The organism is Cohaesibacter sp. CAU 1516 (assembly GCF_005771485.1).
In the GTDB taxonomy this organism is placed as follows: domain Bacteria; phylum Pseudomonadota; class Alphaproteobacteria; order Rhizobiales; family Cohaesibacteraceae; genus Cohaesibacter; species Cohaesibacter intestini.
Window position 1 is genome coordinate 1 of sequence record NZ_VANT01000006.1, and the last position, 115,343, is coordinate 115,343.

A 115,343-nucleotide genomic window follows, 5' to 3' on the forward strand; every position below is an offset into this window, starting at 1 on the left:
ATGCTCATCGACGCCCGATCTTCAGAGGAAGAGTGGGAGATCTTCCTCCAGGATTTTATCGCGGATCCTGAAATCATTGCTCGCGTCAAGGCAAAAAAGCTGCGGTAGCAATCGGGTGCTTACGATTGTCCGGATAGAGGTGGCAAAGAAGCTAGCTGCATCGGCAGGCGTTGAGCGGTTCTGCATCGCCCATGTGATGGCTGTATGTTTCAAGGTGTGCCGATTGACACCTGTGATCGCTGCATCGCGGCAAATCCGTTCCCAGCCTGTCTTGATGTCCTTGACCTTCTCACCGCGATAGGCAATCACACAGATCGGATTTTTCTTGCGCCAAAGTCGAGCGTGCAAGAGAATCTGCCGTGGCAACCGGGCCGGTGTGCGTTCCTTTTCGGTTTGCCGTTCCTTTGCACCAGCACGATAAAGAATCCCGTTCTCAATATCGATGTGACCCGCAAAGTCAGATTTTTCCCAACCAAGATTGAGGATGGCGCTCTTTCGTGTGCCGGTATAGACCGCAACCAGAATGAATTTGGCAATGTGCCTCGTCTCAGGATTTTTGCGCGCTATCCTTAAGAGCTTGGCGACTTCCTTCCGGCTCAACCAGCGATCACGGCCAGAAGGCTTTTTTGGCAAATGAACGACAGGAGCCTTAAGGAGATATTCCTCGTGCTCACAATAATTCAGAGCAGCGCGAAGAACGCCCAATTCACGTCGAATCGTTCCATCTGAAACACCGCGCACTTCAGCATACTTGCGACAATTGTTTTTCTTGACTTCGGAAACGGTTTTTTCACCCCAAAAGCCCATCAGCGCATCAATGGCGTATCCCACTCTTGCTGGGTCGGCCGTGTCCGGAGCATGTTCAATTGCATAGGCGGTCAGCACATCAGCCACAGCCATGTTGGAGGGAGCGACCAGATCTCGTGTCGACCATTTGGACGCGAGATAGTCACTCAAGAATTTTTCAGCTTCTTCGCTGCATTCAGGGCCGTAGCCCGTGCTTGTCTCGTTGCCTCGGTCGAGGATGACATAGACCGACGAACGACCTTTTCTCTCCCGGAGAAAGAGACGCGGGGGTTTGGCTCTACGCCATTGAGTGCAAGCGGGTGTTTTCGTCATTCTGGTGTGCTGAAGGACAATTTGGTCACTGACGCAAAAGCTCGTCATATTTTGCCCCTCCCACTCAGTTTGATGGTATGGAGGTAAGGCAAATCAGCTTCGGTTGGGCGAAATAACCAAGCGTGTCCGAGCCGGATACTCTCGCGATCCCTTGCAATGTAACCATGACCTTGCGTTCGGGCGGCAGCCCGGGCGCGAGCGCGAAATGTTTCAGAGGAGCGCCGTTTGGTTTTCGGATCAAGCTGAACAAGATCATTGATCGTCAAAAGAGGTGCAGAGAGGATCTCACGATCAACGTCTGTTCCAACGATCCATTGCCCTTCAGGGTCAGCAACACCTTCTATCCGAAGAATATCCAAGAGGTTGTATTCGGGGTGTGCATCTTTGTGTCCAGCGGTTGTCAATGAAAATCTAAAGCGATGACGTTCGACAGTAGATCTGCTGCAACCCCAGCGAAGCCCTAAATCTGTAATGCTCAAATGCGGCACAGGGTGTTGTTTGAGCGCTTTAGCACGCGCCCTTATGCCAAGTTTTTCTGTATTGCTGTTTTCCGACAATTTCCTGCCTCCAAATTTTATGCTTGGAGGACATGAGTTCGAATTGATCGAAACAAAAATTTTTAGTTAAAGAAATTGGACTGACATCGCGCCCTGACATTACGCATGCATGAAGATTCAATTCTCCTAGTGGGGCACGATGAAAAACGACTTGAAGGGTTTCGCTTTGGAAGCGTCCCTTATAATGCCACTCTGAAATTTTTATTTTTCTAAATTGAAACCACTTATCAGCTGGGCGACTCTACCCTTTGCTGCATCAATTCAGATTTAGCTGATCCAACCACATCATCTACACCTCGAACGACTGCAAATTCAGGGGTTGATTTGAATGGTGACCAGCGCCCTCCCCCACCCTTCTAAACAGAAAGAACATGCAGGAACATAAGGCATACCAGAACAGGTAAAACTAAAGTGCCGCCCGCCTCCCCCCACCATTTTCCGCTGGACCACACTCGTCAAATTCAAAGTACCAGATGAGGGAGCGACCTGAACGATCCTGAATGCGCAGTCACCCTAGTTCACCACCCACTACAGATTGCTCTTAATCATCCGCGACAACCTGCCGCACAAAATGATTAGACGATAATCATACTTGTTGGGACATACAAAACCGAGGCTTGTTTTTACACCCGATGTAGTTGGCTTCACCCAGTATGGCGTTTGCCGTAGAGGCGCAGAAACATCGCGTTTTCTGTTTTTCTCTGCGAGGCAACGATCCCATCTACCTACGTGATAAATTTCAACCGCACCTTGCGGCCACATGACGAAATAGGAATTCTATAAATGACAGGCAAAAAGCATCATTCTCTATTCGGCACTGTAAATACCGACAACCTCGCACCTCTTAAAATAATAGCTCAACGAAAGTTGGCTGCTTTTCCATTGCAAGAAACCGATTGGCAGCAGTGTGCACAGGAGCTTTTGGAAAAACTTACTTCCGATATCGAAACTCAACAGGGGACTGACATCAGGAACAAGGAAACTCTCGCAAACATTGAATTAACCAAAACTCCGTTTGCTGCATTGCTTTGCCAAGATGTGATGACCGATAAGTGCAAAAGCAATGAACCCGGCCATCCGCAGAGCTGTGAGGAAGCCGGAGAGAAGCTGTCCGCCGTAATCTTGGTTGCTACCCTTATCCTCCACGGAAATTCGAAGAATACTCATGCAATTCGTGAAGCGTTGGACTCAGCAAGATTACTCAGAAGCCGGCATCCAGACTTGTTAATGCAATTGGCACCATTTCTGGACGAGAGCGCTTTAGTTCTCACAAATGGACTTTCGGAGCTTGCCAGTAATGAAACCCTTCTGGAACCGCAAAAGAGGCTCTTCATTCGGATGGCGACCCTGTTGCGCAAGGCGAGCAAGGCTTCCCTCCCGACGAAACACACCGACGACACGCGGGCAGATTTGAAGCGTTCTGATGCCGACAGACACAGCTCGGAAATTTTCGACAGCAAAGTCATCATAACTCCGACGTCCAAGATCGACCCCTCGCCATTTCCTCATCGCCTAGAAGATGACTCTAACATCAATGAGATCGAAGGACTGAGCAAGTCCATGGAGAACGACGGTCAGGATGTACCGATCATCGTCAGGCCCCATCCGGAAGTCAGCGATCGATACCAATTGGTGAGCGGTACCAGACGCCTGATGGCAGCCAGAGGCATGGCTGAGACATGCATAAAAGGCATTGTCAAAGACCTTAATGACATCGATCTTCTGATGGAGCAAGGCAGAGAGAACAGCTACCGGAGAGAAGCGACCTATATTGAAAAGGTCCGACTCGCCGGGCATATATTCAAAATGATCCCAAACTATGAACACGCTAAGTCTCAGGTCATGTCTGCTCTGTCAGTTGACAAAACGGAAGCCTCGCGACTTAAGGTCATCGGCGAGAAGATCCCCGATGACATCATTGAGAGCATCGGCCCTGCCCCCAGAATTGGGCGCCCTCGCTGGAAGGATTTAGCAGATCTGTTAGTGCAGCCAGAACACCTCGATAACGCGAGAGAAATAATCGAAGGCAAATCCTTCAAGGACATTGCTTCATCAGATGAGCGGATTTCGCATCTTATCAAAGAGATCGAGGCCAAACCGGCTCTCCCACCCTCCGACGTCGTGACGTTAGACAACACGAAGCTTGCCACATTGACCCACAAAGACAAACGCTCAGTTATGCAAATGCCCGATCAATCATTTGCAATATTTGTCTCAAAGAAATTGCCTGAACTCTATGAGACTTTCAAAAAGGAGCCAGAATGGAATGATGCCGAAGGCATCGCTCATGCAAAGGCTAGCTGAAGGCCAGACGCTCCTCTTTCTGGCGTCCTCGGTAAGATTTTTTATCTCATTGACAGCTGTCAATGAGATAAAAATGGGTGATCTATTCCTCCAATGACATCTGGCTGGATCCACGGTAGTTTCCCGTTATGAGTTCAGAGAATTGGTCAGACACCGAAAACGACATCACCGTGGCATCTTATTTCAAGATGCTGAGTGATGAACTGTCGGGTCGCAGCTACAATAAGGCGGCAATGAACAGGGCATTGCAGATACAGATTGGTCGCAGCCGCGGTTCAATCGAGTTCAAATTGTGCAACGTGTCTGCAGCTTGCATCGGCCTTGGGCTTCCAACCATTAGAGGCTACAAGCCTCGGTTCAATTTTCAGATGGCACTTGCAGAGGCCATTTCCAGATGGCTTGCACACCATCCGGAATGGGAGGTCTCTCTGCATCAAAGAGAAAGTCTCCAACTGGCCGAAGCGGGAGCCCTTTACATCGGCGTGGCCCCAACCATGCGCAATGCACCTCCCTCAGATGAAGTCGAACAGATGCAGCGTGTTGCTCGCCGCTTCGATGTTGCTGGCCGGGATGAGCGCAATCGCGCTTTGGGATATGCTGGCGAGGAGCGCGTATTTCACAATGAACGCATGACGCTTCAGCAAAGCGGCAGGGATGATCTCGCACGACGCGTTCGTTGGGTTTCAAAGGAAGACGGTAATGGGGCCGGATATGATATCGCCAGCTTCACCCCCGAAGGCAAGGATCGCCTGATCGAGGTAAAAACCACAAACGGTTGGGAGCGGACACCGTTCCATATCTCCCGTAACGAGCTTGAGGTTGCGGACGAAAGGCGTGAGGATTGGTATCTCTTGCGACTTTACGAATTTTCGCGCGCACCAAAGGCATTCGAGTTGCGCCCACCTCTCGACGCCCACGTATCTCTCACTGGTCCTGTCACGGTTTCGTTCCGCTCCGTGTGCTCATTTAGGCTGCTTTTCTTTCGAAAGCCAAGGGGCTTTTCCAGCCGAGAGCTGAGTGTTTTCTGCGCGGATTGTACCGCATGGCCAGGCCAGATACACAGACTTTCTGACACTCCCGCTTTTGTTCACACCAGCCGAACAAAAGCGTCTTTTCAAAAAGGATCAAGCCTCATTTGCCGGAAATAAGCGCCAGCTTGGCAAGATGCGCATCGACAACAGCAATAAGCTCTGCATCAAGATATAGATTGTTCTTTTCATTGGCCCAGACATCCAGAAAGACTGAAACCGTCTCTTTCGCCGTGTCCTGCACGAGCTTTTCAGGCAAACGAGCCTTATCAGCCAAATAGGCCAGTTCATCAAAATCCAGTTCTGCCATTTTATTTGTACGGGCATATTTGAGCGCCGCTGTCTCACTTGGCAGATAGGCAATGGTCGATAGCAAATCGTAGGCAGGAGCTAAACTCGCAGCTTTCCTGTCCCGATAGATCAGCGACCAATTTTTCAGATGCATATCATCATTGCCGATCAAGGTAGAGAAAACCAAGCGGCGGATGAATTCGGCAATGTCTGTCTGATCCGTCTCGATACCTAACACTGTCGCGATATTGCGATAGCTGGCCTTGCCATATTTGTTGTCCGGCAGAACCCCAAAAATCTGCGCAAAATCTTCTATATGAACGGGGCCATCATCCGCCCGATCAAAGCGCTTGATGATGAAAGCCTTCTCTCCCTCAAGCCGACCAAGGCCATCGGGAAGCCCCTCAATATCCTTAACATTGAGAAGATCAATCTCGGGCACATCAATGCCGATCATACGGGCAAGTGTCATGAAAGAATATTCATTCTCCGGCACCCGTTCAAAACGCTCCGCTGGAAGCTTTACAATCCACTCGCCGCCAAGTCCCGAAGCAGGAATAACAAGTCCACCATTCTTGCCATCGTTGCGCAGAGCTGAGAATTTAAGCTGCACCCCAGCGAGCGAAAAGCGCAGGGCCTTGTCTCGCCGATCCTGTCTTTGTTTTTCCGTCTCATCACCCGACAGGATCGGAAAAGCACTACTATCACTTGGCTCAACCCTCACCGCTCCCGGCAAGTCCTGTCCCAGTATCCAGAGCAGGTACAATTCACGAACCTGCTTGACGCCAGCCCGTTCGGCAAGATAACGCCGCAATGACCCTTCCGGCAGAAGATTGGAGAAGAAGGGTTGAAGCTTTGGTCCTGTTGCGCGGTGATCGGTAATCAACTCGCCATATTGATCCTTGAAAGAAAGGCTCAACACATCACGGTTTTGATCTTCAATATAGCTTTCTGCAAAAGCAAAAATGGAACGATCCCCCGGCAGAAGAGAAATTGACCCAATTAGCTTGTCATGCAGAAGGACATTGAGCGCCGTTATATCATTCATCATCACCCTCCAGAGAATAGGCAGGGCGCGGAGCCTCTTGCTCTGTTAGTCTCGATGAAGAAGCCTTGATGATGGCCTCAACAGCCGGAACGCTTTTGCGCGGCACAAGCTTCAATTCAAGGTCGAGAACCCGGCAAATTTGAATAAGGCTCGACAGCTTAATATCAACTGCGCCACTCTCGATTTTAGAAATATGGCTCTGCGGCATACCAAGAAGACGCCCCAGATCTCGTTGACTGAGGCGCTTTTCCGCACGTGCCCTTTTGATATCTTCGAATAACTCACTTGCCATAATGATATGTTCCAGAATATTTTTCAATTATATCATATGCTATAGCATATCAAAAATATGATGTCTTTGCAAGATTGATCTGTTTGGGCATATCATAACCAGTAAATGATATGCTTAAACATATATGATTGATTAAAACCTAAATACGCTTCACCGTTCCGGCGCTGGCCCATCATGATGCGTTTGATGAGAAGGAGAGCGGTTTAATTTCTGAGTATCTCTTCGAAGCTCTCGTTGTTGCTCGATATATTCAGAACGCTCCTTAGAAGCAGCTTCGCGACGTTTCTGCTCTTCCTGTAATTGTTGTTGTCGTAATTTAGCCGTTTCAGCATCATCACGTTTTTTTGGCCTCCAGAATTTCTCTTTGGTTTTGTTCCGTTGTGCGCTTATGTGTGCCCGTTACACGATCCCAAAATCCCCAGAGGCCAGTGCGGAGCGGGCTTGTCTTGCTTCTTCTTCGCGGATGCGGCGCTCACGCTGTTCATTGAGCAGACCGAGATTTCTCTTCAAGGATGGAAGCGTGTTTGATTGTCAGAGAAAACTCTGGCAACGAACGGTGCGAGCAGAAACAACTCGAGCCTTGCCAATCCCGATTGCGATTACCTCTCGGTTGGCTCTTCTATTCTGTTGCGTGCGCTTAAAGGAAATTGATGCTATCTCTGCGCAAGAAGTCGCATGTGAGGATCATCATGAAGACAGCCCAATAGATTTGCAGGAGCCGAGGCAATCGCGTTTCTGACATTGCCCCCGGCAGATACGATAGCATCCTGCGCCCATGATTGGCCCATGAAATAGCCTCAAAACGGCATATTTTGACTACGTAGAAGAAGGCAAAAACACAACGATTTCAATGGCGACAGAGGGAAGCCTTAGCCCTCCGAAGGCAGAGGCCAGAGGTTCGAATCCTCTCGGGTGCGCCAATCATTTCAATGACTTAGATGAAAACGCGACCCAACCGGACAATCGGGCTACTGTAGGGCTACAAACAAAATACCTGCCGGGCTTCTTGCTCGTGACAGGTAACTGGAATTCGGTTGTCGCAATCATAGCCTACTGGTCTCGCGCAATACCAGAAATCTCTACCTCCCAAACGAGGGAAAGCTGAGGAGCACATGACATCGTGTCTGGTTTCCCCAAAAAATCTACGCTTTTCCAACGGAAGCAGCCGCGATTGCAAAACATGGACTTGGGTGGGCGTTCTTGCATGATAATATATAGCAAGGGTCCGCTCCGAGCCCTTTGCACGCTTGGTAAGGATGGAGTGTCAGCTAGAGTTAGGAAAAACGCCGTGAATTGTGTCTCCATAGGCTGCATTCCTCATGGTTTCACCAGCTTTCGGAGGTGCGTTTTTAATGCATGCCGATGGTGTTTGAGTTTCGACAAGGCCTGTATTTGCATTGACTCCGTTCATCAAGGCGATAGTCAGCAAAGACAAAATTGGCACACGAGCAATGAGCCCACGTGCCAACTCTAAATTTTATCGTCTATTTCTTGCTAACGGCTTTGAAATTGTAGAAAAAGCCCGAAGGGTGAACCTTGTATCCTTCAACCCCGCTGGTTGAGGCTGCTACATAGATCTTGTGCACCAGAGGAATGATCGGCGCATCGTCCTGCAGGATTTGCTGTGCCTTGATATAGACGTCCATGGCGTCTGGTCCAACGTCCAGGCCGCGCCCCTTGTCCACCAGCGCATCGAACTCCGGATTGGACCAGTTCTGATAGTTGAGGCCAGCTTGGGAGTGGAATTGGGATTTCAGATGCAAGTCCGGATGACCGGTCATTTCCGGTGTCCAGAAAACGACCGAGACATCATAGGCGCCTTGTTTGACCTTATCGAGCATGCCCGCCCAGGTGAACAATTCAATCTTGGACTTGATGCCATGTTGCGCCAGCAGAGCGGCCATCGTCTCGGTAATCACCGACATTTCGGCACGACTGGAGTAGCTGACGATACGCAATTCAAGCGGCGCCCCGTCCTTGGACCAAACGCCATCGACCTTCTCAAATCCTGCCTCGGCCAGCAAAGCGGCAGCCGCTTCGGGATCGAACCTGTAACTGGAGACTTTGTCCGAGGACCAAGGGAACGCAGCCGGGAAGAATTTCCAGGCGGGCTTGCCGATATTGTCGAGAGCACCCTTGACCAACAGATCACGATCAACAAGCAGGTTCAGAGCCTGTCGCACCTTGCTGTCGGACAGTGGGCTCATCTCACCTGCATTGAAGGCACCATAATAGAGGCCAGCGCTTGGTTCCTTATACACTTTGAGTTTGTCGTCTGCTTCCATGCGTTGAACATCGGATGGCAACAGATGCACGACGAAATCCACTTCCCCCGTCTCCAACGCAAGGGCACGAGCATTGTGATCGGGAATGAAGCGATACACAATTTTGTCCAGAGCCGGACTGTCTCCCCAATAGCCGTCGAACCGTTCGACCACGGTTCGGTCCTGCTTTTTATAATCGACAAATTGCCACGGGCCGGTGCCGACCGGTTTGACAAACGCACCCTTGTCATCAAACGACGCGCGGGCATAGATGACCGTGATTGCATCGGTCAATTGATTGGGTAGGGCTGCGAAGGGTGCGTTGGTTTCGATCTCAAGGACAGCATCCGAGACAGCCGTAATGGCCTTGATGTTCAGCAAATCCGAGGCGTAAGGCAGAAGTGCAATGACGCGTTCCAGCGAGTATTTTGCAGCGGCCGCGTTGAAGTCACTGCCATCATGGAATTTGACACCTTCGCGAAGCGTGAAGGACCAACGCGTTGGCGATTCTCTTTTCCAAGAGGTCGCGAGACCGGGAATGAGCTTCATGTCGAAGTCGAGCTTGATCAGGGTGTCGAGGATCTCGCTTTCATTAAAGAAGCGGCTTCTGCGTGGTTTCATGGAGAGCGGCAACGCTTCCCACATGGTTGCGACGGTGAGGGTGCGGTCCCCTTGTTCAGCATGGCTGGCCGATAGGGGCACCGCCAATGCTGCAACGGCAAGCAAAGCTGTCGCCGCCCCTTTAAACAATGACCTGATTTTCATTCATGTTCTCCGTGATTTGAGTGGATTTGTGTGTGTGCCCCGGAGTCGGTCGCCATAGGCGTCTCCGAACAGATTGATCGCCATGACAAGCGCCATGATGGCCAGACCGGGAGCAAGAACGAGGTGAGGGTGAGACCTCAGGTGAGATCGGGATTCCGCAATCATCCGGCCCCATTCGGCCGTACCCGGCTCAACGCCAAGGCCAAGAAAGCTGAGCCCTGCAAAAGAGAGAATGGCCCAGGACATGGAAAAGGCCGTGACGGTGAGAAGCGGTCCGGCGATATTAGGCAATAGGTGGTGCCGGATGATCCGAAAGCGCCCTGCCCCCAAGCTTTCTGCTGCTGCAACGTAAGTCTTGGCCTTTTCCACCATCACCATGTTGCGTACCAGTCGGGCATATTCGGTCCAGTGCACCGAGATCAGCGCAACAATGACCGCCCACAGACCAAGGCCCAGAACGCCGGCAATGACCATGGTAATGGCCAGTGCCGGAAGGACCGACATCCCTTCGCAAAGGCGCATAACGCACTTATCCATGAGACCGCCCAGATAGCCAGACAGCGCACCGATGAGTGTTCCTATGCCACCTGCAAACAGGACAACAAGCAGGGCGCTGCCAACCGTAATCCGGGCACCATGCAGGAGGCGGGAAAAGACGTCTCTTCCCATCTGGTCCGTACCAAGCCAATGGATGAAGGAAGGGCTGGAAAGCCGGTTCAGAATGTCAATCGCATAGGGGTCGTATGGGGTAAACACCGGTGTCCCGATCGATGCGAGCACCACAACAAGGATCAACAGAGCCTTCAATCCGGTCCATCTTGAAAAGGACCGGGTCTGCAAATTGATGCCTAGGGTTTTGCGGAGCATCTATATGGCTCCCCGCACTCTGGGATCGATCAATGTGATCAGATAATCGACCACCAGATTGATCACGACATAGCCTGACGCGATCACAAGGAAGCACATCTGGATAAGCGGATAGTCCCTGTTAAACAGAGATTCGACCAGCAGACTGCCGATCCCGGGCCAGGCAAAAATGGTCTCGACCACAATCATGCCATCGAAAATCCGGGCAAACTGCAGTCCGGTCAGGGTAAGCGTCGAGGGCAAGATATTGGGCACCACATGGTGCCAGAGAATGCGCCGCCTTTTCATGCCTTTGGCGTTCGCGGTGCGCACATAGTCCTGAGACAGTTCATCAAGCAGGCGAGAGCGGACAAAGCGGGCAATGATGCCGGTGACCGACGTTGCAATAACCAAGGTCGGAAGAACCACATGCGCCAGTGTGCCATGGCCGGAACTGGGCAAAAGATCGAGAAAAAGCGAGAAGAACAACGCCATCAATAGCGCCAGCCAAAAATTGGGAATGGACATGCCCACCACACTCAGCGCGGTCAAGGCTCTGTCGATCCAACCACCTGTATGGGTGGCACAGAAATAGCCAATTGGAATGGCCAGAATCATTGCTGTCGCCAGCGATGTAACACCAAGAATGAGCGAACGGCTAATGCGCAGGGCCAAATCACGCGAAACGGCCTCGCCCGTAATGAAGGATTGCCCGAGGTCTCCACCCAACGCATTTGACAGCCAGCGCCAATATTGAAGCGGCACGGGATCATTGAAGCCATTGTCTTGTGCAAATTGCGCAACAGCGGCCTGATCCGGCAGGGTTCCGTCCATCTGAGCAAGCAGAAGCACCTCTGCGAAATCTCCCGGAAGCAGCCGCAGCAAAGCAAACCCGACAATCGAGATGACAAACAGCAAGATCGCCGCCTGAACGAGACGCTGGAAAAGTTGGATCGCCATGAGACATCTCGGTTCTGGAGACAAAGGACAAAATATTCTTGAGTCTTATACTCATATTATAATTGCTTTGTCCAGATCCGCTGCTAACCTTCTGAAAGCCACGTGAGGAACTTGTCCAGAAAAGCCGTCGTCGCAGGCATGAAATGGCTGCCATGATGATAAAATGGATCAAGTGTGGTGACGATCAGCGTTCCCGGTGCATGTCTGGATACATCTTCAAACATCAGACATTCGCCATTCTGTGTGGCGATCAAACATGTTTGGGTCTCGGTCAGGGGATCCAGTGTTCCGTGCAGATGCCAAGTCGCGGCCTCCTTGGTGACATGGGCCGACATGGGGTGATTTGTGTCCACAATACGCACACCAAGATCTGCCCCTTTCTCAAGCCACCACCAGAAATTCGTGTCCATGCCCGTAAAACTGACGTCAGGCAACCACCGGTCAGGGAAGGTTTCCCCCATCACGACCAGCCGGCCACCTGCTTTCATATAACTTTGGAACTGCTCCGATAGCGGTGCGAGATGAAACGCATTCGTTCGGCACGGAATGATGAGCGTTTCGAACTGGGTCAGATCTGTGACAGGGACATCCCGGATATAGATGATCTCATCGAAGAAGTTTGCAAACGGCTCACACCGTAAGGATTGATGGTGATAAGAAAATCCACCATCAATCGCTGCGATGGATGTCTTCTGATTCTCGTGCGCGATTGTCTTCATGACAAAGTCTTTCTCAAGCAGCTACGATCGTATCTTTCAGGTTCGAGCTCTCACTCAACCAGTCGAAGAAATGTTGAACATGGGACAGATTTTCCGGTGAACCGATCATCAGGAAACCCCAGATATCATTGCCGGCATGAACGAAAATGCGCCCCCCACTCTCGCGCTCGACAATCCAGTCAAGCGGCCAATGGTCCGGACCGATGCTATTGATGACAATGGCGCCTTGAGGAGGTGGATTCATGCCTCGCCCATAAAAACCAGATACGCCTTTTCTGAATGACAACACTTCACCAGTGATGCCATCGAACGCAGGATGATCCCCTTCGCGATGCACAAGGAGATCGCTTCTGCCGCGCTTTGGCAGCGGCTGAAAGAGCCTGAATTCTGGCAGGAATGGCTGCACAACATGACCGTTGAACAGGACCGTCCCGCCGCATGCCAGATAGCCTTCGAACTTGTCCTTCAAGCCCATCAGATGTATCTGATCGGAATGGATGGTCAGAATGATCGTGTCATAGACCGCCCAGTTCAGGCGATCGATCTCGTATTGCTGCACGATATCGACCCGATGGCGTGCCAAGGGGGGCGGGAGAGCAGCCAATCCCACAGCAGTGTTGTCAACAAACAGAAAACGACCTTGAGCTTTTGCCATTGGCATTCTTTCAGCAGAGCGTTGAAACGGGGAAGATTTATCTTGAGTTCATGACTCATATTATTTATCGGTATTCTTGTATCCAAAACTCAATTTTTGTCAACCGCGATAGGGGATATCACTCGAATGGAAAATCCATACGGCATTGCAGAACGTCAGGCACCGACAGTCGATCTAAGAGAGGGAGATTGCCCCCTTTCTTTCACGCGGCAGGATTTCATCCGCTATGCCGGACCGGATCAGATCATTGCCGCGGCTCTCATGTTTCAGATGCTGAAAAAGGCTTGTTCTGAGTTGGCCAATGACGGCCTGATCGAAAGAAACGCACTGAAAGTGCAGTTAGGTTTCCCCGGCCCCGGAGTGACTGATATCATTGAGCTTGTTCTGCGCGGCAGCACCCGCAATGCGGGGAACATCACGATCAAAACCGAAGGGCTTCCAGAACAAGCCCCGGAAGCGCTGATCGGGCGTTTCTATTATGAGTTCGAATATGAAGGAAAGCGCATTGCCCTATGGCCCGTGGATGGCTATTTCTCCGAGGAATTTCGCACCATGGTGCGAGGGTTTCAGCCACGCAAAGGGGATGTTTCTGAACAGAGTGCCTATCAATCCTTCAAACAGGACCTGATTTCAAGGCTTATGGCGACGAGCCCAGACGATCTGTTCAATGTGAAAATTCTGAGCCAATAAAATTGCTCAATTATGTTTGGCTGTGTGCCCTGTCATAGGTCTCACCGTTTCGCTTGCCATTTCTTGCAGCATTTTGGTTGTCAATTTGGGTGTCTGGCCCTGCGGCAAATCGACTGCTTTGATCTAAATAGTTGAAAAGTTTAGGTTAAATTCCTAATATCATGACGAAGTGAAAAGTCTGCCCTTCAACAAGGCCTCTATGAAATGGTCCCAAAAGCCATTCAGGGACGGCTCTTGAAAACTGGTTCTGAAAGCCACCTGTGATGAGGCAAGAGGATTGACCTATTGCTAACCGAATGCGATGCAAAGGACGCACGATGACCAACGACAAGACCATTGAAAATCTGAACACAGCTCTGCAAATGGAATTGAGTGCAGCCCATCAGTATCAGCTAAATGCTCAGCTGCTGGATGATTGGGGGCTGGGTAAGCTGGCCAACCAAATGCGCAAGGAAATGCGCGAAGAATGGGGACATTCTGACCGGTTTATCGAGCGCATTCTATATCTCAAAGGCACGCCCCGTATCGAGTTTGAGAAACCCCCTGTTCTGCATACATCCCTTGTCGATCTTTTCAAGGCGGATCTGGAAGATGAGGAAAATGCTATCGTCAGCTACACCAAAGCGGCCAAACTGGCCTATGACATCGGCGACATCGGGTCCAAAGCCCTGTTTGAAGAAATCGTTCTGGATGAAGAAGGGCACAAGGGCTGGCTTGAGTTGCAGCTTGATTTGATCGAGCGGCTGGGTGAGAAGACCTATTCTGCGAAATTCATGTCGACCGGTGATGAAGACGAAGAAGACGCATAAGGGGGCAGAGCGTTCGGAGGAGTGATGCTGCTGCGGCAGAGGCTGGCGTGCCGACCATCGCCGATGGTGGCATCAAATTCTCGAGCGATCTGGCCAAAGCTCTGGCGGGTGGAGCAATGGTGGGCATGGTCGGTTCGCTCTTTCAACGCTAAAAGCCAATAGGATTTAGGTCAATGAGCCCATGATTCTATTGGCTTTCTATTTTGGTAGCTAAGGTCGTGAATGAGGCCAAGGTGGGCGTTGGAGATGATAGGTGCCGTTCTCTGGTGTGAAAGTGGTGACGGAATTCGCGGCCCATTGCTGCCTCTCGACAGCCGACATTTGCCTCAAGGCGACTTCCACATTCCGGACATTCAATCTAACCACAGCATTTTAATCGGGCCATTGGCCGGTATGCGGACATTTGAGACATTCGCTGCGGCGCCGAAATTCATGGCGACCGGCTGCTCTTCTGGCAAGAAGGCCGTGAGCTGACTTCTGTTGCAGGTGCGAAGCCATTGATCCTGTCGGCAAAAGTTGACATTTGCTCGAATGCCACAAATCCGTTCATGCCCACGACTGCGAATTTCCAATCTTGGTACGTATTCGAACTGAGCAGCGTACTGCAAAGGTGCGGTATGATGGTTTGAGTTGCTCTATTTTTGAAAGATTTGTACAAAATAAAATTAGCAATTTGAGATTGAACTTCAGTTGTGCGATTTTACCGCCAATAGAATTCGTCGTCATGCGGCAGGGAAAAATAGAAGTCTTAGTTACAGCCGTTGCAGGTAACGCGGGTAATGGCGTCGGTAGTGTTGCGGTTATGTGCTGGTCCGACCAAGTTGGTGTGAAGCATCTTTTGTTCCATATCACTTCCGATATCAATCTAACATCCAGCGCAAAGTGACAAGTTTATGAGCAAGATGTTGTTCAAACCCCTTGGGGGCAATTATGTCGGATAGAGTACGGTCAATATTAGTGATTTTGATCGGTTTTTTGTCAATCAATGCAAATGCGCAAAGCATTCGTTTGAATTCAGTCCAATCAGGAAGCTTCTCTGTAACTGAAATTAGTCAGCAGATCATATCGAATAATTATAAGTACATTTCTTTAAGCAAAATAATTGAAATGATAAATATAAATAAAAATGGAGCGAGATTAATTTCTTTTGATTGTTTTGATGACCGTGGCCGAAAAAATTTGTGCGAATTTGTTAGTGATATAAGCGATAGTTTTTCGATTAATAGAGTTGGTTTAAGTTTTTATTTCTTTAATAATAGAATGTATACAGAGAAGGATTATCCGACTCTTGTTTATTTTTTCGAGGGCGATGAAGATAAATGTAGAATTGATAAAAAGAAAATTGCTACTTTGGTTTATATTGGTAAAAATTTAAATCGGAGCGGGGTTGTTGATTGTATTGGGGATTCACTAAGATCGGAGATTGTCAGAAAGACCGGACTTGATGAGGATATTCTTGATCTTATCGCATATGAGTTTGCTTTGGACGGGATTATTACTTATGTTCCAGTATCTGAAAGTGTCGCCAAGATGAATGAAGAGTTTGGGAAATTTGTGAAATGAGCTCTTTAGGGAATCAACTGGCAGTTCACACAATTGACGCACTATTAACCGCTTTGCGCGGCATTCCTGATGTCTAAAACGGCCCGAACCGGCAGCCTAAGCCTAGATGCGCCACGAGGTCCCTTGAATGGCCGCTTTCGCCTGCGGAATCACAGATCTGGCACCCGCAGCAGATGACCGCTTCCCGCCCTCTCGACCAGTTAGCCATTTATGTGGGATGGAGATACTGCATCGCACCCAATGTCTCGAAGGTCCGCACAGCGGCCTTTGACCCAATATAAATGCTGCGCTCTTGGTATGGAATACTGCGAGATTGAGATAGAAGGGCAGTCATACATGGATCGCTGCACCTGTTCATGAATGCGATCAGATAAACGAACGCAGCGACTTCGTGATACGCATAATCGAATTGGCCCGGGTCGAAACGATCTTCCGAACTTTTTCAAAGATCAGTCTGACATAGCCCGTATTGCGACACTCAATCCCATCCCGACATAACATTCAAACCAACCGCAGCATGCTCAGCGGTCCGGTGACGATCCGCTGAATTGACCGTCATTCTCATTTCCCTGAGCTCCGCCAGCGTGCAAAGCGAGCGGTTACTTGAGCGACAAGAAGATGGCGTCTAGCACCTCGATGTGAGTGTTGGGATCGTCACCTTCTGAAATGGCCAAGGCCGCCCTGTCGAAAAGGGCTGACAATTGAATGGTCAAGGCATCAAGCGGCAGTCTCTGGATCTCACCGGCCTCCATTGCTGCCGCAAGACCCAATCGCAACGTATCCGCCGACGTTTCTCGGTCGATCTGGTCGATCTCCCTTTGTCCAAGCACAGCCGGGCCATCACGGAGCATGATCCGAACGCGCCCCTTGTCGGCCATTGCTTTGAGATAGCCGCGACTGCCTTGCTTCAGAGCCTCCACGGCCGCTTCCGGTTCTGTCTTCGCCGATCTGGTAATTTCCTCTGCAACCGCCTGATATTCTTGCGTGATGACGGCCCGAAAGAGCGCCACCTTGTCCTCAAAGTGATGGTAGAGCGCGCCGCGTGTCACGCCCGCAGCCCTGACGATCTCCGGTGTCGAGGTTTCAGCATAGCCTTTTTCTGCGAATAGCCGTCTGGCCGCGTTCAGCAGCGCCGAACGTGTTGCTTCGGTGCGGTCTTTGTTGGAGCGGATTACAGAATCCTGTTGCATGCATGCAGCCTGTATGTTTATTGAGGTATATACATACAGATTGTATGTTTTACACAAGGGAGAAGCAACATGAAATGCACGCAATATTATCCCGTCATCCAAACCAAGGACGTTCAGGCAACGAAGGCTTTCTATGTCGACAACTTCCGTTTCAAGGTCAGCTTCGATGCGGACTGGTACTGCCATCTCCAGTCAAGCGAGGACCCCAAGGTCAACATCGCAATCCTGAAAGGCGATCACGAGACGATCCCCGCCGAGGGGCGTGGGTCCACGGCAAGCCTGATCCTGAACTTCGAGGTCGAGGACGTTGATGCCGAATTCGAGCACATTAAGAAGGTGGGGCTACCCCTTCTGAAACCCCTGACGGATGAGGCCTTTGGCCAAAGACACTTCATCACACGCGATCCCAATGGGGTCCTCATCGATGTGATCAAGCCAATTCCCCCTGTTGGTCAGTTCGTCGATCAGTATGCCATCGACGCTCTGCCCGCCTGACCAATGCACAGCGAGGCTCGAACGCACCATCCGGGCCTCGCATGCGATAGATACCATAAGCCCAGAATCGGGTTCAGTTCAGATCCGGCCGCAACTACTCAAATTCCCCGAGTATTTCGTGCTGAAGCTCGATCCGTTCCATATGCGCTTTGCCGCGGACCCCGGCCTTTTGCAGACTGACGAGCGCCAGATAGCGCGACAGACTGAGCGCAGAACCAGCGCTATCCAAAATGGAACTGGTTTCCACTTCGGTGAAAAATGTCCAACTGGCCAAACCGGGCAATCCACGCGCAGTGGGATCCGTGAGCAGAAGAATCTGGATGCCCTTTTCCTTGGCGGCCTTCAGAATGGTCTCCAGCCGAGAGGGCCGCCGCCTCAAGGCAAAAACAATCAGCAGATCTTCTTCCAGAAAATCTCCCACATATTCGCCCATTGTTTCTCCACCGGTCGGTAGCAAGTGGACATCGCCGCGAAACTGCAACAATTGCCATCGCAAGTAATTGGCCAGAAAATGACTGTTGCGGTAGCCGAGCAAATAGATCCGCCTCGCTGCAACAATCCGCTCTGTCACGACCTCCACATCTTCTGGATTGAGCCGCATCAGGCTTGACTGCAACAGATAGGTTTCCTCGGCCAGATAATCGGCCACCGAAAGGATATGTTGCGGCGCCTTGCTTTCCATATAGAGGGGGGAGCCCCAATGGGTTGTCTCGCGCGCCAGAAGCTTGGCCTCATCGAAGCTGGCAAATCCCAAGCGGCGAAACAGACGGGTTCCAGCAGCCTTCGATACGCCGGCAAGCGACGTCAACTCGGTGGCCGTATACAAACTCAGATCCCCCGGCGATTCCAAGATTGCATCTGCTAATTTCCGTTCGGAATCAGGAAGTTGCTCATAGTGTTCATGAATTCTGACTTCGATTGATTTTGCGCGAGAATCGCCCATTTCGGCCTCTTTCAATTTTTTTCATCAACACTTTATTTGAAACTGACGTTTCAATCAATATTGACATTTCGATACATCAGTTTCAGTATTTCTGAAAAGTACAAAAGAAGACCGGGAACAGCGTTATGGATCTTTATGCCACGAAGGCTCTTTCATGGAGCCGGCGCCTGAATTGGTTTGTCGAGCGGCTTTGTGTCGCTCTTCTAATCCTGTTGGTTCTGGATGTCTGGCTGGGCGTCCTGGTCCGTTACCTCCTGCCGCTGGGCTGGACATTCACCGAAGAACTGGCCCGTTATCTGATGATCTGGATGGCTCTTTTGGCTGTTTCGAGCGGCATATCGCACAGAGAGCATATCGGCGTGCTGGTGATTTTCGAACGCTTCCCCCCGAAAGCGCGTAAATGGCTGGCGGTACTGTTTGATTTGTTGGCCTTTCTCTTCTTCGCGATGGTCTTCTTCTACGGGCTTGGCTTTGTCGAACGGGGATTTTCCCGTTTCACGATGATTGCCCAGATCCCCAAGGGATGGCCCTTTATGGGCGTCCCTCTCGCTGCTGCCTTTGCCTGTGTCCAGCTCGCTTTGGTCGCCATGCATGACTTCTTTTCCAATGACGGTGTGACCGCCGCCGAACGCGTGGAGATCTAAGCGATGATTTTGGTAGCAGTGACCTTTTTCGGTCTCCTTGCGATCGGTATGCCGGTTGGCTTCGTGCTTGGCATTGCCGGCATGGTGGGCATCATGGATATGGGGGGCGGCAAGTTCCTCTCCATGGCACCGGACCGCATGTTTGCCGGGCTCGACCTCTTTCCGTTCCTCGCCATGCCCTTCTTCATCCTCGCAGGCGAGATCATGAACCGCTCGGGCATCACCCACAATCTGGTGAAATTCGCGGACGCTCTGGTCGGCTGGCTAAGAGGTGGCATGGCCCATTCCAACATGGTCGCCTCGGTCATGTTTGCCGGGCTGACCGGCGCCGCCACCGCTGATGCCGCCGCCTTTGGCAACACTTTGGTGCCTGCCATGGTCAAGCAGGGATATTCCAAGCCCTTTGCCTGCGCTGTCACGGCGGCAGGATCGATCATCGGCCCCACCATTCCCCCCTCGACCCTTGCGGTGATTTATGGCTCACTGATGGGCGTCTCCATTGCCGGTTTGTTTGCGGCAGGCATTTTGCCCGGCCTTCTCATTTGCCTCATCTGCATGGCCGTGATTGCTGCCCTTGGCGAAAAGCTCAATCTGCCCAAATCCGGCAAACGACCAAGCCTGATGGCCATTTTGAAGGCCTTTCGCCAGAGCCTGCTTGCCCTCGTCCTTCCCGTCTTCATTCTGGGATCCATTCTAGGGGGCATTGCCACCCCGACCGAAGCCGCCTCCATCGCGGTGGCTTACGCGCTGTTTGTCGGCGGCGTCATCTATCGCGCACTGACCTTCAAGGACCTGTATGAAATGATGGTGCGGACCACCCGCATCACCGGAGTGATCTTTCTGATCATCGCGTCGGCCTCCATCCTTGGCTGGTGGCTCACCTACAACCAGATCCCGCAAGCCATCGCCGACTTCTTCCTGACGGTCTCGGACAATCCCAAAGTCATCATCGGCATGATCGTCCTGATGCTGCTTTTCATCGGCCTGTTCATGGATATCAACGCCACCCTGATCATTCTGGCCCCGGTTCTGGCGCCCCTGACGGCAGAAATCGGCATGAACCCGGTTCATGCGGGCATCATGATCATTCTGGCGCTCAATATTTCCTTGATGACACCACCGGTTGGCGCCTGCCTGTTTGTGCTGGCTTCGGTCACCAAGGAAAAAATCGAAAATATCTCCAAATCCCTTTGGCCATTCCTTCTGGCGGAAGTCATCATCCTGATGCTTGTTGCCTTCTGGGAAGACATGACTTTGTTCGTGCCGCGGCTGCTGGGCATTCAATAAACCAAAAAAGTACGCAATCCTCTTCCAACCAACGGAGCAAGCAATGACTTTCCTTCCTTCCCTTAAGTCGCTCACCCTGGGTGCCGCAGCATTGGGCCTGATGGTTTCCTCTTCACTGGCCGCCGACGTCACCATCCGCATCGGCCATCTTAATCCGGCTGATCCGACCGAAAGCCATTCCGGTGCCATGACCGCTGTCTTCAAGTCTCTGGTAGAGACCGCATCGGGTGGCGAGATCGAAGTCAAACTCTTCCCCAACGGCCAGCTGGGCAAAGACAATGAAGTGATCCAGCAGGTGCGCGATGGCATTGTCGAGAGCTGCATCTCGTCCGCCGGTGGCGTGGCCCAGCATTATCCGCTGGTTGGTGTCTTCGACATCCCGTTCGCCTTCCCCAACATTGCCGTTTCCAACAAGGTTATGTCGCTGCAGAGTGACTTCGGCAAGAAATTTGCAGCCGATCTCGACGCCAAGACCGGCCTGAAAACCCTCTCCATGCTGGATTCAGGCGGCTTCTTTGCCTTCACCAATTCCAAGAAGCCAATCAAGACCGTCGCCGACATGGAAGGTCTGCGCATCCGCACCATGACCCTGCCAACCCATCAGGCGATGATTGACTCCCTTGGCGGTCAGGCAACCCCTCTGCCTTGGGCCGAAGTCTATACCGCCCTGCAAACCGGCGTCGCTGACGGTCAGATGAACCCGATTCCGGTCATCGCCTTCGCCAAATTTGACGAAGTCCAGAAATATCTCTCCATCACCAACCATGTCATCACCCCATATCTGTGGTTCATGAATGGCGAATTCTACGCAAATCTGAAGCCTGAACACAAAGCGATTGTTGATTGGGCAACGGAAGTGGCAACCGAAGCAGGCCGCGGCACCTCCCGCATCATCGAAGCCTCCAGCAAGGGCCTGCCAAAGCTGGCCGAGAAAATGGAAGTCAATGCGGTCTCCCCAGCAGAAGCAGCCAAATTTGCTGAAGCAGCCCAGCCTGCCGTGCGCAAGCTGATCGAAGAAAAATTTGGCGCAGAAGGCACCGCCATGCTCGAAGCCATGTTGGCTGAGATCGAAAACGTAAAATAATCCTATCTAAGACGCGAGACGGCGGGCATCAGTCGGCCGTCTCACCCTCCCCCACCGGTTTTTCTGCTTTTTGCACTTTGCATCCGACGCCGGGCCAAAATCAAAAGAACCGACCAAACCCTCGGACCCCATCATGCCTTCCATTCACCTCAAAAGAGCCGCAAGCAACCCCAGCGCTGCCCGGCAATTGCCATCCATGCCGTTTGAAGCGGATGGTCTGGCCACGGCCCGCAGCGTCATTCATGGCTGGCAGGGCTACGCGCCAACCGAACTCAAAAGCCTGTCCAATCTGGCAGACGAGCTCAATGTTGGCAGCATCTATTTCAAGGACGAATCCACCCGCTTTGGCCTTGGCAGTTTCAAACCCTTGGGCGGTGCCTATGCCGTCAGCCGCTGTCTGGCACGCACCATCGCCAACAAGACAGGACAGCAGCCGCTCGACTTATTTTCTGATAAGGCAAAGGCCCATGCAGCCGAGATGACGGTGACAGCCGCCACCGACGGCAATCATGGCCGCTCTGTCGCTTGGGGCGCACGGATGTATGGCTGTCGATGCGTGATTTTTGTTTGCGCCTCGGTCAGTGAGCAGCGCAAAAATGCCATCGCCGCCTATGGCGCCGAAATCCGCGAAGTGGATGGCAGTTTTGATGACGCGGTTCGTCTGGCTTCCGTGACAGCACAAAAAGAAGGCTGGCATGTCATTCCAGACACTGCAGACAGTTTGAACGAGGATGCAGCGGCGGCCCCGCGCGACGTCACCCAAGGTTACATGCTGGCCGTTGACGAGGCTTTGGAGCAGCTCAAGGACCAACCACCCATCACGCATCTTTTCTTGCAAGCCGGGGTCGGCGGTCTGGCATCGGCCAGTGCAGCCCGCTTCTGGCAAGCCTATGGCACGGAGCGCCCTGTCACGGTGATTGTCGAGCCGGATCAATGTGCCTGCTGGTTTGAGAGCCTTGTCGCAGGCAAGCCTGTGGCCGTAACAGGCGACATCGATTCCGACATGGCAGGGCTGGCTTGCGGCGAGGTTTCGATGATTGCCTGGCAAATTCTGCAAACCGGTGCCGACCACATGGTCACCATCACCGACGAAGCGGTCCCCATCCTGATGACCTATTTGGCAGAGAAGGGATCCGACGCCCGCCCCATCGTGGCCGGGGAAACCGGCATATCGGGCCTTGCTGGTTTCATCGCCTGTGCGCAGGACAAAGACATGCGAGCCCGCCTTGGCCTTGGGCCAGACAGCCGGATTTTCGTCATCGGCAGTGAAGGCGACACCGATCCGGACAATTACAAGACCATCGTCGGACACTCTGCCGCGGAGATTTTGGCACAATGACACAAGCTGAATTTAGCAATATGCGCATCAACCTTGATCGCCTTCTATCCCGCTTAAAAGCGCTGGGACAGGATGGGGCTCTGGAGGGCGGAGGCGTATGTCGACTGGCGCTCAGCGACACCGACAAGCTCGGCCGGGATCGGGTTTCTGGATGGATGCGTGAACTGGGCCTTGAGGTCTCCATCGACAAGATCGGCAATATGATGGCCCTGTTGCCCGGACAGGAAGATCTACCCCCTGTCGTCATCGGCTCTCATATCGACACGGTCGCAACCGGCGGGCTCTATGATGGCAATCTTGGCGTCTTGGTCGGGCTGGAAGTGATTTCGGTCCTCAGAGACAGCGGCTATGTGCCCCGCCGCCCCATTGTCGTAGCAGCCTTTACCAATGAAGAGGGCTCGCGCTTTGCGCCCGACATGATGGGCAGTGCCGTGGATCGCGGCAGCCTGCCGCTCGACGAAGCCTTGGCGATAGCGGATGCCGAGGGCCTCGTGGTCGGCGATGAATTGGCCCGCATCGGCTATGCAGGCGAGGTCGAACCGGGACATATCAAGCCCCACTGCTTCTTTGAACTGCATGTGGAGCAAGGCCCGGTTCTTGAGGAAGAAGGGCTAGAAATCGGTGCCGTGACCGGTGTGCAAGGCATCAGCTGGACCGAATATACCGTCACCGGCATCTCCAACCATGCGGGTACCACCCCGATGCGTCTGCGCCATGATGCGGGCTTTGCCGCCGCCAGCATATCTGTCGCCGCACGCATTGTCGCGGGCGAGACCGGCGAGGATCAAGTCGCCACCGTCGGCGTCACCGAACTGGACCCCAATCTCGTCAATGTCATCGCCCGCAAGGCACGCTTGACAGTCGACCTGCGCAACATTGACGAAGCCAAACTGCAAGCAGCCGAGAAAAGCCTGACGGACAAAATAGAGACGATCGCAGAGAGCGAAGGCGTGGAGATCACGTCACGCACATTGGCCCGGTTCGAACCGGTCATTTTCGATGACAGCATGGTCAATCTGATCGAAAGCATGGCCAAGGATCAGGGCTATTCCGTCCGGCGCATGGCCTCAGGTGCTGGGCATGACGCGCAGATGTTTGCGCCCGATTGCCCAACGGCGATGATCTTTGTGCCCTCCGTTGGCGGCATCAGCCACAATATCAAAGAATATACGACACCGGATCAATTGCAGGCGGGTGCCAATGTGCTGCTGCAAGCGGTGCTTTCCAAGGCCGAAGAAGAATAGAAGGATCAATTGAATGTCTCGTCCCATCAAGATTGCCGCCGCCCAATTGGGCCCGATCGCCCGAGATGAACCGCGCAGCGCCGTTGTCAAACGCTGTTTGATCCTGATGCATGAAGCCAAGGCGAAAGGCGTTGAACTGATTGTCTTTCCCGAACTGGCCCTGACCACCTTCTTTCCGCGCTGGTATCTGGAAGACCAGACTGAGGTCGATGCCTTTTTCGAGACCGAAATGCCAAGCGCCGAAACCCAGCCGCTGTTTGATGCCGCCAAGGAACTCTCGATGGGATTCTATCTCGGCTATGCAGAGCGTGTGCCGGGAGAAGAAGGCGACCGGCATTTCAACACCACCATTCTGGTGGACCAACAGGGCGAGATTGTCGGAAAATACCGCAAAATCCATTTGCCGGGCCATGAAGAGAATGAACCATGGCGGCCTTTCCAGCATCTGGAAAGACGCTATTTTGAATCGGGCGATATGGGCTTCCAAATCTTTGATGCCTTTGGCGGCAAGGTGGGCATGGCCATTTGCAATGACCGTCGCTGGCCCGAAACCTTCCGTGTGTTGGGGCTGAAAGGCGCAGAAGTCGTGCTGATCGGCTATAATACGCCACGCCACTATCCCCCTGCCCCGGAACATGACCATCTGCAGGATTTTCATAATCATCTGGTGCTTCAGGCAGGAGCCTATCAGAATGGCACCTGGGTGGTGGGCGTCGCCAAGGCGGGCATCGAAGAAGGCTGCGACCTGATCGGCGGATCCTGTATCATCGATCCGACCGGCACGATCGTGGCCAAGGCCGAAGGCGTCGGCGATGAGTTGGTTATTGCCGACTGTGACCTTGATCGCTGCGATGAAATCCGCAAGAAAATTTTTGACTTCCGCCGCTATCGCGAGCCGGACAATTACGCACCCATCACAGCCCCAAAGGAAACCGGGCCGAAACAATAAGGGCAGCAGGATATGACCTTCGTCTTCAAACCAGACATCATCAATGAAGAAGCCCTCAAGCCGGTGCGTGAGGCCTTTCAAAACTACAATATCCGCCTGCCGCTCTTCGCAGAATTGGCAGATCCGGTTCCGGCCTTCTCCGCACTGGCCACTGACATGGCACAGGTAGACCCGGACACGGCAGATCCCCGCAACCTCTTGCGGGTGCACTGGCACAATGATGCAAGCCGCACAGGGCTTGTTGATGTGCCCGAGCATATCGTCCTGCCTTCTGAGCTGACCGGCGTGGAGGCAAAAATCGTTGTGGCCTTGGGCAATCGCTTCCCGATGATCCATGCCCACAAGGTGCTGCCAGCCTATGCCTGCCTCGTCCAGCGACTGGTATCGGGCAATTTCAACCCCTATTCAAACCGGGCTGTCTGGCCATCCACGGGCAACTATTGTCGCGGCGGCGTCGCCATTTCCCGCATTCTTGAATGCCACGGCGTGGCGGTTCTGCCCGAGGGCATGAGCCAGGAGCGCTTCAACTGGCTGGAATCCTGGACCCTTAGCCCCAATGACATTGTCCGCACCCCCGGCACCGAAAGCAACGTCAAGGAAATCTATGACGCCTGCCACACACTCAGCCAACAGCCGGAAAATGTCATCCTCAACCAGTTTGCCGAGTTTGCCAATTACGCGGTCCATCGCGCGGTCACCGGGGCTGCTCTGGCAAAGATCTTTGAAAGCCTGAAGGGCGAAGGCAAGATGAAGCTGGCTGGTTTCGTCTCGGCCTCGGGATCCTCAGGCACCTTGGCAGCAGGCGACCACCTCAAGCAGACCTATGGCACCGACATTGCCGTGGTCGAGGCGCTGGAATGCCCTACCCTACTGCTCAACGGCTATGGCGAGCATAACATTCAGGGCATTGGCGACAAGCATGTCCCACTCATTCACAATGTGATGAATACCGACTATGTCATCGCCCTGTCTGAAGCTGGTCCTGATGCGCTCAATCTGGTCTTCAACCGGCCCGAAGGTCAGGCCTACCTCAAAGACTATCGCGGGCTGGAAACCGATTTGATCGAAACCTTGTCCAATTTCGGCCTCTCCTCGATTGCCAACATTCTGGGGGCCATCAAGCTGGCAAAATATCAGAAGCTCGGGTCTGATGACGTTGTGATCACCTTGGCGACCGATGGCGCGGACATGTATTCCACCGAGCAACCAAAGGCCTTGCAGAAATATTTCGGCAATCGCTTCGACACCATCGTCGCAGCGCAAGCCTTCGGCACCCAGATGCTCGGCGCCTCCACCGACAATATGATGGAACTGTCCCGTCTGGACAAAGAGCGGATCTTCAATCTTGGCTATTATACCTGGGTTGAGCAACAGGGTGTTTCTGTTGCCGACTTCGACAGCCGCCGTGATCAATCCTTCTGGGATCAATTGGTTGATGATCTGCCCCGGTGGGACGCGCTGATCAAGGCCTTCTAGGTTGGTCGCTTTGCCTGAGAACGGCGATGCAAAATTAGATCATGGACCGACATTCTGCATGCCAGCAGCACCTTTCCGGAGACAAGATATGGCATCACGAGTGACGTCGGCATCGGTCATTTTGAAATGGCTATCGAACTTGGTCATTTCCTCCCAAGACACATCCATGTGGTCACAACGCACATCTGTTTTTTCGATGAGACGCGTGTCTTAATGATTTAATTTTGAAGTCGGAATTGGTGCCGCAGGAGAAGAGAGGGGCAACGAAACCGCAGCCCCTCCGACTGTTAGTGGACTTTGCCGGGAAGGCTGAGGTCACCTGATGCAATGTCAAAGACATTCTCGACACAGACATGCGGTGCGTGGAAATTGGCATTGACCCGCAGGGCGGTGGTCACCCCGTCATATTGGGCCTCGTGAAGCGCATGGATGTCCGCATTGGCCAGAACAACATTGACCTCAATAGAAGCACCATCAAAGACGGGCGTAAAACCCGGACTGTCAAGATAGAAGGGAACACCGGGCCAGGTGGCTGGCATGACTGGGCTGGTGCCTTCGGGGACATCCCGCACCGAGAGCGCGCCGGGGCCGCATCTGTCATCGGGGGTCAAAACAACCCAGTGGCTATGCCATTGGCCACCGTCATTGCCCGTATCCCCATCGACATTCTCATCCTGCAATGGTGTATCGTCAAAATCCGGATGGCTGGTTGCAGCCAATGCAAGAATGCCGGTTTTCTCACCAAACCCGACAGCAGAAGGGTCGAGTGTCGTTGGCCAAACATAGGCCCAGATTGCAGCACCGGGAGCGCCGTTGCCGATCGCCGGCGGGGTCGAAGCGCCCGCCTTGCCAGCGGTCGACATCCGGAAAGTCGCAAAACGGCCATTCAGCTTGACCTTGGCGGCAACAATATCGAAATCCGCAACCTTGCTGCTGTCGACTTCGGATCTGATGTCATGGTGATGGCCATCAGCCGCCATTGCAAGTGGACTGGTAGCGGCAAGCAGGCTTGCTGTCAGAATTGTCTTAATCATGATGATCCCCTATTTGATAGCGATTCGCTATTATTAAGATAGCGAGTCACTACATATCGAAAGCGAAAATGAATTGCAATAATAATTTTGACTCGCTATTAATATGCAATGGAGAGCGAACATGATTCATGACCTTATTGATCGTCTGGCCCGCCTTGATGCGGCCGGTGCCTGGGCTGGTGATCTCAACCCGACACAGCGCAGCATCTTGAGTTACCTTGCGCGTGCCAACCGCTTCTCGCGCAGCCCATCTCATGTCGCAGACTATCTCGGCTCGACACGCGGCACGGTTTCCCAATCCCTGAAGTCACTGGCCGAAAAGGGCTATGTTCGCGAGTTGCGGTCTGAGCATGACAGGCGGGCAATCAGCTTTGATGTAACCCCTCGCGGACATGAGACCCTGAGGCAGTCAACCCGCCTGCAACAGGCGGTGACATCGATGGATCAGCGCACGGAGCAAAGCCTACAAAACGGATTGATGACGCTGTTGCGTGAGAGTCTCGCCTTGAGCGAAGGCCGAACATTCGGGTTATGCAAAAGCTGCAAGTATCATGAACCGCGGGAGGCTGGCGGTTATTGCAAGCTGCTGAAGATCGATCTGAAAGAGCAAGAATGCACTCAAATCTGCTTTGAACAGGACTATGGATAATGACACCATTGCTGGAAAGTACAATCGAAGGGCTTTTTCTGGGAGCCGTTCAGACGCTGTGGGACGGCCGTGCGCCCTCTGCCATTGCGAAAGTGCGCGCAACGGGGCGTCGGGAGATCGGCCCAACCGGCTTTATCGACGATGCACAGGCCGACCTTGCAGTTCACGGCGGCGCCGACAAGGCCATCCATCATTATGCGTTTGATCATTATGCAAGCTGGATCGGCGAATCTGCCGTGCCGCCCGAAACGTCAGCGGGTGCCTTCGGTGAGAATATTTCCACTGTCGGGATGACAGAGGACACCCTGTGCATCGGCGACATTTTGCAGTTGGGAACCGCAGTGGTTCAGATCAGTCAGGGCCGCCAGCCATGCTGGAAACTCAACATGCATACGGGAAATCGCCAAATGGCTTTTCTGTTTCAGACGACAGGAAGAACGGGCTGGTATTATCGGGTGCTCGAAACCGGGTCTGCCGGAGTCGGTGACAGCATAACGCTGATCGAACGGCCAGAGCCGAAATGGAGCGTCAAGTTCGTCACCGATGCCCGCTTGAAACGCACAGTGAACAAGGATGATGCCGGACACCTTGCCGAGCTTTCCGTGTTGGCGGACGGTTGGCGCAAGGCCTTTGCAAAGATGGCAACAGGCAACAGACAAGAAGATACCCGCACACGGCTGGAAGGTTAGCGACACGGAGGTTGCGGGACGGATTTCGGGGAAAGAAGGCGCGTGGCACTGCCTGTTTCCCATCAGCGGCAGAGGGTCCATCGCTGATGGGCTGTCTGTCTGGTTCAAGACATCAACGCGCCGTTTGCCACGGTGCGGAGACATAGCGGAAGGCCTGTTGGGTGCGTTCGATATAACCGATACCGGGGAAATCGATATGCATTCCAGCGACGGCCATTCGATCGGTGCTCGCCCGATCAAACATTGCACGGCGCGTCCTTTTGGCCAGTTCAGGGTCCGCATCGAAAACCACTCCCCAATCTGGATAAGCGAACTGCAAGCCAGACAGATGGACGATATCGCCCCAGATCAGAAGACTCTCATTGTTGGAATGCAGAGCAAATCCAGTATGGCCAGGTGTATGACCGGGCAGCGGGATCGACGTAATTCCGGGCACGACGTCAACTTCACCGGTGAAAACCTGTCGCTCACTGGCATAGGGTGCCACTATTTGGCGGGAGATGTCGACATAGGGGCGGAAATTCTCCGGTAGAGCCCGATAAACAGCATCATCATGTGTGAATTCCCACTCGGCTTCTGCTGTCATCAAGGTGGCGTTGGTGAAGGTGCGATTTCCGGCTGCATCGCTCAGCTCGCCAACATGATCAATATGCAGATGCGTAAAGAGCACCACATCGATGGCGTCAGGATCGATTCCTGCTGCTTTGAGGTTACTGGTCAGATTGCCCATCCCTGCGCCTGCCGCCTTTGGTGACCCCGCATCAATCAGAACCAATTGGCGACCGGTATTCACGACATAGCCATTGATCGGCACCGGGATACCAACTGGGCTAAAGGGTTTATAGGCACGACTGGAAGCGCTTCGTGCGAGTGTTTCGTCATATCCATTGATGAAGCCGGTGGGAAGGGTCGTGTAGCCATCCAACAAGGCCGTGACTTCAAAATCACCCACCCAGAACCGATAAAAGCCAGGCACTTGCTGTTTCACAGGCTGAACCGATGCCGCGAACACGGGAGAGGAAAGATGAAGAGCGGGCAGAGACAAAACGGGCGCAGCAATCATTCCGCGAAGCAAGTGTCGTCTCGTCATTTTCATAAGGAAATCCTTATCTCAGTTTGAATTTCTATTGCTTCATTTATATATTCCAAACATCACACAAGCGTAGACCACCATTTCTTTTACCAAACATAAGAATTTCTTATGGATAAGCTCAAATTCTTCGAAAGCTTCATTGCGGCAGTTGAAACCGGCTCCCTGACCGGGGCAGCTCGTCAACAGCAGATCAGCCAACCTGCAATCAGTCAGCAAATTTCGGCGCTGGAGGCAGCCTATGCGACCAAGCTGTTGCACCGCGCAAGAAACGGCGTGAGCTTGACCAATGCCGGCACACTATTCTTTGATCGGGTCAACACAATCCTCAAGGAGCATCGAGAACTGGAAGAAGACCTGTCCCGCTTCTCTGACGGCGTGACTGGTCAGATCAAGGTCACAACCAATGTGGGGATCTCACAGTTCGTGATGCTGGATGTCCTCAATGATTTGCAGGCCAAATATCCAGACCTGAAGATTATTCTCTCGCCGGAAGACAGGGTGGTTGATCTGGTTGCCGAAAAATTTGATCTTGCAGTTCGATCCGGCACAATGGGCAAGGAAAATGTCGTCGGGCGGCGCATCGGCTCATTACGATCCGTTCTGGTTGCCAAGCCCGCATATCTGGATGAACTGATTCGGCCACGAGATCCGAAGGACCTGCAATCCCTGAACTATATACAATATTGCGCTAACGATGACATGCTGTCGATACCACTAAACCATGCTGGCGAAATCACTCATGTTCCAATCAAAAGCAATCTGACCGCGCAGCTTCCTGCATTGGTTTTTCAGGCGCTTGAAAATGGAATGGGTTATGCAAAAGCGCCCTACTTCATGGTTGCCGATGCCATCGAGCAAGGAAAACTGGAATTGGTGTTACCCGACTACAGCCCGCTGACTCAAGATCTGTTTCTGGTCTACCCCCATCATGAGAGCAACACTCTTCGTATGAAAGTGTTCCTGCAAAGCCTCCTTCAAAAGATGATTGCCACCCCCGGAATTCAGATCCCCAAATCCGTGCAACGGGAATTTTCAAACCAGAAGACCTCCATTCATGGGTAATCAGAGGTCAAAACCACCCCTTTCCATTGGCCTTGGTGCTTGGTGAACGCCGCAAGACGTTCCCCGGGATATAAAGCTCTTTGCTGCCATTCGTCCCTCTCGACGCCCTTCATGGCGTTGGCTCCGAAACAACATTTCAGGAAACCTGATATGAACAAGGGTTACAGTCGGCATGAATGGCCAAGAATGTGCCTCGCCGCATGGACGAATTATAAATTCTGATATATATCAAGATAACAAGGGAGGGAGATATCATGCGGCAAGAGAGCAAAAAATTCATGCTGATTACACCCGAAGATGGAACCGACATACTCAAGGGCCTTTCCGCGCCAGCACGCTTGTCTATCCTGACTTTGTTGCACGAGCGCGGTCCTATGAATGTCAATGACATTGCAGAATTTCTGGGATTACCACAATCGTCAGCATCCACCCACATCAACATGCTGGAAAAGACCGGTCTCATTGAGACCGACAACAGAAAGGCGCGCAAAGGCAGTCAGAAAATTTGCCGCGCGGCCTATGATGAAGTGGTGCTGTCATTCAAGGAAGCCAAGCAAACCGACAAAGACCTCATTGAAGTGGCGATGCCCATCGGGCTTTATTCGGGCTGCGACACCAGTGCGCCCTGCGGACTGTGCTCCCTTGAAGGCATCATTGGCTATCTTGATAGCCCCGACACCTTCCATTCTCCCGAACGCATGAAAGCCGGGCTTCTTTGGTTTACACGGGGCTATGTCTCTTATCAGTTTCCCAACAATGCGCGGATCGCAGCCCGCGAAGTCAAGGAACTGGAGCTGCTGGTTGAGCTGTCCTCTGAAGTCCCCGGCACCGCAGAGAACTGGCCGTCCGATATCAATGTGTCAATCAATGATCAAGTAATCGCGGTGTGGACTGCGCCCGGGGATTACGGTGATCAGCGCGGCAAATTCACACCCGAATGGTGGAAGTTGGCTGGCTCGCAATATGGTCATTTGAAGAGCTTTCGCGTGACACCAGATGGCACATTTGTTGATGGCATGCGGATCTCGGATGTCACGCTCAGCGCGCTTGAGCTGGACGACCATCGCTCCATCCGGGTGAAGTTTTCGGTGCCCGATCGCGCAGAATATCCTGGCGGGATCAATATTTTTGGTCGGGGATTCGGCAACTACGATCAGGATATTGTTTTGCGCCTAAAGACTTAAAAATATCAGAAAATCGGATATGAATTTCCCTCAAAAGCTTTGTTGACGCCTTTATGGGTCTCAAGTTACTATCATAAAAACGGAAATATATCACGTTTTATGATATAAATAGGGAGGCGGGCCATGCGTGCAACTGTCACGGCGCATAAGGACTATACTATCTCAAAAATTGATCCGCGCCTATATGGCTCTTTTATCGAGCATCTGGGTCGGGCGGTTTACACGGGGATTTATGAGCCGGGGCATCCAAGCGCAGACGAGAACGGCTTCCGCGAAGATGTCATCGAGCTGATCAAGGAAATCGATGTTCCTGTGGTCCGCTACCCGGGTGGCAATTTCGTTTCAGCCTACAATTGGGAAGACGGCATCGGCCCACGTGAAGATCGCCCTGTGCGGCTGGATCTGGCGTGGCACACCTCCGAGAGCAACCAGATCGGCATTCACGAATTTGCAGATTGGGCCGACAAGGCCAATACGGAAATGATGCTCGCGGTCAATCTTGGCTCCCGTGGTCTGGATGAAGCCCGTGCCTTCCTTGAATATGTCAACCATCCCGGTGGCTCCTATTGGTCGGATCTTCGCAAGAAGAATGGCCGCGATGAGCCATGGAACGTCAAGCTCTGGTGCCTTGGCAACGAAATGGACGGCCCTTGGCAGATTGGTCAGAAGACTGCGGACGAATATGGCCGCACCGCCTTTGAAGCCGCCAAGGCGATGCGCGCATTTGATAAAAATATTGAGCTGGTCGTCTGTGGCTCTTCCTCGCCCAATATGGCGACCTACCCGCAGTGGGAATATACCGTTCTGGATCACACCTATGACAGCGTCGATTACATTTCGCTGCATATGTATTTCACCAATTATGAAAAAGACATAACCAACTATCTCGCCAAATCGGCGCAGCTCGATGCCTATATCGAGACCATTGCAAGCGTCATCAAAGCCATCAAGACCAAGAAGCGCTCCAAAAAGGATGTCTATATCTCTTTTGATGAGTGGAATGTCTGGTATCACTCCAGCGAACAGGACAAGGCGATCCTTGAAGGGCAGGAAGGCTGGCCCCATGCACCGGCACTGCTCGAGGATATTTATGACTTTGCCGATGTGTTGCAGGTGGGCTGCATCCTGAACACCTTCATCCGCCGTTCCGATGTGGTCAAGGTAGGGTGTCTTGCTCAACTGGTCAATGTGATCGCACCAATCATGACGCTCGAAGGTGGCCCGGCATGGCGTCAGACAATCTTCTATCCCTATATGCTGGCGTCACAATATGGCCGTGGCACAGCGCTCAATCTTGCGGTTCAGTGCGAGGGGTATGATACGGATTTCGCCAACAGCGTTCCCTACCTCGATGTTTCCGGGGTGCTTTCACAGGATGGAGCGCTCACCTTCTTTCTCGTCAACCGTCATGAAAGCGAAGCGATTTCTCTCGATCTGTCGCTGCAAGGGTTCGAGCATGGCTCGGTGATCATGGACAAGGAGATGGTTGGGCACGCTCTTGATGCCGTCAATGGCCCGGATGCCGAAACAGTGACATTGGCTGATGGCAGCGGCGCCGCTGTCGCCGATGGCAAGCTGACCGCAAAAGTGGCACCGCTGAGTTACCGAATGATCCGGCTACGATAAGGGCAGCCCGGGCCGCTTTACGGCCTCTCTCCGCTTTTGATGCCCCCTCCCCCTCTTCGAATGCTTCGGAACAAAGAGAGTCTCATGTCTGCCACGATCGACATCACCAACATCTCCAAGGCCTATGGTGCCCTCACTGTCCTCGACAATATCTCGCTACAGATCAAGGCGGGAGAGTTCGTTGTGTTCCTCGGCCCGTCCGGGTGCGGGAAATCGACCCTTCTACGGATGATTGCCGGACTGGAGTCGGTTGACAACGGGTCAATCTCGATCGGCGAAGAACGCATCGACACCTTGCCACCGGGCAAACGCGGGGTGGCGATGGTGTTCCAGACCTATGCGCTTTATCCGCATATGACGGTGGCGCAAAATATGGCGTTCGGGCTTGAAAATATCAAGATTCCCAAGTCCGAAATCGATATCAGGGTGAAAGAGGCTGCAGAGACCCTTGAGATTGCCCATTTGCTGGACCGCAAGCCTGCGAAACTCTCAGGCGGGCAGAGACAGCGCGTTGCCATCGGACGTGCCATCGTCAAGGAACCCAAGGCCTTTCTGTTCGATGAGCCGCTCTCCAATCTAGATGCGGCCCTGCGCAGCCGCACCCGGCTTGAACTGGCCCAGCTGCATCAGCGGCTTGGCTCGACAATGATTTTCGTTACCCACGATCAGGTCGAGGCCATGACACTGGCACACCGGATCGTCGTCATGCACGACAAGAAAATCGAGCAGATTGGGACGCCGATGGAAATCTATCAGCGCCCTGCCACACGGTTTGTTGCCAGTTTCGTCGGGTCTCCCGCAATGTCGATTCTGCCGGTGAAGGGCTACAGCCCCAAGAACAATGTGGTCACACTCGATGTCGAAGGTCTTGGGGCCGTAAAGGCCAGTATGCGCCTGCCTGCCGATTTCAATCTTGATGGAGCCGCGGTCGGTGTGCGCTCTGAAGACACTCATGTGCTGGAAGCGGGACAGACTGGTTATCCGCTGACTGTGACTGTCGTCGAACGGTTGGGAGAGCGCACCCTGCTTTACGGCACGCTGAGCAACGGGCTTGAGCTGATTGTCGAGGATAGCGGTCGCTCGATGGTATCGGCTGGTGAGGTCGTTCAGGTGGGATTGGATGAAACCGCGTTGCATGTCTTTGACGGCACCGGCAAGGCCTATCACACCGAGGAGGAAGCCAATGGCTGAATCCTATCGCAGATCGCACTGGTCGAACGCTTTGTTTGTTCTTCCCTATCTGACGGTCTTCGTGTCGCTGCTGGTCTTTCCACTATGCTGGGGCGTTTGGCTGTCGCTGAACAAGGTGGACCTGTTTGGTGGAGCCCGTTTCATCGGTTTGAAAAACTACGTCCGGGTGTTCAACGATCCGGTCTTCGCTCAGGCGGTCTGGAACACAATTGTCTTTGTGCTGGTTTCTGTACCGACCCTTGTTGCACTTGGGTTATTTCTGGCTTTGGCACTCAACAAGACAAGCCGTGCCTCGTCCTTCATGCGCGGCCTGTTCTTCTCATCTTCCATCCTGTCGGTCACCATCGTGACGCTGATCTGGCGGTTTGTCTTCATTCCCGGTGATGGCCTTCTGGCCATCCTGTTCGACGCGATGGGCTGGCAGCAGATCGGCTTCCTGTCCGCCAAAGGCTGGTCACTATTCTCCGTCGGGGTGGCAACCGTCTGGTGGTGCCTTGGTTTACCGATGATGCTTTTCCTAGCGGCTTTGCAGCAAATCCCGAATGATCTGTATGAGGCAGCAGCCCTTGATAGTGCAAGCCGCTGGCGGACTTTCACCCGCGTTACGTTCCCCTCGATCAAGTCAACCATCATTCTCGTGGCCATCATCCAGATTGTCATGCAGTTCCAGCTCTTCGGGCAGGCTCAGTTGATGACCAATGGCGGCCCGGCAGGCACATCGCGTCCAATCGTGATGTATATTTATGAGACCGGCTTCGTCCGCTGGGATGTGGGCAAGGGTGCAGCGGCGTCAGAGGTGCTGTTCCTCATCATCCTTGTTGCTGCAATGGTCCAATATTGGGTGACCTCGAACAAGGAGGAGGCGTGATCCATGGCTCGCAAGAAACAGGATAGCTACTCGCCCGAAGGGCTGACCGCCAACCGCAAACTGTTCTGGATGGCCTGCGCCTTTGCTGTGGTGATGATCGCGCCGGTGCTCTGGATCCTGGGACTGTCGCTCAAGGACAACACGCTTCTGATGCGCGGCACCGATGCGGTTTTCTCCTCCCCCTACACGCTCGAGAATTATGGCAACCTGTTCCATTCGAGCCTTGTCTTCCGCTGGCTTCTCAATTCCACAATTGTTGCCATCGGGCAGACGCTTGGGGTGTTGACGTTGTCCTCGCTGGCTGGCTATGCCTTTGCACGACTTGAGTTTCCATTTCGCAAGACGCTGTTCGTCATCGTGCTGTTCGGCCTTGCTGTGCCCGAGCAGGCTGTGATCATCGCCCGCCACCAGATGTTCAGCTGGCTCAACATGCACAACAGCTATCTGGGACTGATGCTGCCCGGCATGTCGTCGGCCTTTGGGGTGTTTTTGATGACCCAGTTCTTCCGGGCGATCCCCAAGGAGATTGACGAAGCAGCTTTGCTCGACAACACACCGCGCTTCCGGATTTTCTGGCGCGTACTGTTGCCGCTGACCATTCCTGCACAGGCGACATTGGGGATTTTCACCTTCCTGCTTGCCTGGAACGATTACTGGTGGCCGCTGATTTCAGCGACCAAAAAGGAAATGTTCACGCTGACCATCGGCATTGCGTCAACGCAGACCAACTTCGCTCAAAGCGAGGGGCTTGGTTTCCTTGCGGCGCAGGCGGTCTTTGCCTCGCTGCCTGTGGTGGTCGTCTACATCTTTTTCCAGCGTCACATTGTGACCGCTGTATCGGGAGGCGCCGTCAAATAGGCGGCGAGCCAATTTTGCCGCAGTCGGATATCTGGGAGAGTTTCGGCAGGCTGCATCTAACGGGGGGGACCCCAAACTAGGGAGTGAGAAATGAAACGCATACTTCTGGCAACGGCGTCGGCTGCTTTGATGAGCATGTCATCGCCTGTATGGGCTGATACGACTATCGAGCTTCAGCGCTTCTTCGGTGCGTGTGACGCGGACTATGGCAATGTCACCGACGTGTCCAAGGCTGTTGGCGAATGCGGCATCATCACCGCGCTGGTCAATAAGTTTGAAGCCGAGAATCCGGGCATCGATGTCAATGTCACCACTGTGGAATGGCCCGGCTATGACCAGTTGAACGCACAGCTGGCCTCCAACGCTGCACCGGATGTTGTTTCCATGCACTATTCGGTCATTTCGGACTATTCGTCCCGCGGTCTGTTGATCCCGCTTGATGATGTTCTGACATCGCAAGACCTCAACCCTGCCGACTTTACCGACGCTGGTCTTGGTGGTGTGACCAAGGAAGGCAAAGTCTATGGCCTACCGTTTGATAACTGGACCATGCTGTTCCATGTCAACCTGAACCTGATGAAGGAAGCAGGCCTGGTCAACGCTGACGGCACGCCGGTTCTGCCCAATTCCCCAGATGAACTGTTTGAAATCGGCAAGAAATTCAAGGAAGCCACCGGCAAGCCTTATCTGGTGCAGATCTATGCCAACGAAACGTCGGCCTATTCGCGGATCTTCTACACGCTTCTGCAACAGCAGAAATCGGATTTCTTCTCCGATCCAACAAAGATCAACCTCATGACACCAGAAGCCAAGGCTTCTGCTGAATTCATGAAAAAAATCCATGATGAAGGTCTCAGCACCCTCGATATGGATTATTCGGCAGCGGTATCCGGCTTTTCCAGCGGCAAAGGCGGTATTGCAGTCAACGGCACCTGGTTGATTGGTGACTTCGACGCCCAATCCAAGGAAGAAGGCAATGCACTGTCTGGTGGCTACACGGTTTATCCGGTTCCACAATTCTACGCCGCAAAGGACAGCACCTATGCGGATGGTCATGGCTGGGTGGTACCCCGTGGTGATCGTGACGACGAAAAAATGGAAGCAATCGGCAAGCTGTTCAAATTCCTGAAGGAAAATAACTTCCAGTGGGCACGCACCGGCCACCTTCCGGCGGTCAAGTCGGTGTTTGAAATGGACGAATTCAAATCCCTGCCGCATCGCGACAATATCGCGAAAATTGCCAAAATCGGGCAATCCCTGCCTCAGGAAGTGCTGCGTCAGTTTGCCATTCAGGACATCATTGGCAACGAGCTTGCTGCTGCTGTGAATGGCGATAAAACCGTTGATGAAGCATTGGAATCCGCTCAGGCGCGCGTCAACGATCTGCTCGAGAATATCTGAATTCGAGCTGTTTGATATGGCCAGATGGCAGGCCTGATTTCCAACCTTTCCGGCCTGCCTCCCATCTTCGCACATAGCCTTTGACCGCGCCCACGTCTCTTGCACCTTTGAAACGGTTCAGCAGCAGTGCGCCACCAGACCGTCGGCCGTTTTGCCGCCAGTCATCATGACTGCGAGGAGCGGCCAGTTCATCGGTCAGACTATGCATTCCCCGCCTGAATGGCTGGCAACGGTCAACCGAAAAGGGGCCCAAGGGCGATATACAACAAAGGGCAGCGGCGGGTGCCGCTGCCGATTGCGAAACTTAATTTAGGACTTGGCGCGATACGCATCTGGCATCACAAAAACCTCGTCAGCCCGTCCATAGCCACCATCCTTGACTTCTTCAACAAGGACCATAGTGTTCGGACGAGAGACCTCTCCAAAGAAGCTGACCATGAGTTCGGTTGTCTTGTGGATCAGATCTTCCTTCTGTGCCGAGGAAAGTGCGTCTTGTGGCAATTTGTAGTTTGCAAATGGCATTGGATTTTCCTTTTTTGAGTAAGGGTTAGACGAGACCGCCGTTGGCGCGAAGAGTTTGTCCACTAACCCAGCGGCCATCAGAGCTGGCCAAAAAGGCCACAGCGGCCGCGATGTCTTCCGGCGATCCGAGGCGCCCAAATGGGTTCATATCCTTGATATTCCTGACCAGTGCTTCGGGTTTTCCGGCCAAGAAAAGTTCGGTTTCCACCGGGCCAGGGGCCACCGCATTGACCGTGATGCCGCGCGGGCCAAGTTCCCTCGCCAACACATGGGTCATGGCCTCGACAGCGGCTTTGGTTGCGGCATAGATGCCATATGCGGGCTGGTAGAGGCCAACGACGCTGGAGGACAAGCTGACGATGGCACCGCCCTCCCCCATGCGATTGGCCGCCTCCCGCATCCCCCTGAACACGCCGCCCAAATTGATGGCGCATTGCGCTTCAAAGTCTGTGTCTGTGGCGCTGTTGATCGGACCGAGGCGCATGATGCCGGCATTGTTCACCAGGACACCAACGGTCCCATAGTCTCGCTCTGCGACATCGAACAGAGCCGCCATGCAGGTTGGATCGGCAACATCCCCTTGGACGGCAATGGCTTGACCACCCGCATCTTTGATCCTTTCGGCAATCAGGTTTGCGCCTGCTTCATCACGCGCATAATTGACTAGAATTTTATGACCGTCCTTTGCAAGGCGTAGCGCGATGGCGGCGCCGATCCCCTTGCTCGCACCTGTCACAATTGCGCTTTTGGATGGCTGTTTCATGTCGGTCTCCTTTGTGTTTACACAAGAGATAAACCAACATAGAATCCAGATAATCATGCAAAATTCGGTTATATAATTCGGAAATTACGAACAAATGATGGACCGCCTTGATACGATGCGCCTGTTCGTCCGTGTGCTTGAGCGCGGAAGCTTCACAAAAGCAGCGACTGATCTGGGCATTCCCCGCTCAACAGCAAGCGAAGCCATCCAAAGGCTGGAGCGCGATTTGGAAAGTCGCCTGCTCGAACGCACCACGAGACACATCGCGGCAACCCCCGATGGTGCGGCCTACTACCAACGCTGTCTGACGATTTTGGCGGATCTGGAGGAAGCAGAAGGGGCGTTGCGAGGCCATCAACCTTCCGGCCTTTTGCGCATAGATGCCCCCGGCACACTGACACGGGCCTTTCTGTTGCCACAGCTGTCGACCTTTCTCACCCGATATCCCAAAATCTCGCTGCAACTTGGCCAGACGGAGCGACTGGTCGATCTGGTGCGTGAAGGCGTGGATTGTGTCATCCGCGCCGGAGAGCCGGAGGACAGCTCCATGGTGATGCGAAGGCTTGCCAGCATTCCGGAGATCACCTGCGCCAGTCCCGCCTATCTTGAAACGTTCGGCACACCAAAATCCGTCGAAGATCTCGAAGGTCATCGAATGGTTGGTTTTTTATCGTCACGCACCGGCGCGGTTATGCCGCTTGAATTCAAGGTCGGGAGGCAGTTTGAAGAAATCCCCTTGCCTGCAACGGTGACGACCAATGACGCTGACACCGTGCACCACTTGGCACGAGAGGGATTTGGCCTCGCGCAAGCGCCAAAATATCGCTTTCTGGAAGATCTTGACTCTGGGCGTTTGGTGGAAGTCTTGGCCAAGGCACCACCCCCGCCCTTATCTCTTGCAGCCTACTATCCACAAAATCGACAGCTTTCCCCCAGAGTGCGGGTATTTCTGGATTGGGTGATCGACATATTTGAAGACGCCGCCCTTTGAACGCCAACCGTTATTTCCAATTGGGCCTCTATCCGAGCTTCAGGGTCAGAGCATCTTTGATAGTTTGCCAATCCGCAGTTTGAATCCATTCACGCCTGCAGCAAGGCTTTTGAGGCGTTCGCAACGAGACAAAAAGAAACCCGGATGAGCCAAAGCCTGTCTTGGGAGAGCTTGGGCACATCCGGGCATTCGAGCAGATAGTTGGATCAGGTTGGCCAGACCTGTTGAAGTTTTTCGCCAGACAGGATGCGGTCGCGAGCGGCGGCTTCCTCTTTACCAAGGGCATCGGCCTGATCAGCGACGGCTTTCACATGGGCTTTGGGAATGACGACGACGCCGTCAATATCCCCAAAAATAACATCGCCGGGGGCAACCGTTGCCTTGCCGATCTTGACGGGAACCTGGCTTTCGACCGGCTCCTTCTTGCCCGTCACGCCAATCGGGCTGGGGGCGGTGCCGAACAACGGATAGCCAAGGCTGCGCACCTGCGCCAGATCGCGGACGGTGCCATTGACAATCGTCGCAGCCGCGCCGGCGGTTTTGGCACCCGTGCTCATCAATTCGCCAGAACAGGACCCCGGCGCACAGGAGGCTTCGCAGACAAGGATGCCGCCTTGCGGCACATTGTCGATGGCATTGTGATAAACGTCTTGCGGTTCGCCTTTGCGATCACTTGGGGCAAATTGCACGGTGACGGCCGGACCGCACACCACATCGCCAGGTGCCAGAGCACCGAGCAGGGAAATGCCTTCCAGACATCCCCAAAGTCCGAGGGCTTCCATGCTGTCATGGATGTCACCCGAATACCATTTCTTCAGACGCTCAATGGCCTCCCAATCGGTGTCTGAATAATCGAAATCAGCCATCTTGATCCTCTTTCTTGGCTTGCTTCATGTTCGATTTTTCAATGGCTTGACGTAGATAATTAGCACTGGTGTCGATTTGCGTCCGTACCCGCAAGACTGCAGCGGCGGTCTCCCGGTTGCGAATGCTCTCAAAAATCTCGGCATGCTCTTGATAAGCGGTGCTGAGGGATTTGATCGGCACGCGGCTCGTCACGTGAATGACATCATTGATCAAGCCCGAAAAATTGTCGTAGATCCGCATCAGGATCTGGTTTTCTGTCGCGTGGACCAGCGCCAGGTGAAAGGCCACATCGGCATCGACAAAGGCCGGAAAGTCCTCATCGTCACGCGCGGTCTTCATGGCTTTGAGTGCATCTTCGACCTTCGAGAAATCCGGCTTTTCCATGCCATTCAGGATTTCCAGCGTCTCGGATTCGATCATCCGGCGCACCGCCATCAATTGCAGCAGATAGTTGGAGTCGGAATAGAATTGCTGCCGGACGGAAACCGCCAGCGTTTCCAGATAATTGTTCACATCATCGCGCACGATCTCGGTGCGTTCGCCATGACGGCGCTGCACCAGACCCTTGACTTCAAGCTCCTGAACCGCTTCGCGGACAGCTCTGGTGGAGACGCCAAATTCCTTTGCAATGGCACTTTCCGATTCAAGTCTGTCACCGATCTTCAACTCACCGTTCAAGATCCGGCTTTCCAAAACCGAAGAGACCACGGAATGCAATCGACCACGCTTGAGTTGGGTCTGAACCATTTCCTGTGTTTGCGATGTGCCAGCCATTGTTTGTTTCATTCCCGTCATATGGTTTCGGTTGACAATACTCATGACATAAGTCATAAGTCAAGAGTATTTCATGCCTGCCGCCCTGTCACTGCGGCAAGCATAGGAGGATCATTCAGGGAGGTTACTTAGATGAGCCCACAATTCAAGCGGATCATGTCCACATCCGTCGCTGCTATCGCTCTTTGCACTCTGGCTGGCGCTGCGTCCGCAGCTTGGCCTGAGCGTGCGGTCACGATCATCGTGCCTTGGTCGGCCGGTGGTGGCACCGACGCTACGGCCCGCATGGTTGCAGCCAATCTGCAAGAGCATTTCGGCCAACCTTTCAACGTCGTCAACCGCACTGGCGGCGGTGGCCTTGTCGGCCATGCCGCACTCGCCAACGCCAAGCCTGATGGCTACACACTGGGTGTGATCACCATTGAAAGCACCATGTATGAAAGCCAGGGGCTGCCAGGCGTAACCCCAAGTGATTATGACTATATCGGTCGCTACAATGCTGACGCAATTGGCATCAACATCTCCACCAAGGCTGATTTCGGCACGGCTGAAGAGCTGATTGCAGCGGTCAAGGCAACACCGGGCAAAATCAAGGCGTCTGGCGCAAACCGCGGTGGCCTGTCCCATCTGGCATGGGCTGGCCTGCTGAATACTTTGGGCATCAGCCCCGACGCCAGCACCTGGGTCGCCTCAGCCGGTTCGGCTCCTGCCATGCAGCAGATCGCAGCTGGTGCCATTGACGTGGTCTCCACCTCCCCGGCAGAAGCTCGCTCGCTGGTCGAAGCAGGTGAAGTGAAGACCGTGGCACTGATTTCCGGTGAACGCAGTGAACTGTTCCCGGACATTCCGACCACGGATGAAATCTTCGGCATCAAATGGTCGCCGATGCCATTCCGTGGACTGGCTGCACCTGATGGCATTCCCGCAGACGTCATCAAGGAGCTATCCGTAGCGCTCAAAGACATCACCGAGAATGCCGAATTCAAGGACTTCATGAAGTCGCGCGGTTTCTCCGTCGCCTATCAGGATGCAGAAGGCTTCAAGGCAACCGTTACGGCTGCTCACAAGGGCCTTGCTGAAACCATGAAAGCTGTCGGCCTGGCCAAATAGGCCGCTGTGGAGACTGACACATGAGAATGAGTGACCGGGTCATTGGACCCGCATTGCTGCTCTTCGGAGTGGTGGTGATCTGGGGAGCCTATGGGCTCCCCTCTGTCCCCGGTGTGCGTTTTGGCGCAGACCTCATGCCGACCCTGATCGGAGCCTGTCTGATCGGGCTTGGCCTCGCCATCACCATCGGCAGCGTTTGGTCGCCGCAAAAAGGTTTGATCGACCTGTCCGAGTGGCAAGTGCCAGCACGCCACAAGCTTGCAGCCTTGTGGAGCATGATAGGACTCGTGATTGGTGGCCTTTTGTTCGAAGAGATCGGCTTTCCTCTGCTTGGCGTCATCTACATGTCTGTGCTGATGACCCTGATGGGAACACGGCCGAAAACCACCGCAATCGTCTCGATTCTGGTTGTAGCAGCGCTTTATCTTGGCTTCTCCAAGGGCCTTCTTGTACCGCTGCCAGCCGGTCTGCTGGGAGGGCTTTTGCCATGAGTTTCGATATTCTCGCTTCCGCTCTGGGCATTGTTCTGCAGCCTGCAGTCCTGCTGTCCATCACCTTGGGGGCGATCTATGGCCTTTTCATTGGTGCGCTGCCGGGCCTGACGGCGACCATGTCCACCGCTTTGTTGGTGCCCATCACCTTTTACATGGATCCGCTGCCGGCCATTTCGCTGATTGTCTCAAGCACTGCCATGGCGATATCTGCCGGTGACATTCCCGGCACGCTGCTGCGCATTCCGGGCACACCGGCTTCGGCGGCCTATACCGATGAATCTTATCAAATGACATTGAAGGGCAAGGCCAGTCAGGCTTTGTCTCTGGGATTCTTCTTCTCTGCCATGGGCGGTTTGATCGGTGCGACGGTGCTGTTGCTGATCGGGCCGATGCTGGCGCGGATCTCGCTGAATTTCTCAAGCTTTGAATTTTTCTGGCTGGCTGTGCTGGGGCTTCTGACCTGTGCACTGGTTAGCGGCAGCAACATCACCCGCGGCTTCGTCTCGCTGATGTTCGGCCTTCTCATCGCAACGGTCGGTCTGGATGTGACCACCGGCGCCCCACGTTTCACCTTTGGCCAGATCGAACTGATGGGAGGCGTCTCCTTCATTCCGGTAATGATCGGCATGTTTGCTTTTTCCGAGATTTTGCGCGGCTTCACCACCAGCAAAACCGGGGCTCAGAAAATGCCGGAACTGGGACGCATTGTCCCCTTCAAGGGCATCGGACAATTGTTGCGCAAATATCCCTTCTCGGCCCTGCGCGGGGCGGCCCTTGGCACATCTGTAGGCGCATTGCCCGGAGTGGGTGGCGATCTGGCTGCCTGGATTGCCTATGGCATGAGCCGTCGCTTCTCCAAGACGCCGGAGAAATTCGGCACCGGCCATCCTGAGGGTCTGATCGAGGCGACTTCCTCCAACAATGCAGGCCTGTCAAGCGCCTGGATCCCTGCTCTGGTGTTCGGCATTCCCGGTGATGCAGTAACCGCCATCGCGGTTGGCGTGCTGTTCATGAAGGGGGTTGCTCCCGGGCCTCGGCTGTTTGTCGAGAATCCGACCATGCCGACCGCCATCATCATGACCTTCTTTGTTGCCAACCTGTTGCTCTTCCCGCTCGGCTACGTTGCCATCAAGGTGGCGCGTCATGTTCTGAGCATTCCGCGCTCGGTGATCGTCCCGATCATCCTGATCTGCTGTTTTCTCGGCTCCTATGCCGTCAACAACACCCTGTTCGGTGTCTGGATCATGCTGATTGCCGGGATCGTCGGTTATCTCATGGAACGCAACGGCTTTCCCATTGCTCCGGTCATTTTGGGGCTGGTTCTGGGCCCGGTTCTGGAGCGCAACTTCATTATGTCGATGCAGATTGCCAATGGTGATCTGATGGGCTTTTTCGAACGCCCCATTGCCTGCGGGCTCGGCATCCTGATTTGCGGGATTTTCTCCCTGGCAGTGCTTAATGGTGCGCGACGCTGGATGACCGGTGAAACCGCCAAAAGACGGCAGAAATTGCTGACCGAGGCCGAACAGGTGGCACGGACACAGAATGGTGACGCCTGACGTCACAACAGATTGATACGCATGACTGCAAAGCTCCCATTCCGGTCATGCTGGAAATAAGTGAAAGGAAACCAAGATGTACAACCCTTTTTCCGTTGAAGGACGCGTGGCCATTGTGACCGGCGGTCTCGGACAGATCGGGACCCAGATTTCGACAACCCTTGCTCAGGCAGGCGCCAAGGTGGCGATCTATTCGCGCCGTCCGTTTACCGCAGAGCAGATTGCCGAGAAGTTTCCCGGCCTCGAAGGCAATATCAAGGTCTATGAAGCCAGCGTCACCGACAAGGATGCGCTGGAAGCGGCGACCGAACAGCTGATCAAGGACTGGGGTGTTCCTGACATTCTCGTCAACAATGCCGGTATCGACTCCAAGCCGGACGGTGATGCCGATCAGAATGCCCCCTTCGAAGTCTATCCGAAGAAATATTGGGATGACATCATCGAGACCAACCTGACCGGCGCCATGCTGACATCGCAGGTGGTTGGCACCAAGATGGCCGAAGCTGGCAAGGGCTCCATCATCAATATCGGCTCCATGTATGGCATGGTGTCCCCCAATCAGGCCCTTTACGCCTATCGTGAAGAACGCGATGGCAAGCCCTTCATCAAAGCCATCTCTTATGCGGCTTCCAAATCGGGCCTGATCAATATGACCCGCTATCTGGCCACCTACTGGGCCAAGAAGGGGGTCCGCGTCAATCTCGTCACGTATGGTGGGGTTAAGACCGGGTCCTTCGACAAGGAGTTCATCGACGCGTTTCTTGAGCGCGTCCCAATGGGCCGTCAGGCTGATCTCGGAGAATTCAGCCCGATCATTCATTTCCTTGGTTCCGATGCCTCCACCTATATGACCGGAGCCAATCTGGTTCTCGATGGTGGCTTCACCAGCTGGTAGGCCGTTCGAAACAGTCCCCGAAGTTCCCTCCCAGGAACCGCGCTCAGGCCTTCGGCGGGCCCCCGCCTGCCGAAGGCCACCTTTTGGAGAGGAGACAAAATATGACCAAAATTGCACTTGTAGTCAGTGGCGATCTGCGAGAAAGCGCCAACACCACTTGCTGGCCTGCACAAAAGGCCATGGAAGCCAAGCTTTCTGCCGTGCTTGCTGATCTGGGACACGAGTTGTGGCGCGCCCACCCGATCAAGCCTGAGGGCCATGGCTTCATTTCATCCCAGCGCGAAGGCATGGATGTCTTTGCCGGGATTGATCCGGACATGCCGCTCATCGTCGCCGAAGCGGTCTGGCAATATTCTCACCATGTCTTGCCCGGTCTGACGACCCACAAGGGGCCGATCCTGACGGTCGCCAACTGGTCGGGACAATATCCCGGTCTGGTCGGTATGCTCAATCTCAACGGTTCTTTGACCAAGGCGGGGATTGCCTATTCGACGCTCTGGAGTCGCGACTTCGACGATGCCTTCTTCCTCGACGGCCTGAAAACATGGCTCGCAGACGGGAAGCTGTCCCATGATCAGAGCCACGTCAAACCCTTCAGCCCTGCGCTCGCCGACGAATCCGATCGTGCTGCGGCCGCTCAGATTGCCGATGAGTGGCGTCGCGACAAGCTGATCATGGGGGTGTTCGATGAGGGCTGCATGGGCATGTATAATGCCATCATTCCCGATGAGCTGTTGATGCCGATGGGGGTTTTCAAGGAACGCCTGTCCCAATCCGCCCTCTATTTTGCCGCCACGCAAGTGCCCGACGATGAGGCGAACGCGGCCTATCAGTGGATGCTTGATCGCGGCATGACCTTCCATTTCGGTGCTGACCCGAAAACCGAGCTGACCGAAGATCAAGTCATCGATCAGTGCCGCATGTATATCGCAGCGGTGCGGCTTGCCGATCAGTTCGGCTGCGCGGCCATCGGCATCCAGTATCAGCAGGGCCTGAAAGATCTCTGGCCCGCCTCCGATCTGGTCGAAGGCATGCTCAACAATTCCGAGCGCCCGCCAGTCGCGCGCGCCGATGGATCCGTCATTCGCGATGGCGAGCCGGTGGTGCATTTTAACGAGGTCGATGAATGCGCCGGGCTTGATGCCCTGTTGGTCAACCGCGTGCACGCGGCCCTTGGCCAGCCGGTCGAAACCACCTTGCATGACATTCGCTGGGGAGATGATGACGCCTCCGGAACGATGGATGACTTTGTCTGGGTCTTCGAGATTTCAGGCGCAGCACCACCCGCGCATCATCCGGGAGGCTGGGCCGGTTCGGAAAGCTATCGCCAACCTGCGATGTTCTTCCCTGCCGGTGGTGGCACCCTGAAGGGATATGCCAAACCCGGAGACATTGTCTGGAGCCGTATTTTCGTCAAGGACAATGCGCTGCATATGGACATCGGTCGCGGCAAGGCGGTTGACCTGCCAGCCGAAGAATGCGAACGCCGCAGCAAGGCAACGGACTATCCTTGGCCGATCATGAGCGCCGTGCTCAGTGGCGTCAGTCGTGACACCATGATGGGCCGACATCAGGCCAACCACGTGCAGGTTGCCTATGTTGATGACGAGGCAGCCGCCCGCCGTGCCATTGGCATGCGCGCAGCTTTGGCGACAGAGCTGGGGATTGCCGTTTCTCTGTGCGGTGACATCTAGAAGCCACAAATGCGATGAAAAACAAAAGCCGCGTTCCCACAGTGTGAGCGCGGCTTTTGCTTTTGCTGCATTGGTTTGGGAGAGACAGACCCCACTGCGAGGCAGGAAAGGGATGGTCCAGCCGTCGTTGTCACGCACATTCCAACGCACCTGCTCCGGGTCACCATCCAGATGGGGTGAGCCAGAACACGCTGAAATCCCTCCTGTCTTGCCGTTTGGCACTCTCAATCAAAACCAGTCAACGAAAGCAAATCCAAGTGCGATCAAAAGTTATTCCGCTCTTCTTGTTGTCCCTTCTCCCTCTTCCTCTTGGTGCCCATGCAGATTGTGGCACAGGGAAACGTTCCAGCTACATCTTGCAGGAGGATGAAGCAATTGACCCCCAACACGGATTGATCTGGAAAAGATGTGCGGTAGGCATGCGATGGGATGCAAATGGCAAAACCTGCATCGGTGAGGTACAAGTTCTCGGACTCAATGCAGCTCTTGACTTCACAAAGCAGGAAGGCAATGGGTGGCGCGTGCCATCCGGCCAAGAGTTGGAGACACTGCTCGTCAACAGCTGCGATCATCCGGGCGTTGATGCAATCGCCTTTCCCTCTATTGAGGCCTCCGATTTTGGTGAAGGCGCCAAATTCTGGACATCGACAGAAGCAATTCCCGGCATGTTCTATTATTTTGACTTCACCAACGGCTTTGTGGACATGCACAGCCAGGGCTTCCGGTTGTCAGTACTGCTTGTGAAAGACATCAAACGGTAGGAAAGGAACGACACTCTTGTCACACATCCCCCCACAGCAAGCTCAGGCCATCAACCCAAAGCAGCTGTGTGATCAACAGGAGGGCGACGCGTAAAGCGCCGGTTTGGCTGAGTTTTCTCGGCAAGTTCTTCCCCCTACGGGCAAGACTTGCCGGGAAGAATGTGATGGCGCGGCGGGAGCGTTATATGTGGTACCCGAAGCGTTTTAATATGTCGACGGCCGTCTTTTTATCCATGAAGCCTCTATGCACTTCATTTATGACATCCTTCACACCACTTTCAGCGCTCTTCATCATGTCATATTTTGCATCATCCGGCGTCAGCATGATGTAGGATTTGTCGACATGGCTATAGACCAGCTTCACATCTTGTCCATATTTCGCACGGAGCTGACGCTCCGCATCAACTGAATTCATCAGGGTTTCAAGGCGAACCCTGCGATCCTCTGCGATGGATCGCTCGGAGTTGCTCAATTCCAAGGGGTTCTCGTTGGTCCAGCGGCCACGACTATGTGTGAAATCCTCATTCATGTAAGCGAATGTAGCGCCATCCGGCAAAGCCTCCAGCGCTTCCGTTTCCACTTCCATGAGGAAGCCCTGCTTATCTAACCTGATGATATCACTAGCGGATTTTGACGCTGCACCCTCTGCACTTTCAGCATCGTCATCCATCGCCGCAACAATGTCCATCATCGCCTTGGTATCGGATGGGGAGAGCGTGCGCAGCAAAGACACCCCATCCCGCTCGTCGACGCTATGACCCGCCACGATAATTGACAATCCATTGATATGAACCGATTGCACGGCGCTTTCCGGGGCTGCGTCTTCCTGCAACGCCAAAAGAGCGGCTTTTGTTTCAGCCGCGACCAATGGTGTTGGATAGGCGCCATCAGGCGCTTTGGGGGGCGAGGCAGCTTTGGCATTTGGCTCAACAGAGGACTTCGCGTACGCCTCCGACTGGGATGCGCTCTTTGCCAAAAAGCTGATAGACACCTTCGTCGGTATGGTGCCAAGAATGGGGAGTTGCATAATGCCATCCTCTAACGTCAAGAATACGCCTTGGAGCAACTCACGCAAAAGATGTGCCAAAATCTGACAAATAGCGAAAATTGCAACCCGCCAGTCACAATGAACAGGGATTCTGTATTTTCGAGGGGACAATCTCGATGGAATGTTGCGGATCTAAAGGCCAGAAGACCGACGCACCATCGGCTCCGGTCTCTGAGCGATCATTTCATCCATGAAGCAATTGCCGATAGGACAAATGCACTTCAGGAAACTTCAGCAGATCGAGCTGTGACGCGGCATCCTGAACATCGTCTCTCAGCGCAGGAAGTGCGCTTTGATCATCCGTCATGATCGCAATCTCCACGAATGAACCAAGCCCGTCAATTCGATCCAGGGTCACGTGGAATTTCCCGACAAAGTAGATATCTCTGTGTTTCCGGATCTGCCATTTTTCCTCAAAACCGAGAGACTTCAACATGGACAGGGCCTTGTCATAGTCAGGCAAGTCCATAGCGATGCACTCGTCCTTGGCCGGCCCCTTCGAGATCCAGAGAACCCTGCCGGATGGCTGCATATGCCTCAGGGTCTGAAACTGATTGTTGGCCTCAAGCCGATTATCCGCAAAATCGAGACATGTATCGGTTTCCGTGTTGCCGATCGTGAAGGGAATGGCCACCATAAGCTCAAGGCGTTTCTGGACAGATGGGAGATCGTCGACCTGAAACTTCCTTTCCACCTCAAAGCGCCCTTTGAAATGGTCACCGGGATCAGCCAACATTCCTTTGGTTTGAAGACTTGAAGAGATTGGTTGCATGGGATCAACTCTGCTTTGTTGTTCTGACGCCCAACTATGTGGAAACGACCCCAAGACCATTCATCGGTTATCCAGCATTTGCAATTGGGGATCGAACGATTAATCGGGTTTGATCACATCTAACACGAAGCATGTGACGCTTCCGCAAGTCCATTGCAATGAGCCCCAAAAGAAACCCATTCGATCAACCCCAAACCAACAAAGTCATGGCGCCAGAGATGGTCCCGCCTTTTCGGATAATGAGCAGTCGATCCTCTGCCATTATCCGGATCTGCACCTCACATTGATCGAAACACCCTATTTGATGCCATTCATCACCAAGCGCTTCAAGTCCGTGGTGCGATAGGGTGCGTTGCGAGCACCATAGCCATTATAGCCGCCATGCTTCTCGATCGAAGCTTCGGTCGATTGCTCCGTTTTGAACGCCAGTTTGCCCTCAGCGAGAAGCTCTGTCAGAGGACGAGGATGCCCCAACAAATAGCCTTGCCCTTCATTGCATCCTTCGATCCTTAAAATTTCCATCTGGCTCGAGGTTTCAATGCCCTCAGCAAGAACCGGAATCTCAAGGCTCTTACCCAGAGCCAACACAGCGCGCACGATGGCCTTGGACTGGATATCCGTCTCGATTTCATCGACGAAGGATTTGTCGAGCTTGATTTTGTCAAAGGGATAAGTCCGCAAGATTTCAAGCGACGAATAGCCCGTGCCGAAATCATCCAGAGCAATGCCGACACCCAGTTGCTTGATCTGCCGCATGATATGCAAGGAGCGCAGCTTGTCTTTGACCAGCGCGGTTTCCGTCAGCTCCAGCTCCAGCCGACTTGGCGACAGACCGGTCTCCAGCAATATCTCATGGACCTGCCGTGGCAGATCAGAATCCACAAACTGGACTGCCGAAACATTCACCGCAATACGATAGGAATTATCCCAGGAAACAGCATCCATGCAGGCTTTGCGCAACACCCATTTCCCCAAGGCGCCAACCAGGCCACTTTCCTCAGCAATCGGAATGAAAATGGCAGGTGAAATGGGGCCTTCTTCGGGATGGGTCCAGCGCAACAAGGCTTCAAACCCACGGATCGCAAGTTCAGGGCCCAGAGACGTCTGAACCTGATAATGCAAGGTGAGCTCATCCCGCTCCATGGCCTGTCTCAAAGCGTCAGCCATCTGGCGCCGCCTGCGCAAGTCGGCACCGATTTCGGCGTCATAAAAGCACAGATCCTCAATCATATTGTCTTTGGCATAGTACATCGCGATGTCAGCATTCTTGGCCAGCTGATCAAGATCCTGCGCATCGTCAGGCCAAATCGCGGCCCCCAGACTTGCACCAATCGCGGTTTCAGAATCCCCGACCGGGATAGGCTGCCTGACAGCCTCTCCCAACCGGCGGGCAAGCGCCAAGACTTCCTGTTTGTCAGAAAAAGGCTTGAGCACCGCAAATTCGTCTCCCCCCATGCGGGCGACAAACTCGCCATTGGTCAGAAGAGCCTGCAAGCGACGAGCCACAACGCGCAACACTTCATCGCCATGCACATGCCCCAGCATGTCGTTGACTTCCTTGAACCGGTTCAGGTCAATACAAACCACAGCCAGTTTGTTGTTCGATGTCTCGTGCCAGTCGAGCATTTCGATCAGTTCATGTTGGAAACCGGTTCGATTGGGCAAACCCGTCAGCGCATCATGAACAGCCAAATGGTGAAGCTGGCGGTTCGAAGTCGTCCGCATGTTGCTATCGATCAGATAGCTGGTCAGACCTGCACCGATGATGATCAACGCAGCAATGGTGATGGCCAGTGCGAGGGCAGAAACAGCCTGTGAATCAATGTCCGAAAAGGACTGACTCATAGGCGTGACACTGAGGGCTGTCATGCCAGAAAAATGCAGACTGACGATGCCGAACACGAAGAGACCGACCGCAGCGGAAAACCGGCGACGATCAAATTTTTCTTGCCAGATCAATGCCGTCGCAGCAGAGCTGCAGACAACGGGAATAGCGATTGAGACATAGACAAAATCGAGATTCCATTCCACCAAACCGACAATACGATAGGCAAACATGCCAACATAATGCATGGCAGCAAATGACAAGCCAGCCAAGGCACCACCAATCCAGCGGGATACGGGACTGGCAACAAGGCTGCAGGCACCAAAACTGATGAAAAGACCGAGCATAGCCACAAGGAGCGACAGAATAGTCAACGTCGGATCAAACGACACGGGGGCTTCTGGCTCATAGGCCAGCATGGCCACAAAATGGGTTGCCCAAACTCCGCCAGCCCCGGCAACAGACGCCAGAAACTGCCAGCCAAGCCTTTGCGGATCACTGGAAACGACACTCCGATGCAGCAGTTGCACCGTCACAGTTGCCCCAACCGGGCAAATTAAGGCCGCGACCAACACAAGAACGAGATTATGATCAAAATAGATACAGCTGAGGACCGTTAGCATTCAGAAGGGGCCTTCATGAGGTTAATTATGACCCCATCTGTACAAAGCAAATATTGTTATCCCCTTTATATTCTAGGAAAAGTACGTGTTTTCCGGTTTGAAATTTGTTTTCTGCATCAACGATCCGAGGCCTGCCAAAGGCTCAACGTCTCATAAAAGCCGCTCCCAGTGCCAAAGCACCAGGATTGACACCAGGCAAAGCAAACCGCTGATTTCAACGACAAAGCTCAGAAGATCCACGTCAGCCCCGCACAAAACAGCGCCATTCGGCACGCCCCACAACGGAACCGCCGCATTCTGAAGCCGACGACAATTCGGACACAAGACAAACCGTCTGACCTTATTCTGTGGGTCTTATTTCACCAGTATCCAACACCGGAGAGGCGTCCATATCCTCAGCATCCAGCATCGTGGCCACCCTCTCAAGGCTGGCCACCAGCATGGCTTGCTCCCAATCTTCCATAGCGGCAAACTTGCGCACAAATCTTTGCTGCAAGGGGTCAGGCGCATCACGCAGCACTGCGCGTCCCGCATCCGTGAGCAGAATGTTGATCTGCCTTCGATCCTGAGTGGATTTCTCACGCACAGCCACCCCGTCACGCACGAGCTTGTCTACCAGAGATGTAACCGTGCCCTGCGAGACGCGCATGCGCAGTGAAATGGTCTTGGCCGTGGCATATCCGTGCTCCGCGACAATTTGCAAAACACGAAACTGGGTGGGAGTGACGCCACTGGACTGTCGGATTTCGCGACCGAACAATTCTGTCGCACGCACAATCCGTCTCAGGGCAATCAAGCTGCAGTCGATGCGGTCCAAGTGGCCTCCAATGATTTGACTGGTGAAGAACACGACTTTGTTTGAACACGGCAATATTACTTGGATTACTTCGTGAAAGCAAAACTTTATTTAATTTGAAAATCAAAGCGTATAAACGCAAATATCTCCCAAAACTTGGCAAAAATGGCCGATTTTCGCCATAAATCAATTTATATTGCTTTGATTGTTGAAATTCTTAAGCAGCCATGTTAGTTCGATACGCAAAGCGAAAAGGAGCTCATCAAATATGCAACATCCCGCTAAAAACATGCGCCTTCCCCGCCCCGTCCTGCGCACGCCCTGCGCCAAAGATGGTGCCGAGATCTGGAAACTTGTTCGGGATTGCCAACCGCTTGACGAAAACTCGATGTACTGCAACCTGCTGCAATGCGATCACTTCGCGCAGACCTGTGTGTTGGCGGAACAGTCAGGCGAAGTCGTTGGCTGGATTTCAGCCTACATCATGCCCAATGAGCCAGACACACTATTTGTCTGGCAGGTCGCAGTTGCAGAAAAAGCGCGCGGGCTTGGACTGGGCAGCAAGATGTTGCAGTCCATTGTCGACAGGCCGCTCTGCGAAGACGTGACCAAGCTGCAAACGACCATCACGGCCGACAACGAGGCATCCTGGGCCTTGTTCGGCAAGTTTGCAAAAAGTCAGGACTGTAAGTTGGCCATCCAGCCCTACTACACGCAGTCGAAGCATTTTCAGGATCGCCACGACACCGAGAACCTGGTCACGATCCGGCTCACCGAGCGTGCGGCACTGGCGGCTTGAACCATCGCCCCATCAATCCTGAACCCTGCACTCTTCTCATTTTTCAAATGCCAAGGAAACCGTATGTCTTCAACACCCGTCAACACTGAAATTTTCACACGCCGCGAGTCGCAAGCGCGCAGTTACTGTCGGGGCTTTGACACAGTGTTCACCTCTGCAAATGGTTCAGAGATGACCGACCATAACGGCACATGCTACATCGACTTTCTGGCAGGCTGCTCTTCCTTGAATTATGGGCACAACGACCCCGATCTCAAACAGGCCCTCATTGACCATATTCAGGCCGATGGCATTGCCCATGGCCTCGACATGCACACGGATGCCAAAGCCGCGTTCATCGAAGCATTTGAGACGCATATCCTTGCCCCGCGCAAGATGTCGCACAAAATCATGTTCACTGGACCGACGGGCGCCAACGCCGTGGAAGCTGCGATGAAGATTGCCCGCAAGGTCACAGGACGCTCCAACGTGATCGCGTTCACCAACGGGTTCCACGGTGTCACCCAAGGTGCACTGGCGGCAACCGGCAACGGCTATCACCGCGAGGGATCCGGGGTGCCTTTGCACAATGTCACCCGCATGCCTTTTGACGGTTTCATGGGGGCCCCGGCGGATACGTCAGCTTTCATCGAAGCCATGCTCACCGATCCCTCTTCAGGAATGGATGCACCTGCAGCCATCATTCTCGAAACGGTACAGGGCGAAGGCGGCCTGAACACGGCCTCCGCTGAATGGCTGCTCCGCATTGCCAAAATGGCCAAAAAGGCAGGTGCGCTGCTAATCATCGACGATGTGCAAGCCGGGTGCGGGCGCACCGGGCGCTTCTTCTCCTTTGAAGAGACCGGGCTTTCCCCTGACATCGTAACATTGGCCAAATCGATCTCCGGCTTTGGGCTGCCAATGGGGCTCGTCTTGGTCAAACCGGAACATGACGTCATGGGCCCGGCAGAGCATAACGGCACCTTTCGCGGCAACACCCATGCCTTTGTCACGGCGCGCGCCGCGATTGAAAAATTCTGGACCGACAAGAGCTTTGAACAGGATATTGCCCGCCGAGCCAGACTGATCGAGCAAGGCTTGCAAGTCATCGCCGACATGATCCCCGGCGCACGTCTCAAGGGCCGCGGCATGATGCGCGGCGTTGATGTGTGCAGTGGTGCGTTGGCTGGCGAGATTTGTGCCCGTGCCTTTCAGAACGGCCTCATCATCGAGACCTCTGGGCCAGAGGATGAGGTGATCAAGATCCTTGCTCCCCTGACGACACCGGATGAGATGCTTCAATCCGGTTTGGATATTCTCATCGATGCCGCACAGACTGTGCTGGGCATTCACAAATACGCAGCGGAGTAAGACAATGATTGTGCGCAACCTCAACGAGATCATCAAAACGCAACCCGATCGCGTGGTGTCGGATGCCCAATGGAGCAGCATTCGCATGCTGCTGGCGAATGACGGCATGGGCTTTTCCTTCCACATTACATTCTTGCAAGCGGGCTCCGAGCACACCTTCGAATATAAGAACCATTTCGAGAGCGTCTTCTGCATGCAGGGAACCGGGTCGATCACCGATATTGCGACCGGGGAAACCCACGAGATCAAGCCCGGTGTGATGTATGCGCTGGACAAGCATGACCGACACATCCTCAAAGCAGAGGAAGAGCTGGTCATGGCCTGCTGCTTCAACCCGCCCGTAACCGGCAAGGAAGTGCATCGCGAAGATGGCTCCTATGCCGCCGCAGAAGATCTAGAATCAGCTTGAAAGGCTCCGACATTGCTCGGATGACATAGTTTGACCTTCCCAAAACACACCGTCGAGAAAATTGGCGGCACCTCCATGTCGCGCATCAATGAACTGCGAGACACACTGATCATCGGCGATCGCGCTGCCGACACCCTGTTTCACCGGATTTTCGTGGTTTCCGCCTTTGGCGGCATCACCAATCTGCTGTTGGAACACAAGAAAACCGGCGATCCGGGCGTCTATGCCCTCTTTGCGAACGACGACAACGATCACAGTTGGCTGGATGGCCTCACCCGCGTCAGCAAAGCCATGACAGAGCGGCACAATGCAATCTTGCACAATTCCGCCGATCGCACACTGGCCGAAAATTTCGTGCGCGACCGGATCGAAGGCGCACGCAATTGTCTGTTCGATCTGAGACGCCTGTGCTCCTACGGACATTTCAGGCTTTCCAACCAAATGATGATCGTACGCGAACTTCTGTCAGGCCTTGGGGAAGCGCATTCCGCTTATGTGACAACCTTGATGCTCAAACGCGCCGGGGTCAATGCGCGGTTTGTCGATCTCAGCGGTTGGCGCGATGAAACCGAATGCAGCTTGCAAGAACGCATTGCCGGCGCTTTCAAGGATGTGGATCTGGCGACGGAACTGCCCATCGTGACGGGCTATGCACAATGCCGCGAAGGCTTGATGCGCGAATATGACCGCGGCTATTCCGAAGTCACTTTTTCCAACATTGCCGCCTATACCGGCGCAGAAGAAGCGATCATTCACAAGGAATTCCACCTCTCGTCCGCCGATCCCGCGCTGGTTGGCGTCGACACGGTGCGCAAGCTTGGTCACACGAATTACGATGTGGCGGATCAGCTCTCCAATATGGGCATGGAAGCCATTCACCCCAATGCGGCAAAGACCTTGCGCCAAGCGCAGGTCGCCCTGCGTGTCACCAATGCCTTTGAGCCGTCCGATCCGGGCACACTCATTGACGATCAGCCAGCGGACAGCCCTGCGGTCGAAATCATCACCGGGCTAAATGTTGTGGCGCTGGAATTGTTTGAGCAGGATATGGTCGGTGTCAAAGGCTATGACGCCGAGGTGCTGGCTTGCCTCAAGCGCCACAAAGTGCGCATTGCTTCGAAAACCTCGAATGCCAACGCCATTACCCACTATGTTGAAGCTCCATTGAAGACAGTGCGGCGGGTGGTATCGGATCTGGAAGCAACCTTCCCTTCTGCTCAGGTCAGCATCCGCAACGTTTCAATCGTCTCAGTGATCGGGCGCGATCTTACCGGGCTGAAGGCCTTCAGCAAGGGCTTGGTAGCGCTGGAAAAGGCCGGCATCGATGTGCTGGCAGCACAACAGTCGCCGCGCAATGTCGACATTCAATTTGTCGTACCGCAAGAGGCTGCCGGGGACACAGTGGTTGCCCTTCATGAGACGCTGATTGGCACCTCAAAAACCAGCCACCTGAAAAGCGCGGCTTGACCCCTTCTCTCGCAGTCAAACGCCTCGCACCTTGAGGCGGGTTGTTCGGTCACTTGTCCCAAGGCTGTCGCACTTTTTTCCCTTCGGCAGCCTTGCACGATGCGCAAGGCCTCATCTATTCCGCTTTCATATGGTTCGCAAATGCATCAATATCAGCGCGAACCAACCAAGATTCGGATGATGAATTTGATCGAAGAAATGTCCATTCCAAAACTGATCGCCGCTGAAATTGGCTGTCAGGTCAAACAGGTCATCGCCGCTGTCGAGCTGATAGACAATGGCGACACCATCCCGTTCATTGCTCGGTATCGAAAAGAAGTGACCGGCGGGCTTGATGATGTGCAGTTGCGCAAACTGGATGAGCGGCTCCTATATCTGCGTGACTTCTCGAAGCGGCGCGAGGCTGTCAAATCAGCCATCGAAGCGCAAGGCAAGCTAACAGATGACATTCTCACCCGCCTTGGCAAGGCGACGACGAAGGCCGAGCTCGAAGACATTCACGCCCCATATCGCGTCAAATTGAAAACCAAAGCGCAAAAGGCAATCGATAACGGCCTGCAGCCTTTGGCCGAAGCGATTCTGGCTCAGCCACAAAGCGACCCCGAAGCCTTGGCCAGCCCGTATCTGGGCGAGACAGTCCCAAGCGTCAAAGCCGCTCTGGATGGCGTGCGGGATATCCTGTCGGAACAATTTTCCCATCACCCGGATACGGCTGCAAAGATCCGCCCTGTCGCCAAGAAGTCGGCCCGGCTGCGGGCGACGGTTGTCGCAGGCAAGGAAGAAGCAGGCAACAAGTTCGCGGACTATTTCGACCATACGGAAAACTGGGCCAAGGCACCCGGACATCGCATTCTGGCCATGCTGCGCGGGCAGGAAGCCGAAATGTTGTTCGTTGATGTCGAGTTTGATGACGAGACCGTCACTTTTGCCAAATCGGCAATCCTCAATGACAACGAGGTGCCGCGCGGCAGTGTCTTTCTTGACAAGGTCATCGACTGGACTTGGAAGGTGAAATTCACCACAAGGCTGATTTCGGAAATGCGCTCCGAGATGCGCGAACGGGCCGAAAAAGAAGCGATTGACGTCTTTGTCACCAATCTCAAAGCGCTTCTGATGGCCGCCCCGGCGGGGATGAAGGCCACTATGGGCCTTGATCCCGGCATCCGCACCGGCGTGAAGGTTGCTGTCGTGGATGCAACGGGCAAGCTTTTGGCGACCAGCACGGTGTACCCTTATGCCCCGCGCAACGATGTGCGCGGCACTCTGGCTGAACTGGGCGCCCTTGTCAGAAAGTTTGACGTCGAGCTGATTGCCATCGGCAATGGCACGGCTTCGCGCGAAACGGACGCCTTGGTCGGCGAGCTGCTCAAGGAAATGAACGGCAAGAAACCCAGGAAAGTGGTTGTCAGCGAAGCTGGCGCATCGGTCTATTCGGCCTCGGAATTTGCCTCTCGCGAGTTTCCCGATCTTGACGTTTCCCTGCGCGGGGCGGTGTCCATTGCCCGCCGCTTGCAGGATCCGCTTGCCGAACTGGTGAAGATCGATCCCAAGGCGATTGGCGTCGGGCAATATCAGCATGATGTCGACCAGTCCCGCCTTGCCCGGGCGCTGGCTGGTGCCGTCGAGGATGTGGTGAACTCGGTCGGTGTCGATGTGAATACCGCCTCCCCGGCCCTGCTGTCCTATGTGGCAGGTGTCGGCCCATCGCTTGCGGAGATGATTGTCAGCTACCGCGATGAAAACGGCATCTTCACCAAGCGATCTGAACTGAAGTCGGTCCCGCGTCTTGGCCCTCGTGCCTTCTCGCAATGCGCCGGCTTCCTGCGTGTGATCGGGGGACCTGAGCCGCTCGATTCATCAGCCGTGCATCCCGAAGCCTACAAGGTTGCCAAACAGATTGTTGCCGACTGTGGCCGCGACCTTCGCGACATTATGGGCGACGCCAGCAGCCTCAGGGATGTGGACCCGGAAAAATTCGTCACCGGCGAGTTTGGCATCCCGACGATCAAGGACATCATTGAAGAATTGCGCAAACCGGGTCGTGACCCGCGGCCGGAATTCAAGACAGCCTCTTTCATGGAAGGCATCAACGAGATTTCCGATCTGCGCCCTGGCATGAGGCTTGAAGGCACCGTGACCAATGTCGCCGCTTTTGGGGCATTCGTTGATATCGGCGTCCATCAGGACGGCCTGGTTCACATCTCGCAGCTGTCCGACAGTTATGTTTCCGACCCCTCCAAAGTCGTCAAGGCAGGGCAGGTCGTCAAGGTTGTGGTGACCTCTGTTGATGTAAAAGCCAAGCGCATTGGCCTGTCCATGAAGTCAAACCCCGAAATTGGCGAACCGGTTCGGGGCAAAAAACCGGCTCCCCGACAACGCGACAACAAACCAGCCAAAACACAAAGCAAAAGCGATGGCATGGGACAATTGGGGGAGGCGCTGGCCAAGGCATTTCGCAAGTAGCAAAAAGCCGGTCTTCTGACTGACAGTGGTCAGATGAAACCAGACAAGAGCCAGATAAGGACCAGATAAGAACCAGATAAGGAGATGGGCCGCAAAGCCTGTCCCCTTATCCGTTCGCTCTGTATGCATTGCCGGTTGTGCGGTGTGCCAAAATCTCCTCCCAGCACGCCCCTCACCCGACAAGCTTACGCGCAATGTCTCTTGCACAAGCGTGGGCTGAAGCGACAGATGCTTTGTGGCGTTCGTCCGCAAATTCCTGATATTCCGCTGCCGCCTCAAACATCTCTTCGGCCCCCAGATATTTGCGCAGGGTGTCAATATGGTTGGACAAATGCCCCGACCCGTGCCGAATGCCTCCCTTTTCAAATCCGAACTCCCCGGCTGAGGTCAGCAGCACCAGCGTCTTGCCCGAAAAGACAGGTTCGAGCGGAAAATCGCCGCGCGCCAGATCAAACGTAAAGGTCTTGTTGACCCGAACAACCTGATCAAACCAGGCTTTCAGCGCCGCCGGCATGCCATAATTATACATCGGCGAGGAAATCAGCAGAATATCAGCGCGATCAATCTCGTCGATCAGTCTGTCCGAGAGGCTCACCAAGGCTCGTTGTGCATCTGTGCGCTTTTCTTCTGGGGTAAAAACGGAGGCGATCCAGTCGTTGGAAATGAAGTCCGGAGGATTCATGCCAACATCACGCAGGATTATCTCAACGTCTGGCTCAACCCTTTTCCATTCCTCGACAAAGCCATCAGCAAGGGAACGGGATATGGAGTTATAGGCTTCAACACTATTGTCAGTGCGACGCACACTGGCGTCTATTCTCAAGATTGTGGTCATTGTCTCACCTGTTCGAAATGAAATATTCTTCGTCAGGGTGAAGCAACCAGCAGGCTCTCACAAATGAAGAGATTTCTCGCTCAGCTGAATGAAACTCATCCGTCCGATGGGGCTTTGGAGGATCATATGCTGGGCGTACGAAGTCTTGGATAGTGGCGACAATCCGGGGAGGAATGGCGGCATTACGCGGTTTCTTGATTTTCAAAAAATCTTTGACCAACGGTGCTATCGCGAAACGCATCGGCCTGATCCAGAAGCCATTCTCTGAACACACGCACCCGGGCACGATTTGCATGGGTTTCCGGACAAACCAGATAATAGCTTTTGTTGTCCAGAGCTGTATCAAAGGGAGCAACCAGCATGTCTCTTTCCAGAAAACGCGCAGCCGCCAGCAAACTGACCAAAGCCACACCGTGGCCATCGCTGGCCGTCAAAAGGCAAATATGCTCCTCCGAATAGGTAACATAAGGCTCCACGCTTGCGCCGGTCAGCCCGACAGCTTCGACCCAGTCTTGCCAACTTGGATCCACATCAGAAAATCCGCTCCACTGATATTCGATCAGCCGGGACGTCAAGAGATCCTCTGGAGCGGTCAGCGATGGTGCTTTTTCCGGACTGCAGACGGGTGCGACCCGGTCATTCAAAACCCACGCCACATGACAGTCGGGATAGTCCCCATACCCATAGCGAATAGCGACATCGACACCGCCTGATTTGAAGTCCACCAGCGCATCACTGGACAAGAGCCTGACCGAAATGCCCGGATATTTCTCGTAAAAGTCGCGCAGCCTCGGGCTAAGCCAATTGGCAGCAAAGGATCCCGTCGTCGAAATGGTCAAAGACCCTTCGAGCACATCCTCTTCAAGCGCCAGAGAGGCTGCTTCGAAATTCTTGAATGCAGCAACAATGTAAGGGGCATAATTGGCTCCGTCTTCGGTCAACTCCAAAGCTCGGGTCAGGCGGTGAAACAACCGAACACCAAGCTGCTCTTCAAGCGATTTGATTTGATGAGAGATTGCAGTTGGTGTGACGCATAGCTCGTCAGCCGCATCTTTGAAGCTTAAGTGTCGACAAGCGGCCTCAAAGGCCTGAATGCTTTTCAAGGACGGTATCTTCGCCATTTTTCTGAAACCCACCCCTCTGACTGACCCGCACGGTTCGCCCTCTAGCCTACTATATTGCGTCCGCTTGCGTGGCTCAAATTTTCAGCCATGAGGTGACAATATCCAAAGTCAACAAGAAAGCCATTGCCTGACGGATACATTGCCGTCACCAGATCCTTTGAAAAGCTCAACACTCCAACCAAGAAATAAAACACTGCAGGATTGAATGGCATAACCCAATCCAGTTCAGAACAGTCGAACACAGTCCAGCCCGGCGGCATGAAGCAATCCGGACAAAATAGGGATGCAACATACAAACAGCAGCCACAGCAATCCTCCGACGACCAAAAAATCAAACACAGTCGCTCAAAACAAAGTATTGCTTCGACATTCGAAATATAATTATTTTTTCAAACGCCGTAACAAAAATAAAAATTAAATAGAAATATTTGTCCAATACTATGCATTTAGGATCTGTTAACCATACTATTCAAAAATATTTCTTTCAAAGTGCTGATTCAGACTGACATCCCCACACCTTCGAAAGAAATAGTCATACGAACCCAAAACATGCAAAACCACACACCAAGCCCATCTAGTCAAGGAATGGTTGCGCAACCCAATTTCCCGTCTCGCTTTATGATCGGGCAGAGAATCTATGGTGGTTTTTTGGTTCAAATCTTCTTGATGATCACAATATCATTGCTGGGCATCTTTGCCTTTCGCGATCAGGCAAGTCAGTTTGATGCCTATAGCGAGATGGCAACGGATGCCAATCTGGTTGACAACCTGAACACCGAGGTCATCAAGGCACAACTGGCTCAGAAGAACTATTTCTCCACCTCGGGAGACGCGGAAAAAGCGTCCTTCAATCAACAGATGAAAACGGTCCAGTCGCTGATGGACAAGGCGCAGAGTGCGATCAAAAATCCCGAACGGGTTGCTCATCTGAAAGAGATTGCCGCATCTCTGGATAGCTACAAATCCGGCTTTGCAGAAGTGTCGGGTTTGATCAACCAGCGGAATGATCTCGTTTACAACACGCTTGGCCCCAAGGGACTGAAAATGCGTGAGAATTTGACATCTATCCGCGAAGGAGCCTTCAAGGCTGGCGATTTCGAGTCTGCAAGTTTTGCTGGCGATGCGCAAGAACATCTTCTTCTGGCACGCCTCTTCGTCATGAAGTTTCTTGACGATAACAGCAAGGAAGCGGCAAAGCGGGTGCAAACGGAACTGACCAATTTCAATCAGTCTCTTCAAGAGTTACGGCAATCACTCAACGATCCTCAAAGACGCAAACTTCAGCAAGACACATCGGTTCTGGCAGGAGAATATGAGGCGGCAGCAAAGGAACTGACCGCGGTGATCTTGAACCGCAATGCCATTCTGACCGGCAAACTGGACAAAAGCACAGATACAATCTTCTCTTCTGCTCTGGCGACATCCACCTCCGCAGACCGCGACGAGAAGCGCATACGTGAACAGGTCTATGCCAGCCTGACCAGCGCGGAATATCAATTGATGATCATCGCCGCCATTGCTGTTGCGGTTGGTGGCCTCTTTGCAATCGTCATCGCCCGTGGCATCACCAAACCCGTCAATGATCTGACATCCTCGATGAAACGTCTGGCCAACGACGATATCGAGGGGGACATTCCGGGATACGGCAGACAGGATGAGATTGGCATGATGGCTGCGACGGTCGACGTCTTCAAGCAGAATATCATCAAGGCCAAACAGCTTGAAGCCGAGCAACAGGAGATGAAACGCAAGGCCGAAGAAGACAAACACAAACTCATGATGCAACTGGCAGACGAGTTCGAACAACAAGTCGGATCCATCGTTCAGGCCGTCTCGTCCAATTCTGTGGAACTCAATGCCAGTGCCAAGTCCATGACCGACATGAGCGAGCTGACCCTAGAGCAGGCGACACAGGCAGCAACCGCCTCGCAACAGACCACCAGCAGCGTCCAGACCATCGCCACAGCCACCGAGGAGATGACCAGCACCATCGCGGAAATTGCCCAACAAGTCGCGACAGCATCCAAGTCGGCATCCGAAGCCGTCGCCAAGGTTGGCAGCACCAGTCAGCAAATGGCTGTTCTGTCCGAGACGGCATCAAACATCGGCAAGGTGGTTGAGATGATTTCAACCATTGCGGAACAAACCAACCTTCTTGCACTCAACGCAACGATCGAATCCGCAAGAGCAGGCGAGGCAGGCAAAGGATTTGCCGTCGTGGCGGGAGAAGTGAAGGCTCTGGCAGGTCAAACCGCCAAGGCCACCGAAGAAATTTCAACCCAGATTTCCGAAGTGCAGAATGCGACCAGACAATCATCGGCTTCCATGGATGAAGTCAGCCATGTCATTCAGCATCTCAATGAGATCTCGGCTGCCATCGCAGCCGCCATGGAAGAGCAGAATGTCGCCATCAACGAGGTCTCGGGCAACATTCATCAGGCCGCCAAAGGCACCGAACTCGTCAACCAGAATATCTTCGAGGTGAACAAGGCGTCGCAAGAGGCCGGCGGGGCATCCAGTCAGGTTCTCGCATCCTCAGAAGAGTTGGCTGAGCAATCGGAAATGCTAAGGGCAGAAGTAGACAAGTTCATCGAACAGGTTCGCGCGGCATAACGATTTAAATCATGCCCTGCACCCAAGTCTCCAGCAATTCGAGGGAGGCACTGAAGGGTAAATCCGGCTCTATGCCGCCATCAGCATCAGGGCTGTCTTGGCGGCATAGGCATTTGACGTACAATTGCTCGGGTGCCCGGATCGGTCAGCCATCCAGAAGATCTGGCTGACAAACCATAATCGACGCGAATTGTGCCGACAGGTCTTTAAGATCCTGAACGCTCAGCTGCTGCTTCGGGCCGCCAGCGGCCAGAACCTTGCGGTGAATGGAGGCCGCCTTCTCAATGGTTTCCACCAGAGCAAACACCTTGTCGGGATTTTCCTCCGAGACAAAGATGCCGTGATGGCTCCATGAGATCACCCGGCTTTTCTCAAGCTCTGCAGTGGAGGCTTCGGCGATGGCCACCGTACCGGGCACAAGAAACGGCACCACACGGACCCCGTCAGGAAAGATCACGACGCATTCCGGCATCTTGGTCCACAAGGCAAGCGACAAGGCGCGGCTGTCCAGCGGCTCAAGAAAGGACAACGCAATGAACTCAGGCAAATGGGAATGCAGAATGATCCGCTCTCTGTCCCCGGATTTTTTCTTGCGCACCGCATGAGCCACGAGATGGGTTGCAAATTCCGACGTCGGTTTGGCCCCGGATGAAAAGCCCCAGACATGACGGTAGGCGGTCCCGCCCTCAACAATCTGGACAATGCCCAAAACCTGATTGGGGCGATCCAGCGCATGCCGGAAAAACTGGCCCGACCCGGTGACCAGAAAATATTCTCCGTCAAGCTCGGGTTCGTTGATCGGCGCGGCGACAGGCTCCCCGGGCTTGAGTTCAGGATAATGACGTGCAAGAATTTGCTCGATTTCACCTGTCGGCAGCCGCCAGGACAGATTACCGCCATTGGCTTCATTCCAGCCATATTCCCAGCAGAGATGCAGCAGTCGGGCAGCTTCCTTCACGAAGGAAATGGTGTGGGTGAATGTATTCACGAAACGCTCCTTATCCGCGCGATGCGACACTGGCTTGATAGGCATTCAGATCCGAAATCAGAGCCGCCCCGACGGGCACATCCATCCGGCGACAGAATTCAGCCCAAACCGCAGAAAATGGCAGATCCTTCAGCTCCTCGGTCAAAAGCAGCCGCGTCGTAAAGTCAAGCGCTTCTTCGGCAGCCTTAAGAGGCTGTTGCGGCATCAGAAGCGCCCGGCACAGTGCCTTTTGCATGTTGCGCGTTCCGATGACCCAGGCCGCAGTCCGAGAAATGGTTGCATCGAACCAGTCGAGCCCGATATGGGTGCGCCCCAACAGATCACCAAAAACAAGCTCCTGCGCCATGGCGAGAATATCGTCATTGAGCAGAATGACATGATCGCTGTCCCAGCGCATCGGACGCGAGACATGCAGCAGGATCTCGTCGACGGACAGGGAGACGGAGGACAGCTTGTCCGCCACATTCTCCGTTGGATGGAAATGCCCCATATCAAGGCACAGCACGGTCCCCTTGCGGATTGCATAGCCCAAATAGAATTCATGGCTGCCGATTGTGCAGGCCTCGACTCCAATGCCAAACAGTTTGGATTCGACCGCATCCAGCATTTGGGACTTGTCAAACGGCGTGGCCAGAATCGCGTCGAGCGATGCCTCCAGACGCTGCCGCTCCTTGAGGCGATCCACCGGAATATCCTTGTAGCCATCAGGCACCCAGATATTGTTGACCGCTGCCGAGCCGAGTTCCTCGCCCATGCGGGCCGCGATTTCGCGTGTCCGGCGCCCATGCTCGATCCAGAAGTCACGAATGCCCTGATCCGGATGTGAGAGGGTCAGATTGTCATCCGCCTTGGCATGCGCAAAGAAGGTGGGATTGAAATCAAGCCCGATCCCCAGATCCTTGGCCCAGTCGACCCAGGACGTAAAATGGTGATACTCGATCTCGTCACGATCCGGTGTCTCTTCAGTGTCCATATAGCAGGCATGAAGATTAAGGCGGTGGGTGCCGGGAATATGCGCATAGGCAAAGTCCAGATCGGCCCGCAACTCGTCCGGCGTGCGGGCGCGACCGGGATGATTGCCCGTCGCCTGAATACCCCCACCGGACGTCCCGGTCTGCTTTTCAAACCCGACCACATCATCCCCCTGCCAGCAATGGACAGAGATTGGAATGGTGGCCAGCTGAGCGAGGGCTGCTTCGGTATCGACGCCCCAGTCGGCAAACTGGGATTTTGCTGCCTCATAGGAACCGGTTGTCATATTTCCTCCTTCGTGACGCGTCTTGCGCCCCGCGATCTTAAAGTGATGTATCTGATCCTGATAGGTGTGTCAGAGGACCGCCTGCCCCAGACACGCCATTGGCTGCGCCAGCTTTGGGCTCAGCGTGTGAAGGCCTCCTTGTTGCCAGCGTCGACATTGATGATGTTCCCCGTCGACTTGGCCGAAATCTCGGATGCGAAGAAATAGGCTGCCTCGGCGATATCCTCAGGCAGAACCGAACGCTTCAGCATCGAGCGCTGACGATACATGTCTTCCAACCCATCTTTGTCAGTGCCATATGTCGAGGCGCGTTGCTCCAGCCACTCCCCTTCCCAGATCCGACTGCCGCGCAGCACCGCATCCGGATTGACCACATTCACCCGGATCCCGTCAGGCGCCCCTTCCAACGCCAGACAGCGGGCGAGATGGATCTCGGATGCCTTGGCGGTGCAGTAGGCCGAGGCATTCGGGGATGCAGCAAGACCATTCTTCGAAGCAATGAACACAATGGAGCCGCCAATCGTCTGCGCCTTCATCAGTCTGAAGGCAGCCCGCGAAACGAGGAAATAACCAGTCGACAAGATCGACATATTCCGGTTCCACAAGTCGAGCGTGGTATCCTCGATCGGAGCCGAAGAGGCGATGCCTGCATTGGACACCAGAATATCAAGGCCACCATAGTGAAGGGCAACCTGCCCATAGGCCGCCTCGACCGCAGCCTCGCTGGTCACATCCATCACCACAGAGCGCACGACATCGGGCGAATAGCGCAAGGCCAGCTGCTCGGCGGTTGCCCGCACAGCCCCCTCATCGATATCGGCCAGAATGACACAGGCCCCTTCCTGGAGATATCGCTCGGCCGTTGCGCTGCCAATGCCGCCAGCCCCGCCGGTCACAAGAGCGATCTTGCCCGCAAGGCTCTTGGGCTTTGGCATGCGCTGGAGTTTGGCCTCCTCAAGCAACCAATATTCAATATCGAAGGCTTCCTGCTCGGGCAGACCACAATAGGTCGAGACACTGGACGCGCCACGCATGACATTGATGGCATTGACATAGAACTCACCGGAAATCCGGGCAGTTGCCTTGTCCTTGGCAAAGGTGATCATGCCAACACCGGGGACAAGATAGACCACGGCATTGGGGTCCCGCAGCGCAGGACTGTCATCATGCTTGCAGCGCTCGTAATAGGCAGCATAGTCCTCGCGATAAGCGGATACGGAGCTCTCAAGTCCTGCAAGAGCGGCCTCCAGATCAGGAGCGGCAGGATCAATATCCACGATCAACGGCTTGATCTTGGTTCTGAGAAAATGATCGGGACAGCTCGTACCCAATGCCGCAAGTTGCGGCATCTGGTTGGCACAGACGAAGTCCAGCACGGCCTCACCATCATCGAAATGCCCTACCATTGGCTGCTTGCCACTGACCATGCCACGAATGGCAGGCATCAGGCGCCCCGCCACCACCTTGCGCTCATTGGCAGACAGGGGCTGATGCCGGGCTCCCCCAAAGGCCGGTGTGGCGGCGGTTTCCTTTGCAAACCAGTCGATGGCACGGTTGATCATCTCGACGGTGGTCTCATAACAGGTCTTGGCATCATCGGCCCAGGTGAACAGGCCGTGACTTTCCAGCACCACCCCTTTGGCATCGGGATTTTCAAGGCAAAATTTTTCCAACCACAGCCCCAGCTCATAGCCGGGACGTTTCCATGGCAGCCAGCCGATCTCATCGCCGTAGATCTTGCGGGTGATCTCGCGACTGTCAGCCGTGGCCGCAATGGCAATCACCGCATCAGGATGCATATGGTCGACATGCTTTTTGGGTACATAGGCATGAAGGGGGGTATCAATCGAGGCGGCGCGGGGATTGAGATTGAAGGTGCAATGCGGCAGGTAGCCGACCATTTCATCTTCAAACTCGGGGCCGCGATACAGCCCCTTGAGGGCATGGAGTTTCTCCATATAGAGCGTGGCGAAACCATCCATCTTGATGGTGCCGACATCCCCTCCCGATCCCTTGACCCAGAGAATTTCCACCGCTTCGCCGGTCAGTGGATCGGTTTCGATCACTTTGGCCGATGTGTTGCCGCCACCATAATTGGTAATGCGTTTGTCCGAGCCGAGAAGGTTGGAGCGGTAAAGCAAAAGCTCGGATTGGGTCATCCCGGATGCAGCCGCCTCCTCCCATTGGAGCGTCAGCCGCAGATCATCATTGTTGTTAGGCATGTCATCCTCCCTTGACGGCCATTCAGCCAGATGCTTTTTCGCATCGACTTTGCTTTGCGCAAGAATCATTGTCAATCAAAAACGATCATATACACTCGAAGATGATCAGATGAAGCCCATTTTCCAATATTTTTGATTGACAATGATTGTTTTAGGTGGAAAGTTGACAATCAGGGAGAGAAAAATGCACGAAAAAGAGCGCCATCGAGTCATCCTGTCAGCCGTACAGGAGCGACCGGTCGTAACAGTTCAGGAAATGGTGACGTTAACCGAAGCATCGGAAGCGACCATTCGCCGGGACATTGCGACGCTTCATTTGCAGAAGAAGCTGCGCCGTGTGCGGGGTGGAGCGGAATCGATCCATCCACCAGAATTTGTCGGGCTGGCAGGTCGCCCCTTTTCCGTCAATGAAACAATCAATATCCATCAAAAGAGAGCGATCGCACAAAAGGCCGTCGAATTGTGTGAAGATGGAGACCCGATCATCATCAATGGAGGCACCACCACCTTCCAGATGGTTCATCCGCTCGCCTCCATGCGACTGCAGGTCTTCACCAACTCTTTCCCCATTGCCGAGCACCTGCTCAAACACTCGAAAAACACCATTATGCTGTCCGGCGGCGCGATCTATCGCGAGCAGAATATCATTCTCAGCCCGTTCGATAATGACGTGACACGGAACTTCTATGCCAAGCGGATGTTCATGGGGGCCAAGGGCCTCGGACCGCTTGGTCTGATGGAGACCGACCCGCTGCTGATTCAGGCCGAACAGAAACTGATTGGTCAGGCGGACGAACTGATCGTTCTGGTGGATTCTTCAAAATTTCAGGCAAGATCCAGTCTGATCCTGTGTCCGCTGGACCGGATCTCGACGGTCATCACCGATGATCGGATTCCGGATGCGGCGGCGAACATGCTCGAACAGGCTGATATTACCCTGATTGTTGCGCAATCAGGAACTGCGAAAGAAAGGGCGACCGAAGGAGGGTAGCCTGATGGTTTGACGCGCCGGACCTGGGAGGGCCGGCATTCATTAGGGAGGAAATCATGAAATTCATTAAGGCAATTCTGTCAGCTGCGGTCATTGCCGCAGTCTGCATCGCAGCCCCCGCTCAGGCCGCACCAAAGCGCATCGCTCTGGTGGTCAAGGCTCTGGGCAACGGATTCTTCGAAGCCGCAGCCCGCGGCGCAGAGGAAGCCGCAAAAGAGCTGGGCGATGTAGAAATCATCTATACTGGGCCAACCGACACCACCGCTGAAGGGCAGATCGAAGTCATCAACTCGCTGATTGCCCAGCGCGTCGACGCCATCGCCATCTCCGCCAATGACGCCGAAGCCCTTGTCCCGGCACTCAAGAAAGCCATGAACCGGGGTATCACCGTCATTTCATGGGATTCCGGCGTGGCTCCGGAAGGCCGTCAGGTGCATCTCAACCCCTCGTCCAACGCCCTCATCGGCAACATGATCATCAAACTCGCAGCCGATCATCTGCCGGACGGCGGTGAAGTGGCTGTTCTCTCGGCAACCGCGACCGCCACGAACCAGAATATCTGGATCGAGGAAATGAACAAGGTGATGGGCAACTATCCCGGCATCAAGGTTGTCGCAACCGTCTATGGGGATGATCTGGCGGATAAATCCTACCGCGAAGCACAGGGCCTGATGCAGACCTATCCTGATCTGGATGCGATCATCGCCCCGACCTCCATCGGCATCGTTGCTGCTGCGCAGGCGGTTGTCGATGCAGGCAAGGTTGGCAAAGTCAACGTCACCGGCCTTGGTCTGCCGTCCGAGATGGCCGGTGCCATCGAGTCCGGAGCCTCCAAGTCCTTTGCGATCTGGAACCCCATCGATCTGGGCTATTCGGCAACCATGATCGCTCATGCCCTCGCCAATGGTGACGCAACCGCAGAACCCGGTGCAAAAATCCCGATGGGCCGCATGGGAACCCTGACGCTGGATGACGACCGTGCGGGCGCAATGTCCGACCCGTTTGTCTATGACAGCTCCAACATCGACGCCTTCAAGTCGATCTTCTGACATGTCCGCTTGTCCCGGCGGCTTTCACTCCGCCGGGACACCCCAACCCTCTGAAAACTCGCCATGTATATGCAGACACAGACTGACAGCGCCTCCGGGGTCTCGGTCGACGCGTCGCAGGACGCCGCGCCGCTTCTCACGCTCGAGGGCATCACCAAGAGTTTTCCGGGCGTGAAAGCGCTCTCGGACATTGCGCTCTCCCTCTATCCCGGCAAGGTCACCGCTCTGGTGGGAGAGAATGGAGCAGGCAAATCGACGGTCGTCAAAATCCTGACGGGCATCTATCAGCCTGACGAAGGCACCATCACGGTCGATGGCCAAGCCCGGCACTTTCCCACGGCACAGGACGCTGCCGATGCAGGCATCACCGCCATTCATCAGGAAACCGTTCTGTTTGACGAGCTGTCCGTTGCCGAGAATATCTTTCTTGGCCATGCCCCCAGAGGCCGGTTCGGCCTGATCGACTGGTCCGAGATCAATCGGCGTTCCAGCGCGATCCTTGCGGAAATCGGCGCAGACCTCGACCCCTCAACCAAGCTGAAGGATCTGGGCATCGCCAACAAGCATCTGGTCGCCATCGCCCGCGCTTTGTCTATCGATGCCCGCGTGGTGATCATGGATGAACCAACCGCGGCCCTCAGCCACAAGGAAATTCAGGAGCTTTACGAACTCGTCGAGCAGCTCAAGAAACAGGGCAAGGCGATCCTCTTTATCTCGCACAAATTCGACGAAATCTTTCGCATCGCCGACAATTATACCGTCTTTCGCGATGGTCAGTTCGTTGGTGCCGGCGCGATGACCGATGTGACCAATGACGATCTCGTCAAGCTGATGGTCGGGCGCGAGATTGCCCATATCTTCCCAGAACGAACCAGCAAAATCGGTGACGAAGTCCTCAAGGTGGTCGGCTACGAGCATCCGACCGAGTTTGCCGACATCCGTTTCGAGTTGCATCAGGGGGAAATTCTAGGTTTCTATGGCCTTGTCGGCGCAGGCCGATCGGAATTCATGCAATCCCTGTTCGGCATCACTCGCCCGTCCAAGGGGGCAATCCGCATTGACGGCGACGTCGCGGTCATTCGCTCCCCCGCCGCCGCCATCAAGCACGGCATCGTCTATGTGCCCGAAGACCGTGGCAAGCAGGGAGCAATCACTGCCCTGCCGATCTTCCAGAATGTCACTCTGCCCTCGCTCGGCCGGACCTCGCGCGGCAGCTTTTTGCAGCTGGCCGAAGAGTTCAAGCTGGCACGCGATTATTGCGAGCGTCTCGATTTGCGGGCGGCCTCGCTCGACACCAATGTCGGCAACCTGTCGGGCGGCAATCAACAGAAGGTGGTGATCGCAAAATGGCTGGCAACCCAGCCCAAAGTCATCATTCTGGACGAACCGACCAAGGGCATCGACATTGGATCGAAAGCCGCCGTGCACGAATTCACCGCCGAGCTGGCGGCTCAGGGACTGGCGGTCATCATGATCAGCTCCGAAATCCCGGAAGTTCTGGGCATGTCGGATCGTGTCATCATCATGCGTGAAGGCCGTATCGTTGCAGAAGTCAGCGGTGACGACATGAATCCTGAAACGCTCGTGCGTCATGCAGCAGGGATCAAGGATCACTAAGCCATGCTGAAACGACTTGCCACTTCGCGAGAAGCGCTGTTGCTGGGAGCCATTCTGGTTCTGCTGGCGCTGATCTCGACTCGCTTTCCTGCTTTCATTACGCCATCCAATCTTGTGGGCGTTTTCAATGACACCTCGCCGCTCATTCTGTTGGCGTTGGGGCAGATGATTGTCATCCTCACCAAATGCATTGACCTGTCCGTCGCCGCCAATCTTGCCCTCACTGGCATGGTCGTCGCCCTCGTCAATGTGGCGGCTCCCGGCGTGCCTGTCGCGGTGATCCTGCTAGTTGCCATCACCCTTGGCACCATCATGGGCATGTTCAACGGCCTGCTGGTCTGGAAGGTGCAGATCCCGCCCATCGTGGTGACGCTTGGCACCATGACCATCTATCGCGGCATCATCTTCCTCTTGTCCGATGGCAAGTGGGTCAATGCCCATGAAATGAGCCCTGCCTTCAAGGCCTTTCCCCGCATGGAATTGTTGGGATTGCCGATGCTCAGCTGGTTCGGCATCCTCGCGGTGATCCTGTTTTATTTCATCATGACCCGCACCACATTGGGCCGCGCTTTCTATGCCGTGGGCGGCAATCCCCATGCAGCAGTCTATGCCGGAATCAATGTCGGCTACACGCAATTCTGGGCCTATACCATCTCGGGCGCATTGTCCGGTCTTGCAGGCTATTTGTGGGTGTCCCGCTATGCGGTCGCCTATGTGGATCTTGCCGGAGGGTTCGAGCTGGAGGTGGTCGCTGCCTGTGTCATCGGCGGGGTGTCCATTGCTGGCGGTCTTGGAACGGTTGCTGGCACCCTGCTTGGCGCACTGTTCCTTGGCATCGTCAAGAATGCGCTTCCCGTGATCAACATCTCCCCCTTCTGGCAGTTGGCTATCTCCGGTGCGGCCATCATCATCGCCGTGGTCTTCAATGCGCGCGCCAATCGCACCAAAGGCCGGGTCATTCTCAAAAGTGCGGAGCAAACGGCATGAGCATCGCATCCAATCACTCCATTCCAGACCGTCTGCAGTCTCCTCTCCAGCGAAGGCTCAAGAGCTGGGAAATGCTCCTGTTGCTTGTGGCCATCGCCATCTTTATCGCCAATTCCTTCGCGTCCCCCTACTTCCTGGATGCGTGGAACCTGTCCGATGCCACCTTCAACTTTACCGAAAAGGCGATGATTGCCTTTGCCATGGCGCTGCTGATCATATCCGGAGAGATCGATCTCTCTGTTGCCTCGATCATCGCTTTGGCATCCACTGCCATGGGGGCCGCGGTTCAGATTGGGGCCGACACCCCGACACTGATCATCGTCGGACTTGCCGTTGGCCTTGCAGCCGGGGCCTTCAACGGCTTTCTAGTCACCGGACTGGGACTGCCATCGATCGTAGTCACGATCGGCACCATGAGCCTGTTCCGCGGCATTGCCTATATCGTGTTGGGTGATCAGGCCTATCGCGGCTATCCGGCGAGCTTTGCCTATTTCGGGCAGGGCTATTTTTATTGGGTCTTCAGCTTCGAGCTGGTGCTGTTCGCCATGCTGGCCATTCTTTATGGCATCCTCTTGCACAAGACCAACTTCGGCCGCGCGGTCTTTGCCATCGGCAACAATGCCACCGGCGCTCTCTTTTCCGGCATTCGGGTCAACCGGGTCAAATTCTCGCTGTTCCTGCTGACCGGACTGATGTCCGGGGTGGCTGCCATCTGCCTCACGTCGCGCCTTGGCTCGACCAGACCCTCCATCGCCCTTGGCTGGGAGCTGGAAGTGGTAACCATGGTGGTGCTCGGCGGGGTCAACATTCTGGGAGGCTCCGGTTCCATTCCCGGCGTTGTCATTGCTGCCTTCGTCATGGGCCTTGTCACCTTCGGGCTCGGCCTGCTCAATGTTCCGGGCATCGTTATGTCGATCGTCATCGGGCTGCTGCTCATTTCGGTGATCGCCCTGCCACGCCTATGGGCCAAGATGAGGAGAAAAAGCTGATGGAGAAGTTCGCCTTCAAGATGAAGCTCCTGCCCGGCATGGAAGCCGAGTATGAGACGCGGCACGACGCCATCTGGCCCGAGCTTGTCCAGTTGCTCAAGCAGGCAGGCATATCGGACTATTCCATCCATCTGGACCCGGAGACCAACATCCTGTTCGGCGTGCTCTGGCGCGAGGATGATCACGGAATGGATACCCTGCCCCAAGAAGAGGTGATGCAGAAATGGTGGGTCTATATGGCCGACCTGATGGAAACCCATCCGGACAATGAGCCGGTGGCAAAACCCCTCAAGACCGTTTTTCATCTGCCTTGAAGCGACATGTAACAAGACCATGATCAAACCCCGTCACATTGCCGTCATCGACATCGGCAAGACCAACGCCAAAGTGGCTCTGGTTGATACTGAGCATTTTGAGGAAACAGCCGTCGTCACCCGTGCCAACAGGGTGCTGGAGGGGCCGCCATGGCCACACTTCGATCTGGAGGGCCATTGGGCCTTCATTCTTTACGCATTGAAGGCGTTCCATGCAGACCATGGAATTGACGCCATATCGACAACAACCCATGGTGCATCTGCAGTCTTGCTCGATCAAAATGGGGATCTGGGCGCTCCCATGCTCGACTATGAGCATCACGGACCGGACAGTCTGCGCGAGGAATATGATGCCCTTCGTCCTGCCTTCTCCGAGACCGGATCGCCACGGCTCGGTATGGGGCTTAATCTGGGTGCGCAACTGCACTGGATCTTTGCCACACAACCGGATCTGAAGGCGCGAACAGCGACCATTCTCACCTATCCGCAATATTGGGGCTATCGCCTGACGGGGCAAATTGCCAGCGACGTCAGCTCCCTTGGCTGTCATACGGATTTGTGGGACCCGTACAAACGCCACTATTCCAGCCTTCCCGAGACTCTGGGCATCCGCGAGAAGATGGCCCCACCCCGTCCTGCGACGGACTGTCTTGGGACGGTTCTGCCCGCCATTGCCAAGGCAACGGGCCTGTCCGCCTCGACCCCGGTTTTTGTCGGCATTCACGATTCGAACGCCTCCCTGCTTCCCCATCTGATGGATAGCACGCCCCCCTTCTCGGTGGTCTCCACCGGCACGTGGGTGATTGCCATGGCGGTTGGCGGCGAGCAGAAGGACCTTGATGCGGCAAAGGATACTCTGATCAACGTCAATGCCTATGGTGCTCCCGTTCCCTCGGCCCGGTTCATGGGCGGGCGAGAATATGAAATTGCCATGCAAGGGCAAAAAATCACCCCGACCAACGAGGATATTCGCGCCGTTCTGGACAAAGGCATTTGCCTGCTCCCGGCTCTGCAGAATGACAGTGGCCCCTTCATGAGCAGGACAGCCAAATGGGTCGGCGGCGAGCCAGCGATCGACAGCGGCGTGCGTGCCGCAGCCTTGTCGCTTTATCTGGCAATGGTCACAGCGCATTGCCTTGAGATGATCGGTCACCGTGGCACAATTATCGCGGAAGGCCCCTTCACCAAAAACCGCCTGTATCTCGACATGCTTGCGACCGCGACCGGCAGCGAAGTGCACGCCTGCAAGGCCAGCACGGGCACATCAATCGGGGCTGCGATGCTGGCGGTCGATGGCAATCCCGACATACCCGCCTCAACATACCATCACCCAAGGCAAGACCTCAGCGCCTATGCCCGCCTCTGGTGGGATCTGGTCGCAAGGCAGGACGACGGTCCGTAAACACCACATCACGAACGGGCAGATCAAACCCTTCAAAGAACCCTCAATCCGGACCAGACAGCAAGACCGAGACACCCACCCACCTTGACAGCGACAAACAGGAAGTGATATGACACCGATGTCATGACATCGATGTCATACATAATTGATGTCTTGTCGAGGAGGATCTATGGCTACAATCTATGATGTCGCCAAGAAAGCGGGCGTTTCCCCTAAAACAGTATCCAGAGTGCTGAATGGGGACGCTCCGGTGCGGCAACAGACGCGAGATGCGATTGAAGCAGCCATCAATGCGCTGGGATATGTGCCATCCAACGCAGCGCGAATGATGCGCTCGAACAAATCCGGTCTGATCGGACTGATCACCGGCGCGATCTCGCATGGTCTTGAACCGACCGAGCCCGAAGGCCTCCCCGACCTGTTCATCGTGCAGGGCATTCAGCAGATGATGGCTGAAAGCGGCAAAACACTGATGATAGCCGATACCAACAATGTTGCCGGACGGGTGCCTCACCTCATCAAAACCTTTCTGCAACATCGGGTCGAAGGTCTCATCTATGTGGCCGACCATCACAAGAAGGTCGAGCTGCCAGACATCCCCGCCACCTGTCCGATTGTTTTGGCCAACTGCTTTGATGATGTCGGCCATCCCGCCATTCTGCCCGATGACCGGACCGGTCAGAGGGAGCTGGTGACAAAGCTTATTGAGAATGGACACCGCCGCATAGCCTATCTCACCCTCGACAAGACCCTTGTTGCGACCGGATTGCGGACAAAGGGCTATTGCGATGCCCTGGCCAAGGCAGGTCTGCCCTATGACGATGATTTGGTGATGATGGGATATGAGGAAGGCCGGGAGAAGGACAGCCAGCTATTGGTGCAGGCCGTTGAGCGCCTTGTCTCTCTGGACCAGCCACCCAGTGTTATTTGCTGCGGCAATGATGAAATGGCCCTGCGCCTCTATGGCATTCTGCGCTCGCGCAACATTCGCGTTCCGGACGACATCTCGGTTGCCGGCTACGACAATTATCGCGTCATTGCCGAAACGCTTTTCCCACCTTTGACAACGGTCGAACTGCCCTATTTCAAACTCGGCCAGACGGCTGCCGACCATTTGCTCAGATTGATTTCTGGAGAAGAGGACGTTCCAGAAAGTCCCGGACTCTTGCAAGGGCCCGTTTTCTGGCGGGATTCGGTCATCAAACCGGATCCCACACTTACCTAAAATTCTATGGGAGGAATTTCAATGAAACTGACCAAGACATATCTTGCCGTTCTATGCGCATCAACCTTGCTGTCCGGTGCGAGCTTTGCGCAAACCGACCTGTCTCTGTGGTACCATGGCGCAGGGAACGAGGTAGAGAGCAAAATCATCAATCAGATCGTCAGCGACTTCAATGCAAGTCAATCTGACTGGAATGTGGTTCTGGAGAGCTTTCCGCAGACCAGCTACAACGACTCGGTCGTGGCAGCAGCACTGGCCAAGAACCTGCCGGACATCATTGATGTCGACGGTCCTGTCATGCCCAATTGGGCCTGGTCGGGATATATGCAGCCGCTGCAGATAGATGAAGCCAAAGTTTCAAACTTCCTGCCCGGCACCAAGGGCATCTGGAATGGAAAGCTTTATTCCATCGGACTTTGGGATGCGGCGGTTGCCCTTTATGCACGCAAATCGACGCTTGAAGATCTCGGCCTGAGAACACCGACGCTCGACAAGCCATGGACAAAAGACGAGTTCATGGATGCGTTGGAGAAAGCCAAGGCGTCCGGCAAATACAAATATGCCCTCGATCTGGGCATGAATGATCAGGGGGAATGGTACCCATACGCCTTTTCACCCTTCCTGCAGAGCTTTGGCGGCGACATCATTGATCGCTCCACCTACAAAACAGCCGAAGGCACTCTCAACGGAGACGAGGCACTGGCCTTTGGCGAATGGTGGCAGAGCTTGTTCACCAAGGGCTATGCGGCAGGCACCAGTGAAAGCCCGGCCGACCAGCAAAATGGCTTCATAGACGGCAGCTTCGCCTTCCAATGGAATGGCAACTGGCGGGCCGTGGCCACGATGGCTGAAGTCGATGATGTGGTCTTCCTGCCTGCCCCTGATTTCGGCAAGGGGTCAAAGATCGGCGCCGGTTCGTGGCAGTTCGGCGTCGCGGCAACCTCCAAACATCCCGATGGTGCCTCCGCCTTCATCGAGTTTGCATTGCAGGATAAATACCTGGCCGCCTTCTCCGATGGCATCGGGCTGATTCCATCGACCGCCACTGCCGCGCAAATGACCAAGAACTACAAGGATGGCGGTCCATTGGCCGTGTTCTATGGCCTGTCCAGCGCCCAAGCCCTCATTCGTCCGGTCACACCGGGTTATGTCGTGCAATCCAAGGTCTTCACCAAGGCCATGGCCGACATCGCCAATGGGGCTGATGTCGCCGACACGCTTGATGCTGCGGTGGACGAAATCAACGCTGACATCGAAAAGAACAGCGGTTACGGGCACTAGCAATCACAAAGGAAAGTCCGCACTTCGGTGCGGGCTTTCGGCTTATCCGAAGGGAGGATTGGATGGCATCGAAATTGACTCGGTCCAACCGGGCAGGATGGGCCTTTGCGCTTCCGGCCTTCACACTGCTGTTCCTGTTTATCATCTTGCCGTTTTTCTTTGCATTTTGGTTTTCATTGACCAATCAGCGCCTGATCTCGCCAAACCCCACTGAATTTGTCGGCTTGCAGAATTACGAAAATCTGCTGGGCGTCGCCATCGTTACGCTCAAGCCAGACCGCGATGAAAACAATCAGATCATTCGCGATCGCGATGGTGAAATCTCCTATCCACGCGTCCGAACGATCACACGAAGCCCCGACTTTCCGCAATATAAGGGCATGCGCGAATGGTTCCGATGGCAGTCGGGAGACGAAGCGAAGGTGGTGGTCGCCAAGGATGTGGTCTTCATGAAAGCCCTCGTCAACACCATGCTCTTTGTCTTGATCATTGCCCCGTTGCAAGGGGGCGGTGCCTTGGGTCTGGCACTGCTGATCAATCAGAAGCTGCGCGGCATCAATGCCTTTCGCACCATCTATTTCATGCCGGTGGTCATATCGATTGTGGTCATCTCCTTGTTGTGGCGCTTCATCTATGACGGTGATGACGGGCTGCTCAACAACATCGTCTCAGCACTGACATTTGGAGCCTTCGAACCCGTTGACTGGCTGGGCAACAAGGACACGGCACTCGGTTCGATCATCGTCATGTCGGCCTGGCAGGCCATGGGTTTTCACATGGTGATCTGGCTATCTGGCCTCCAGACGATCCCGGCAACATTGTATGAAGTAGCGGCCATTGAAGGGTCTTCGCGCTGGCAAACCTTCCGCTATGTGACATGGCCGGGCCTGAGAAACACGGCAATTCTGGTGCTGATTGTCATCACCATGCAAGCCTTTGCCCTTTTCTCGCAGATTGACGTGATGACCAAAGGCGGGCCGCTCGATTCCACCCAGACACTGGTATTCCAGGCAGTTCAGCGCGGCTATGGCAAGCAGGATATTTCCGGAGGCTCGGTGATCTCGGTGATCCTGTTCTTCATTGTCCTGACGATTTCGCTGATTCAGCGCTATCTTACGAGGGAGAAACGATAATGGCTTTGGTCTCCGGGCAAAATCACGGTCTGCGCTTGCTGTCTCGCTATCTCGTTCTGGCACTGGTGGCGATGGTGTTCCTGTTCCCCCTGCTGTTCATGGTGGTTTCGTCCTTCAAACCTGATGGGCAACTGCTTGCCGACACGAGCTCGTTCAGGGCCTTTCTGCCGGTTGGCGACATCAGCCTTGATAACTATGCCGCAGCCTTCCAAAGAGCCCCCATCGGTCAGTTCATGTTGAACTCGATGTTCGTCACCATCGTGACGGTCATTGGTTCAATCGCGATCTGTTCGGTTGCCGCTTTCTCGTTTGTTTTCCTCAACTGGACCGGCCGCAATGTGCTGTTGACCATCATACTGGCCACCCTGATCATTCCGTTTGAAACCATCGCGGTTCCTCTTCTGCTGATCGTTTCAAAGCTTCCGTGGATGGGCTTCGAAGGCATGGAATGGGGCTGGCTCAACACATATCGGGTTCAAATCATTCCGTGGATTGTTGATGCGCTGACCATTTTCCTGTTCGTTCAGTATTTCAAGGATCTGCCGCGCGAGCTGATTGAAGCGGCCCGTGTGGAAGGTGCCAGCTGGCTATCGATCTACCGCCGGGTGGTCATGCCCTTATCCGGTCCTGTTCTGGCAACGGCAGCCATTCTCAAGTCGCTCAAAATGTATAACGAGCAATATCTCTGGCCTTTGATCGTGGTGCAGGATGAAGCGCACAGACCGATCATGGTGGGGCTTGGCTATTTCTTCCAGCTCGATGTTGCTTGGGGCGAGCTGATGGCCTATCTGACGCTGATTTCAGTGCCCGTCCTCGCCTTTTACCTTCTCATGCAAAGAGCCTTTATCGCGTCAATCGCGTCAACCGGCGTAAAAGGATAGCTAACAATGGTGATCGCACTCAAGGATCAGTGGATTTGGGACAGCTGGTATGCCCATGACGGGGCGCTTTGGCATGGCTATTTCCTCAAGGCCGACAAATCCCTCAAAGATCCCGATCTCAGACATTTCAACGTTTCTCAAGGGCATGCGACAAGCACGGACCTGATCAACTGGACCCATCTGGGTACATGCTTCGCGCCAGCGCAGGAGCCAGCCTTCGATGACAAGACCACATGGACCGGATCGGTTGTAAAGGGGCCTGACGGCCTGTGGCACCTTTTCTATACCGGCACCAGCCAAGCGGAAAAGGCGCTCTATCAGCGCATTGGCCATGCCACCTCGACCGACATGCACAATTGGCAGCGCGTCAGCACCGAGGCCTGCCTTGATCTGGTTGGTGCGGCCGCCCGCCATTATGAAACAGACCATATGATCGGCCATTGGCACGATCGGGCAATGCGCGATCCATGGGTCATGCCTGACCCGCAAGGCAACGGCTGGCTGATGTATTTTACAGCCCGTGGGTCAGATATCGAGGAGGCCAACGCTGCGGGTGCCATTGGCTTTGCCACGTCAGAGGACCTTTATCACTGGACCTTGCAGCCACCGGTCTTCGTCGGCGACTTTGGTCAGTTGGAAGTCCCTCAAATATTTGAGGTCAACGGCCGTTGGTATTGCCTCTTTTGCACATCAGCGGAGCATTGGTCGAAAAACAGGATCAGCAAAACCGGGGTGACGCCTGTGACCGGCAACCATTACCTGATTGCCGATGATCCAAGAGGCCCCTGGCGCATGGCCCCCGGCTTTTTGGACGGCGGGCTGCCCTGTCGCCGCTATGCCGCGCGTATTTTGAAGACAGACAATGGACTGGTCATTATGGGATTTGACGACAATGGCCGCGAGGACTTTGTCGGTGAAATCAGAGACCCTGAACCGGTCCTGATTGATGAGGAAGGCTATTTGCAATTGGCCAAAAACGGGGAGGCCGTGTGATGGCGAAGGTGGTTCTGAAAGACATTCACAAAACATTCGGCAACGTGGACGTCATCAAAGGGGTGGATATCACGATAGAAGACGGCGAGTTTGTTGTCTTTGTCGGACCGTCCGGATGTGGCAAGTCGACCCTGCTCAGGATGATTGCCGGGTTGGAGGATGTAACCTCTGGCACTCTGGAAATTGGCGGCAAAATCGTCAATGAAGCGCCGCCCAAGGAACGAGGCATCGCGATGGTGTTTCAAAGCTACGCCATATTTCCGCACATGTCGGTGCGCGAAAATATGGCCTTCGGACTGACGATCGCAGGCGCTTCGAAAGAGGAAAAGGCGCGCAAGGTCGCCGAAGCGGCGCGCATTCTGCAAATGGAAGATTTGCTGGATCGCAAACCCAGTCAGTTGTCCGGTGGCCAAAGGCAGCGCGTCGCAATCGGACGTGCCATCACGCGCAACCCATCGGTGTTTCTGTTCGATGAACCGCTCTCCAACTTGGACGCGGCCTTGCGGATGGATATGCGCATGGAAATCGGCCAGTTGCACAATCAGCTCGACGCGACCATGATCTATGTGACCCACGACCAGGTGGAAGCCATGACACTGGCCGACAAGATTGTCGTGTTGAAGGATGGCAAGGTCATGCAGATCGGCGCCCCGATGGAGCTGTATCACAATCCCGCCAACAAATTCGTGGCCGGATTTCTTGGGGCCCCTTCGATGAATTTCATCGACGTGGATGTCCATGATCTTGATGAACAAACCGCGATAGTCGGCAACGAATCCGTAGAACCGGTCCGGGTCGAAACCAAAGGGCGTATGTTCGCCAAGGGCGGCAAGGCGATATTGGGCATTCGGCCCCAATATCTCAAACAAGCGCAAGAGACGGCCGGCCTATTGCATGGCAGTGTCACCTTGACGGAACGCCTGGGAACGGAAACCGTGGTCGACTTGTCGCTGGCCGATGGAAGCAAGATGATCGCCTCATTTGACGAAGATCTCGTTTTGCAGCCAAACGCCCGGATCGATCTCACCTTTGATCCGAAGCAAGCCCATCTGTTCGCCCCTGAATGAAGCAGACAGACAGTCCGCCTCCAATCGGAAGAACAGACATCAAATGGCAAAAAACAGGATGAGGCGACAAGGCCTCATCCACCCACAAGTGTGAAGACCAGTCACTTGGTGCAGAGCCAAGCACAGGCGGGGCTTGAGAAACCCGCTAGACATCCCTGCTCCCCCGTCAGATTGTCTTTGCCATGGAATAGTCCGTGATCTCAAACCCCAGAGATTGATAAAGAGCGAGGGCCCGCTCATTGAAAGCGAACACATGCAAGGCGATCTTATCGATCCCCAGCCGGGACACTTCGCGCTCTAAGGCCTGCATCGCGGCACGTCCATAGCCTTTGCCCTGATGTTGATCATCGATCTGTATATCGTAGAGAAAAGCCGATCGCTGTTCAAAATCGGTTTTGACGGCAAACCAGATTGATCCGACTTTTGCACCCTGCTCGTTGATCACTTCAAAGAAATGGTGATCGGGTGTGTCCACTCCTTCAGACAGATAATGCGACATGCTTGATTTGGCAAAAGCGCGCGCAGCGTCGAGCGTGCAGCCAAAGGTCTTCTGCTTGTCTTTGGCATACTCTTCGGTGCAGATGTCAAACCAGCTTTGAAAGCGGCTGGCCGCCATGGGAGACAAGGAGACATCGATGGCAGTGGTGCGCGCTTGGGACATGGGAAACGTTCTTTCTAACCAAGAGAAGGCGAGGATGGGCAATCGGCATGACAACCACGCGCATGATAGAATATGTCAGCGATGCCCGATAGGGACTGTCCCGACCTTTCGAATATCGCAGACCATAGGCTACCCGCACCTGACCGGATCGATAGGCCGTTGGGCGTCTGACTATGCCGCAATTTCAAACAGGCCCGCGGCACCTTGTCCACCACCAACACACATACTGACGACGCCATAGCGTGCGCCCCTGCGCTGGCCTTCCAGCAACAAGTGACCGGCCATCCGAGCCCCTGACATCCCGTAAGGATGGCCAATGGAGATGGCCCCGCCATTGACATTGAGCTTGTCACTGTCGATCCCGAGCGCATCGCGGCAATAGATGAGTTGCGAGGCAAAGGCCTCATTGATTTCCCAAAGATCGATATCATCGATTGTCAGGCCATTGCGTTCGAGCAATTTGGGAATGGCCAGCACCGGACCAATTCCCATTTCATCCGGCGCGCAGCCCGAGACGGCAAACCCCTTGAAGGCTCCAAGCGGCTTCAAACCTCGCCTGTCAGCTTCTCCGGCCTCCATCACCACCAGAGCGGAAGCCCCATCTGACAGTTGGCTGGCATTGCCTGCCGTGATGCATTTGTCCTCCCCCAGAACAGGGGTAAGCTTGGACAGCCCGTCCAACGTCGTGGATGGCCGATTGCACTCATCCTGATCAAGGGTCACGGACTGTTCGATCATGTCGCCGGTCTCGCGGTTCTTGACCTGCTGGATCGCGCTGACAGGGACGATTTCGTCTGAAAACAGATTGGCCTTTTGTGCGGCTGCGGTCCGCATCTGGCTTTGCAGCGCATAGGCATCCTGCATCGCACGGGTGACACCATAGCGCTCAGCGACAATCTCTGCGGTTTCAATCATCGAAAGATAGTAGGCATCCGGGACATTGGGATCGCGGTATCTGTGGCTGTTCCAATGGGCGTTCTGAACCAGCGAAATGCTGTCCAGCCCCCCAGCCATTGCGACATCCACCCCTTCATTCATAACCATATGAGCTGCAATGGCGATGGCATTCAGACCAGACGCACATTGGCGGTCGATGGTCACTCCTGCGACGCTGTCAGGCAGCCCTGCGGCTTGCGCAATATGCCGGGCAACATTGATGCCCGTGCTTCCCTGCGTCAGGGCGGACCCCATCACCACATCCTCGACATCCTCGCCACGAACACCCGCACGATCCATCGCCCCCCTCACCGCATGGGCTGCCAAACCAGGCCCTTCAAGATTGTTGAATGCCCCGCGATAGGCCTTGCCAATCGGGGTGCGGGCAGTCGATACGATTACGGCTTGACGCATAGTGCTCTCCTAAAGGGCTTCCAGACCACACCAATTGGCAATGAACAGAGCCGTTGCCTTGGTGACCTTGTTGATGCTGTCGACGGACACTCGCTCATTGAAGCCATGAATGGCCTCAGCCTTCGGACCATAGACAAGGGCGGGCATTTGCCCATACAAGCCAAAAAAGCGCGCATCCGTGGTTGCGGTGATGGCGAGCTTCTCCAGTGGCTTGCCCGTGACAGACTGGTGGGCTCCCTCCAGTGTGGCGATGCTTTGCCGGGCATTGTCGCTACCATCCTCGGACAAGGCATAACCTTCGGCAAGAAAGCCGTGATAGACGATACGCGGCTGGTTGTCCCGCAAGAAGGCATTGCTCTTGGCAGCTTCCTGCAACACGGTTTCGATCTCGGCCCGCATGTCATCGATGCTCTGGCCGGGAAAGATCCCCATGCGGACGTCGAACACGCACCAGGCAGGCACAGAACTGGTCCAGTCCCCCCCGACGATCTTGCCAACATTGAGATTGAGCGGATGGTGGACATGAGCAAAATCCGGGTGACGCAGATCCGGCCCGTTCCACTTGGCTTCCAACTTGTGCAGTGCCTCGATCAGCGGAATGGCCGCCTCGATTGCATTGGCCCCATCACCGGCATAGGCCACATGGGTGGGCAGCCCCTGCAAGTGAACCTGAAACCAGATGACACCGACCTGAGCGGTAACAAGGGCACAATCAAAGGGTTCGGGGATCAGGGTGGCATCCGCGCGATAGCCCCGTTGAAGACAGGCCAGAGCGCCATTGCCAGTGCATTCTTCCTCCACCACGGATTGGTAAAAGACATCCCCGGCTGGTGCCAGTCCAATAGCCTTCAAGGCATCAAGGGCAAACAGATTGCTGACCAATCCGGCCTTCATGTCGCCAGCGCCCCGCCCATACATCCAGTCCCCATCGACATGGGGGGCGAAGGGCGGCTGGTCCCACATGGTCAGCGGACCTTCGGGCACAACATCGATATGACCGTTGAGAATGAGGGACTTGCCGGTCTGCCGCCGACTGGTATGGCGACCAACCACATTGACGGCATCCTCATACTCCCCGATCACCGGCGAGAAGCCGGGCAGATGCCGGATGTCGGCTACATCGATCGTCCATCGATCCACCTCCAACGATCGCGCCTCAAGAGCTTCAGCCATGAAAGCCTGCGCCGATTGCTCCTGCCCCCGCGTCGAGGGATGAGAGACCAGTTCGGACAGAAAGTCGAGTTGCTCGTCAAACGCTGCATCGACAGCGCCCAGCAAGCGAGATGTTAGCTCTTGATCCATGGTACCTCCCGGTATCGCTTTGTATCTGATGCGCTTCTAACCCGCGCGACCGGCAGCTGTCAGAAGGTTGGTATGTCGCCCTTGGGCAAAGCCAGTGGCGCACCGGTTGCCGCGATGATCATGCTGAGGTCTGCATCACGCGCCCGCTCGATCAGTCGGAAGCCCTGTTCCGTCACATCAATCACGGCCAGTTCGGTGAAAATCCGGGATACACAGCACCGGGCCGTCAGGGGAAGCGAGCACTGCTCCAGCAATTTTGGATTGCCCTTGCGATCTGTATGGGTGGTCAGCACGATCACCCGCTTTGCCTTTTGCGCCAACTCGATCCCTCCTCCTGCACCGGGCGAGAATTTACCGGGGATCTTCCAGTTGGCGAGATCGCCATTTTGCGCCACTTCAAACGCGCCAAGCATCGTCAGATCCAGCCTGCCCGAGCGCACAATGGCAAAGGATGTGGCGCTGTCGAAAAAGGCGCTGCCCGGCACCGTCGAGACATAGGCTCCACCGGCATCAATCAGGTCCCTGTCCGCAGCATCTGCGCTCATTGTCGGGCCAATGCCCAGCAGACCATTTTCAGTATGCAGGGCGGTTTCCATGTCATCGGGCAAATGGTCAACCACCTTGGTAGGCAGGCCGATGCCCAGATTGACAAGCATGCCCGGCGTGATCTCGCGAGCCGCTCGGGAAATCATTCTGGTCTTAGCGTCTGACAACAGCATATTCCTCATGCAACAGCGAAATGGGGACGACGTGATCCACGAAGGCACCCGGCGTATGAACGGCATCCGCATCGATGCCCCCCACCGCGACACATTGATTGCTTTGCGCGACCACGCAATCCGCAGCCATCGCCATCAACGGATTGAAGTTTCGGGCCGTTTTGGTGAAGCACAGATTGCCGAACACATCCGCGCATTCCGCATGGACCAGTGCGTTGTCGGCCCGCAAGGCCGTCTCGATCAGATAGTTTGCTCCATCCATCGCAACCACCTGTTTGCCATGCGCCAGATCTGTGTCGATGGCGATGTCGGTTACAAAGCCTTTCAGGCCAGCCCCACCACACCTGATCCGTTCGGCCAGAATGCCCTGCGCGCAGAACTCGACCTCGACATCGCCACTATTCATCATGGCAATGGCGTTGGCATTGAGCCCCAGATGGGTGGTAATCAATCGGTCGACCTGCCCCGATGCCAACAGATGATCGATGCCCATCCCCTGTTCATTGGCGTCATTCTTGATGAGGGTAAGCCCCTTTTGACCTTGCCGCACCAGCTCGGCAATCAGATTGAACGGGGTGCCCGGCACCCCAAATCCCCCAACCATGATTGTCGCCCCATCAGACACCTTGCCAATGGCCGCCTCGATTGAGGCCCTTTTATCGCCAAGCCTCATGATGCCTTGACCTGCAGGTCAAACTGTTCAGCAAAAGCATCAAGGCTATCGATCAGGATGGCCATAATCTCATCAATCTGCTCTTCAGTGACGATCAAGGGCGGGCAGACGAGAATATGGTCGCCCTCGACACCACCACGGGTGCGCCGCGAATAAATGATCAATCCGCGCTCATAGGCCCGCTCGACCAGCTCCAGATAGGCGTTGTAGGCTTTGGGCAGCGGCGTCATCGTGTCCCGGTCGGAAACCAGCTCGAAGGCCAGCAACAGCCCTTTGCCCCGCACATCGCCAATGAACGGATACCGATCCATCAGAGCCGTCAGTTTGGCCTTGAGAATCTCTCCCATAGCCGCGCAATTGCTGATGAGGTCAAGCCTCTCCATTTCTTCCATCACGGCCAGCCCTGCCGAACAGGCCAACGGATTGCCTGCATAGGTAAAGCCATGCAGGAATCCGCCTGCATCCAGCAAAGCCTCGACGATGCTTTCCCGTGCTACAACGGCCCCCAGTGGGGCGTAGCCCGCCGCGAAGCCTTTGGACATGGCAACAATATCCGGCACGATGCCCCAATGATCGGCGGCAATGAACTTGCCCGTGCGCCCGACCCCGGTCATGACCTCATCATAGATCAGCAGAATGCCGAACTCGTCGCAGATTTCCTGTATCCGCGCATAGTAGCTGTCAGGCGCGACCAGCGCGCCGGTTGACGCGCCGCCAATCGGCTCCATCAGGAAGGCGAGAACCGATTCCGGGCCTTGCGCAATGATTTCATCGCGCAACAGCTCGGCATATTTCAATCCGCGCTGCTCATCCGTGAGATTATCCTTGTCCAGATAGCAGGTGGGCGCAGCAATCTTGGGCATGTCGCGCAGCATCGGAGCAAAGGGGTGCACGAGCGGGTCATAGCCGGTCAGGGCCAACGCCCCGAAGGTACAGCCGTGATAGGATGGAAAGCGCGAAATGACCTTCCATCGCTCCGGCTCGCCCTGAGTGATCGCAAATTGCCGGGCCAGTTTGACTGCACTTTCAACGGCCTCCGAGCCGCCAGAGACAAAGAAAACCCGATCCAGATCCCCCGGCATCAGCGTCGCAACCTTTTGCGCCAGCTTTTCAGAGGACTCAGTGCGAAAATGCAGTCGATAGCCGAAGGTCGACTTGTCCATCTGCGCCTTCATCGCGGCCAGCACATTGGGATTGGAGTGCCCGATATTCGACACCATTGCGCCAGAAGAGCCATCGATATACCGCTTGCCGGTTTCATCGAACATATAGATCCCTTCAGCGCGATCCAGAAAGGGACGCGGTTGACGGGACTGATAGAAGAGGTTTGATTTCTCGTCGGTCATTTCGCGTTTTCCAGATGCTTTCTGAGGAAGTCCTTGGTTCGGTCCTTGGTCGGATTTCGGAAAATCACCTCCGGAGGACCTTCCTCGACGACGACACCCCCATCCATAAACAGCACCCGATCACAAACGGATTCGGCAAAGCCCATTTCATGGGTGACGATGATCATCGTCATATGTTCCTCGGCGAGCATCTTCATCACCTGATTGACCTCTTCAACCAGTTCGGGATCCAGTGCCGAGGTGGCTTCGTCAAACAGCATCAATTTGGGCTGCATCGCCAAAGCACGGGCGATAGCAACCCGCTGCTTTTGCCCGCCCGACAATTGCGACGGATGGTAATCAATGCGCTCAAGCATGCCCACGTGATCGAGTTGCCGCTCAGCCAGAACATTGGCTTCATCGTCGGAAATGCCTTTCAGCAATTTGGGAGCGAGCGTGACATTCTCCCGTACCGTCAGATGCGGAAACAGATTGAAATGCTGAAACACCATGCCGATATACTGGCGCACCTGATTGATGTGTTTCTCATATTGCGCATGGGGCAATTGTTTGTTGACCTGCAGCCCATCGAGCCAGACCTCGCCGGACGTCAGGGGATCGAGATCATTGATGGCGCGCAGCAAGGTCGATTTGCCAGACCCGGACGGCCCGATGATCGCGACGATCTGCTGGCGTTCGACCTGCAGGCTGATATCCTTGAGAACCTCAAGATCACCAAAGCATTTCTGGGCGTGGCGAATATCGACGAAGGGGTGTGTTGTGGTCATTCTATTATCCTTCCGACATGATTAGCGTGAGGCTTGAACGCGGCGCTCAAGATTGCGCAGCACCGCTTCCATTCCCAGATTGATGATGTAGTAACAGACCGCTGCCACGGCATAGAATTCGAACGGTCGATAGGTGCGCCCGATCGCCAGCTGGGCCGACAATGTCAGCTCGGTGACGCCAATCACCGACACCAGCGCGGAATCCTTGAGCAAAGCGATCATATTGTTGCCAATCGGCGGAATCACATCCCTGACCGCCTGCGGGATGACCACATAGCGCAGTGCATGCATGCGGCTCATGCCAAGGGTGCGCGCAGCCTCCATTTGTCCCTTGTCGACCGCCAGAATACTGGTCTGGATCAGTTCGGAATTGTAAACGGCAAAATGCAATCCCAAGCCAATGAAGCCAGCCACAAAGGCGGGCAGATCAATGCCAATCTGGATCAGGCCGAAATAGATCAGGAACAACTGCAACAGCAGAGGTGTTCCCATGAACAGCCATTCAAAGGCTTTCATCGGCCAACGGACGAAGCGCGGTGCATATAGGGCAACCACAGCAAAGAAGATGCCACCGACAAAGCTCAGGATAGCAGCCGCTGCCGTGATTGCGATGGTCCAGGCGACCCCCAACAGGATCACATCGAAAAAGCCCGGTACAACGGAAAAATCAAGCCCCATGACGGCCTCCTGTCATTGCTCTTGCTGTCATTGGATCCGCACCTTTCTATCCAGCCAACTGATGCCCCGGCTGGTCGCGTAAATGATGATCATGTATATGGCCCCCGACAGCATGAACATCTCAAAGGGCTTGTAGGTTGACCCGATAAAGCGCTGCGCCGTGTAGGTCAGCTCGACAACCGAAATGGCGGCCACCAGCGCCGTTCCCTTGATCAAGGCATTGATGTTGACCCCCAGCGGGCGCACCATCAGCCGGAACGCCTGAGGCAGGACGACATAGCGCATGGCTTGCCACCGGCTCAGACCAAGGGTCCGGGCGGCTTCTGTTTGACCCTTCTGAATGGCGACGATCGCACCGCGAATGGTTTCGGTCATATAGGCGCCGATATTGACGCCAAGACCGATCACCCCGGCTTCGAAAGCATCGAGCTGGATGCCGATCTGCGGCCCACCGAAATACAGCAGAAACAATTGGATAAGAGCTGGCGTGCCACGAAACAGGCTGACATAGCTTGCGCCAATCAACCGGATCGTCTTGACGCGAGACAAGCGGGCCGCAGCCCCCAGAGTTCCACAGACCAACCCCAGAATGGTCGTCAGGACGGACAGCTGAATGGTGAGCCACGCAGCGTCCAAAAAATGCGGATAAACCTTGAGAATTAGGTCGATGTCCATAAATGGCATTCCTTAGTGATGGTCTTTGCGGTCAAGCAAAGGAAGTGCCTGTATCTCACGCACCAATGCTGCGGTTTCCTCGATGGCAGCCGCAAGAAAGGCCTTGCCATTGTCTGCGGTTGCGACCGTTGGATCCCCCATGGTGCCATCGGGCGAGGCCGCAGACCACCAGCGCATCAGCATGGCTTTGCCACCACCGCGCGCCAGATCAAGATTGAAAAACCGGCTATCCGGGTCATGCACCGTCTGATTTTCAGCACGGTCCAACGCCACCAGCTCGGGAAGCAGATGCATATAAATCGCAGTTTCGAATTCACCGGCATGAGCAATCCCGCCCGTGTCTGACACTCTGATCTCATTGATGCGATCAGCACACAGATTCCAGTAGGATGCCGAAACACAGATGATGCCGGTTTCAATCACCGTTTTGCGGGCTGCCAGATCCAGAACCGGATGATTGGAGCCATGAGAATTGAGCAACAGAATGCGCCGAAACCCGTGATGGGCCAGCGACTTGGTAATATCGGTAACAAACGCGATCAGCGTTTCCGGTTGAATCCAGATAACACCCGGAAAGTCCTTGTGATGCTCGTTGAAACCATAGGAAACGGGAGGCATGACCAAAACCCGATCAGGCATGGCTTCGGCGACGCCGTTGGCGACGGCCATCCCCAGAACGGTATCAGTATCGAGCGGCAAATGCGGCCCATGATCTTCCGTCGCGGAAACATTGAGGATAACGACTCGATCCTTGTCGATGTCGCGCACCTGTTCCCACCTCAACTTACCATAGTCGGTTTGCATTGAGATTTCTTTCCAGCATGCGACCCGCCGCATTGCGCACACGGCGGGCCGAAGAGAGATCCGGTTAGCGAATATCGCCACCAACCCACTTGTTGGCAATTTCGAGATAGGTGCCGTCGGCCATCATCTCGTCCAGCGCCTTTTGCATCGCCGCTTTCAGCTCCGGATTGCCCTTGCGGATAGCAATCCCGGCACCGAATTTCTCAGCGTCCAGATCTTCGATCATCGCGTATTTCTGACCATTTTTCTTCATGGCAAGAATCGCCGCGATGGAATCATTGATGATGGCGTCCACCCGGCCATTTTCCAGCTCAAGCAGCAGCTCCGGCAACCCTTTGTAGGTGCGGATCGTGTAACCCTGCTCGCGCGCCCATGCTTCATGGGTTTCACCAAGCGTGACACCCAAGGTCGCGTCACCCAGTTGCTTGACGCTGGTGATCTCGGAGCCTTCCTTGGTGAAGATGGCCCGCTGCGTATTGTAGTATGGACCAACAAAATCAACCACTTTGGCGCGTTCTTCGGTGATCGACATGGAGCCGACAATCGCATCATACTTGTTGGCCAGAAGGCCACCGATAATGCCGTCCCACGCGGTGGTGACGATTTTGGTTTTCAAGCCCATACGCTTGGCAATTTCGGTTCCCACGGATGGGTCGAAACCGACCACTTTGTTCTCGTCATTGACGAAGTTGAACGGAGGATAGGCGCCGCTCATCGCAATGCTGATTTCGCCTTTTTCCTTGATGGATTCGAGTTCATCTGCGACGGCTGGGGCGCTGAAGCTAAGGCTTGCAAGCGCAAGGGATCCTGCTGCGAATGCAACTTTGAACGCATTGCGAGGGTTGAACATTTCTTTCTCCTGTTTGTAGCTACAAACTGTTCTCTGAATGGATTGCCTATTTTTTGGTAGTGACTATTCTTGCGCCACCTTGCGCTGACGGTCGCATGGCCTGTATCATCAATCAAATAAATAATTCCAATGTTAGAAATAGACTGGATCTATAATGAGACCCTATGAGCAACGGTTTCCATGGAATTTAGACTGGAACCTGCTGAGAACATTTATGGTTCTGGTTGAACAGAAAAGCATTACCAAGGCGGCTGACTTCCTTGGCCTCAAGCAACCCACTGTCAGTGCGGCCTTAAAAAGGCTCGAAGATGTGACCGGCCACCGGCTGATTGTGCGCAAACCCAATCATTTCAAGGTCACATCGGCAGGCGAGATTCTATACAAGGAATGCTCGTCAATCTTTGGCAGTGTCTCTCAGTTGCCGTCCCTGATCGACAGAAGCGAGGACGAGCTTCGTGGCCATATCACCATCGTCACCGCCAGCCACGTTGTGTGCCCTCAGCTTGATGAGGCACTTGCGGAGTTTGCCAGATTGCACCGCAATGTCACCTTCGCCATTTCCGTGTCCGACAGCCGCGAGATCGTCAATCAGGTCTCGCAGAATCGGGTGAGTTTCGGCATTTGCCTGATGAACAAGCCGCTGAGCAACTTGAATGTTCAGGTGATGTATCGCGAGTTTTTCGGTCTTTATTGCGGCCCGCATCATCGGCTTTTCGGACGCAATGACATCGAGATATCGGAACTGGAGGGCGAACAGGGTGTCTCCTTCCAGACAGAGGTCGAAGGCGGCCCGCTGGAACCCGTCTCGGATCTACGCCGACGCGTGCAAGCCGAAACGCAATGGCAAGGCGTTTCCTCAAATCTGGTTGAGATCCGCCGGATGATTGTCGCCAATGTCGGCATCGGGGCCTTGCCTGTCCATGTGGCGCAGAATGACGTCAAGAAAGGCCTGTTGCATCAATTGCCGCCTTATGAGGACTTGCCTGTTGTCGATGTCTATTTGGCCAGCAACCCCAAACGCCGCTTTTCGGACGCGGAAAGAGAATTCTCCCGTTTGTGCAAGACGCATATCTTTGACAAACCAATGGCGGAACGAACTTTCTTGTAAGATCAGTCACCCAGTGGCTGGGCACCAATCTGGCCATGATAGGCCGTCAGCGAAGCTCTGATCCGCCGCAGATTCTCGTTGGCAAGGTCGGCCCGACTTTGCGCGACCGCCAGAGCAATCGCATCAATCAGCACAAGATGGGCATAGCGCGAAGCAGTCGGTTTGTGAATATCCGGATCTTCGGGCAGGTTGGCGGTGATGGCATAGTCCGCCAGTGTTTCCAAAGTGGTCTTCGGTTTGGAAATGACGATCACCTTGGCCCCATAGCCAGACGCAATCTCTGCAGCACAGATCAGCTCACGGGCCTCACCGCTGTTGGAAATGATCAGCAGCGTATCCTCGGGCCCCAAGGTTGCAGCCCGCATTTGCATCAAATAGCTGTCACTGACGGCAACCGCCGGAATGCCAAGGCGGAAGAACCGGTTCGCCGCTTCATTGGCAACCATCGTAGAACCGCCCCCCAGTCCCAGCACCAGCAATGTCCGTGTCTCCGCCAGTCGCGCCTGAGCGGCTTCAAGGCTCGCAGGGTCGATCTGTTGGCGCATGACATTGGCGGTGGCATACAAAGCCCCCAGAATCCGATCAATCGCCGAAGCGCCTTTCGCAGCCTCTACCGCAGCCTCGGGACCCAGATATTGCAAACTGACCGCCAGATTCTGCGCCAGCTTGAGCTTGAAGTCACGAAATCCCTCGCATCCCAGCGATCGACAAAAGCGGATCACCGTCGGTGAACTGACCCCCACCGCTTCGGCGAGATTGGCGATCGTCATTTCCGAGATGCGTTCCATGTTTGCGTTGACATAGTCGGCCACCCGCTGCTCGCGCGTGGCAAAGGTGCCATCCATTTGCTTGAGAGCGGAAATGATATCGACGGTTTGTTTTTGCATGTGTGGGGACAAGAAGTAACTCCGGATAAGTGTCAGTCAGGGGCATTAAGGGGTGCTCAGCACGAAATCCGGCCATGCGCCTTCCCGGCAAGTGTACTTGGATTACACAAACTAATCAAAACCAGTTTTAAATTACACCAATTTTGTCCAATTATGTACTTCAGTAACATTTTTTGATTGACTCTTGGTCAAAACAGGATCAAATTTCTAATTAAATTACATAATCACCTGCCAATCCATCGGAGGCTCATATGAGGGACTTGGCTGCGAAGGTTAGCCTGCAACTGAACCAGGTCGTTGAAATGGTCGTCGCCATTTTGATGGTTGCTCTGGTTCTCGATGTGTGGCTCGGGGTCGTGGACCGCTACTTTTTCCATTGGCAATTGCCTTGGCCCGAAGTTCTGGCCAGATATCTGATGATCTGGTCTGCGATGCTGGCAGTCTCAAGCGGCATTGCCCGCCGCGAGCATATTGGGCTGACAGCCTTTATTGCGAAATTGCCCGCCAGCATGCGCCACATCTGCCTGATCTTGATCGACCTTCTGGCACTGGCCCTGTTCGTCTATCTCTTCTGGTACGGGCTTGACTTTGCGCAGGGCGGATCAAGCCGCGTGGCAATGATCTTCGGAGCCAGCTTGCTGCCGTTTTATGCCGCCATTCCGGTCGCCTCCCTTTTATGTGTCCTCCAGCTATGTCTTGTTTTGATCCGCGATCTTGGATCGCATCTGGACGAGGCGTTGCCAAGCTCCGATGAGGTGGCATCATGATCGTCGCTCTCACCTTTGCCGGTCTCATCCTGTTTGGCATGCCGATCGGATTTGCCATTGGCCTGGCCGGTGTGGTTGGCCTGATCGATATGGGAGGCACCCAGTTTCTGCCCGTCGGTCCGGGCAAAGTGTTCAACGGGCTCAATATCTTCCCGTTTCTGGCCATGCCATTTTTCATTCTCGCCGGCGAGATCATGAATCACACCGGCATCACGGATCGACTGGTGACCCTCGCACGCGTTCTTGTGGGGCATTTCAGAGGTGGCCTTGCACACACCAACATGCTGGCGTCGGTTTTCTTTGCTGGCCTGACCGGCTCTGCAACAGCCGATGCCGCCGCCTTCGGCCGCACCCTCGTGCCAGCCATGGTGAAAGAGGGATATAGCCGGGATTTCGCCTGCGCCGTCACGGCTGCTGGCTCAATCATCGGCCCCACCATTCCCCCCTCCGGCTTGATGGTGGTCTATGGTTCCCTGATGGGGGTTTCGATTGGTGGCCTGTTTGCTGCTGGCATTCTGCCCGGGCTCGTCATATGCGGCATCTGCATGATGGTCATTGCCCTTGGCGCCGCCCGCAACAATCTACCCAAAGCGGAATCCAGATCGTCGACAAAAGAGATCATCGACACCTTCTTTGCTTCCTTCACGGCTCTGCTGATGCCGATCATCATCCTTGGCGGCATCCTTGGCGGCATCGTCACCCCGACGGAAGCGGCCTCCATTGCCGTGGCCTATGCGCTGTTCATCGGGACATTCGTCTACCGCACCCTGACCCTTGGCGCACTCTATCGTATGCTGGTCAGCACCGCACGGATCACCGGCGTCATTTTTGTCATCATCGCATTTGCGGGCATCCTTGGCTGGTGGATGAGCTTTGAACGCATTCCGCAAGCCATCGCCGAAGCCGTGCTGGTGATTTCCGACAATCGATATGCCGTAATCGCCATCATCATTGGCATTCTGCTGGTTGTTGGCATGGTGATGGACATCACAGCCATTCTCATCATTCTCGCGCCCGTGCTGGTTCCCTTGACCCAGCAAATCGGCCTTGAGCCGATCCATGCGGGCATCATCTTTGTGCTGGCGCTTAATATTTCGCTGATGACCCCGCCGGTCGGCGCCTGCCTGTTTGTTCTGTCTTCCGTGACCGGGGAAAAGCTTGAACGCATCGCGATGAAGCTTTTCCCGTTCCTTTTGGCGGAAGTCGGAATCCTGTTCCTGTTTGCCTATCTCGAAGACGCAGCTTTGCTGCTCCCCAGACTGTTGGGCTTCGTCGGCTAAGGAGCCAATAGAACCATAAAGACCACGCATTTCTTACACCTAACGGGGGAACTACCATGAAGAAAACAGTTTATGCTCTGACCGTCAGCGCTTTTGCCATTCTCGCGGCCAACACCGCCATGGCTGATGGCAAAGTCCTAAAATTTGCCCATGACAACAAAGCCGATGCCTTTGAAAATCCGGCCCATGCCTGCACCGGTGTTTTTGCCAACATCGTCAATGCCGATACCAACGGCAGCGTCAAGGTCGAGGTTTTCCCATCCAACCAGCTTGGCTCGGCATCCGAACATGTTCAGATGGTGCGCGATGGCTTCATTCAGGCAACGTTGACTTCCACCGGTGCGCTTGCCAGCTATTATCCACGCATCGACGTGCTCAACCTGCCTTTCGCCTTTGGCAGCAACGCCGCGACCTATCAGGTATTTGATGGAGAGTTCGGCCAGACACTGGCAACCGACATCGAGGCAACATTGGGTGACGTGGAAGTCCTCGGCTTCCCCGATACCGGTGGCTTCTTCGCTGTGACCAACTCCAAGCGGTCCATCGCCAAGCTCGAAGATTTTGACGGCATCCGCATCCGCACGATGACCCTGCCGTCCCATCAGGCAATCATCAATGCTCTGGGTGCCGAAGCCTATCCGTTGAGCTGGGGTGAAGTCTATTCCGGCCTTCAGACCGGTGTCATTGATGGCCAGATGAACCCGGTTCCGACCGTGTATTTCGCCAAGTTCAACGAAGTCCAGAAATACATGACCCTCACCAATCATCTGTTCTCACCTTACACGCTGATGATCAACAAGGCCTTCTATGATGGTCTGACCGAACATGAACAGAAGATCCTGCATTATGCAGCGGAAAGCTGTGTGACCGCATCGCGCGGGCTGGCACGTGTTATCGAAGCCTCAGATCGCGGCTTGGCAGGCTTGATGGACAAAATGGAAGTCACCGCCCTGTCTGATGACCAGCGCAAGGCCATGGCCGATGCAACCCAGCCAGCCTTCGAGAAGCATGTCAAAGACAATCTGGATGAGAAAGCAGGCGAGTTGCTCACCCTCTTCCGCGATCAGGTCATGAAGGCAAACGACAACACCTACATCAAGTAAGACACCAACGGGTTGCGCTCTTTGAAGGGCGCATCCCGCACCAGGCGGAGGAACAATCCTTCGTTCTCTCAAAAAATCAATGGCCGCCCCGGCACCGGGGCTGCCTTAAATCATTGTAATAAGCGGATACCGGGGCAGACAATGGAGCCCCAAGCCGGTATCCGGAGGGATGTTTTATGCGGATTTTCTGCGCTTCCATCGCAACGGAAAGCAACACTTTTTCCCCCTTGCGTACCGATTTCAGTGACTTTGCCCAGAGCTTTTACTGCCCTCCTGGCGACCATCCCGAAACCCCGACCCTGTGCACCGGGATTTGGCCGGAATTGCGCCGCAGAGCGAAGGCCGATGAAATTGAACTGATCGAAGGCACAGCAACCTGGGCCGAACCTGGCGGTCTGGTCAATGCGGCAACCTGGACCCGTCTGTTCGACGAAGTGATCGACCAACTCAAGGCAGCGATGCCTGTCGATGCCGTTGTGCTGGGGCTTCACGGAGCGATGATTGCCGATGGCTGTGTCGATTGCGAAGGGACACTCCTTGAAGCCGTTCGGCACATTGTCGGCCCCGATGTAACAGTCGGTGCCAGCTTTGATCCGCATTCCCATCTCAGTGAACGCCGGATCAACAATGCCGACATCATCACCGTCTTCAAGGAATTCCCACATACCGATTTCGTCGAAGCAGGCAAGGCCTGTGTTGATCTGACCATTCGCGCTGCCAACGGAGAGATCGCCCCCACCATGGCGGTGTTCGATGTCCGCATGATGGATGTGCTGCCAACCAGCCGCGAACCGATGCGCGGATTTGTCGACAAGATGAAGCGTCTGGAGGCGGATGGCACGGCGCTCTCGATCTCGGCCATTCATGGTTTCATGGCAGGGGACAGTCCTGACCTTGGTGCCAAGATGATCGTGATCACCGACAACAATCAAAAAGCCGCCGACGACCTCGCCCGGTCGCTGGGGCTGGAGCTGTTCAGCTTCCGCGGACGCGCTCGTCCGGATTTCGTCAGCCCGCAGGCCGCTCTCGATCAGGCGGTGCAGCTCTCGCAGACAGCGGCGGCGCCGGTGGTGATTGCCGATGTCTGGGACAATCCGGGCGGCGGCGTCGCAGGCGATTCCACGATCATGGCGCAGATGGTCCTTGATATGGGGCTTGAGGATATTGCCCTTGGCACGATCTGGGACCCGATGGCGGTACGCTTGTGTCAGGCGGCCGGTGAAGGCACGGAATTCATGCTGCGTTTTGGCGGCAAGACCTCCGCTCATGCGGGAGCGCCCATTGATGCCAAGGTGAAGGTTCTGCGCGTGGTGCCCGATGCCGTCCAGTCCTTTGGAGACTCCGTCGTTCCCCTTGGAGACAGCGCCGCCATTCAGGTCAATGGCCTGAGCGTGGTTCTCAATTCCAACCGCTCGCAGGCTTTCTCGCCCGATCTCTTCAGCAATCTGGGCATCGATTTTGCATCCAAGAAGATACTGATCGTCAAGTCGACCAATCATTTCCACGGCGCCTTCAGCCCGATTGCCTCTCACATTCTCTATGCTGCTGTCGAAGGGCCCTATCCAAACGATCCGCGTACCAACAGCTACACTCGCCTGACGCGGCAAATTTGGCCAATCGTCGACGACCCGCATCACCTTGAACAGGCCTGAACAGGATCTCCGATGATGTTTGAACAGATCTCCACACCATCAGTCCTCATTGACCTCGATGTGGCCGAAGCCAACATTGCGCGCTATCAGGCCTATTGCGACGCCCATGGATTGGCGCTAAGGCCGCATATCAAGACCCATAAATTGCCCTTGCTGGCGAAAAAGCAAATCGCCCAAGGCGCTGTCGGGATCACCTGCCAGAAGATTTCCGAGGCCGAGGCCATGCTGTCTGAAGGCGGCATTTCCGACCTTCTCCTCACCTATAACATTCTGGGGCAGGACAAACGCGACGCCCTCAAGGCGCTGGCATCCAAGACACGGCTATCTGTGGTGGCTGACAATGAAACGGTGGTGAGCGGTCTGTCGCAGACCTTCACATCGGCACCGGCCGATCTGGATGTACTCGTTGAATGCGACACCGGCGCAGGGCGCTGTGGCGTGCAAAGCCCGGAGGATGCAGCAAAGCTTGCCCTGATGATCGATCAGGCACCGGGCCTCACCTTCAAGGGCTTGATGACCTACCCGCCCGCCGGACAAAGCCATGCGGTGGATCAGTGGTTGCAGACCGCCAAGGCACAGATCGAGGCCTCAAACCTTAAGGTCGAGATCGTTTCGAGCGGCGGCTCGCCCGACATGTGGCAAGCCCATCTGGGAACCACTGTGACCGAATATCGAACGGGCACCTATATCTATAATGACCGCTCCTTGGTGGCGCGCGGTGTGTGCTCATTCGATGACTGCGCATTGACAATTCTGGCAACCATCGTCTCGCGCCCGACGCCCCGTCGGGCGATCATCGATGCAGGGTCCAAGGTCCTCACATCCGATTTGCTCGGCCTTGACGGTTTTGGTCATGTTCTGGGGCATGATGAGCTGAAAATCGACCAATTGAGCGAAGAACACGGCCGGATTGTCAGCGAAAAGCCAATCCAGCTTTCTGTCGGCGACAGGGTTCGCATCGTGCCCAATCATGCCTGCGTCGTAACCAACATGCTCGACGAGGTCCAACTTATACGCGGCAATCAGTTTGAAACATCCAGCCCAGTCGTCGCGCGCGGCAGGGTCTGGTGAGAAGACCCATCGAAAGAAAAATGGAGAGAAAAATGTCAATAGAGAGACTGGGCGTTGAACGCACCGGAGCAGGGGGACAACAGCTCCCATTTTCCCCAGCCGTACGCGCTGGCGATTTCATTTATGTTTCCGGACAGGTCGCAATGAACGATCAGGGCGAAATTGAATATGGTGGCATCGAGGCTCAGACCCGTCTGGTCATGGAAAATCTGATCAAGGTACTGGCCCTTGCCGACTGCACCCTTGATGATGTGGTCAAGGCCAATTGCTGGCTTGATGACACACGCGACTTCTGGACCTTCAACAAGGTCTATGCCAGCTATTTCAAGAATGGCGCCCCGGCCCGTTCCACCGTCCGCTCGCAGTTGATGGTTGACGCCAAGGTCGAAATCGACGTGATTGCCTACAAGCCTGCCTAAAGAACAGCGCTGCATCAGGCGGGTGATCCCACACCTGCCTGATGCGCCGCACCATGGATTGGGTCGGCTCAGACCGATCGGGACAACATCCCGCCCAGCCCAATCACAAAGACCCGATGATGCGCTCGCTATTTTCTTCGGACGCGATCAGATTGCTCACTCCGAATGGGATGAGAAGGTCCGAATGACCGCATCCAGCTGGCTTCGCACCTCTTTGTTGCGCAACTTGTTCAGGGTTGTCTTCTCCAACAAGGCCCATTCATCCGATATGAGCGCCAAATCTTCCTCAAGCTGCCATGTATAGCTGAAGCGAAGCCCGGAAAGCCCCTTTATGGCTTGGAGTTGATTGGCACTTAACCATCCATCCTCGAAAACATGCATCTTGCTATAGTCGACATACAAGGGCGTCAGTTTGGCACGTTCAATGATGCGTTTCTCGATTTTGGCATCGACAGACACCACGTCCCGTAGAGCATCGCGAAAGGCCACGGCATCGGTGAATGTCTTGCCCTGCAGGGAGCGCAACGGCTCGATATCGACACCTTCCTGAGAAATGCGCTCAACACCTTCCCGTGACAGGGCATAGTGAGTTTCCTGATAAACATCCTGATTGAACACATTTTGAAGAAAGAAGAGAGCGAAGAAACATACCGTTGCGGAGATGATCGGGGTGGTGACCCAACCAACGCTGATGCCCCCCATAACACGCCAGTTGATGCCGCGCCCTCCCTGAAGCAGAGCAAGGCCAATCACAGCCCCAACCACGGCTTGCGAGCTTGAAACAGGCACCAGAGGAATGGTGGGCAGGCCGGACGAGGCCAGAAAATGCTCCAGTTGTACCGACGAGAACAGCAGCAGCACGATGGAATGAGAGATGACGACAACCCATGCAGCAAGCGGGGTAAGCGGCAGCAGCCCTTTTCCGACCGTCATCATGACGCGTTTGGAATAAGTAAAGACACCCAAACTGATCGCCAACGCACCAACCAGAAACAGTTGCTGGATCGAGGTCAGTTGGAACAACCCTGCGACTTCAAAATCCGTGAAGGGAGAAGAATCAACGAACACACCCATCACATTCGCAATATTGTTGGCACCCAGACTATAGGCACCCAGAGCCCCGGCAAAGATCAACGCCGCGCGGGTATAGGCATCCAGCCGAAACAAGTGAGGATTGACGACCCTGAGAAACAGCTTCACCCCCTTGTAGATCGGGATCGCCACGATCCCCGCCAAGACAGGACATGCCACCCAGGTAAGAACGATCTTGATCAGGGACTCGCTGTCAATAATGGAGCTGCTGAACAGGTTCCAGCCAATGATTGCGCCCACCACGGCCTGACTGGTCGAGACCGGCAGTTCGGCGCGGGTCATCCAGTAGACCGTCAAAGCGGCAGAGAAGGCCGCCATGAATGCCCCCGCCATAGTGTTGACAGAGCCAAGCTTTCCCAGAGTATGCGCGGCACCCGCACCACTGATAACAGCCCCCAGGATCAGGAAAATGCTACAGACAATGGCCGCCGTTGAAAATCGGACCATGCCCGTACCGACCGACGTACCAAAGACGTTCGCCGCATCATTTGCACCCAGAGACCATCCAAGAAACAAACCACTCGAGAGGAAAATGAGAAACGCGACTTCCATAATCTGAACCTTCTCTAGATACGGCGCTTGATTGTGCAAATCGCCAAATTATCACCCAAATCTTCAGCGCGATCGGCGATATCGTCGATTTTGCTGATGAAGTAGCGAATGTGTATCTTCTGCTCCAACGTCAGGTCGGAGCGAAACACCTTCCGAATGGTTCTGGCGCTGATATGGTCTGCTTCCGTCTCAAAGAAGCCCACTTTGTGAAGGTGGTCACGCACCTCCTCGATGTTGCGGAAGAAGGCCCTCGAGGCCAGAATTGTCGACTCCATGGATTCGACAACTGTTTCCGTCAATTCCCTGAAGTCTTTATGATATTCCTCTGGAATATTGGGAATCTCGTCCGCAAAGCGTCTGGCATTGTCCTCATAGAGATTCATCGCATCATCGATGCCCTCCATCAGCGCGAGCACATCGGCACGCAAATCAGGGATCAGCGTACGCTCGAAAAGCTCGGCTTCGATCACGCGACGCAAGACATCGCAGCGCGTTTCCAGTTCATCAATCTGCTGAAACTTCGTGGTGAACTCTTCGCTTTCTCCCTGCGAGAGATACAACTCAATACACTGACGGAAAAGCAAGCCGGCTTCCGAAATCAAATCAAGGAACTCATCCACCTGCGCTTCCAGCCGCGACGCTTTCTTAAAAACGGTAAAATTCCTGTTCGCAAATACCATCCATCTATTCCTACGCTAGCCACGGGTCGTTTGATGAAGTCCCCCCGAAAGGGAAGAAATCATCACTCGGAATCCTTCTTGACGAAGTCCTTTTTCGCGACTTTCAATGTCATCAGAAGCCGTTTCGCACCAGTGCGAGCCTCCTTGCATATGACCGAAGAACAGTTGTCGGCATCATCCGTCAGGTGTTTGATCGCCTTGAGTTGCTTCTTGATTGAAGCAATCTGTTCAATCACGTCGCGATCATTTTGCTTGCGTTTGTTCTTTCCCATTTTCTCACGCCTCATAGTCAGAGCGCACACCGAGCGGACACCATCCAGATGGCATCTGGAACGGAGTGCGGAACAAGGTTGACAGGGTGGCAGACCTGCAGTGCAGGCTGTCTTGGTCGGGACCGACCGCCTCCCAGAAGACCAGTGTCATGCACCGGCCCTCCAGGGAGGTAGAAAGATCGCTTAAGGCATCATCCAGCGTTTTCGCTGTCTGATACGCTCTTGTTATGGTGATGCCGGATCGTCTTGAAGTAGCTGTAAAGCGGCGGCAGCAGAAGGAGGAGGATGATCACCCACATGAGCTTGGCAATGTTGCTTTCAAAGAAGACCCAAGGCGATCCATGACCGATGATCATGCCTTGCGAGAATCCGCCTTCGGCGATTGGACCAAGGATAAGCCCCAAGATCAGCGCTTCCAGAGAATAGCCCACTTTTCTCAACACCAGACCACCCACTGCAAAGGCAATCATCAGATAGATATCGAACACCGAATTGTTCAATGCATAAGAGCCAAGTACAGCGAAAGCACTGACCACAGGCACCATCAGGGCAGGTGGCACAAGCGCAACACGGGCGAGATACGGGGCAAACATGATCCCGACCATCAAGAACACACCATTCGCAACGAACAGGGAAATGATGAACGGATAGGTTCTATCCGCATATTCAGTGAACAGTTCCGGCCCGGGGATCATCCCGTGAATGATGAAGGCCCCCATCAAAGCGGCAGCCACCGAGTTACCCGGAATACCAAGCGTCAGGGTGGGCACCAGAGAGCCGCCAACACACCCGTTATTGCCTGCCTCGGCGGCAGCGATGCCCTCTGGATTGCCCTTGCCGAACATCTCTTTGACCTTGGAGATGCGTTTGGAGAAATTGTAGGAAATGAAGGCTGCAATCGTTGCGCCCTCGCCCGGCAGAATGCCGATCACTGTGCCCGTTCCGGATCCCAGAGCGATGAATTTGCTGATGCCTTTTGGCAATGGCTCTTTCTTGCTGGCCTTTTCCAGGATCGACGTGTCGATCGTTTGCTTGTGCATGCCAGCCAGTTCCAGCATCTGGATCATCGAAAACAGACCGATCAGGGCAGGCATGAAGTCGATACCATCGACCAGCTCAATCATCCCCATCGTGTAGCGAAGGCTACCCGACATATCGTCTGTACCGATAATTGCGATGATCATCCCGATCAATCCGGCGATCAGCGCCTTGATCAACGAGGAATTCTCATCAGCAATCGAAACGATGCCCGCCAAACCCATCAGCGCCAGCAAAAAGGTTTCGGCAGGTCCGAATTTCAGTGCCTGCATGGCAAGGAAGGGGGCGAACAGCAGCAGCACGAACGCGGAAAAGGTCCCGCCGCAGAAGGAGGCCACGACCGAAGTCTTGAGCGCCACGCCAGCCCGGCCCTTGCGGCTCATGCGATAGCCTTCAATCGCTGTGGCGACCGCCGCAGGTGTACCGGGCGTGTTCAGCAGAATTGCAGGGATCGAACCACCATACATGGCCCCGCAATAAATACCGCCAAGCAACATCAATCCCGGTGTCGGGTCCATGGTATAGGTAAACGGCACCAGAAGGCCGACCGCCATGGTTGCAGTCAAACCGGGCATCCCACCAATGGCGACACCAGCCACGGTACCGATGAAGATCGTCAGCAGCGATTCGAACGATAAAACAATAGAGATATATTCAAGCATTGCGATTCCCGATTCTTAACTGCCGCCGGTTGGCAAGTTCACGGCCAGAAGCTGGATAAACACCAGATACACGAACAACAGGACCCCCAACGTTGTCAGGCCTATCGTCACGTAGCGCCGATATCCAAGGGCAACGGAAATGATCGGTATGAAAACACCCGCAGCGACGAAGAAGCCGACATGCTCGAAGGTGATCGCAAACAGGATCAGTCCGACAATCAGGCTGAGGAAACGTGGAAAGTGATCCGTCAGAACGAGCCGCTCTTGTCCCTTGTCACGAGAAATACTGAAGCCGAGTTGAACAGTGCAGAGTAGGCCAATGGAAACTGCCAGGAACTGGACATACTTAGCCGACGTCGACACGGCGATACCGGTGTAGGAAGCTGTGCTGTTAAACAACAGCACAGCACCCACGATCATCAGTATGAGAACTGATCGATCTACGAGTTTTCTAGTCATTACCAAGGCGCTTTGTCATAGACGCTTTGCGTTTTGGTCTGCAGATCTTTCAGATATGCGTGATAGTCATCGCCATTTTGCAGCAGCAAGAAAATGTTGCTCTTCGCAGCTTTGGCTTTGAACGCGTCGCTCTCGGTAACCTCTTTCAGAATGCTGTCGAGCTTGCCCTGAATAGCAGGATCGATACCGGCAGGTGCCACGAAACCGCGGGTTGCGCGCATCTTGACGTCGTATCCCTGCTCAAGAGCGGTCGCAACTTCTTTAAGATGCGGGTCACGCTCTTCGGTCAACAAAGCAATGATGAGCGCATCACCAGCAGCATGCTGTTTGATCATCTGCGACAGGTTCATAAAGGCGGCATCCACATGGCCACCCAAAACGCCGGCTTTCTGCTCGGTCGAGCCTTTGGTTGGCAGCAGATTGAAGGAAACACCAGCGGCTTCTTCAAACGCTTTGGCAGCAAGGAAATCGTCGGAGCCGATGCCGTTGACAGCAACGGTCAGGGCTTTTTCCTTGGCCAATTTGGCCAGATCATCCATAGACTTGATTGGGCTACCGTTCGGAACCACGACAATAGCCGGATCCTGAGCAACGTTGCCCATCACTTTGAAGCTATCAAGCGTGTATTTTGCCCGTTTGGAAACAATGTGAGCAACCAGCTGTGGCGTGAAGTTCAGGCCAATGGTGTAGCCGTCCGCTTCGGCACGAGCGATCTGCTCAAAACCCTTTTGGCCACCGGAACCGGGAACATTCTTGATGACGAATTCGAATCCGGGATTGTTCTTTTCCGCCAGCTCAGCAAACATCCGTGCGGTGCTGTCAGTGGAACCGCCAGCCTTTGAAGGCACGACGATGGAGATTGGTTTGCTTGGATAATCATCCGCAATGGCGAGCGACGGCAACCCAAGCGCAATGACTGCGCTTGCCAAAAGTGTTTTTGCTAACATGTGATACTCCCTATTTAGTCTGCAAAATTTGCCTTGGTGCCACTGTGAGTTTTTTGCGTCGGATCTGGTTGTTTCGACGCCAAACACCGCCTCCCTCGCAACAGGTTTGCCGGTCTGGGGTGTGGTGGGTCTGACTTGTCGAGCAGTTGGCGCAGAAAATCCTCCCTCACGCGTTGGGTGCGCAAGCCTCCCAACGTGGCGTCAATAGAGGTAGCAAGCGTCGTGCCAAGAACTCAAAAAAGAGTCAAAGCATTGAATTATAGAAATAAATACATAAGGGACTTGTTGCTGAACTTCGCATCTTATGTCAAAAACGACCCAAAACCAAAAGGGCTATCGGTCAATTTTGTCACATGAAGTCTTCGCGATTCAGATCATATTTCTGCATCCGCAGATACAGGGTCTTGCGGGGAAGACCGAGTGCATCGGCAGTAACGCCAATCTGCCCGTTGTGGCATTCCAGCGCCTTGGCGATGGTTGCCCGCTCGAAACAGGCCATCTGTTCACTCAGCGAACTCGACGCCCCTGCATCCTCTGCGAATCCTTCACCGGCGATGTCATCCGGCTCATTCAAGCCCAGCACAAACCGCTCGGCCACATTGCGCAGCTCGCGCACATTTCCAGGCCATGGACGCTGCATCAGCTCTTGCAATGTTGCGGTGTCGATATCAGGAATTGGACGACGATATCGGACCGCCGCCGCATCGACGAAATTGCGGAACAGCAAAGGCACATCCTCAACCCGCCCCCGCAAAGGCGCCAGCATCACCTGTGCCACTTGCAGCCGGTACTGCAAATCCTCCCGGAACGAGCCTGTGGCAACCGCTTCACGCAGATCGATTTTGGAAGCGGCAATCACCCGAATGTTGACATTCACGCTTTCATTGCCTCCCACGCGCTCCAGGGCTCTTTCCTGCAATATCCGCAACAGACGAACCTGCATATTGGCGGGCATGCTCTCGATTTCATCCAGAAAAAGCGTCCCACCCTCAGCAAATTCAATCTTTCCGATGCGACGCTTGCTCGCGCCGGTGAAAGCGCCTTCCTCGTGGCCGAACAGCTCGCTTTCAATCACGCTTTCCGCCAGAGCACCGCAATTGAGCGCGATGAAAGGGTGTTTTCCGCGCCGCCCGAAATCATGCAGACAACGCGCCGTGACTTCCTTGCCTGTTCCTGTCTCCCCAAGCAACAGGACATCAACATCCGTATCAGCCAGTGTCATCACCAGATTGCGCAGTTTTTCCATGGCAGCGGATTTGCCGATCAGCCGACCTTCCAGCTCTCGGGCTGTTCCAAGCTCCCGGCGCAACCCCCGATTTTCCAGCACCAGACTGCGCTTCTCGAGCGCCCGATAAATAATGGAGATCAAATAGTCAGGCTCGGCGGATTTTTCCATGAAATCATAAGCGCCGTCGCGAATGGTCTGCACAGCAATCGGGATATCGCCATGGGCCGTGAGAATGATGACAGGCAAGTCACTGTCAATCGCCATGATGCGCTTGAGGAACTCATGGCCATCCACGCGCGGCATCTTCAAGTCGGTGATGACAATGCCCGGCCAGTGTGGCGCAAGATTGCGCAAAGCGTCTTCGGCATGAGAATAGGTTTCAACGTCGAACCCGGCCAGTTCCAGCGTTTGCGCGACGGAGAGACGAACCTCTTCCTCATCATCGACCAACATGACACGATTGATATTCATGATATCCTTCTTGCAATCACGACACACGCTTCAGTTTTATGTTGATCACGGAGCCCTCACCTATCACACTTTCAGCCCGCATGCTGCCTCCGAATCCCTTGACAAGATTGTACGAAATCGACAATCCCAATCCAAGCCCTTCCCCGACATCCTTGGTAGTGAAGAAGGGATCAAAGATCCGCTTGATGATGGTATCAGGAATTCCGCAGCCTGTATCCCGGATGAACAGGTCGGCCCATTCCCCGCCATGCTCTGCGGTAATGGTCAGACGGCGCACCGGTGCGTCTTTCATGGCGTCGATCGCATTCGTCACCAGATTGAGAATAACCTGCTCCAAGCGCACCTGACCCGCGATGACTTGGCGACACGCCTCGTCAATCTGCACCTCGGTTTGGATATCATTTTCGCCCAAACGGCGCGCCAAGAGCGCCAACACTTCATCGACCACCACAACCATATCGGTGGGGCGCAAGTCATGCTTGGCATTGCGGGAGACGGCCCGCAAGCTCTCGGTGATCCGATTGGCTCTGGCCACTAGCTTGGTGATCTTTTGCAGATTGTCCTTTGCCTCGGCATCCCGCCCCTTGTCGATCAATAACCCGGTATTGCGGGAATAATGGCGGATCGCGGACAATGGCTGGTTGATTTCGTGGGAAATGCCGGCCGTCAATTGCCCAAGCGCGGCCATTTTGGCGGCCTGAACGAGTTCCGCCTGCGTTTCGCTCAACGTATCGCGGAATGTGCGAAGAGAGGTCGCCATATCGCCGATCTCGTCACGGCCCCTGACCGGAACCTCTGCCTTGAGATCTCCATCAGCAATGACACGCATGCTGGTATCGAGCGTCCTCAAGCGTCCAACCAACCCATGATCGACATAGAGCCACACCACAGGAACAGCAACGACAACGCCGATAAAGACAGCCAAAGTCAGCCATGCTCGCCCTTTGTTGATCGACAAACGAGAGCGCTCCACAGCCCGCAGAGCGTCGGAAGTTTCGGCGGCGACCTGTTTCGAAATCAATTGATCCATATGGCTCAACAAGGTCTGGTTCTTTGCCAGCAGGGCCTGCTCTTTATTGACATCGTCCAATTCGCTGGCGCGCAGTTCAAACAAACTCGACTGACCCTTGGCAAATGCCTGAATATCCTGAATGGACTGAAGCAGGGACAATGCCCCCGGCACAGCTTTGATCGTCAGATAGTTCTTGTTGATTTGATCGCTGATCTCTTGGAAATACAACTCGGTCCCGCGCAGGGTATCCTCATCTGGGATGTTGGCGGCCCGACCGATCAGTTCTGCCATCAGGCTGCCATCGGCATGAATCATGAACAAAGCTCTCTCCCGGACCAGTTCCTCCTTGAGGTAGGCTTTGTTCTCGCCATCGCGGCTCAGCGCCAGACTGATATTGAAACGTGTATCATCGATCATCGGCTCGACTTCATTCAGGAAGTCTGACGAAGCCCAGCGCAGACGCTCGCCCAGTTCGCGTTTCTGGGAGCTGCGAAACAGCCGCCTTGAAACAACCGTGTTGAGAGTCTGCAGGTTCCCCTGCAACGCATTCACATCGTTTCGAAAGTCCTCGACCACGGCTCCGATGTCGGAATCCTCGGAATTGCTGTCCAGAAGCTGTCCCATATTGTGCAGTCGCTCGGACAAATCGGTCCAGACCCGCTCGCGATCCACATTATCCTGTGCGGCGGCCAAGGCGGGCGCCAAGCCGATGATCCCGCCGCCATATTCCGCCAGCTGTGCGGCGAAGGTCACCGCCGACACATTGCGTCCAACCACCTCATCAACGGTGTCGCCAAGCCGGGTAAACAAAACCCAGGCCATGGCTGAAGAAGCGATCATGGCGAAGGTGACGACTCCGAATGCCGAAAACAATCGCCCACGGATGCCAACGCGCAACTTGTCTCTCATGGCTGTTCGATATCCGCAACTTCGAGTTTGGTCAAAACGTCTCTGGCAATGAACAGGGCCTGATCCTGATGCGCCCGCGCAAATCGGACCCATTCTGCTTCGAGACGGACCTGAGCTTCGGGCATTGATATACCCGGTTTGTTGCGGGCGAAATGAGAGACAAACTCAGTATCCACGGCTTGAGCACCGCTTACCGGAACCGCGCTCATCAATCGGCGCGCCTCACGAATGCGCGCGACCAGATCCGGCAGGTCCCGTTTTTCAAGCAGTCTTTCGGCCTTATGAACCGCATCCCATGTGCGCCTTACCGCTGCCTGCCGGTAGGTGAGCATGACGTCAAACAGGGAATTCACCATGTGATAGCGTTGTTGCGACAGGTTCGTGTCGAACTGGATGCTCTTGCGTGCCAGTTCATCACTGAATGGATTTGGGTAACCCATCGGGGCCTGAGCATAAACTGATCGGGAAACAGGCAACCGACGGATCGTGGGTTCAAACAGGAGTGTTTGACCTTCCGTGGACAAGACAAAATCGATAAAGGCCATCGCAGCATCACGATTGCTCGTGCGGGAAACCAGCCCGATATTTGCTGGCAGGAAAACCGTCCCCTTCGGGTAGAGAAAGTCCATGGGCGCCCCTTGTGCCTTTGCAGATTGACCCAGAAAGTCGATGGAGATGCCAATGCCAAACCGCCCCGCCCGCACACCATCGATGACACCAAAACTGCGCGCCGTGATCGTCGCCAGATTGCCGCCGATTTCCGAGAGCAATCGCCATCCTTTCTCCCATCCCTGACTTTGCAATATGCTCTCGACGATCAAATGGGTGGTGCCAGACCGTGAAGGCGCAGACATGCCGATATGACGTTTGTAGGTTGGGTTGGTCAAGTCCTCCCACTTGGTTGGTACAGGCAGGTTGCGTTTGGTGAGATAATCGTTGTTCCACACGATCCCGTACCCGGAAATTGCGCACCCCCTGTAATATCCGTCGGGATCGTCCAGCGGATAGGACCCGATGCGCGGCACCGAACTGTCCGTACGTTCGAATGCCTGCAACAAATGACCGGACTTTTTGAGAAATTCAAACGCGTCCGGTGACGAGGCCCAAAACACATCAGCAGGCTCTGTCGGACGTTCCTTGATGAAAGAAATGGCCGCCGACGTTTTCTTGCTGCGAATGAAAATTTCCAGTTCCGGATACAATTTTTCGAACTCTGTGCGAAATCGATCGAAAAGTGCCGGTGGAAATGAGGTGACTATCACCAATCTGTCATCTGTTCTGTCTACGTTCGACTGAGCGCGCGCCTGCGCCGAAGCAACCAAAAACACAGCAGCTGTTAGGCAAACCATGTACAACCAGGTCTTGATGAGGTTTCGAGAGTCCATTTTGTTCCTTGAAAGTGTGCCCAGAACCGAAAAATCGTGCGATACACGTCCAGTCGAGCGCTTTTCCACAGAAAGCTCCGTACTTTCCTCTAGGCAACAACTGGAATGATATAGGTCTTCAATCCAGTCATTTCGCCTAGTTTGAATGCTTAGGCATTCACGGATAGACTAGCACACTGACAAAAAATCACTATGCAATTTGCGACATATGCACAAACGAACATATTTCCACTTGAGCATTTGCAAAAACAAGCATATGTTACACCCAACATATAACGGCGAGCCGCAATATGTCCAATGTTGATAAAGTTATGTCAGCCCTTAGCAAGCGCGTGCGCAGGGATGTGATGCGGCTACTTGCCGATGGTGGTGAGCATCGCCTGTTTGAGTTGATGGATAAACTGGATATTCCGCAATCCAACATGTCCCGTCATCTCAAGAAACTCAAGCTTGCGGGCCTCGTTCAAGATGAACGGGATGGTCAGTCTGTTCGATTCCGCATATCGAGCGCATTGGGCAAAAAGGAAGTTACCTTCCTGAAAGCGGTCCTCGCCCTGTCAGAAAACCATTCGGGTGGCAAAGAGTAGTAGCAAGCAATCCGCATTGCAAACCCGCTCAAAACCAGCCAATGGTGCCCCGGTCAGGTTCACCATGTGGCTTTTTTTGTTTCCATTGCCATTCGGTGACCACTTTCCAGCCGTAACACTTCGGCCAAAGACAAAACTGAGGCAAACTCAGTGTCACGACACGTTCGACTTGTCGCCATTAAAACAAGCGCTTGTTTGAGCAAATTGTGAAGCAATGTGATTCGCCAAGGGTCACATTCAAATTGATAGTAATCAGTCGATTACAGCTCGGCCCGATATCAGGTTCATCCAAACAGGCGATGGCCCGATTTCCAGTTCTCATGGCACAGCCGAACCATCTTGCGAACTGCAACCAAACAATTGCCGGCCGGTATATCCGTTGCTTGTCGGCAAGAAAGGAATCTTCATGCCTACGGTGATGTTTCTTCTCAATCTCATCGGAGCAACCATGCTGCTACTCTTCGCAGTCAGAATGGTGCGCACCGGCATCGAACGCACATATGGAGCGTCCTTTCAGCACCTGCTAACCAAGCACCAAAATCCATTCAACTCGAGCGCGGCAGGCTTCGGACTGGCGGTTGTTCTGCAAAGCTCGGCGGCAGTTGCGCTTCTTGTTGCCGGTTTTGCCGCCAGCAATCTGATTGGGTTTGGCGCTGGGCTGGCGGTCGTTCTGGGGGCAGATTTCGGCTCAGCGCTGGTGATTCAGTTGTTGAGTTTCAAACTGGATTGGCTCATTCCCCTGCTGCTGGCAACCGGCGGCTGGCTGTTCGTCAAGGTTGAATCCCTCCGCCCGCGCCAGATCGGCCGCATCCTGATGGGCATCGCCTTCATTCTGCTGTCTCTGCAACTGCTTCGGGATGCCATGACCCCCATTCGGGATAGCGATTTTCTGCCAGCCATCGCTCAGTATTTGTCTGAAGATTATCTGACGGCCTTTCTCGTTGGTGCGGCCCTCGCATTCGTCATGCATTCCAGTGTCGCGACGATCCTGATGTGCGTCACCTTGGTCAGCATTGGAGCGCTGCCACTGGATGCAGGGATCTCGCTTGTCATTGGGGCCAATCTGGGCAGCGCGTTCATTCCCTTGTGGTTGAGCCGAGGCATGGGCATCTCCGGACGCAGAATCATGCTCGCCAATCTTGTCGTGCGCGGAAGCTGGGCTTTGATTGCCGTTCTCTTGGTCAACAATCTGCCCATAACAGACATGTTGCCCAAACAGAATCCCGGTCAGGCGCTGATTACCAATCACTTGATCTTCAATGGCTTGCTTCTGCTCATGCTGCCCTTCTGCCGGTATATGGAATCGTTCATCATCCTCGTGATGCCTCAACGCAACGCGCCTGAAGAAGGCTACAAACTCGAAGCGGTTCACTCCGCTCTGGACCAAAGCAAGATCGGCACGCCAAACTCCGCCGTTGCCAACCTGAAGCGTGAATTGTTGCGGATGTCGGATCAGATTGATCGCATGTTCCGACCGATCATGGACATTTATGACACGGGAGATGCAACAAGGATAAAGATGGTGATCGAGCTCGACCAGAATGTGAATACCAGTCTGTCTGATGTACGAGCCTTCATTGCAGCGATCCCGCAAAAGGACCTGGTGAAGAAACAACGCAAACAACTGCATGATCTGATGGATTACGCGATTGCCCTCAAGTCAGCCGGTGACATTGTGGCACGACGGCTGCTCCCGCTTGCTCAGGAAAAGAACCAGTCAAACCTCCGCTTTTCAAAAGAAGGGCGCTCCGAACTGGTGTATCTGCATGAAAAAGCCTTGGCCAATATGTCCTTGGCATCCAACGTGCTGATTTCCAGTGATTTGGAAAGCGCCCGCCTGCTGGTGGCCGAAAAGGGCGATGTGACGCGCTACGAACGCCTGAGCCGTCGCTCCCACCTCAAACGTCTTTCCAACGGCAAAGCCTTGTCGTTTGAAAGCAGCGACATCCATCTGGAGACCCTGCGCGCCCTGCAGGACTTCAACAGCCAGATTGCCAGCATCGCCTATCCGATCCTTTATCAAAAAGGACAATTGCTCGAGACGCGCCTGATCGAAAATCTGCACGACAATACGCGCCACATGACTGGAGAAAGTTCTTAAGCACCGCAACGCGTCTGTGCGGTCCAGCAGGACGGAGCACAGGAGCGTCGCGCCCTCCGGTCAGCTCAAATCGGTCGAAGAGTGTTTTTTCGCGGCACTCTTCGGCTGGTAACTTTGCTTCCCTACCCCTGCCCAGAAGCCCCAGGCTATTCCCGGCAATCCGAGCCGTTCTTAGCGGCTGCTCGCTTCAACCCCGGTCAGCCTTTCCCGCAGAAAGTCGATCATGACACGGACCTTGTTTGGCAGATAGGACCGGGACGGATAGAGCGCCCAGGCGGCGGTGTCAAATTCGGTCGCCGCGCATTCACAATCGGGCAGCAGATTGACCAGCCTGCCTGTCGCAATATCAGGCCCGACCAGCCAGTCGGGCAGAAGAGCCGGTCCAAGATCATCCAGCACCGCATGGCGCAAGGACAGGGCGTTGGATATCACGATAGGACCAGAAATCGGCACCTCGACAATCTCCATCCCCGTCTGCCGAAATCGCCATTTCGTGCGATAGTCTGGCAGCGCAAAACAGAGACAGGCATGATCGCGAAGGTCTTCAGGCCGCTCGACCGCAGGATGGTTGGCAACATAATCAGGCGAAGCGCAGACAATATAGCGCGTCTTCATCAATCGCGTGCTGATCAGATCGCCTGCCGGCGCAGGGGCAAGACGGATTGCCAG

The 115,343-nt window shown here is 54.5% G+C and carries 104 protein-coding genes and 2 pseudogenes (1 of these 106 running past the window's edge); 58 read left to right on the forward strand and 48 right to left on the reverse strand.

The genetic code is table 11. The features are described 5' to 3' along the window. Positions 1–21: 21 nt before the first annotated feature. Together FDK21_RS14920 and FDK21_RS14925 are read right to left on the reverse strand one after the other, a co-directional pair. The gene (locus tag FDK21_RS14920; RefSeq protein ID WP_171022107.1) at positions 22–957 is read right to left on the reverse strand and encodes a tyrosine-type recombinase/integrase; all 936 of its coding nucleotides are present in this window, start codon (positions 955–957) and stop codon (positions 22–24) included. A gap of 206 nt (positions 958–1,163) precedes the next feature. Further along, positions 1,164–1,676: a hypothetical protein gene (locus tag FDK21_RS14925; RefSeq protein ID WP_138149497.1), complete on the reverse strand. Its 513-nt coding sequence runs from the start codon at positions 1,674–1,676 to the stop codon at positions 1,164–1,166. Positions 1,677–2,459: 783 nt separating this feature from the next. On the opposite strand from FDK21_RS14925, the gene repB reads away from it, so the two are divergent. Both repB and FDK21_RS21040 read left to right on the forward strand, forming a co-directional pair. Then, positions 2,460–3,980, forward strand: coding sequence for a plasmid partitioning protein RepB (gene repB / locus FDK21_RS14930; protein ID WP_138149499.1), 1,521 nt, complete (start codon positions 2,460–2,462; stop codon positions 3,978–3,980). Between the two features lie 530 nt (positions 3,981–4,510). Beyond that, positions 4,511–4,858: pseudogene (locus FDK21_RS21040) on the forward strand (DUF3883 domain-containing protein); the annotation flags it as partial. A gap of 253 nt (positions 4,859–5,111) precedes the next feature. Here the strand turns inward: FDK21_RS21040 and FDK21_RS14940 are convergent. The 7 genes from FDK21_RS14940 to FDK21_RS14970 form a co-directional block, all read right to left on the reverse strand. Then, positions 5,112–6,350: a type II toxin-antitoxin system HipA family toxin gene (locus FDK21_RS14940; protein WP_171022108.1), complete on the reverse strand. Its 1,239-nt coding sequence runs from the start codon at positions 6,348–6,350 to the stop codon at positions 5,112–5,114. Beyond that, positions 6,340–6,666: a helix-turn-helix transcriptional regulator gene (locus FDK21_RS14945; RefSeq protein WP_210238802.1), complete on the reverse strand. Its 327-nt coding sequence runs from the start codon at positions 6,664–6,666 to the stop codon at positions 6,340–6,342. The genes FDK21_RS14940 and FDK21_RS14945 overlap by 11 nt, the downstream gene beginning before the upstream one ends. A gap of 1,457 nt (positions 6,667–8,123) precedes the next feature. Then, complete coding sequence (locus FDK21_RS14950; RefSeq protein WP_138149504.1) at positions 8,124–9,668, reverse strand: ABC transporter substrate-binding protein; 1,545 nt, start codon at positions 9,666–9,668, stop codon at positions 8,124–8,126. Further along, positions 9,669–10,535: an ABC transporter permease gene (locus FDK21_RS14955; RefSeq protein ID WP_114010900.1), complete on the reverse strand. Its 867-nt coding sequence runs from the start codon at positions 10,533–10,535 to the stop codon at positions 9,669–9,671. Next, entirely contained in the window at positions 10,536–11,474 is a 939-nt protein-coding gene (locus FDK21_RS14960) for an ABC transporter permease (RefSeq protein WP_138149505.1), read from the reverse strand. An 83-nt stretch (positions 11,475–11,557) separates the two neighbouring features. Then, complete coding sequence (locus FDK21_RS14965) at positions 11,558–12,193, reverse strand: hypothetical protein (RefSeq protein ID WP_138149507.1); 636 nt, start codon at positions 12,191–12,193, stop codon at positions 11,558–11,560. Positions 12,194–12,206: 13 nt separating this feature from the next. Next, positions 12,207–12,848 (reverse strand): hypothetical protein, encoded by a 642-nt coding sequence (locus FDK21_RS14970; RefSeq protein ID WP_138149509.1) that lies wholly within the window; start codon positions 12,846–12,848, stop codon positions 12,207–12,209. Positions 12,849–12,974: 126 nt separating this feature from the next. Here FDK21_RS14970 and FDK21_RS14975 point away from each other — a divergent pair, with 126 nt between their 5' ends. The 4 genes and pseudogenes from FDK21_RS14975 to FDK21_RS14990 all read left to right on the forward strand — a co-directional run bounded on the left by FDK21_RS14975 (position 12,975) and on the right by FDK21_RS14990 (position 15,910). Then, on the forward strand, positions 12,975–13,538 hold the full coding sequence (locus FDK21_RS14975; protein WP_138149511.1) for a hypothetical protein: 564 nt from the start codon (positions 12,975–12,977) through the stop codon (positions 13,536–13,538). Between the two features lie 317 nt (positions 13,539–13,855). Beyond that, the gene (locus FDK21_RS14980) at positions 13,856–14,347 is read left to right on the forward strand and encodes a bacterioferritin (protein WP_114010905.1); all 492 of its coding nucleotides are present in this window, start codon (positions 13,856–13,858) and stop codon (positions 14,345–14,347) included. 8 nt (positions 14,348–14,355) lie between these two features. Next, positions 14,356–14,487, forward strand: a pseudogene (locus tag FDK21_RS14985) (IMP dehydrogenase); the annotation flags it as partial. Positions 14,488–15,277: 790 nt separating this feature from the next. Further along, the gene (locus tag FDK21_RS14990) at positions 15,278–15,910 is read left to right on the forward strand and encodes a hypothetical protein (RefSeq protein WP_138149513.1); all 633 of its coding nucleotides are present in this window, start codon (positions 15,278–15,280) and stop codon (positions 15,908–15,910) included. A gap of 599 nt (positions 15,911–16,509) precedes the next feature. Here FDK21_RS14990 and FDK21_RS14995 read toward each other — a convergent pair. Further along, the gene (locus tag FDK21_RS14995; protein WP_138149515.1) at positions 16,510–17,100 is read right to left on the reverse strand and encodes a TetR/AcrR family transcriptional regulator; all 591 of its coding nucleotides are present in this window, start codon (positions 17,098–17,100) and stop codon (positions 16,510–16,512) included. Between the two features lie 69 nt (positions 17,101–17,169). Between FDK21_RS14995 and FDK21_RS15000 the strand changes: the two genes are divergently transcribed. Further along, on the forward strand, positions 17,170–17,595 hold the full coding sequence (locus tag FDK21_RS15000; protein WP_138149517.1) for a VOC family protein: 426 nt from the start codon (positions 17,170–17,172) through the stop codon (positions 17,593–17,595). 94 nt (positions 17,596–17,689) lie between these two features. Here the strand turns inward: FDK21_RS15000 and FDK21_RS15005 are convergent, their stop codons facing one another. Beyond that, entirely contained in the window at positions 17,690–18,538 is an 849-nt protein-coding gene (locus FDK21_RS15005) for a MurR/RpiR family transcriptional regulator (protein ID WP_138149519.1), read from the reverse strand. Between the two features lie 125 nt (positions 18,539–18,663). On the opposite strand from FDK21_RS15005, the gene FDK21_RS15010 reads away from it, so the two are divergent. The 7 genes from FDK21_RS15010 to FDK21_RS15040 all read left to right on the forward strand — a co-directional run bounded on the left by FDK21_RS15010 (position 18,664) and on the right by FDK21_RS15040 (position 26,561). After that, complete coding sequence (locus FDK21_RS15010; RefSeq protein ID WP_171022109.1) at positions 18,664–19,182, forward strand: TRAP transporter small permease; 519 nt, start codon at positions 18,664–18,666, stop codon at positions 19,180–19,182. A gap of 3 nt (positions 19,183–19,185) precedes the next feature. After that, positions 19,186–20,469 carry a TRAP transporter large permease gene (locus FDK21_RS15015; protein WP_171022110.1) on the forward strand — a complete coding sequence of 428 codons (1,284 nt, stop codon included), beginning with the start codon at positions 19,186–19,188 and terminating at the stop codon, positions 20,467–20,469. Between the two features lie 43 nt (positions 20,470–20,512). After that, a complete protein-coding gene (locus tag FDK21_RS15020; protein WP_114010909.1) occupies positions 20,513–21,553 on the forward strand; it encodes a DctP family TRAP transporter solute-binding subunit in 1,041 nt (346 codons plus the stop codon). Positions 21,554–21,686: 133 nt separating this feature from the next. After that, positions 21,687–22,892: a diaminopropionate ammonia-lyase gene (locus tag FDK21_RS15025; RefSeq protein WP_138149521.1), complete on the forward strand. Its 1,206-nt coding sequence runs from the start codon at positions 21,687–21,689 to the stop codon at positions 22,890–22,892. Beyond that, on the forward strand, positions 22,889–24,136 hold the full coding sequence (locus FDK21_RS15030; protein WP_138149523.1) for a Zn-dependent hydrolase: 1,248 nt from the start codon (positions 22,889–22,891) through the stop codon (positions 24,134–24,136). The genes FDK21_RS15025 and FDK21_RS15030 overlap by 4 nt, the downstream gene beginning before the upstream one ends. 13 nt (positions 24,137–24,149) lie before the next feature. Then, on the forward strand, positions 24,150–25,085 hold the full coding sequence (locus FDK21_RS15035; protein WP_138149525.1) for an N-carbamoyl-D-amino-acid hydrolase: 936 nt from the start codon (positions 24,150–24,152) through the stop codon (positions 25,083–25,085). Between the two features lie 12 nt (positions 25,086–25,097). After that, positions 25,098–26,561, forward strand: coding sequence for a pyridoxal-phosphate dependent enzyme (locus FDK21_RS15040; RefSeq protein ID WP_138149527.1), 1,464 nt, complete (start codon positions 25,098–25,100; stop codon positions 26,559–26,561). Positions 26,562–26,848: 287 nt separating this feature from the next. On the opposite strand, the gene FDK21_RS15045 is transcribed toward FDK21_RS15040, so the two are convergent. Beyond that, entirely contained in the window at positions 26,849–27,595 is a 747-nt protein-coding gene (locus tag FDK21_RS15045) for a hypothetical protein (protein WP_138149529.1), read from the reverse strand. A gap of 121 nt (positions 27,596–27,716) precedes the next feature. On the opposite strand from FDK21_RS15045, the gene FDK21_RS15050 reads away from it, so the two are divergent. Both FDK21_RS15050 and FDK21_RS15055 read left to right on the forward strand, forming a co-directional pair. Beyond that, a complete protein-coding gene (locus tag FDK21_RS15050; protein ID WP_138149531.1) occupies positions 27,717–28,244 on the forward strand; it encodes a MarR family transcriptional regulator in 528 nt (175 codons plus the stop codon). Further along, positions 28,244–28,933 carry an MOSC domain-containing protein gene (locus FDK21_RS15055; RefSeq protein WP_138149533.1) on the forward strand — a complete coding sequence of 230 codons (690 nt, stop codon included), beginning with the start codon at positions 28,244–28,246 and terminating at the stop codon, positions 28,931–28,933. The genes FDK21_RS15050 and FDK21_RS15055 overlap by 1 nt, the downstream gene beginning before the upstream one ends. Positions 28,934–29,045: 112 nt before the next feature. Here the strand turns inward: FDK21_RS15055 and FDK21_RS15060 are convergent, their stop codons facing one another. After that, a complete protein-coding gene (locus tag FDK21_RS15060) occupies positions 29,046–29,909 on the reverse strand; it encodes an MBL fold metallo-hydrolase (RefSeq protein ID WP_210238803.1) in 864 nt (287 codons plus the stop codon). Positions 29,910–30,134: 225 nt separating this feature from the next. On the opposite strand from FDK21_RS15060, the gene FDK21_RS15065 reads away from it, so the two are divergent. The 7 genes from FDK21_RS15065 to FDK21_RS15095 all read left to right on the forward strand — a co-directional run bounded on the left by FDK21_RS15065 (position 30,135) and on the right by FDK21_RS15095 (position 38,216). Beyond that, positions 30,135–31,088 carry a LysR family transcriptional regulator gene (locus tag FDK21_RS15065; protein ID WP_138149537.1) on the forward strand — a complete coding sequence of 318 codons (954 nt, stop codon included), beginning with the start codon at positions 30,135–30,137 and terminating at the stop codon, positions 31,086–31,088. A gap of 254 nt (positions 31,089–31,342) precedes the next feature. Then, positions 31,343–32,272 carry a metalloregulator ArsR/SmtB family transcription factor gene (locus FDK21_RS15070; RefSeq protein WP_138149539.1) on the forward strand — a complete coding sequence of 310 codons (930 nt, stop codon included), beginning with the start codon at positions 31,343–31,345 and terminating at the stop codon, positions 32,270–32,272. A 123-nt stretch (positions 32,273–32,395) separates the two neighbouring features. After that, a complete protein-coding gene (locus tag FDK21_RS15075) occupies positions 32,396–33,898 on the forward strand; it encodes an alpha-N-arabinofuranosidase (protein ID WP_138149541.1) in 1,503 nt (500 codons plus the stop codon). Between the two features lie 84 nt (positions 33,899–33,982). Further along, positions 33,983–35,089 (forward strand): sn-glycerol-3-phosphate ABC transporter ATP-binding protein UgpC, encoded by a 1,107-nt coding sequence (gene ugpC / locus FDK21_RS15080; RefSeq protein ID WP_138149543.1) that lies wholly within the window; start codon positions 33,983–33,985, stop codon positions 35,087–35,089. Then, positions 35,082–35,957, forward strand: coding sequence for a sugar ABC transporter permease (locus FDK21_RS15085; protein WP_138149545.1), 876 nt, complete (start codon positions 35,082–35,084; stop codon positions 35,955–35,957). Before ugpC (FDK21_RS15080) ends, FDK21_RS15085 begins: the two co-directional genes overlap by 8 nt. Before the next feature lie 69 nt (positions 35,958–36,026). Continuing rightward, positions 36,027–36,815: a carbohydrate ABC transporter permease gene (locus FDK21_RS15090; RefSeq protein WP_138149839.1), complete on the forward strand. Its 789-nt coding sequence runs from the start codon at positions 36,027–36,029 to the stop codon at positions 36,813–36,815. A 90-nt stretch (positions 36,816–36,905) separates the two neighbouring features. Continuing rightward, complete coding sequence (locus FDK21_RS15095) at positions 36,906–38,216, forward strand: extracellular solute-binding protein (protein WP_138149547.1); 1,311 nt, start codon at positions 36,906–36,908, stop codon at positions 38,214–38,216. A gap of 309 nt (positions 38,217–38,525) precedes the next feature. Here the strand turns inward: FDK21_RS15095 and FDK21_RS15100 are convergent, their stop codons facing one another. Both FDK21_RS15100 and FDK21_RS15105 read right to left on the reverse strand, forming a co-directional pair. After that, positions 38,526–38,738 (reverse strand): 4-oxalocrotonate tautomerase family protein, encoded by a 213-nt coding sequence (locus tag FDK21_RS15100; protein ID WP_114010921.1) that lies wholly within the window; start codon positions 38,736–38,738, stop codon positions 38,526–38,528. Between the two features lie 25 nt (positions 38,739–38,763). Beyond that, the gene (locus tag FDK21_RS15105) at positions 38,764–39,501 is read right to left on the reverse strand and encodes an SDR family oxidoreductase (protein ID WP_138149549.1); all 738 of its coding nucleotides are present in this window, start codon (positions 39,499–39,501) and stop codon (positions 38,764–38,766) included. Between the two features lie 97 nt (positions 39,502–39,598). On the opposite strand from FDK21_RS15105, the gene FDK21_RS15110 reads away from it, so the two are divergent. Next, entirely contained in the window at positions 39,599–40,492 is an 894-nt protein-coding gene (locus FDK21_RS15110) for a LysR family transcriptional regulator (protein WP_138149841.1), read from the forward strand. Positions 40,493–40,698: 206 nt separating this feature from the next. On the opposite strand, the gene FDK21_RS15115 is transcribed toward FDK21_RS15110, so the two are convergent. Continuing rightward, a complete protein-coding gene (locus tag FDK21_RS15115; protein ID WP_114010923.1) occupies positions 40,699–41,358 on the reverse strand; it encodes an RraA family protein in 660 nt (219 codons plus the stop codon). Continuing rightward, the gene (locus FDK21_RS15120) at positions 41,351–42,133 is read right to left on the reverse strand and encodes an FCD domain-containing protein (protein ID WP_171022112.1); all 783 of its coding nucleotides are present in this window, start codon (positions 42,131–42,133) and stop codon (positions 41,351–41,353) included. The genes FDK21_RS15115 and FDK21_RS15120 overlap by 8 nt, the downstream gene beginning before the upstream one ends. A 132-nt stretch (positions 42,134–42,265) precedes the next feature. On the opposite strand from FDK21_RS15120, the gene FDK21_RS15125 reads away from it, so the two are divergent. From FDK21_RS15125 to FDK21_RS15150, 6 genes are all read left to right on the forward strand, one after another. Beyond that, the gene (locus FDK21_RS15125) at positions 42,266–43,243 is read left to right on the forward strand and encodes a tripartite tricarboxylate transporter substrate binding protein (protein ID WP_246657591.1); all 978 of its coding nucleotides are present in this window, start codon (positions 42,266–42,268) and stop codon (positions 43,241–43,243) included. A gap of 20 nt (positions 43,244–43,263) precedes the next feature. Next, positions 43,264–43,734 (forward strand): tripartite tricarboxylate transporter TctB family protein, encoded by a 471-nt coding sequence (locus FDK21_RS15130; RefSeq protein ID WP_114010925.1) that lies wholly within the window; start codon positions 43,264–43,266, stop codon positions 43,732–43,734. Next, complete coding sequence (locus tag FDK21_RS15135) at positions 43,731–45,296, forward strand: tripartite tricarboxylate transporter permease (protein ID WP_138149551.1); 1,566 nt, start codon at positions 43,731–43,733, stop codon at positions 45,294–45,296. Before FDK21_RS15130 ends, FDK21_RS15135 begins: the two co-directional genes overlap by 4 nt. A 76-nt stretch (positions 45,297–45,372) precedes the next feature. Continuing rightward, positions 45,373–46,191 (forward strand): SDR family oxidoreductase, encoded by an 819-nt coding sequence (locus FDK21_RS15140; RefSeq protein WP_114010927.1) that lies wholly within the window; start codon positions 45,373–45,375, stop codon positions 46,189–46,191. Between the two features lie 101 nt (positions 46,192–46,292). Continuing rightward, entirely contained in the window at positions 46,293–47,885 is a 1,593-nt protein-coding gene (locus FDK21_RS15145) for a fucose isomerase (RefSeq protein WP_138149553.1), read from the forward strand. A 176-nt stretch (positions 47,886–48,061) separates the two neighbouring features. Then, positions 48,062–48,646, forward strand: coding sequence for a DUF1566 domain-containing protein (locus FDK21_RS15150; RefSeq protein WP_210238804.1), 585 nt, complete (start codon positions 48,062–48,064; stop codon positions 48,644–48,646). 181 nt (positions 48,647–48,827) lie between these two features. Here the strand turns inward: FDK21_RS15150 and FDK21_RS15155 are convergent, their stop codons facing one another. The 4 genes from FDK21_RS15155 to FDK21_RS15170 all read right to left on the reverse strand — a co-directional run bounded on the left by FDK21_RS15155 (position 48,828) and on the right by FDK21_RS15170 (position 53,731). Next, positions 48,828–49,673 (reverse strand): hypothetical protein, encoded by an 846-nt coding sequence (locus tag FDK21_RS15155; RefSeq protein ID WP_138149555.1) that lies wholly within the window; start codon positions 49,671–49,673, stop codon positions 48,828–48,830. A gap of 205 nt (positions 49,674–49,878) precedes the next feature. Continuing rightward, entirely contained in the window at positions 49,879–50,466 is a 588-nt protein-coding gene (locus FDK21_RS15160) for a class IV adenylate cyclase (protein ID WP_138149557.1), read from the reverse strand. A 297-nt stretch (positions 50,467–50,763) separates the two neighbouring features. Beyond that, positions 50,764–52,827 carry an EAL domain-containing protein gene (locus tag FDK21_RS15165; RefSeq protein ID WP_246657592.1) on the reverse strand — a complete coding sequence of 688 codons (2,064 nt, stop codon included), beginning with the start codon at positions 52,825–52,827 and terminating at the stop codon, positions 50,764–50,766. A gap of 427 nt (positions 52,828–53,254) precedes the next feature. After that, positions 53,255–53,731 (reverse strand): MarR family transcriptional regulator, encoded by a 477-nt coding sequence (locus FDK21_RS15170; RefSeq protein ID WP_114011126.1) that lies wholly within the window; start codon positions 53,729–53,731, stop codon positions 53,255–53,257. Positions 53,732–53,978: 247 nt separating this feature from the next. On the opposite strand from FDK21_RS15170, the gene ectA reads away from it, so the two are divergent. The 5 genes from ectA to FDK21_RS15195 all read left to right on the forward strand — a co-directional run bounded on the left by ectA (position 53,979) and on the right by FDK21_RS15195 (position 60,198). Continuing rightward, the gene (gene ectA, locus FDK21_RS15175; RefSeq protein WP_138149561.1) at positions 53,979–54,509 is read left to right on the forward strand and encodes a diaminobutyrate acetyltransferase; all 531 of its coding nucleotides are present in this window, start codon (positions 53,979–53,981) and stop codon (positions 54,507–54,509) included. 63 nt (positions 54,510–54,572) lie between these two features. Then, positions 54,573–55,859 (forward strand): diaminobutyrate--2-oxoglutarate transaminase, encoded by a 1,287-nt coding sequence (gene ectB, locus FDK21_RS15180; protein WP_138149563.1) that lies wholly within the window; start codon positions 54,573–54,575, stop codon positions 55,857–55,859. Between the two features lie 4 nt (positions 55,860–55,863). After that, positions 55,864–56,268: an ectoine synthase gene (locus FDK21_RS15185; RefSeq protein ID WP_114010936.1), complete on the forward strand. Its 405-nt coding sequence runs from the start codon at positions 55,864–55,866 to the stop codon at positions 56,266–56,268. A 30-nt stretch (positions 56,269–56,298) separates the two neighbouring features. After that, positions 56,299–57,735 carry an aspartate kinase gene (locus FDK21_RS15190; RefSeq protein ID WP_138149565.1) on the forward strand — a complete coding sequence of 479 codons (1,437 nt, stop codon included), beginning with the start codon at positions 56,299–56,301 and terminating at the stop codon, positions 57,733–57,735. A 177-nt stretch (positions 57,736–57,912) separates the two neighbouring features. After that, a complete protein-coding gene (locus FDK21_RS15195) occupies positions 57,913–60,198 on the forward strand; it encodes a Tex family protein (protein ID WP_138149847.1) in 2,286 nt (761 codons plus the stop codon). Between the two features lie 172 nt (positions 60,199–60,370). Here the strand turns inward: FDK21_RS15195 and FDK21_RS15200 are convergent, their stop codons facing one another. Together FDK21_RS15200 and gcvA are read right to left on the reverse strand one after the other, a co-directional pair. Continuing rightward, positions 60,371–61,033, reverse strand: coding sequence for an NAD(P)H-dependent oxidoreductase (locus tag FDK21_RS15200; protein WP_114010938.1), 663 nt, complete (start codon positions 61,031–61,033; stop codon positions 60,371–60,373). A 182-nt stretch (positions 61,034–61,215) separates the two neighbouring features. Further along, the gene (gene gcvA, locus FDK21_RS15205) at positions 61,216–62,154 is read right to left on the reverse strand and encodes a transcriptional regulator GcvA (protein ID WP_138149567.1); all 939 of its coding nucleotides are present in this window, start codon (positions 62,152–62,154) and stop codon (positions 61,216–61,218) included. A gap of 669 nt (positions 62,155–62,823) precedes the next feature. Here gcvA and FDK21_RS15210 point away from each other — a divergent pair. Continuing rightward, positions 62,824–64,770: a methyl-accepting chemotaxis protein gene (locus FDK21_RS15210; protein ID WP_171022113.1), complete on the forward strand. Its 1,947-nt coding sequence runs from the start codon at positions 62,824–62,826 to the stop codon at positions 64,768–64,770. 145 nt (positions 64,771–64,915) lie between these two features. Here FDK21_RS15210 and rhaD read toward each other — a convergent pair whose 3' ends face one another. The 3 genes from rhaD to FDK21_RS15225 form a co-directional block, all read right to left on the reverse strand. Further along, positions 64,916–65,758, reverse strand: coding sequence for a rhamnulose-1-phosphate aldolase (rhaD, locus tag FDK21_RS15215; RefSeq protein ID WP_157967753.1), 843 nt, complete (start codon positions 65,756–65,758; stop codon positions 64,916–64,918). A gap of 10 nt (positions 65,759–65,768) precedes the next feature. Then, positions 65,769–67,016, reverse strand: a complete 1,248-nt coding sequence (locus FDK21_RS15220; protein ID WP_138149571.1) for an L-rhamnose isomerase — start codon at positions 67,014–67,016, stop codon at positions 65,769–65,771. Between the two features lie 119 nt (positions 67,017–67,135). Continuing rightward, positions 67,136–69,238 carry a bifunctional rhamnulose-1-phosphate aldolase/short-chain dehydrogenase gene (locus tag FDK21_RS15225; RefSeq protein WP_138149573.1) on the reverse strand — a complete coding sequence of 701 codons (2,103 nt, stop codon included), beginning with the start codon at positions 69,236–69,238 and terminating at the stop codon, positions 67,136–67,138. 184 nt (positions 69,239–69,422) lie between these two features. Here FDK21_RS15225 and FDK21_RS15230 point away from each other — a divergent pair, with 184 nt between their 5' ends. The 13 genes from FDK21_RS15230 to ugpC (FDK21_RS15290) all read left to right on the forward strand — a co-directional run bounded on the left by FDK21_RS15230 (position 69,423) and on the right by ugpC (FDK21_RS15290) (position 83,167). Then, the gene (locus FDK21_RS15230) at positions 69,423–70,229 is read left to right on the forward strand and encodes a DeoR/GlpR family DNA-binding transcription regulator (RefSeq protein WP_114010944.1); all 807 of its coding nucleotides are present in this window, start codon (positions 69,423–69,425) and stop codon (positions 70,227–70,229) included. Positions 70,230–70,285: 56 nt separating this feature from the next. After that, positions 70,286–71,278, forward strand: coding sequence for a rhamnose ABC transporter substrate-binding protein (gene rhaS, locus FDK21_RS15235; protein WP_114010945.1), 993 nt, complete (start codon positions 70,286–70,288; stop codon positions 71,276–71,278). 69 nt (positions 71,279–71,347) lie between these two features. Then, a complete protein-coding gene (locus tag FDK21_RS15240) occupies positions 71,348–72,895 on the forward strand; it encodes a sugar ABC transporter ATP-binding protein (RefSeq protein WP_138149849.1) in 1,548 nt (515 codons plus the stop codon). Positions 72,896–72,898: 3 nt separating this feature from the next. Then, the gene (locus tag FDK21_RS15245; RefSeq protein ID WP_114010946.1) at positions 72,899–73,882 is read left to right on the forward strand and encodes an ABC transporter permease; all 984 of its coding nucleotides are present in this window, start codon (positions 72,899–72,901) and stop codon (positions 73,880–73,882) included. Next, a complete protein-coding gene (locus FDK21_RS15250) occupies positions 73,879–74,871 on the forward strand; it encodes an ABC transporter permease (RefSeq protein ID WP_138149575.1) in 993 nt (330 codons plus the stop codon). Before FDK21_RS15245 ends, FDK21_RS15250 begins: the two co-directional genes overlap by 4 nt. Next, the gene (rhaM, locus tag FDK21_RS15255; RefSeq protein ID WP_171022114.1) at positions 74,871–75,185 is read left to right on the forward strand and encodes an L-rhamnose mutarotase; all 315 of its coding nucleotides are present in this window, start codon (positions 74,871–74,873) and stop codon (positions 75,183–75,185) included. Before FDK21_RS15250 ends, rhaM begins: the two co-directional genes overlap by 1 nt. Before the next feature lie 19 nt (positions 75,186–75,204). Continuing rightward, entirely contained in the window at positions 75,205–76,587 is a 1,383-nt protein-coding gene (locus tag FDK21_RS15260; protein WP_138149577.1) for an FGGY-family carbohydrate kinase, read from the forward strand. Between the two features lie 169 nt (positions 76,588–76,756). After that, complete coding sequence (locus FDK21_RS15265; RefSeq protein WP_138149579.1) at positions 76,757–77,812, forward strand: LacI family DNA-binding transcriptional regulator; 1,056 nt, start codon at positions 76,757–76,759, stop codon at positions 77,810–77,812. A gap of 21 nt (positions 77,813–77,833) precedes the next feature. Then, positions 77,834–79,093: a sugar ABC transporter substrate-binding protein gene (locus FDK21_RS15270; protein ID WP_138149581.1), complete on the forward strand. Its 1,260-nt coding sequence runs from the start codon at positions 77,834–77,836 to the stop codon at positions 79,091–79,093. A gap of 62 nt (positions 79,094–79,155) precedes the next feature. Then, positions 79,156–80,226: a sugar ABC transporter permease gene (locus FDK21_RS15275; RefSeq protein ID WP_138149583.1), complete on the forward strand. Its 1,071-nt coding sequence runs from the start codon at positions 79,156–79,158 to the stop codon at positions 80,224–80,226. After that, positions 80,226–81,107, forward strand: coding sequence for a carbohydrate ABC transporter permease (locus tag FDK21_RS15280; RefSeq protein ID WP_138149585.1), 882 nt, complete (start codon positions 80,226–80,228; stop codon positions 81,105–81,107). Before FDK21_RS15275 ends, FDK21_RS15280 begins: the two co-directional genes overlap by 1 nt. Positions 81,108–81,113: 6 nt before the next feature. After that, complete coding sequence (locus FDK21_RS15285; protein WP_138149587.1) at positions 81,114–82,100, forward strand: levansucrase; 987 nt, start codon at positions 81,114–81,116, stop codon at positions 82,098–82,100. Next, positions 82,100–83,167: a sn-glycerol-3-phosphate ABC transporter ATP-binding protein UgpC gene (ugpC, locus tag FDK21_RS15290; RefSeq protein WP_114010954.1), complete on the forward strand. Its 1,068-nt coding sequence runs from the start codon at positions 82,100–82,102 to the stop codon at positions 83,165–83,167. The genes FDK21_RS15285 and ugpC (FDK21_RS15290) overlap by 1 nt, the downstream gene beginning before the upstream one ends. Positions 83,168–83,333: 166 nt before the next feature. Here ugpC (FDK21_RS15290) and FDK21_RS15295 read toward each other — a convergent pair whose 3' ends face one another. From FDK21_RS15295 to FDK21_RS15345, 11 genes are all read right to left on the reverse strand, one after another. Continuing rightward, a complete protein-coding gene (locus FDK21_RS15295; protein WP_138149589.1) occupies positions 83,334–83,828 on the reverse strand; it encodes a GNAT family N-acetyltransferase in 495 nt (164 codons plus the stop codon). A 171-nt stretch (positions 83,829–83,999) separates the two neighbouring features. After that, entirely contained in the window at positions 84,000–85,178 is a 1,179-nt protein-coding gene (locus FDK21_RS15300; protein ID WP_138149591.1) for an acetyl-CoA C-acyltransferase, read from the reverse strand. Between the two features lie 9 nt (positions 85,179–85,187). Next, positions 85,188–86,480 carry an ArgE/DapE family deacylase gene (locus FDK21_RS15305; RefSeq protein WP_138149592.1) on the reverse strand — a complete coding sequence of 431 codons (1,293 nt, stop codon included), beginning with the start codon at positions 86,478–86,480 and terminating at the stop codon, positions 85,188–85,190. A gap of 59 nt (positions 86,481–86,539) precedes the next feature. Beyond that, complete coding sequence (locus tag FDK21_RS15310; protein ID WP_245418523.1) at positions 86,540–87,199, reverse strand: 3-oxoacid CoA-transferase subunit B; 660 nt, start codon at positions 87,197–87,199, stop codon at positions 86,540–86,542. After that, entirely contained in the window at positions 87,180–87,872 is a 693-nt protein-coding gene (locus tag FDK21_RS15315) for a CoA transferase subunit A (protein ID WP_138149593.1), read from the reverse strand. The genes FDK21_RS15310 and FDK21_RS15315 overlap by 20 nt, the downstream gene beginning before the upstream one ends. Further along, positions 87,869–89,218, reverse strand: coding sequence for an aspartate aminotransferase family protein (locus tag FDK21_RS15320; RefSeq protein WP_138149594.1), 1,350 nt, complete (start codon positions 89,216–89,218; stop codon positions 87,869–87,871). Before FDK21_RS15320 ends, FDK21_RS15315 begins: the two co-directional genes overlap by 4 nt. Beyond that, positions 89,215–89,985, reverse strand: coding sequence for an amino acid ABC transporter ATP-binding protein (locus tag FDK21_RS15325; RefSeq protein ID WP_114010960.1), 771 nt, complete (start codon positions 89,983–89,985; stop codon positions 89,215–89,217). Before FDK21_RS15325 ends, FDK21_RS15320 begins: the two co-directional genes overlap by 4 nt. A gap of 21 nt (positions 89,986–90,006) precedes the next feature. Then, positions 90,007–90,663, reverse strand: a complete 657-nt coding sequence (locus FDK21_RS15330) for an amino acid ABC transporter permease (protein WP_114010961.1) — start codon at positions 90,661–90,663, stop codon at positions 90,007–90,009. A 27-nt stretch (positions 90,664–90,690) separates the two neighbouring features. After that, entirely contained in the window at positions 90,691–91,338 is a 648-nt protein-coding gene (locus tag FDK21_RS15335; RefSeq protein ID WP_138149595.1) for an amino acid ABC transporter permease, read from the reverse strand. Between the two features lie 12 nt (positions 91,339–91,350). After that, the gene (locus FDK21_RS15340) at positions 91,351–92,142 is read right to left on the reverse strand and encodes a creatininase family protein (RefSeq protein ID WP_171022115.1); all 792 of its coding nucleotides are present in this window, start codon (positions 92,140–92,142) and stop codon (positions 91,351–91,353) included. A 64-nt stretch (positions 92,143–92,206) separates the two neighbouring features. Beyond that, positions 92,207–92,992 (reverse strand): transporter substrate-binding domain-containing protein, encoded by a 786-nt coding sequence (locus FDK21_RS15345; RefSeq protein ID WP_114010964.1) that lies wholly within the window; start codon positions 92,990–92,992, stop codon positions 92,207–92,209. Between the two features lie 154 nt (positions 92,993–93,146). Here FDK21_RS15345 and FDK21_RS15350 point away from each other — a divergent pair, with 154 nt between their 5' ends. After that, positions 93,147–94,100, forward strand: a complete 954-nt coding sequence (locus FDK21_RS15350) for a LysR family transcriptional regulator (protein ID WP_280955320.1) — start codon at positions 93,147–93,149, stop codon at positions 94,098–94,100. Positions 94,101–94,102: 2 nt separating this feature from the next. Here the strand turns inward: FDK21_RS15350 and FDK21_RS15355 are convergent, their stop codons facing one another. Next, positions 94,103–94,987 (reverse strand): MurR/RpiR family transcriptional regulator, encoded by an 885-nt coding sequence (locus tag FDK21_RS15355; protein WP_138149599.1) that lies wholly within the window; start codon positions 94,985–94,987, stop codon positions 94,103–94,105. A 251-nt stretch (positions 94,988–95,238) separates the two neighbouring features. On the opposite strand from FDK21_RS15355, the gene FDK21_RS15360 reads away from it, so the two are divergent. The 6 genes from FDK21_RS15360 (at position 95,239) to FDK21_RS15385 (ending at position 101,279) form a co-directional block, all read left to right on the forward strand. Further along, entirely contained in the window at positions 95,239–95,754 is a 516-nt protein-coding gene (locus FDK21_RS15360; RefSeq protein WP_138149601.1) for a TRAP transporter small permease subunit, read from the forward strand. Then, positions 95,751–97,034, forward strand: coding sequence for a TRAP transporter large permease (locus tag FDK21_RS15365; protein ID WP_138149603.1), 1,284 nt, complete (start codon positions 95,751–95,753; stop codon positions 97,032–97,034). Before FDK21_RS15360 ends, FDK21_RS15365 begins: the two co-directional genes overlap by 4 nt. 56 nt (positions 97,035–97,090) lie before the next feature. Beyond that, complete coding sequence (locus FDK21_RS15370) at positions 97,091–98,137, forward strand: DctP family TRAP transporter solute-binding subunit (protein WP_138149605.1); 1,047 nt, start codon at positions 97,091–97,093, stop codon at positions 98,135–98,137. Between the two features lie 176 nt (positions 98,138–98,313). Continuing rightward, complete coding sequence (locus tag FDK21_RS15375; protein WP_138149607.1) at positions 98,314–99,789, forward strand: M81 family metallopeptidase; 1,476 nt, start codon at positions 98,314–98,316, stop codon at positions 99,787–99,789. Positions 99,790–99,804: 15 nt separating this feature from the next. Beyond that, a complete protein-coding gene (locus FDK21_RS15380; RefSeq protein ID WP_138149609.1) occupies positions 99,805–100,860 on the forward strand; it encodes a D-TA family PLP-dependent enzyme in 1,056 nt (351 codons plus the stop codon). Between the two features lie 32 nt (positions 100,861–100,892). After that, a complete protein-coding gene (locus FDK21_RS15385) occupies positions 100,893–101,279 on the forward strand; it encodes a RidA family protein (protein WP_114010971.1) in 387 nt (128 codons plus the stop codon). A 156-nt stretch (positions 101,280–101,435) separates the two neighbouring features. On the opposite strand, the gene FDK21_RS15390 is transcribed toward FDK21_RS15385, so the two are convergent. The 9 genes from FDK21_RS15390 to FDK21_RS15430 all read right to left on the reverse strand — a co-directional run bounded on the left by FDK21_RS15390 (position 101,436) and on the right by FDK21_RS15430 (position 111,986). Next, the gene (locus FDK21_RS15390) at positions 101,436–102,923 is read right to left on the reverse strand and encodes an inorganic phosphate transporter (RefSeq protein WP_138149611.1); all 1,488 of its coding nucleotides are present in this window, start codon (positions 102,921–102,923) and stop codon (positions 101,436–101,438) included. Between the two features lie 14 nt (positions 102,924–102,937). After that, the gene (locus tag FDK21_RS15395) at positions 102,938–103,603 is read right to left on the reverse strand and encodes a DUF47 family protein (RefSeq protein ID WP_114010973.1); all 666 of its coding nucleotides are present in this window, start codon (positions 103,601–103,603) and stop codon (positions 102,938–102,940) included. A 62-nt stretch (positions 103,604–103,665) separates the two neighbouring features. Beyond that, on the reverse strand, positions 103,666–103,875 hold the full coding sequence (locus FDK21_RS15400) for a hypothetical protein (protein ID WP_114010974.1): 210 nt from the start codon (positions 103,873–103,875) through the stop codon (positions 103,666–103,668). 191 nt (positions 103,876–104,066) lie between these two features. Beyond that, the gene (locus FDK21_RS15405) at positions 104,067–105,575 is read right to left on the reverse strand and encodes a tripartite tricarboxylate transporter permease (protein WP_114010975.1); all 1,509 of its coding nucleotides are present in this window, start codon (positions 105,573–105,575) and stop codon (positions 104,067–104,069) included. A 15-nt stretch (positions 105,576–105,590) separates the two neighbouring features. Beyond that, complete coding sequence (locus FDK21_RS15410; RefSeq protein WP_138149613.1) at positions 105,591–106,034, reverse strand: tripartite tricarboxylate transporter TctB family protein; 444 nt, start codon at positions 106,032–106,034, stop codon at positions 105,591–105,593. Continuing rightward, positions 106,034–106,981: a tripartite tricarboxylate transporter substrate binding protein gene (locus FDK21_RS15415; RefSeq protein WP_138149615.1), complete on the reverse strand. Its 948-nt coding sequence runs from the start codon at positions 106,979–106,981 to the stop codon at positions 106,034–106,036. Before FDK21_RS15415 ends, FDK21_RS15410 begins: the two co-directional genes overlap by 1 nt. 349 nt (positions 106,982–107,330) lie before the next feature. After that, positions 107,331–108,680 carry a sigma-54 dependent transcriptional regulator gene (locus tag FDK21_RS15420; RefSeq protein ID WP_114010978.1) on the reverse strand — a complete coding sequence of 450 codons (1,350 nt, stop codon included), beginning with the start codon at positions 108,678–108,680 and terminating at the stop codon, positions 107,331–107,333. Between the two features lie 16 nt (positions 108,681–108,696). Beyond that, a complete protein-coding gene (locus FDK21_RS15425; RefSeq protein ID WP_171022116.1) occupies positions 108,697–110,601 on the reverse strand; it encodes an ATP-binding protein in 1,905 nt (634 codons plus the stop codon). Further along, complete coding sequence (locus tag FDK21_RS15430) at positions 110,598–111,986, reverse strand: extracellular solute-binding protein (protein WP_114010980.1); 1,389 nt, start codon at positions 111,984–111,986, stop codon at positions 110,598–110,600. The genes FDK21_RS15425 and FDK21_RS15430 overlap by 4 nt, the downstream gene beginning before the upstream one ends. A gap of 311 nt (positions 111,987–112,297) precedes the next feature. On the opposite strand from FDK21_RS15430, the gene FDK21_RS15435 reads away from it, so the two are divergent. Both FDK21_RS15435 and FDK21_RS15440 read left to right on the forward strand, forming a co-directional pair. After that, positions 112,298–112,573, forward strand: coding sequence for a metalloregulator ArsR/SmtB family transcription factor (locus FDK21_RS15435; protein ID WP_245418524.1), 276 nt, complete (start codon positions 112,298–112,300; stop codon positions 112,571–112,573). Positions 112,574–112,979: 406 nt separating this feature from the next. Beyond that, positions 112,980–114,674 carry a Na/Pi cotransporter family protein gene (locus tag FDK21_RS15440; RefSeq protein WP_138149619.1) on the forward strand — a complete coding sequence of 565 codons (1,695 nt, stop codon included), beginning with the start codon at positions 112,980–112,982 and terminating at the stop codon, positions 114,672–114,674. Between the two features lie 171 nt (positions 114,675–114,845). Here FDK21_RS15440 and FDK21_RS15445 read toward each other — a convergent pair whose 3' ends face one another. Next, positions 114,846–115,343, reverse strand: the 3' portion of a protein-coding gene (locus tag FDK21_RS15445) for a LysR family transcriptional regulator (RefSeq protein ID WP_138149621.1). 417 nt of this gene lie beyond the right edge of the window; 498 of the gene's 915 nt are visible here — the last part of the coding sequence; the start codon falls outside the window, past its right edge; the stop codon is at positions 114,846–114,848.

What these genes read in the sequence shown, in the direction of transcription:
- repB (WP_138149499.1), top strand. Translation starts at nt 2,460, where the DNA reads ATGACAGGCAAAAAGCATCATTCTCTATTCGGCACTGTAAATACCGAC.
- FDK21_RS14940 (WP_171022108.1), bottom strand. Translation starts at nt 6,350, where the DNA reads ATGATGAATGATATAACGGCGCTCAATGTCCTTCTGCATGACAAGCTA.
- FDK21_RS14950 (WP_138149504.1), bottom strand. Translation starts at nt 9,668, where the DNA reads ATGAAAATCAGGTCATTGTTTAAAGGGGCGGCGACAGCTTTGCTTGCC.
- FDK21_RS14955 (WP_114010900.1), bottom strand. Translation starts at nt 10,535, where the DNA reads ATGCTCCGCAAAACCCTAGGCATCAATTTGCAGACCCGGTCCTTTTCA.
- FDK21_RS14960 (WP_138149505.1), bottom strand. Translation starts at nt 11,474, where the DNA reads ATGGCGATCCAACTTTTCCAGCGTCTCGTTCAGGCGGCGATCTTGCTG.
- FDK21_RS14965 (WP_138149507.1), bottom strand. Translation starts at nt 12,193, where the DNA reads ATGAAGACAATCGCGCACGAGAATCAGAAGACATCCATCGCAGCGATT.
- FDK21_RS14970 (WP_138149509.1), bottom strand. Translation starts at nt 12,848, where the DNA reads ATGGCAAAAGCTCAAGGTCGTTTTCTGTTTGTTGACAACACTGCTGTG.
- FDK21_RS14975 (WP_138149511.1), top strand. Translation starts at nt 12,975, where the DNA reads ATGGAAAATCCATACGGCATTGCAGAACGTCAGGCACCGACAGTCGAT.
- FDK21_RS14980 (WP_114010905.1), top strand. Translation starts at nt 13,856, where the DNA reads ATGACCAACGACAAGACCATTGAAAATCTGAACACAGCTCTGCAAATG.
- FDK21_RS14990 (WP_138149513.1), top strand. Translation starts at nt 15,278, where the DNA reads ATGTCGGATAGAGTACGGTCAATATTAGTGATTTTGATCGGTTTTTTG.
- FDK21_RS14995 (WP_138149515.1), bottom strand. Translation starts at nt 17,100, where the DNA reads ATGCAACAGGATTCTGTAATCCGCTCCAACAAAGACCGCACCGAAGCA.
- FDK21_RS15000 (WP_138149517.1), top strand. Translation starts at nt 17,170, where the DNA reads ATGAAATGCACGCAATATTATCCCGTCATCCAAACCAAGGACGTTCAG.
- FDK21_RS15005 (WP_138149519.1), bottom strand. Translation starts at nt 18,538, where the DNA reads ATGGGCGATTCTCGCGCAAAATCAATCGAAGTCAGAATTCATGAACAC.
- FDK21_RS15010 (WP_171022109.1), top strand. Translation starts at nt 18,664, where the DNA reads ATGGATCTTTATGCCACGAAGGCTCTTTCATGGAGCCGGCGCCTGAAT.
- FDK21_RS15015 (WP_171022110.1), top strand. Translation starts at nt 19,186, where the DNA reads ATGATTTTGGTAGCAGTGACCTTTTTCGGTCTCCTTGCGATCGGTATG.
- FDK21_RS15020 (WP_114010909.1), top strand. Translation starts at nt 20,513, where the DNA reads ATGACTTTCCTTCCTTCCCTTAAGTCGCTCACCCTGGGTGCCGCAGCA.
- FDK21_RS15025 (WP_138149521.1), top strand. Translation starts at nt 21,687, where the DNA reads ATGCCTTCCATTCACCTCAAAAGAGCCGCAAGCAACCCCAGCGCTGCC.
- FDK21_RS15030 (WP_138149523.1), top strand. Translation starts at nt 22,889, where the DNA reads ATGACACAAGCTGAATTTAGCAATATGCGCATCAACCTTGATCGCCTT.
- FDK21_RS15035 (WP_138149525.1), top strand. Translation starts at nt 24,150, where the DNA reads ATGTCTCGTCCCATCAAGATTGCCGCCGCCCAATTGGGCCCGATCGCC.
- FDK21_RS15040 (WP_138149527.1), top strand. Translation starts at nt 25,098, where the DNA reads ATGACCTTCGTCTTCAAACCAGACATCATCAATGAAGAAGCCCTCAAG.
- FDK21_RS15045 (WP_138149529.1), bottom strand. Translation starts at nt 27,595, where the DNA reads ATGATTAAGACAATTCTGACAGCAAGCCTGCTTGCCGCTACCAGTCCA.
- FDK21_RS15050 (WP_138149531.1), top strand. Translation starts at nt 27,717, where the DNA reads ATGATTCATGACCTTATTGATCGTCTGGCCCGCCTTGATGCGGCCGGT.
- FDK21_RS15055 (WP_138149533.1), top strand. Translation starts at nt 28,244, where the DNA reads ATGACACCATTGCTGGAAAGTACAATCGAAGGGCTTTTTCTGGGAGCC.
- FDK21_RS15065 (WP_138149537.1), top strand. Translation starts at nt 30,135, where the DNA reads ATGGATAAGCTCAAATTCTTCGAAAGCTTCATTGCGGCAGTTGAAACC.
- FDK21_RS15070 (WP_138149539.1), top strand. Translation starts at nt 31,343, where the DNA reads ATGCGGCAAGAGAGCAAAAAATTCATGCTGATTACACCCGAAGATGGA.
- FDK21_RS15075 (WP_138149541.1), top strand. Translation starts at nt 32,396, where the DNA reads ATGCGTGCAACTGTCACGGCGCATAAGGACTATACTATCTCAAAAATT.
- ugpC (WP_138149543.1), top strand. Translation starts at nt 33,983, where the DNA reads ATGTCTGCCACGATCGACATCACCAACATCTCCAAGGCCTATGGTGCC.
- FDK21_RS15085 (WP_138149545.1), top strand. Translation starts at nt 35,082, where the DNA reads ATGGCTGAATCCTATCGCAGATCGCACTGGTCGAACGCTTTGTTTGTT.
- FDK21_RS15090 (WP_138149839.1), top strand. Translation starts at nt 36,027, where the DNA reads ATGGCCTGCGCCTTTGCTGTGGTGATGATCGCGCCGGTGCTCTGGATC.
- FDK21_RS15095 (WP_138149547.1), top strand. Translation starts at nt 36,906, where the DNA reads ATGAAACGCATACTTCTGGCAACGGCGTCGGCTGCTTTGATGAGCATG.
- FDK21_RS15100 (WP_114010921.1), bottom strand. Translation starts at nt 38,738, where the DNA reads ATGCCATTTGCAAACTACAAATTGCCACAAGACGCACTTTCCTCGGCA.
- FDK21_RS15105 (WP_138149549.1), bottom strand. Translation starts at nt 39,501, where the DNA reads ATGAAACAGCCATCCAAAAGCGCAATTGTGACAGGTGCGAGCAAGGGG.
- FDK21_RS15110 (WP_138149841.1), top strand. Translation starts at nt 39,599, where the DNA reads ATGGACCGCCTTGATACGATGCGCCTGTTCGTCCGTGTGCTTGAGCGC.
- FDK21_RS15115 (WP_114010923.1), bottom strand. Translation starts at nt 41,358, where the DNA reads ATGGCTGATTTCGATTATTCAGACACCGATTGGGAGGCCATTGAGCGT.
- FDK21_RS15120 (WP_171022112.1), bottom strand. Translation starts at nt 42,133, where the DNA reads ATGGCTGGCACATCGCAAACACAGGAAATGGTTCAGACCCAACTCAAG.
- FDK21_RS15125 (WP_246657591.1), top strand. Translation starts at nt 42,266, where the DNA reads ATGAGCCCACAATTCAAGCGGATCATGTCCACATCCGTCGCTGCTATC.
- FDK21_RS15130 (WP_114010925.1), top strand. Translation starts at nt 43,264, where the DNA reads ATGAGAATGAGTGACCGGGTCATTGGACCCGCATTGCTGCTCTTCGGA.
- FDK21_RS15135 (WP_138149551.1), top strand. Translation starts at nt 43,731, where the DNA reads ATGAGTTTCGATATTCTCGCTTCCGCTCTGGGCATTGTTCTGCAGCCT.
- FDK21_RS15140 (WP_114010927.1), top strand. Translation starts at nt 45,373, where the DNA reads ATGTACAACCCTTTTTCCGTTGAAGGACGCGTGGCCATTGTGACCGGC.
- FDK21_RS15145 (WP_138149553.1), top strand. Translation starts at nt 46,293, where the DNA reads ATGACCAAAATTGCACTTGTAGTCAGTGGCGATCTGCGAGAAAGCGCC.
- FDK21_RS15155 (WP_138149555.1), bottom strand. Translation starts at nt 49,673, where the DNA reads ATGCAACTCCCCATTCTTGGCACCATACCGACGAAGGTGTCTATCAGC.
- FDK21_RS15160 (WP_138149557.1), bottom strand. Translation starts at nt 50,466, where the DNA reads ATGCAACCAATCTCTTCAAGTCTTCAAACCAAAGGAATGTTGGCTGAT.
- ectA (WP_138149561.1), top strand. Translation starts at nt 53,979, where the DNA reads ATGCAACATCCCGCTAAAAACATGCGCCTTCCCCGCCCCGTCCTGCGC.
- ectB (WP_138149563.1), top strand. Translation starts at nt 54,573, where the DNA reads ATGTCTTCAACACCCGTCAACACTGAAATTTTCACACGCCGCGAGTCG.
- FDK21_RS15185 (WP_114010936.1), top strand. Translation starts at nt 55,864, where the DNA reads ATGATTGTGCGCAACCTCAACGAGATCATCAAAACGCAACCCGATCGC.
- FDK21_RS15195 (WP_138149847.1), top strand. Translation starts at nt 57,913, where the DNA reads ATGATGAATTTGATCGAAGAAATGTCCATTCCAAAACTGATCGCCGCT.
- FDK21_RS15200 (WP_114010938.1), bottom strand. Translation starts at nt 61,033, where the DNA reads ATGACCACAATCTTGAGAATAGACGCCAGTGTGCGTCGCACTGACAAT.
- gcvA (WP_138149567.1), bottom strand. Translation starts at nt 62,154, where the DNA reads ATGGCGAAGATACCGTCCTTGAAAAGCATTCAGGCCTTTGAGGCCGCT.
- FDK21_RS15210 (WP_171022113.1), top strand. Translation starts at nt 62,824, where the DNA reads ATGATCACAATATCATTGCTGGGCATCTTTGCCTTTCGCGATCAGGCA.
- FDK21_RS15220 (WP_138149571.1), bottom strand. Translation starts at nt 67,016, where the DNA reads ATGACAACCGGTTCCTATGAGGCAGCAAAATCCCAGTTTGCCGACTGG.
- FDK21_RS15225 (WP_138149573.1), bottom strand. Translation starts at nt 69,238, where the DNA reads ATGCCTAACAACAATGATGATCTGCGGCTGACGCTCCAATGGGAGGAG.
- FDK21_RS15230 (WP_114010944.1), top strand. Translation starts at nt 69,423, where the DNA reads ATGCACGAAAAAGAGCGCCATCGAGTCATCCTGTCAGCCGTACAGGAG.
- rhaS (WP_114010945.1), top strand. Translation starts at nt 70,286, where the DNA reads ATGAAATTCATTAAGGCAATTCTGTCAGCTGCGGTCATTGCCGCAGTC.
- FDK21_RS15240 (WP_138149849.1), top strand. Translation starts at nt 71,348, where the DNA reads ATGCAGACACAGACTGACAGCGCCTCCGGGGTCTCGGTCGACGCGTCG.
- FDK21_RS15245 (WP_114010946.1), top strand. Translation starts at nt 72,899, where the DNA reads ATGCTGAAACGACTTGCCACTTCGCGAGAAGCGCTGTTGCTGGGAGCC.
- FDK21_RS15250 (WP_138149575.1), top strand. Translation starts at nt 73,879, where the DNA reads ATGAGCATCGCATCCAATCACTCCATTCCAGACCGTCTGCAGTCTCCT.
- rhaM (WP_171022114.1), top strand. Translation starts at nt 74,871, where the DNA reads ATGGAGAAGTTCGCCTTCAAGATGAAGCTCCTGCCCGGCATGGAAGCC.
- FDK21_RS15260 (WP_138149577.1), top strand. Translation starts at nt 75,205, where the DNA reads ATGATCAAACCCCGTCACATTGCCGTCATCGACATCGGCAAGACCAAC.
- FDK21_RS15265 (WP_138149579.1), top strand. Translation starts at nt 76,757, where the DNA reads ATGGCTACAATCTATGATGTCGCCAAGAAAGCGGGCGTTTCCCCTAAA.
- FDK21_RS15270 (WP_138149581.1), top strand. Translation starts at nt 77,834, where the DNA reads ATGAAACTGACCAAGACATATCTTGCCGTTCTATGCGCATCAACCTTG.
- FDK21_RS15275 (WP_138149583.1), top strand. Translation starts at nt 79,156, where the DNA reads ATGGCATCGAAATTGACTCGGTCCAACCGGGCAGGATGGGCCTTTGCG.
- FDK21_RS15280 (WP_138149585.1), top strand. Translation starts at nt 80,226, where the DNA reads ATGGCTTTGGTCTCCGGGCAAAATCACGGTCTGCGCTTGCTGTCTCGC.
- FDK21_RS15285 (WP_138149587.1), top strand. Translation starts at nt 81,114, where the DNA reads ATGGTGATCGCACTCAAGGATCAGTGGATTTGGGACAGCTGGTATGCC.
- ugpC (WP_114010954.1), top strand. Translation starts at nt 82,100, where the DNA reads ATGGCGAAGGTGGTTCTGAAAGACATTCACAAAACATTCGGCAACGTG.
- FDK21_RS15295 (WP_138149589.1), bottom strand. Translation starts at nt 83,828, where the DNA reads ATGTCCCAAGCGCGCACCACTGCCATCGATGTCTCCTTGTCTCCCATG.
- FDK21_RS15300 (WP_138149591.1), bottom strand. Translation starts at nt 85,178, where the DNA reads ATGCGTCAAGCCGTAATCGTATCGACTGCCCGCACCCCGATTGGCAAG.
- FDK21_RS15305 (WP_138149592.1), bottom strand. Translation starts at nt 86,480, where the DNA reads ATGGATCAAGAGCTAACATCTCGCTTGCTGGGCGCTGTCGATGCAGCG.
- FDK21_RS15310 (WP_245418523.1), bottom strand. Translation starts at nt 87,199, where the DNA reads ATGCTGTTGTCAGACGCTAAGACCAGAATGATTTCCCGAGCGGCTCGC.
- FDK21_RS15315 (WP_138149593.1), bottom strand. Translation starts at nt 87,872, where the DNA reads ATGAGGCTTGGCGATAAAAGGGCCTCAATCGAGGCGGCCATTGGCAAG.
- FDK21_RS15320 (WP_138149594.1), bottom strand. Translation starts at nt 89,218, where the DNA reads ATGACCGACGAGAAATCAAACCTCTTCTATCAGTCCCGTCAACCGCGT.
- FDK21_RS15325 (WP_114010960.1), bottom strand. Translation starts at nt 89,985, where the DNA reads ATGACCACAACACACCCCTTCGTCGATATTCGCCACGCCCAGAAATGC.
- FDK21_RS15330 (WP_114010961.1), bottom strand. Translation starts at nt 90,663, where the DNA reads ATGGGGCTTGATTTTTCCGTTGTACCGGGCTTTTTCGATGTGATCCTG.
- FDK21_RS15335 (WP_138149595.1), bottom strand. Translation starts at nt 91,338, where the DNA reads ATGGACATCGACCTAATTCTCAAGGTTTATCCGCATTTTTTGGACGCT.
- FDK21_RS15340 (WP_171022115.1), bottom strand. Translation starts at nt 92,142, where the DNA reads ATGCAAACCGACTATGGTAAGTTGAGGTGGGAACAGGTGCGCGACATC.
- FDK21_RS15345 (WP_114010964.1), bottom strand. Translation starts at nt 92,992, where the DNA reads ATGTTCAACCCTCGCAATGCGTTCAAAGTTGCATTCGCAGCAGGATCC.
- FDK21_RS15350 (WP_280955320.1), top strand. Translation starts at nt 93,147, where the DNA reads ATGAGACCCTATGAGCAACGGTTTCCATGGAATTTAGACTGGAACCTG.
- FDK21_RS15355 (WP_138149599.1), bottom strand. Translation starts at nt 94,987, where the DNA reads ATGCAAAAACAAACCGTCGATATCATTTCCGCTCTCAAGCAAATGGAT.
- FDK21_RS15360 (WP_138149601.1), top strand. Translation starts at nt 95,239, where the DNA reads ATGAGGGACTTGGCTGCGAAGGTTAGCCTGCAACTGAACCAGGTCGTT.
- FDK21_RS15365 (WP_138149603.1), top strand. Translation starts at nt 95,751, where the DNA reads ATGATCGTCGCTCTCACCTTTGCCGGTCTCATCCTGTTTGGCATGCCG.
- FDK21_RS15370 (WP_138149605.1), top strand. Translation starts at nt 97,091, where the DNA reads ATGAAGAAAACAGTTTATGCTCTGACCGTCAGCGCTTTTGCCATTCTC.
- FDK21_RS15375 (WP_138149607.1), top strand. Translation starts at nt 98,314, where the DNA reads ATGCGGATTTTCTGCGCTTCCATCGCAACGGAAAGCAACACTTTTTCC.
- FDK21_RS15380 (WP_138149609.1), top strand. Translation starts at nt 99,805, where the DNA reads ATGTTTGAACAGATCTCCACACCATCAGTCCTCATTGACCTCGATGTG.
- FDK21_RS15385 (WP_114010971.1), top strand. Translation starts at nt 100,893, where the DNA reads ATGTCAATAGAGAGACTGGGCGTTGAACGCACCGGAGCAGGGGGACAA.
- FDK21_RS15390 (WP_138149611.1), bottom strand. Translation starts at nt 102,923, where the DNA reads ATGGAAGTCGCGTTTCTCATTTTCCTCTCGAGTGGTTTGTTTCTTGGA.
- FDK21_RS15395 (WP_114010973.1), bottom strand. Translation starts at nt 103,603, where the DNA reads ATGGTATTTGCGAACAGGAATTTTACCGTTTTTAAGAAAGCGTCGCGG.
- FDK21_RS15400 (WP_114010974.1), bottom strand. Translation starts at nt 103,875, where the DNA reads ATGGGAAAGAACAAACGCAAGCAAAATGATCGCGACGTGATTGAACAG.
- FDK21_RS15405 (WP_114010975.1), bottom strand. Translation starts at nt 105,575, where the DNA reads ATGCTTGAATATATCTCTATTGTTTTATCGTTCGAATCGCTGCTGACG.
- FDK21_RS15410 (WP_138149613.1), bottom strand. Translation starts at nt 106,034, where the DNA reads ATGACTAGAAAACTCGTAGATCGATCAGTTCTCATACTGATGATCGTG.
- FDK21_RS15415 (WP_138149615.1), bottom strand. Translation starts at nt 106,981, where the DNA reads ATGTTAGCAAAAACACTTTTGGCAAGCGCAGTCATTGCGCTTGGGTTG.
- FDK21_RS15420 (WP_114010978.1), bottom strand. Translation starts at nt 108,680, where the DNA reads ATGAATATCAATCGTGTCATGTTGGTCGATGATGAGGAAGAGGTTCGT.
- FDK21_RS15425 (WP_171022116.1), bottom strand. Translation starts at nt 110,601, where the DNA reads ATGAGAGACAAGTTGCGCGTTGGCATCCGTGGGCGATTGTTTTCGGCA.
- FDK21_RS15430 (WP_114010980.1), bottom strand. Translation starts at nt 111,986, where the DNA reads ATGGACTCTCGAAACCTCATCAAGACCTGGTTGTACATGGTTTGCCTA.
- FDK21_RS15435 (WP_245418524.1), top strand. Translation starts at nt 112,298, where the DNA reads ATGTCAGCCCTTAGCAAGCGCGTGCGCAGGGATGTGATGCGGCTACTT.
- FDK21_RS15440 (WP_138149619.1), top strand. Translation starts at nt 112,980, where the DNA reads ATGCCTACGGTGATGTTTCTTCTCAATCTCATCGGAGCAACCATGCTG.